This window comes from Leclercia sp. 29361, assembly GCF_011290365.1.
Classification (GTDB): domain Bacteria; phylum Pseudomonadota; class Gammaproteobacteria; order Enterobacterales; family Enterobacteriaceae; genus Enterobacter; species Enterobacter tamurae.
Genome location: NZ_CP049786.1, coordinates 3207114 through 3322456, shown reverse-complemented (window position 1 = coordinate 3322456; position 115343 = coordinate 3207114). Strand labels below are relative to the sequence as shown.

The 115343-nt window shown below is 57.2% G+C and carries 95 protein-coding genes, 1 tRNA gene and 1 pseudogene (2 of these 97 cut by a window edge); 56 read left to right on the top strand and 41 right to left on the bottom strand.

What is annotated here, in order from left to right:
* Positions 1-90, bottom strand: the start of a protein-coding gene (locus G7090_RS15860) for a catalase (protein ID WP_166183035.1). Its footprint begins 1359 nt before the window's first position; the window shows 90 of its 1449 coding nt (coding positions 1-90); its start codon is at positions 88-90; its stop codon lies off the left edge, out of view.
* Positions 91-360: 270 nt separating this feature from the next.
* On the opposite strand from G7090_RS15860, the gene G7090_RS15855 reads away from it, so the two are divergent.
* Positions 361-903 (top strand): YfaZ family outer membrane protein, encoded by a 543-nt coding sequence (locus G7090_RS15855; protein WP_106995409.1) that lies wholly within the window; start codon positions 361-363, stop codon positions 901-903.
* A 93-nt stretch (positions 904-996) separates the two neighbouring features.
* On the top strand, positions 997-2196 hold the full coding sequence (locus G7090_RS15850) for a nicotinamide mononucleotide deamidase-related protein YfaY (RefSeq protein ID WP_166183034.1): 1200 nt from the start codon (positions 997-999) through the stop codon (positions 2194-2196).
* Positions 2197-2227: 31 nt separating this feature from the next.
* Here the strand turns inward: G7090_RS15850 and glpC are convergent, their stop codons facing one another.
* From glpC to glpA, 3 genes are read right to left on the bottom strand one after another with little or no spacing between them, the layout of a single operon-like run.
* On the bottom strand, positions 2228-3418 hold the full coding sequence (gene glpC / locus G7090_RS15845; RefSeq protein ID WP_166183033.1) for an anaerobic glycerol-3-phosphate dehydrogenase subunit GlpC: 1191 nt from the start codon (positions 3416-3418) through the stop codon (positions 2228-2230).
* Positions 3415-4632: a glycerol-3-phosphate dehydrogenase subunit GlpB gene (glpB, locus tag G7090_RS15840; RefSeq protein WP_166183032.1), complete on the bottom strand. Its 1218-nt coding sequence runs from the start codon at positions 4630-4632 to the stop codon at positions 3415-3417. The genes glpC and glpB overlap by 4 nt, the downstream gene beginning before the upstream one ends.
* On the bottom strand, positions 4622-6250 hold the full coding sequence (gene glpA / locus G7090_RS15835; RefSeq protein ID WP_166183031.1) for an anaerobic glycerol-3-phosphate dehydrogenase subunit A: 1629 nt from the start codon (positions 6248-6250) through the stop codon (positions 4622-4624). Before glpA ends, glpB begins: the two co-directional genes overlap by 11 nt.
* A gap of 256 nt (positions 6251-6506) precedes the next feature.
* Between glpA and glpT the strand changes: the two genes are divergently transcribed.
* On the top strand, positions 6507-7859 hold the full coding sequence (gene glpT / locus G7090_RS15830) for a glycerol-3-phosphate transporter (protein ID WP_166183030.1): 1353 nt from the start codon (positions 6507-6509) through the stop codon (positions 7857-7859).
* 11 nt (positions 7860-7870) lie between these two features.
* The gene (gene glpQ / locus G7090_RS15825; protein ID WP_166183029.1) at positions 7871-8923 is read left to right on the top strand and encodes a glycerophosphodiester phosphodiesterase; all 1053 of its coding nucleotides are present in this window, start codon (positions 7871-7873) and stop codon (positions 8921-8923) included.
* A 24-nt stretch (positions 8924-8947) separates the two neighbouring features.
* Here glpQ and yfaE read toward each other — a convergent pair whose 3' ends face one another.
* From yfaE to ubiG, 4 genes are all read right to left on the bottom strand, one after another.
* Positions 8948-9202 (bottom strand): class I ribonucleotide reductase maintenance protein YfaE, encoded by a 255-nt coding sequence (yfaE, locus tag G7090_RS15820; RefSeq protein ID WP_106995402.1) that lies wholly within the window; start codon positions 9200-9202, stop codon positions 8948-8950.
* Complete coding sequence (nrdB, locus tag G7090_RS15815; RefSeq protein ID WP_106995401.1) at positions 9202-10332, bottom strand: class Ia ribonucleoside-diphosphate reductase subunit beta; 1131 nt, start codon at positions 10330-10332, stop codon at positions 9202-9204. Before nrdB ends, yfaE begins: the two co-directional genes overlap by 1 nt.
* A gap of 81 nt (positions 10333-10413) precedes the next feature.
* Positions 10414-12699, bottom strand: coding sequence for a class 1a ribonucleoside-diphosphate reductase subunit alpha (gene nrdA, locus G7090_RS15810; protein WP_106995400.1), 2286 nt, complete (start codon positions 12697-12699; stop codon positions 10414-10416).
* 334 nt (positions 12700-13033) lie between these two features.
* Positions 13034-13762: a bifunctional 2-polyprenyl-6-hydroxyphenol methylase/3-demethylubiquinol 3-O-methyltransferase UbiG gene (ubiG, locus tag G7090_RS15805; protein ID WP_106995399.1), complete on the bottom strand. Its 729-nt coding sequence runs from the start codon at positions 13760-13762 to the stop codon at positions 13034-13036.
* Between the two features lie 132 nt (positions 13763-13894).
* Between ubiG and gyrA the strand changes: the two genes are divergently transcribed.
* The gene (gene gyrA, locus G7090_RS15800) at positions 13895-16531 is read left to right on the top strand and encodes a DNA topoisomerase (ATP-hydrolyzing) subunit A (protein WP_166183028.1); all 2637 of its coding nucleotides are present in this window, start codon (positions 13895-13897) and stop codon (positions 16529-16531) included.
* 143 nt (positions 16532-16674) lie between these two features.
* Positions 16675-19518, top strand: coding sequence for a two-component system sensor histidine kinase RcsC (gene rcsC, locus G7090_RS15795; protein ID WP_166183027.1), 2844 nt, complete (start codon positions 16675-16677; stop codon positions 19516-19518).
* 115 nt (positions 19519-19633) lie between these two features.
* On the opposite strand, the gene rcsB is transcribed toward rcsC, so the two are convergent.
* Positions 19634-20284 carry a response regulator transcription factor RcsB gene (gene rcsB / locus G7090_RS15790; protein WP_106995396.1) on the bottom strand — a complete coding sequence of 217 codons (651 nt, stop codon included), beginning with the start codon at positions 20282-20284 and terminating at the stop codon, positions 19634-19636.
* A gap of 16 nt (positions 20285-20300) precedes the next feature.
* Positions 20301-22973 (bottom strand): phosphotransferase RcsD, encoded by a 2673-nt coding sequence (gene rcsD, locus G7090_RS15785; protein WP_106995395.1) that lies wholly within the window; start codon positions 22971-22973, stop codon positions 20301-20303.
* 738 nt (positions 22974-23711) lie between these two features.
* Here rcsD and G7090_RS15780 point away from each other — a divergent pair.
* The 6 genes from G7090_RS15780 to mgtE all read left to right on the top strand — a co-directional run bounded on the left by G7090_RS15780 (position 23712) and on the right by mgtE (position 31088).
* Positions 23712-24827 carry a porin OmpC gene (locus G7090_RS15780; RefSeq protein ID WP_166183026.1) on the top strand — a complete coding sequence of 372 codons (1116 nt, stop codon included), beginning with the start codon at positions 23712-23714 and terminating at the stop codon, positions 24825-24827.
* Between the two features lie 121 nt (positions 24828-24948).
* Entirely contained in the window at positions 24949-26004 is a 1056-nt protein-coding gene (apbE, locus tag G7090_RS15775; protein WP_166183025.1) for an FAD:protein FMN transferase ApbE, read from the top strand.
* A gap of 72 nt (positions 26005-26076) precedes the next feature.
* A complete protein-coding gene (ada, locus tag G7090_RS15770; protein ID WP_166183024.1) occupies positions 26077-27141 on the top strand; it encodes a bifunctional DNA-binding transcriptional regulator/O6-methylguanine-DNA methyltransferase Ada in 1065 nt (354 codons plus the stop codon).
* Positions 27141-27791 carry a DNA oxidative demethylase AlkB gene (gene alkB / locus G7090_RS15765; RefSeq protein WP_166183023.1) on the top strand — a complete coding sequence of 217 codons (651 nt, stop codon included), beginning with the start codon at positions 27141-27143 and terminating at the stop codon, positions 27789-27791. The genes ada and alkB overlap by 1 nt, the downstream gene beginning before the upstream one ends.
* A 76-nt stretch (positions 27792-27867) precedes the next feature.
* Positions 27868-29511: a multidrug ABC transporter permease/ATP-binding protein gene (locus G7090_RS15760; protein ID WP_166183022.1), complete on the top strand. Its 1644-nt coding sequence runs from the start codon at positions 27868-27870 to the stop codon at positions 29509-29511.
* Positions 29512-29651: 140 nt separating this feature from the next.
* The gene (mgtE, locus tag G7090_RS15755) at positions 29652-31088 is read left to right on the top strand and encodes a magnesium transporter (protein WP_166183021.1); all 1437 of its coding nucleotides are present in this window, start codon (positions 29652-29654) and stop codon (positions 31086-31088) included.
* On the opposite strand, the pseudogene G7090_RS15750 reads toward mgtE, so the two are convergent.
* Positions 31051-32341 (bottom strand): annotated as a pseudogene (locus G7090_RS15750) (SulP family inorganic anion transporter). The gene mgtE and the pseudogene G7090_RS15750 sit on opposite strands and share 38 nt — an antisense overlap.
* A gap of 188 nt (positions 32342-32529) precedes the next feature.
* Between G7090_RS15750 and mqo the strand changes: the two are divergent.
* A complete protein-coding gene (mqo, locus tag G7090_RS15745) occupies positions 32530-34185 on the top strand; it encodes a malate dehydrogenase (quinone) (RefSeq protein WP_166183019.1) in 1656 nt (551 codons plus the stop codon).
* A 36-nt stretch (positions 34186-34221) separates the two neighbouring features.
* Here the strand turns inward: mqo and eco are convergent, their stop codons facing one another.
* Positions 34222-34719: a serine protease inhibitor ecotin gene (eco, locus tag G7090_RS15740; protein WP_166183018.1), complete on the bottom strand. Its 498-nt coding sequence runs from the start codon at positions 34717-34719 to the stop codon at positions 34222-34224.
* Positions 34720-34911: 192 nt separating this feature from the next.
* Between eco and G7090_RS15735 the strand changes: the two genes are divergently transcribed.
* The 3 genes from G7090_RS15735 (at position 34912) to G7090_RS15725 (ending at position 37877) form a co-directional block, all read left to right on the top strand.
* Positions 34912-35172, top strand: coding sequence for a DUF2534 family protein (locus G7090_RS15735; protein ID WP_106995385.1), 261 nt, complete (start codon positions 34912-34914; stop codon positions 35170-35172).
* Positions 35173-35197: 25 nt separating this feature from the next.
* Positions 35198-36382 (top strand): MFS transporter, encoded by a 1185-nt coding sequence (locus tag G7090_RS15730; RefSeq protein WP_166183017.1) that lies wholly within the window; start codon positions 35198-35200, stop codon positions 36380-36382.
* Positions 36383-36473: 91 nt separating this feature from the next.
* On the top strand, positions 36474-37877 hold the full coding sequence (locus G7090_RS15725) for a DUF1996 domain-containing protein (protein ID WP_166183016.1): 1404 nt from the start codon (positions 36474-36476) through the stop codon (positions 37875-37877).
* Between the two features lie 50 nt (positions 37878-37927).
* Here the strand turns inward: G7090_RS15725 and G7090_RS15720 are convergent.
* The 3 genes from G7090_RS15720 to G7090_RS15710 all read right to left on the bottom strand — a co-directional run bounded on the left by G7090_RS15720 (position 37928) and on the right by G7090_RS15710 (position 40083).
* Positions 37928-38004: transfer RNA gene (locus tag G7090_RS15720), tRNA-Pro, on the bottom strand.
* Positions 38005-38075: 71 nt separating this feature from the next.
* Positions 38076-39836, bottom strand: a complete 1761-nt coding sequence (yejM, locus tag G7090_RS15715; protein ID WP_106995382.1) for an LPS biosynthesis-modulating metalloenzyme YejM — start codon at positions 39834-39836, stop codon at positions 38076-38078.
* 19 nt (positions 39837-39855) lie between these two features.
* Positions 39856-40083, bottom strand: a complete 228-nt coding sequence (locus tag G7090_RS15710) for a YejL family protein (protein WP_032612681.1) — start codon at positions 40081-40083, stop codon at positions 39856-39858.
* Positions 40084-40217: 134 nt separating this feature from the next.
* On the opposite strand from G7090_RS15710, the gene yejK reads away from it, so the two are divergent.
* Positions 40218-41225, top strand: a complete 1008-nt coding sequence (gene yejK / locus G7090_RS15705; protein WP_106995381.1) for a nucleoid-associated protein YejK — start codon at positions 40218-40220, stop codon at positions 41223-41225.
* Between the two features lie 51 nt (positions 41226-41276).
* On the opposite strand, the gene rplY is transcribed toward yejK, so the two are convergent.
* Both rplY and G7090_RS15695 read right to left on the bottom strand, forming a co-directional pair.
* Positions 41277-41561 (bottom strand): 50S ribosomal protein L25, encoded by a 285-nt coding sequence (rplY, locus tag G7090_RS15700; protein ID WP_106995380.1) that lies wholly within the window; start codon positions 41559-41561, stop codon positions 41277-41279.
* Positions 41562-41687: 126 nt separating this feature from the next.
* Positions 41688-43448 carry a DEAD/DEAH box helicase gene (locus G7090_RS15695; RefSeq protein ID WP_166183015.1) on the bottom strand — a complete coding sequence of 587 codons (1761 nt, stop codon included), beginning with the start codon at positions 43446-43448 and terminating at the stop codon, positions 41688-41690.
* Between the two features lie 151 nt (positions 43449-43599).
* On the opposite strand from G7090_RS15695, the gene rsuA reads away from it, so the two are divergent.
* The 3 genes from rsuA to G7090_RS15680 all read left to right on the top strand — a co-directional run bounded on the left by rsuA (position 43600) and on the right by G7090_RS15680 (position 46197).
* Positions 43600-44307, top strand: a complete 708-nt coding sequence (rsuA, locus tag G7090_RS15690; RefSeq protein ID WP_106995378.1) for a 16S rRNA pseudouridine(516) synthase RsuA — start codon at positions 43600-43602, stop codon at positions 44305-44307.
* Positions 44308-44322: 15 nt separating this feature from the next.
* Positions 44323-45519, top strand: coding sequence for a Bcr/CflA family multidrug efflux MFS transporter (locus tag G7090_RS15685; protein WP_166183014.1), 1197 nt, complete (start codon positions 44323-44325; stop codon positions 45517-45519).
* Positions 45520-45852: 333 nt separating this feature from the next.
* Positions 45853-46197, top strand: coding sequence for a YejG family protein (locus G7090_RS15680; protein WP_106995376.1), 345 nt, complete (start codon positions 45853-45855; stop codon positions 46195-46197).
* Between the two features lie 3 nt (positions 46198-46200).
* Here the strand turns inward: G7090_RS15680 and yejF are convergent, their stop codons facing one another.
* From yejF to G7090_RS15635, 9 genes are all read right to left on the bottom strand, one after another.
* On the bottom strand, positions 46201-47790 hold the full coding sequence (gene yejF / locus G7090_RS15675) for a microcin C ABC transporter ATP-binding protein YejF (RefSeq protein ID WP_166183013.1): 1590 nt from the start codon (positions 47788-47790) through the stop codon (positions 46201-46203).
* A gap of 1 nt (position 47791) precedes the next feature.
* Entirely contained in the window at positions 47792-48817 is a 1026-nt protein-coding gene (locus G7090_RS15670) for an ABC transporter permease (RefSeq protein WP_166183012.1), read from the bottom strand.
* Positions 48817-49911: a microcin C ABC transporter permease YejB gene (locus G7090_RS15665; RefSeq protein WP_166183011.1), complete on the bottom strand. Its 1095-nt coding sequence runs from the start codon at positions 49909-49911 to the stop codon at positions 48817-48819. The genes G7090_RS15670 and G7090_RS15665 overlap by 1 nt, the downstream gene beginning before the upstream one ends.
* Before the next feature lie 9 nt (positions 49912-49920).
* Positions 49921-51726, bottom strand: a complete 1806-nt coding sequence (locus G7090_RS15660) for an extracellular solute-binding protein (protein WP_166183010.1) — start codon at positions 51724-51726, stop codon at positions 49921-49923.
* 75 nt (positions 51727-51801) lie between these two features.
* The gene (locus G7090_RS15655) at positions 51802-53358 is read right to left on the bottom strand and encodes a cyclic di-GMP phosphodiesterase (protein WP_166183009.1); all 1557 of its coding nucleotides are present in this window, start codon (positions 53356-53358) and stop codon (positions 51802-51804) included.
* Positions 53359-53539: 181 nt separating this feature from the next.
* Complete coding sequence (gene mepS / locus G7090_RS15650) at positions 53540-54109, bottom strand: bifunctional murein DD-endopeptidase/murein LD-carboxypeptidase (protein WP_106995370.1); 570 nt, start codon at positions 54107-54109, stop codon at positions 53540-53542.
* 427 nt (positions 54110-54536) lie between these two features.
* A complete protein-coding gene (locus G7090_RS15645; protein WP_166183008.1) occupies positions 54537-55241 on the bottom strand; it encodes a phosphatase PAP2 family protein in 705 nt (234 codons plus the stop codon).
* A 32-nt stretch (positions 55242-55273) separates the two neighbouring features.
* Entirely contained in the window at positions 55274-56260 is a 987-nt protein-coding gene (locus G7090_RS15640) for a GTP-binding protein (protein WP_166183007.1), read from the bottom strand.
* A gap of 121 nt (positions 56261-56381) precedes the next feature.
* Positions 56382-57848, bottom strand: a complete 1467-nt coding sequence (locus tag G7090_RS15635; RefSeq protein ID WP_166183006.1) for a mannitol dehydrogenase family protein — start codon at positions 57846-57848, stop codon at positions 56382-56384.
* Between the two features lie 205 nt (positions 57849-58053).
* Here G7090_RS15635 and uxuA point away from each other — a divergent pair, with 205 nt between their 5' ends.
* Positions 58054-59244, top strand: a complete 1191-nt coding sequence (uxuA, locus tag G7090_RS15630) for a mannonate dehydratase (RefSeq protein WP_106995366.1) — start codon at positions 58054-58056, stop codon at positions 59242-59244.
* 122 nt (positions 59245-59366) lie between these two features.
* On the opposite strand, the gene yeiP is transcribed toward uxuA, so the two are convergent.
* The gene (yeiP, locus tag G7090_RS15625) at positions 59367-59939 is read right to left on the bottom strand and encodes an elongation factor P-like protein YeiP (protein WP_014884579.1); all 573 of its coding nucleotides are present in this window, start codon (positions 59937-59939) and stop codon (positions 59367-59369) included.
* A 163-nt stretch (positions 59940-60102) separates the two neighbouring features.
* On the opposite strand from yeiP, the gene G7090_RS15620 reads away from it, so the two are divergent.
* Positions 60103-60357 (top strand): YkgJ family cysteine cluster protein, encoded by a 255-nt coding sequence (locus tag G7090_RS15620; RefSeq protein WP_166183005.1) that lies wholly within the window; start codon positions 60103-60105, stop codon positions 60355-60357.
* Here the strand turns inward: G7090_RS15620 and setB are convergent.
* Positions 60354-61535, bottom strand: coding sequence for a sugar efflux transporter SetB (gene setB / locus G7090_RS15615; protein WP_166183004.1), 1182 nt, complete (start codon positions 61533-61535; stop codon positions 60354-60356). The genes G7090_RS15620 and setB overlap by 4 nt on opposite strands.
* Before the next feature lie 357 nt (positions 61536-61892).
* On the opposite strand from setB, the gene fruB reads away from it, so the two are divergent.
* From fruB to G7090_RS15585, 6 genes are all read left to right on the top strand, one after another.
* Positions 61893-63023, top strand: a complete 1131-nt coding sequence (gene fruB / locus G7090_RS15610) for a fused PTS fructose transporter subunit IIA/HPr protein (RefSeq protein WP_166183003.1) — start codon at positions 61893-61895, stop codon at positions 63021-63023.
* Positions 63023-63961, top strand: a complete 939-nt coding sequence (fruK, locus tag G7090_RS15605) for a 1-phosphofructokinase (protein ID WP_039031046.1) — start codon at positions 63023-63025, stop codon at positions 63959-63961. The genes fruB and fruK overlap by 1 nt, the downstream gene beginning before the upstream one ends.
* 16 nt (positions 63962-63977) lie before the next feature.
* A complete protein-coding gene (gene fruA / locus G7090_RS15600) occupies positions 63978-65675 on the top strand; it encodes a PTS fructose transporter subunit IIBC (RefSeq protein WP_166183002.1) in 1698 nt (565 codons plus the stop codon).
* Positions 65676-65952: 277 nt separating this feature from the next.
* Complete coding sequence (locus G7090_RS15595; protein ID WP_166183001.1) at positions 65953-66888, top strand: pseudouridine kinase; 936 nt, start codon at positions 65953-65955, stop codon at positions 66886-66888.
* Complete coding sequence (locus G7090_RS15590) at positions 66881-67816, top strand: pseudouridine-5'-phosphate glycosidase (protein ID WP_166183000.1); 936 nt, start codon at positions 66881-66883, stop codon at positions 67814-67816. The genes G7090_RS15595 and G7090_RS15590 overlap by 8 nt, the downstream gene beginning before the upstream one ends.
* Positions 67817-67906: 90 nt before the next feature.
* Complete coding sequence (locus G7090_RS15585; protein WP_166182999.1) at positions 67907-69163, top strand: NupC/NupG family nucleoside CNT transporter; 1257 nt, start codon at positions 67907-67909, stop codon at positions 69161-69163.
* Between the two features lie 34 nt (positions 69164-69197).
* On the opposite strand, the gene G7090_RS15580 is transcribed toward G7090_RS15585, so the two are convergent.
* From G7090_RS15580 to G7090_RS15570, 3 genes are all read right to left on the bottom strand, one after another.
* The gene (locus G7090_RS15580) at positions 69198-70274 is read right to left on the bottom strand and encodes a sugar kinase (protein WP_166185395.1); all 1077 of its coding nucleotides are present in this window, start codon (positions 70272-70274) and stop codon (positions 69198-69200) included.
* Between the two features lie 2 nt (positions 70275-70276).
* Positions 70277-71134, bottom strand: coding sequence for a deoxyribonuclease IV (nfo, locus tag G7090_RS15575; protein ID WP_166182998.1), 858 nt, complete (start codon positions 71132-71134; stop codon positions 70277-70279).
* A gap of 65 nt (positions 71135-71199) precedes the next feature.
* Positions 71200-72246 (bottom strand): YeiH family protein, encoded by a 1047-nt coding sequence (locus G7090_RS15570; protein ID WP_166182997.1) that lies wholly within the window; start codon positions 72244-72246, stop codon positions 71200-71202.
* Positions 72247-72369: 123 nt separating this feature from the next.
* Between G7090_RS15570 and yieE the strand changes: the two genes are divergently transcribed.
* The 3 genes from yieE to cirA all read left to right on the top strand — a co-directional run bounded on the left by yieE (position 72370) and on the right by cirA (position 77047).
* A complete protein-coding gene (gene yieE / locus G7090_RS15565; RefSeq protein ID WP_106995356.1) occupies positions 72370-73239 on the top strand; it encodes a DNA-binding transcriptional regulator YeiE in 870 nt (289 codons plus the stop codon).
* A gap of 178 nt (positions 73240-73417) precedes the next feature.
* Positions 73418-74887: an amino acid permease gene (locus G7090_RS15560; RefSeq protein ID WP_166182996.1), complete on the top strand. Its 1470-nt coding sequence runs from the start codon at positions 73418-73420 to the stop codon at positions 74885-74887.
* 189 nt (positions 74888-75076) lie between these two features.
* Positions 75077-77047: a catecholate siderophore receptor CirA gene (gene cirA / locus G7090_RS15555; protein ID WP_166182995.1), complete on the top strand. Its 1971-nt coding sequence runs from the start codon at positions 75077-75079 to the stop codon at positions 77045-77047.
* A 93-nt stretch (positions 77048-77140) separates the two neighbouring features.
* Here cirA and fghA read toward each other — a convergent pair whose 3' ends face one another.
* Positions 77141-77977, bottom strand: coding sequence for an S-formylglutathione hydrolase (gene fghA / locus G7090_RS15550; RefSeq protein WP_106995353.1), 837 nt, complete (start codon positions 77975-77977; stop codon positions 77141-77143).
* A 141-nt stretch (positions 77978-78118) separates the two neighbouring features.
* On the opposite strand from fghA, the gene G7090_RS15545 reads away from it, so the two are divergent.
* From G7090_RS15545 to mglC, 7 genes are all read left to right on the top strand, one after another.
* A complete protein-coding gene (locus tag G7090_RS15545) occupies positions 78119-79252 on the top strand; it encodes a YbfB/YjiJ family MFS transporter (RefSeq protein WP_106995352.1) in 1134 nt (377 codons plus the stop codon).
* A 117-nt stretch (positions 79253-79369) separates the two neighbouring features.
* Entirely contained in the window at positions 79370-80038 is a 669-nt protein-coding gene (gene folE / locus G7090_RS15540; protein ID WP_106995351.1) for a GTP cyclohydrolase I FolE, read from the top strand.
* Between the two features lie 17 nt (positions 80039-80055).
* Complete coding sequence (gene yeiB, locus G7090_RS15535) at positions 80056-81213, top strand: DUF418 domain-containing protein YeiB (protein WP_106995350.1); 1158 nt, start codon at positions 80056-80058, stop codon at positions 81211-81213.
* Positions 81214-81368: 155 nt separating this feature from the next.
* Positions 81369-82391 carry an HTH-type transcriptional regulator GalS gene (gene galS / locus G7090_RS15530; protein WP_166182994.1) on the top strand — a complete coding sequence of 341 codons (1023 nt, stop codon included), beginning with the start codon at positions 81369-81371 and terminating at the stop codon, positions 82389-82391.
* Positions 82392-82685: 294 nt separating this feature from the next.
* A complete protein-coding gene (gene mglB / locus G7090_RS15525; protein WP_166182993.1) occupies positions 82686-83684 on the top strand; it encodes a galactose/glucose ABC transporter substrate-binding protein MglB in 999 nt (332 codons plus the stop codon).
* 71 nt (positions 83685-83755) lie between these two features.
* Positions 83756-85276: a galactose/methyl galactoside ABC transporter ATP-binding protein MglA gene (mglA, locus tag G7090_RS15520; protein ID WP_106995347.1), complete on the top strand. Its 1521-nt coding sequence runs from the start codon at positions 83756-83758 to the stop codon at positions 85274-85276.
* 15 nt (positions 85277-85291) lie between these two features.
* Complete coding sequence (gene mglC, locus G7090_RS15515; RefSeq protein ID WP_106995346.1) at positions 85292-86302, top strand: galactose/methyl galactoside ABC transporter permease MglC; 1011 nt, start codon at positions 85292-85294, stop codon at positions 86300-86302.
* Positions 86303-86341: 39 nt separating this feature from the next.
* On the opposite strand, the gene G7090_RS15510 is transcribed toward mglC, so the two are convergent.
* The 6 genes from G7090_RS15510 to G7090_RS15485 form a co-directional block, all read right to left on the bottom strand.
* A complete protein-coding gene (locus G7090_RS15510) occupies positions 86342-86803 on the bottom strand; it encodes a helix-turn-helix domain-containing protein (protein ID WP_166182992.1) in 462 nt (153 codons plus the stop codon).
* Complete coding sequence (locus G7090_RS15505; RefSeq protein ID WP_166182991.1) at positions 86800-88149, bottom strand: type II toxin-antitoxin system HipA family toxin; 1350 nt, start codon at positions 88147-88149, stop codon at positions 86800-86802. The genes G7090_RS15510 and G7090_RS15505 overlap by 4 nt, the downstream gene beginning before the upstream one ends.
* 135 nt (positions 88150-88284) lie before the next feature.
* Positions 88285-88998 carry an outer membrane permeability protein SanA gene (sanA, locus tag G7090_RS15500; RefSeq protein ID WP_142486477.1) on the bottom strand — a complete coding sequence of 238 codons (714 nt, stop codon included), beginning with the start codon at positions 88996-88998 and terminating at the stop codon, positions 88285-88287.
* 128 nt (positions 88999-89126) lie between these two features.
* On the bottom strand, positions 89127-90011 hold the full coding sequence (cdd, locus tag G7090_RS15495; protein WP_166182990.1) for a cytidine deaminase: 885 nt from the start codon (positions 90009-90011) through the stop codon (positions 89127-89129).
* A 128-nt stretch (positions 90012-90139) separates the two neighbouring features.
* Entirely contained in the window at positions 90140-90835 is a 696-nt protein-coding gene (locus tag G7090_RS15490; RefSeq protein ID WP_142486475.1) for a CidB/LrgB family autolysis modulator, read from the bottom strand.
* Complete coding sequence (locus tag G7090_RS15485; RefSeq protein ID WP_106995340.1) at positions 90832-91230, bottom strand: CidA/LrgA family protein; 399 nt, start codon at positions 91228-91230, stop codon at positions 90832-90834. The genes G7090_RS15490 and G7090_RS15485 overlap by 4 nt, the downstream gene beginning before the upstream one ends.
* Before the next feature lie 215 nt (positions 91231-91445).
* Here G7090_RS15485 and map point away from each other — a divergent pair, with 215 nt between their 5' ends.
* From map to G7090_RS15450, 7 genes are all read left to right on the top strand, one after another.
* Entirely contained in the window at positions 91446-92225 is a 780-nt protein-coding gene (map, locus tag G7090_RS15480; RefSeq protein WP_166182989.1) for a type I methionyl aminopeptidase, read from the top strand.
* 89 nt (positions 92226-92314) lie between these two features.
* A complete protein-coding gene (gene dusC, locus G7090_RS15475; protein WP_166182988.1) occupies positions 92315-93247 on the top strand; it encodes a tRNA dihydrouridine(16) synthase DusC in 933 nt (310 codons plus the stop codon).
* A gap of 157 nt (positions 93248-93404) precedes the next feature.
* Entirely contained in the window at positions 93405-94238 is an 834-nt protein-coding gene (gene licT, locus G7090_RS15470) for a BglG family transcription antiterminator LicT (protein ID WP_207630076.1), read from the top strand.
* 134 nt (positions 94239-94372) lie between these two features.
* Positions 94373-96238, top strand: coding sequence for a PTS beta-glucoside transporter subunit IIABC (bglF, locus tag G7090_RS15465; RefSeq protein ID WP_166182986.1), 1866 nt, complete (start codon positions 94373-94375; stop codon positions 96236-96238).
* 12 nt (positions 96239-96250) lie between these two features.
* Positions 96251-97645 (top strand): glycoside hydrolase family 1 protein, encoded by a 1395-nt coding sequence (locus G7090_RS15460; protein WP_166182985.1) that lies wholly within the window; start codon positions 96251-96253, stop codon positions 97643-97645.
* Between the two features lie 142 nt (positions 97646-97787).
* A complete protein-coding gene (gene mdtQ, locus G7090_RS15455) occupies positions 97788-99206 on the top strand; it encodes a multidrug resistance outer membrane protein MdtQ (protein WP_166182984.1) in 1419 nt (472 codons plus the stop codon).
* Positions 99207-99257: 51 nt separating this feature from the next.
* Entirely contained in the window at positions 99258-100031 is a 774-nt protein-coding gene (locus G7090_RS15450; protein ID WP_106995333.1) for an SDR family oxidoreductase, read from the top strand.
* 1 nt (position 100032) lies between these two features.
* Here G7090_RS15450 and G7090_RS15445 read toward each other — a convergent pair whose 3' ends face one another.
* Complete coding sequence (locus tag G7090_RS15445) at positions 100033-100593, bottom strand: DedA family protein (RefSeq protein ID WP_106995332.1); 561 nt, start codon at positions 100591-100593, stop codon at positions 100033-100035.
* A 153-nt stretch (positions 100594-100746) separates the two neighbouring features.
* Here G7090_RS15445 and G7090_RS15440 point away from each other — a divergent pair, with 153 nt between their 5' ends.
* Entirely contained in the window at positions 100747-101334 is a 588-nt protein-coding gene (locus tag G7090_RS15440; protein ID WP_106995330.1) for a Yip1 family protein, read from the top strand.
* A gap of 167 nt (positions 101335-101501) precedes the next feature.
* Positions 101502-102422, top strand: a complete 921-nt coding sequence (pbpG, locus tag G7090_RS15435) for a D-alanyl-D-alanine endopeptidase (RefSeq protein ID WP_106995329.1) — start codon at positions 101502-101504, stop codon at positions 102420-102422.
* 101 nt (positions 102423-102523) lie between these two features.
* Here pbpG and G7090_RS15430 read toward each other — a convergent pair whose 3' ends face one another.
* On the bottom strand, positions 102524-103078 hold the full coding sequence (locus tag G7090_RS15430; RefSeq protein WP_166182983.1) for a GNAT family N-acetyltransferase: 555 nt from the start codon (positions 103076-103078) through the stop codon (positions 102524-102526).
* Positions 103079-103178: 100 nt separating this feature from the next.
* The gene (gene dld, locus G7090_RS15425; RefSeq protein WP_106995327.1) at positions 103179-104924 is read right to left on the bottom strand and encodes a D-lactate dehydrogenase; all 1746 of its coding nucleotides are present in this window, start codon (positions 104922-104924) and stop codon (positions 103179-103181) included.
* A gap of 188 nt (positions 104925-105112) precedes the next feature.
* On the opposite strand from dld, the gene bglX reads away from it, so the two are divergent.
* The 9 genes from bglX to G7090_RS15385 all read left to right on the top strand — a co-directional run.
* On the top strand, positions 105113-107410 hold the full coding sequence (gene bglX / locus G7090_RS15420) for a beta-glucosidase BglX (protein WP_166182982.1): 2298 nt from the start codon (positions 105113-105115) through the stop codon (positions 107408-107410).
* A gap of 432 nt (positions 107411-107842) precedes the next feature.
* Positions 107843-109195: a glycoside hydrolase family 28 protein gene (locus G7090_RS15415; protein ID WP_166182981.1), complete on the top strand. Its 1353-nt coding sequence runs from the start codon at positions 107843-107845 to the stop codon at positions 109193-109195.
* A complete protein-coding gene (locus G7090_RS15410) occupies positions 109192-110751 on the top strand; it encodes an MFS transporter (RefSeq protein WP_166182980.1) in 1560 nt (519 codons plus the stop codon). The genes G7090_RS15415 and G7090_RS15410 overlap by 4 nt, the downstream gene beginning before the upstream one ends.
* A gap of 48 nt (positions 110752-110799) precedes the next feature.
* Positions 110800-111534, top strand: a complete 735-nt coding sequence (locus tag G7090_RS23820; RefSeq protein ID WP_242685331.1) for an MFS transporter — start codon at positions 110800-110802, stop codon at positions 111532-111534.
* A gap of 12 nt (positions 111535-111546) precedes the next feature.
* On the top strand, positions 111547-112035 hold the full coding sequence (locus G7090_RS23815; RefSeq protein WP_242685330.1) for an MFS transporter: 489 nt from the start codon (positions 111547-111549) through the stop codon (positions 112033-112035).
* Positions 112036-112105: 70 nt separating this feature from the next.
* On the top strand, positions 112106-113023 hold the full coding sequence (locus G7090_RS15400) for an ABC transporter substrate-binding protein (RefSeq protein ID WP_166182979.1): 918 nt from the start codon (positions 112106-112108) through the stop codon (positions 113021-113023).
* 15 nt (positions 113024-113038) lie between these two features.
* Complete coding sequence (locus tag G7090_RS15395) at positions 113039-114196, top strand: ABC transporter permease (RefSeq protein ID WP_166182978.1); 1158 nt, start codon at positions 113039-113041, stop codon at positions 114194-114196.
* Positions 114189-115139: an ABC transporter ATP-binding protein gene (locus tag G7090_RS15390; protein WP_106995320.1), complete on the top strand. Its 951-nt coding sequence runs from the start codon at positions 114189-114191 to the stop codon at positions 115137-115139. Before G7090_RS15395 ends, G7090_RS15390 begins: the two co-directional genes overlap by 8 nt.
* Positions 115123-115343, top strand: the 5' portion of a protein-coding gene (locus tag G7090_RS15385; protein WP_166182977.1) for an ABC transporter permease. 517 nt of this gene lie beyond the right edge of the window; the window shows 221 of its 738 coding nt (coding positions 1-221); its start codon is at positions 115123-115125; its stop codon lies off the right edge, out of view. Before G7090_RS15390 ends, G7090_RS15385 begins: the two co-directional genes overlap by 17 nt.

Here is a 115343-nt window from a genome sequence, read left to right as displayed (position 1 = left end):
CAGCATCGGTCCACGTGGGCCCGCTGTAGCAACATTATTGTTATGAACCACGGGGCAGCCGGAGGCGGTGGTTAAACCTTTCTTGCTCATGTTTTCTCCCTGATGTGTGAGTATTGGTCTTTAAATTTCCGTTTTGAGCGAAAGATAATCTAAAGAAGTTAGTCAGGGCGGGTATTGATCGGACGCAACCAAAGCGGGCGTAAAGTGTTTCTCAGAATTTAACATTGTTAAAACCTGTAAGTATCAACTCGTTACAATCTAATTTTTTTATTACATCACCTCAGCGTTGATCCCGGGCCGACTCACGTTAAAATCACGCGTTTTTGGAATTTATCTCAATAATTGTGCGGGATCACGACAATGAAAAAAGTGGCATTACTGGGCCTTGGCGGCCTGATGTTCGTTTCTGCGGCAGCAAACGCAATTTCCATCAGCGGCCAGGCCGGTGAGGACTACACCAACGTTGGCGTCGGTTTTGGCACGGAAACGTCGGGCCTGTTTGCGACCGGCAACTGGACCAATAACGACGATGAGGGTGACGTGGCCAGCGTCGGACTGGGCCTGAACGTGCCTCTCGGTCCGTTCCTCGCCACCGTGGGCGGGAAAGGTATCTACACCCACCCGAAAGACAGCGATGAAGGCTATGCGGCAGCAGTAGGCGGCGGCCTGCAGTGGAAAATTGGCAACAGCTTTGGTCTGTTTGGCGAGTATTACTACTCCCCGGACTCCCTCTCGAGCGGTATCGATAGCTACGAAGAGGCCAATGCCGGTGCGCGCTGGACCATCATGCGCCCGATCACCATCGAGGCGGGCTACCGTTACCTGAACCTGGCGGGCAAAGACGGCAACCGTGACAATGCGATTGCCGATGGCCCGTACGTGGGCGTGAGCGCAGGCTTCTGATCCCCCCGGCGCGGCGTCTGCCGCGCCTGTTTCCCTCTTCCCCCCACAGCCGATTGCGTTATAGTGTTTTCACCACAAATGCGGGAGAACACAATGATAAACGTGGAGATGCTGTCCACTGGCGATGAAGTACTGCATGGACAAATCACTGATACCAATGCGGCCTGGCTGGCGGATATTTTCTTTGAGCAGGGATTACCGTTAACGCGGCGTAACACGGTGGGCGACTCGCTGGAGGCGCTGGTCAACGTTCTGCGTGAGCGAAGCGAACAGGCAGATGTGCTGATTGTGAACGGTGGCCTCGGCCCTACCAGCGACGATCTGAGCGCGCTGGCCGCCGCCACGGCGAAAGGCGAAGCGCTGGTGCTGCACACCGAGTGGCTCAGCCATATGGAGCGGTTCTTCAGCGATCGCGGCAAGGTGATGGCCCCCAGCAACCGCAAGCAGGCAGAAATTCCGGCCAGCGCGGAGTTGGTTGATAACCCGGTCGGCACCGCCTGCGGCTTTGCCGTTCAGCTTAATCGCTGCCTGATGTTCTTCACCCCCGGCGTCCCGTCTGAATTCAAGGTGATGGTGGAAAAAGAGATCCTGCCGCGTCTGCGTCAGCGTTTTACCTTTCCCGAACCGCCAATCTGTTTGCGTCTCACCACCTTTGGCCGCTCGGAGAGTGACCTGGCCCAGAGCCTCGATCACCTGACGTTGCCGCCAGGTGTGACCATGGGCTATCGCTCCTCGATGCCGATTATCGAACTGAAATTAACCGGTCCGGCAACCGAGAAGGCCGCAATGCTGGCCCTGTGGCCTGAGGTGCAGCGCGTGGCGGGTGAGAACCTGATCTTCGAAGGCACCGAAGGGCTCCCGGCGCAAATCGCCCGCGATCTGCAGGCCCGCCAACTGAGCCTGACCCTCAGCGAGCAATTTACCGGTGGCCTGCTGGCGTTACAACTCTCCCGGGTAAGCGCTCCATTGCTGGCCAGCGAGGTAGTACCTTCTCAGGAAGAGACCCTGGCGCAAACTGCCCACTGGGTGGCCGAGCGGCGTGTGAAACATTTTGCCGGTCTGGCACTGGCAGTGTCGGGTGCGGAAGAGGATCATCTCAACTTTGCCCTGGCTACCCCGGAAGGCACCCACGCCCTGCGGGTGAAAATGAGCACAACGCGCTACAGCCTGGCAGTCCGTCAGGAGGTCTGCGCCATGATGGCACTGAACATGCTGCGCCGCTGGCTGAACGATAAGCCGGTGGCCAGCGAGCATGGCTGGATCAACGTCGTCGAATCGCTGTTCGTTGAGTAAAACCTGTGCCGGGGCCTTTCCCCGGCGCTGTTCAGCCCAGCGCCTTCGCCAGCAGGGTAATCGGATGTTCACAGCGCTTGCTGGTGGACATCTCAATCTGCCACTTGCAGGTTTCGCAGTCGGTCACCACGATATCGGCGCCGCTCTCTTCAATCTGGCGGAACAGCGGGGCGCCAATCGCCTGTGACGTTTCGTAGTTTTCACGCTTAAAACCGTAGGTTCCCGCAATACCGCAGCAGCGTGAGTCCAGCACCGTTAGCTCCAGCCCCGGAATCAACCGCAGCAGTTCAAGCGTATAGAGCGACCAGCCCATTTTCTCCATATGACAGGGTGTGTGATACACCACTTTCAGGGGCAATTTCCCCAGCGGCAACGTCTGCCCGCTATCCAGTTTGCGCCACAGATAACGCGTCGCCAGCTCGATGTGTTCGCGCAGCCCGGTATTATCCACGTCCAGCAGATGCGGGTACTCATCGCGCAGGGTGAAGGTGCAGGTGGACGAGGTTGCCAGCACTGGAATACCTTTGTCGACAATAGCCACCCTCAGCGACGCGACGTTGCTTTTGGCCTGCCTGCGCGCTTTATCGGTAAACCCGTTGGCAATCAGCGGTACGCCACAGCACTTCTCTTTATTCAGTAACTGAACGCCTGTTCCCATGGCGTTAAGCACCTTCAGCAGATCTTTACCCAGCTGCGGGTGGTTGTAATTCACATAGCAGCCGTGGAAAAAGGCCACCTGGTCAGCATACTTCGCCTGCTCCGTCGCGACGGACTTGTACCAACGGCGGAAAGTGCCGTGAGAATATTTGGGCAGACTGCGGTGATGGTCTATCTTCAGCGTGGCATCCAGCAGCTGGCGCACCGGTTTGAGAGAGGTCGCAGCATTCACCAGCGGGGCAAACGGCGTCGACAGGCTCCCCATCAGGTCAGTGTGGCTCAGAATAGCGTCCCGCAAGGACGGTTTTTGCCTGCTATAGCGCGCCCGGGCGCGCTGGATGATATCGCCGATCTTGACATCGGACGGACAGGCCACCTCACAGCGTTTACAGTTAATGCAGTATTTCAGCGCCTCGTCGTACAGTTTGCCGTCCTTCAGGCGCAGACGCTCGCCGTCCGGTCCGGCCTGTTTCGGACCAGGATAGCGCGGATTTACGCCGCTGACCGGACAGACGGTGGTACACACCGTGCATTTGATGCAGCTTTCAAAACGGGTATCGTTCATCGTTCAGCCTCCGTGCGCTGGCTAATCTGCTCTGCGACATACAGTGCCGTCACGGCGCAGACGCCGCCACCGCATCCCTGGGCGACAGGATCGTATCCGCCCAGCAGCGAGCCGATGGCAAAGAGATTACTGACTGGCTTACCGGCAAGTTGCGGATGTAGCTGATTATCGGCAATCACGCCGAACTGTTGCCAGGGCTGCGGCGAGAAGAAATCACTCTGATACCAGTCCGCGCGGGAGGCGCTTTGCCGCACATCCAGCCCCATAATGGCTTCCCGGATGCCATCCCGGCTGCTCAGCAGTCCGTTACTGAAGAAACTGCCGCTTGCCAGCACCGTATAGCGGGCAAGAAGCGGAATATCATCGTGATTGCGCGTCCAGATTTCACTTATCGCGCCGTCCGTCAGCGTCATTTTCTTCACTTCATCCCCCGCCATCCAGACGCCACCCTGCGCAACAAATTTGCGCTGCAGCTGGGTATGCAGGCGAATGCCGGGTACGGAAGGGGGCAGCGTTGGCAGCAGACCGAGAGTGCAGGGCAGACGAGCCGAGAGCCAGCGCCAGAGGCGGTTGTCGCGTAAGCCAAAGCAGGCGGGCATCAACAGCGCGTCACAGCTTTCGCCGAGCGGCCTGAGCGCGTCATACAGCAGCGACCATTTATCTTCGTTATCAAGGAAGCGGGCGATATTCACCGCGCGAAACTCGCTCGGGTTGTCGCGCAGAACATCCAGCTCGGGCAGCTCTATCTCTGCCGTTTCGGCATTAACCCCCTGACGGCAAAGTGACGCCGCCGCAAGATGGGGCTGAAAATCCAGAAAACCGCTGATACCCACGACCCGCACGCGCCCGGCACTGAACGGGGCAACGGGCACCTCCTCCGGACTGAGCCAGGCAGAGCGCAGGGTGCCGAGCGGCGTGACGCGCTGATGATTTTGCCTGGCGCTCCCCTTAAGGTGTGCGCCGCAGTCCGCCAGTAGCGCTTCGGCTTCCAGCGCAAAGCGGTCAATATGCTGCGCGCCAGTCAGGTGATAGGGGTGCTCTGGCGGCAGTTGATCGCGGTACGCTTCGTCTATCAGATCCAGCGAGCCCGACGAGAAGTGCAGGGCGCTCTGGCCCCGGGTGATAATGGCGCAGCGCAGCCCCTGCTTTGTGAGTTTGATGCCACAGAGCAGGCCCGCCAGTCCGCCGCCGACAATCACGGTATCAAATTTCATCCTGTTGCTCCTTTTCAAGACCGCACAGCCCCTGGTAGACCCAGCGGGTAAACTCGCTTTCACGCAGGGCATCACCCCAGGCGACAGGCTGAATGCCCTTCCAGCGCTCGTTTAAAAATGCGCTAAGCTGATCGAGCGACTGGGTGGCGGTAGTGGTATGAAAACGTTGCAGCAGCCCGGCGGCACGACAGGCGCAGAGCTCGCCCTGGCAGGTCCCCATTCCGACGCGGGTGCGGCGGCGGAGGTCGAGCAGGCTATTGACCGTCAGGTTCTCCACCGCGTATTGCACTTCCCCGGCGGTAACGGCTTCACACTCGCATACCAGACTGCGGCTCAGCCGCCCTTCACCCAGCCAGACCGGCGTTCTGTCGCCATGGCGATAGATGGCCGACCCGCGCAGAGGGGCCGGCAGAGAGATAATTTTTTGTAGAGTCTTTTCGGTGGATTGCCGCGATCCGGGCAGAGGCTGTTCTGCCGTCACGCACGATTGGGTACTGCCCAGTTTGTGGCAGACGGCATCGGTTGCCCACTCGGCCATCAGACGGTAGGTCATCAGCTTGCCACCGGTGATAGTGATAAACCCGTCCAGACCGTCACGCGCGGCATGGTCGAGCAGCACAATGCCACGGCTGACGCTACGCCCGCTCGGGTCGTTGTCGCTGGCGACCAGCGGACGCACGCCCGCGTAGGCGCGCAGAATACGCGTCTGCGCCATCACCGGCGCCAGTTTTTCCCCTTCACGCAGCAGGATGTCGACCTCTTCGGCGGTCACGCGGTTGTAATCAATCTCGCTGTAGTCCACATGGGTTGAGGTTGTACCAATTAACGAAATAGTATCGCCCGGGACGAGGATATCGGCGTCAGAGGGTGTGCGGCAGCGGTTGATCACGTGGTTATTGATGCGGTGGTCGAGGATCAGCAGCGAGCCTTTCGCCGGGAACATGCGCACCGACAGGTCGGCGTATTCCGCAATGCGCTGCCCCCAGATCCCCGCCGCGTTGACCACGACGGCGGCATACAGCTCGCCGTGTTCATTGTATTGCGTGTTAAACACCCGCACGCCGCAGATGCGATTACCTTCCCGGATAAGCCCGGTCACGTCGTGCCCGGTGAGGATACGCGCGCCATGCTCGCGGGCGTCCAGCATATTGGCGGCGGTCAGGCGGAACGGATCGACGGTGCCGTCAGGGACTTTTACCGCGCCGATAAGCGCCGGGTTAACCGAAGGTTCCAGCCGCCGCGCCCGCGCCGGGTCCATGGCCTCAGCCTGAATGCCAGCTGCATGACAGGCGGTGATAAAGGTATCCTGAAAGGCGAGATCATCCTCGGGAAGGGTGATAAAAAGGCCGTCGGTCGGTTCAATGCAGTGGCGGGCTATACGCCTGAGGATCTGGTTTTCAGCAATACATTCGCGCGCGGATTCATCGTCGGTGACCGCATACCGCGCGCCGCTGTGCAGCAGGCCGTGGTTACGCCCGGTTGCGCCTGTCGCAATATCATGGCGCTCCAGAAGCGTGACGCTTAAGCCGCGAAGGGCGCAATCGCGTGCGATCCCGGCGCCGGTAGCGCCACCACCAATGATTATCACATCGCTGAACCGAGGATCGTGAATGGTCATTGTCATCCCTCTGTGTTCGTTTTTTTATCATTTAGCCACACTAAAACTGTGGTTTGTTTGATTTCGAGCACAAACGAGCGATATTCGAAAGTGAAACGTGATTTCATGAGCTTTTTTGCGCATTCTGTCATATTTCTGTAACAATCTGTGCGTTGATTCACAGTAACAATCACTGAGATTTCTTAACATCGCGGCCTCGCTGGAGTCGGGGGCAGTTAAGCCCCTGTAAATTCAATACCTGGCCACGGAGGCTGTTATGCTCAGTATCTTCAAACCTGCGCCACATCGGGCGCGTCTGCCAGAGGCAGAAATTGATCCGCTATACCGCCGTCTGCGTTGGCAAATCTTCCTGGGGATCTTCTTCGGGTACGCGGCGTATTACCTTGTGCGTAAAAACTTTGCGCTTGCCATGCCGTATCTGGTGGAGCAGGGCTTTTCCCGTGGCGATCTGGGGTTCGCGCTGTCAGGGATCTCTATCGCCTACGGTTTTTCCAAATTCATTATGGGTTCAGTGTCCGATCGCTCGAATCCGCGCGTCTTCCTGCCTGCCGGTCTGATCCTGGCGGCAGCGGTCATGCTGTTTATGGGCTTTGTGCCGTGGGCAACCTCCAGCATTGCCGTCATGTTCGTCCTGCTGTTCCTCTGCGGCTGGTTCCAGGGGATGGGATGGCCGCCATGCGGACGTACCATGGTGCACTGGTGGTCGCAGAAAGAGCGTGGCGGTATCGTGTCGGTGTGGAACTGCGCGCATAACGTAGGGGGCGGTCTTCCGCCTCTGCTGTTCCTGCTGGGGATGGCCTGGTTCAACGACTGGCACGCTGCCCTTTATATGCCAGCCTTTGGTGCCATTGTGGTGGCGATTATTGCCTTTGCCCTGATGCGCGACACGCCGCAATCCTGCGGCCTGCCGCCGATTGAAGAGTACAAAAATGACTATCCGGATGATTACAGTGAGAAGCACGAAGAAGAGCTGACGGCAAAACAGATCTTCATGAAGTACGTGCTGCCCAACAAACTGCTGTGGTACATCGCGGTGGCGAACGTGTTCGTTTATCTGCTGCGCTACGGCATTCTGGACTGGTCCCCGACTTACCTGAAAGAGGTGAAGCACTTCGCGCTGGATAAATCCTCCTGGGCCTACTTCCTGTATGAATACGCCGGGATCCCGGGCACGCTGATTTGCGGCTGGATGTCGGACAAGGTGTTCAAAGGTAACCGCGGTGCGACGGGCGTCTTCTTTATGACCCTGGTGACCATCGCCACCGTCGTGTACTGGCTCAACCCGCCGGGCAACCCGGGTGTGGATATGGCCTGCATGATCGTCATCGGCTTCCTGATTTATGGTCCGGTTATGCTGATCGGTCTGCATGCCCTGGAACTGGCACCGAAAAAAGCGGCAGGCACGGCGGCAGGCTTTACCGGTCTGTTCGGCTATCTGGGTGGGTCGGTCGCAGCGAGCGCCATCGTGGGCTATACCGTTGACTTCTTCGGCTGGGATGGCGGCTTTATGGTGATGATCGGCGGAAGCGTACTGGCGGTACTGCTGCTGATTGTCGTGATGATCGGTGAGAAACGTCATCACGCGGAAGTGCTGGCACGTCGTCAATAAGGAACCTTGCCATGAAATTATCTCACTTAACAACCGGATTGCTGCTGGCGGGCCTGATGACAGGGTCCGCGCTGGCGGCGGATAAAATCGTTATCGCTCATCGCGGTGCCAGCGGCTATCTGCCGGAGCATACGCTACCGGCGAAAGCGATGGCCTATGCACAGGGTGCGGATTATCTGGAGCAGGATCTGGTGATGACGAAGGACGACCAGCTGGTCGTCCTGCATGACCACTATCTTGATCGCGTGACGGACGTGGCGGAGCGTTTCCCGGACCGTGCGCGCCAGGATGGCCGGTTCTACGCCATTGATTTTACCCTGGCGGAGATCCGTTCCCTGAAGTTTACCGAAGGTTTCGAGATTGAAAATGGCAAGAAGGTGCAGGTTTATCCGGGACGTTTCCCGATGGGCAAATCTGACTTCCGCATCCATACCTTCCAGGAAGAGATTGAGTTTGTTCAGGGGCTGAACCACTCAACCGGTAAAAATATCGGTATCTATCCGGAAATCAAAGCGCCGTGGTTCCACCACCAGGAAGGGAAAGACATTGCCGCGAAAACGCTGGAGGTGCTGAAACACTATGGCTACACCAGCAAGAAGGACAAGGTGTATCTGCAGTGTTTTGACGCCGCTGAGCTGAAGCGCATCAAAACCGAGCTGGAGCCGAAGATGGGGATGGATCTCAATCTGGTGCAGCTGATTGCTTACACTAACTGGAATGAAACCCAGGAGAAGAAGCCGGACGGGACGTGGGTGAACTACAGCTATGACTGGATGTTTACACCGGGTGCGATGAAGCAGATTGCACAGTATGCCGACGGCATCGGGCCGGATTACCACATGCTGGTGGCAGAGGGTTCCACGCCGGGCCACGTGAAGTTGACGACGATGGTGAAAGAGGCGCATGCCAGCAAGATGCAGGTCCATCCTTATACGGTGCGCGCGGACCAGCTGCCGGAATATGCGACGGATGTGAATCAGCTTTATGAGGTGTTGTACAACCAGGCGGGCGTGGACGGATTGTTTACAGATTTCCCGGATAAAGCGGTGACGTTCTTAAAATAAAAAAAAGGGCCGGAAGGCCCTTTTTTACATCTCGATCTCAATATCGCCTTTTGCCCTACAGCAGCAGGGCAAAATTTCCCCTTCGTTGATGAAGGCCAGCGGTTCGGTGATCCAGTCAACCTGACCGGTCACCAGGCGGCAGCGGCAGGAGCCGCAGTAGCCTTCACGGCACTGGTATTCAACTGCAATCCGGTGGGATTCCAGCGCAATAAGCAGGGAAGGGTGTTCTTCCTGGCACAGGAGTTCTGTGCCAGTCAGACGAAGCGTCACGCGGCTCATCAGAGCTGGAAGTCGCTCAAATCATCGGTGTTGACTTCGGAGTCAATCTGACCGACCAGGTAGGAGCTCACTTCCACTTCCTGCGGCGCCACCTGGACGTTATCGGACACCAGCCAGGTGTTGATCCACGGGATTGGGTTGGAGCGGGTCTGGAACGGCAGGTCAAGACCCACCGCCTGCATGCGGATGTTGGTGATGTACTCGACGTACTGGCAGAGAATATCTTTGTTCAGGCCGATCATCGAGCCGCCCTGGAACAGGTATTCAGCCCACTCTTTCTCCTGCTGCGCCGCCTGAACAAACAGGTCATAGCTCTCCTGCTTGCACTCTTCTGCAATCTCAGCCATTTCCGGATCGTCCACGCCGCTGCGCAGCAGGTTCAGCATATGCTGGGTGCCGGTCAGGTGCAGGGCTTCATCCCGGGCGATCAGACGGATGATTTTGGCATTGCCTTCCATCAGCTCGCGTTCTGCGAAGGCGAAGGAGCAGGCGAAGCTGACGTAGAAACGAATCGCTTCGAGAGCGTTTACGCTCATCAGGCACAGGTAGAGTTTTTTCTTCAGCTCACGCAGGTTCACGGTGACGGTTTTGCCGTTCACGCTGTGGGTACCTTCACCCAGCAGATGCCAGTAGCTTGTCATCTCAATCAGGTCATCATAGAAGTGCGCAATGCCCTGCGCGCGCTTCAGGATTTGATCGTTGGTGACGATATCATCGAACACAATCGCCGGATCGTTGACGATGTTACGGATGATGTGGGTGTAGGAGCGAGAGTGGATCGTCTCGGAGAAGGCCCAGGTCTCAACCCAGGTTTCCAGCTCCGGGATGGAGATCAGCGGCAGCAGCGCCACGTTCGGGCTACGACCCTGGATGGAGTCCAGCAGCGTCTGATACTTCAGATTGCTGAGGAAGATGTGCTTTTCATGCTCCGGCAGCGCCTGGAAGTCGATGCGATCGCGGGAAACGTCAACTTCTTCCGGACGCCAGAAGAAGGAGAGTTGCTTTTCAATCAGCTTTTCGAAGATGTCATATTTTTGCTGATCGTAGCGTGCCACGTTGACCGGCTGGCCGAAGAACATCGGCTCTTTGAGCTGGTCGTTTTTCGTCTGTGAAAAGGTGGTGTATGCCATGAGTGTGTCCTGTGAGAGATTTTGTAGATCGGGCAAACAAAATCGTAGGCCGGGTAAGCGTAGCGCCACCCGGCATTTACATTAAATCTTACATGCGCCGCTTTCGCAGCCATCATCCTGAATGGACGGGGCCAGATCGTCCTGCGCATCTTCCGCACCGTCACGGGTGTTTTGATAGTACAGGGTCTTCACGCCAAATTTATAGGCGGTAAGCAGGTCTTTCAGCAGCTGCTGCATCGGCACTTTCCCGGACGGGAAGCGTGATGGATCGTAGTTGGTGTTGGCAGAGATCGACTGGTCGATAAACTTCTGCATGATGCCCACCAGCTGCAGGTAGCCGTCGTTATTTGGCATTTCCCACAGCAGCTCGTAGTTGTTTTTCAGCAGCTCGTAGTCCGGCACCACCTGGCGCAGGATCCCGTCTTTCGACGCTTTGATGCTGACGTGGCCGCGCGGCGGCTCGATGCCGTTGGTGGCGTTGGAGATCTGCGAGGAGGTCTCGGACGGCATCAGGGCAGAGAGCGTGGAGTTACGCAGGCCGTGAGTCTTAATGGATTCGCGCAGAGCTTCCCAGTCAAGATGCAGCGGCTCGTTGGCGATCGCGTCCAGGTCTTTCTTGTAGGTGTCGATCGGCAGAATGCCTTTGGCGTAGGTGGTTTCGTTGAACCACGGGCAGGCGCCTTGCTCGATGGCCAGATCGTTAGAGGCTTTCAGCAGGTAATACTGAATGGCTTCGAAGGTCTGGTGCGTCAGATTGTTGGCGCTGCCGTCGGAATAACGTTTACCGTTTTTCGCCAGCCAGTAGGCATAGTTGATCACACCGATGCCGAGGGTACGACGACCCATCGCACCACGTTTGGCCGCCGGGATTGGGTAATCCTGATAATCCAGCAGCGCATCCAGGGCACGTACAGCCAGCACCGCCAGCTCTTCCAGCTCGTCGAGGCTGTTAATCGCCCCCAGGTTGAACGCGGAGAGCGTACACAGGGCGATCTCGCCGTTTTCGTCGTTCACATCTTCCAGCGGTTTGGTCGGCAGGGCGATCTCCAGGCACAGGTTGGACTGGCGCACTGGGGCAACGACCGGATCGAACGGGCTATGGGTGTTGCAGTGGTCAACGTTCTGGATGTAAATACGGCCAGTCGAGGCGCGCTCCTGCATCATCAGGGAGAACAGTTCAACCGCCTTCACGCGCTGCTTACGAATACTGTCGTCCTGCTCGTACTGAACGTACAGGCGCTCGAACTCATCCTGATCGGCAAAGAAAGCGTCGTACAGGCCCGGGACGTCGGACGGGCTGAACAGAGTGATGTCGCCACCTTTCAGCAGACGGGTGTACATCAGCTTGTTGATCTGTACGCCGTAGTCCATGTGACGCACGCGGTTGCCTTCCACGCCACGGTTGTTTTTCAGGACCAGCAGGCTTTCAACTTCCAGATGCCACATCGGGTAGAACAGGGTCGCTGCACCACCGCGCACGCCGCCCTGAGAGCAGGATTTGACTGCGGTCTGGAAGTGTTTGTAGAACGGGATACAGCCGGTGTGGAACGCTTCACCGCCGCGGATCGGGCTACCCAGGGCACGAATGCGACCGGCGTTGATGCCGATACCGGCGCGCTGGGAAACGTATTTCACAATGGCGCTGGAGGTGGCGTTAATAGAGTCCAGGCTATCGCCGCACTCGATCAGCACGCAGGAGCTGAACTGGCGGGTTGGGGTGCGCACGCCGGACATGATCGGCGTCGGCAGAGAAATTTTGAACGTGGACACCGCATCGTAGAAACGCTTCACGTATTCCAGACGGGTATCACGCGGATAGCCAGAGAACAGGCAGGCGGCAACCAGAATGTAGAGGAACTGGGCGCTCTCGTAGATTTCGCCGGTCACACGGTTCTGGACCAGGTATTTACCTTCCAGCTGCTTCACCGCGGCGTAGGAGAAGTTCATATCACGCCAGTGATCGATAAACCCGTCCATCTGCTTGAACTCTTCTTCCGTGTAGTCTTCCAGCAGATGCGTGTCGTATTTGCCCAGCTCTACCATCTTCACCACATGATCGAACAACGCTGGCGGCTCAAACTGGCCGTAAGCTTTTTTACGCAGGTGGAAAATGGCCAGACGGGCAGCGAGGTACTGATAATCCGGTGCTTCGCGGGAGATCAGATCCGCCGCAGCTTTGATAATGGTTTCGTGGATATCAGACGTTTTGATGCCGTCATAGAACTGGATGTGAGATCGCAGTTCCACCTGAGAAATAGATACGTTGTTCAGTCCTTCTGCTGCCCAGTCGAGAACACGATGGATTTTGTCCAGATTGATACGCTCGGTAGCACCGTCGCGCTTTGTCACCAGCAGACTCTGATTCATGTGGGTTTTTACCTGTCCGTGAAAAATGAAAATATCCCCCGCTTATCCACAGACCTCTGTGGATAAATACTATATATAGGGGTTGTGCGTTAAGCATAACGCAAGATGGTGAGTATTCTAGTAAGGATTCTTTTCAGCACAAGAGTTGATTTTGAGGTTAAATTCAGGTTGTGAAAGGGTAAAAAAGCGTAAGTCCTCGTGCCGTAAGGCCTGGACGTGATGTCAATAATGTAGAAAAAAAAATGAAAATTTGATCGACTGCTGATTTCTTCAACGGGTGGTCAAAAATGCGCAACTGAGGGTTGCGCATTCATCAGAAAAAGAGTGGCTAACCTTACTCTTTTTTTGCAGTGGTATGGAGCATGTAGTTAACGTCCACGCCCGGTGCCAGTTTGAACTTGTCGGTCAGGGGATTGTAATGCAGCCCGGTGATGTGCTGCTCTTTCAGCCAGGTGCCATCGACCCAGCCCAGCAATTCAGCGGGTTTGATGAATTTTTTCACGTCGTGCGTGCCCTTTGGCACCATCCGCAGCACGTATTCCGCACCGACTACTGCCATCAGCCACGCCTTGCCGTTGCGGTTGATGGTGGAGAAGAACACCTGGCCGCCCGGTTTCACCAGTGCCGCACAGGCTTTTACCACCGATTGCGGGTCGGGAACGTGCTCCAGCATCTCCATGCAGGTGACGACGTCATACTGATGGGCATGTTTCGCCGCGTGCTCTTCGACGGTTTCCTGCACGTACTCCACCTGAACGCCGCTTTCCAGCGCATGCAGTCGCGCCACCTGTAGCGGCTCGAAGCCCATATCCAGGCCGGTCACGGTAGCGCCTTCGCGCGCCATGCTCTCTGCCAGGATGCCGCCGCCGCAACCTACATCGAGCACTTTTTTACCGAACAGGCCGCCGGAACGCTCGGCGATATAGCCCAGACGCAGGGGGTTAATGCGGTGCAGGGGTTTAAACTCACCTTCAAGATCCCACCAGCGCGAGGCGACGGCTTCGAATTTGGCGATCTCTTCCTGGTCAACGTTGGGAGCCACCGGGGATTTTTCCGCATTCATGGACGCTTTTACTCCGTAATTTAAAGACGAGGAAGTATATCAGGATAACAAAGCAAATTAGTTTAAACCTAAGCGTGTGTGTTATAATTTCCGACCTTTGAATCCGGGATACAGTAGAGGGATAGCGGTTAGATGAGCGACCTTGCGAGAGAAATTACACCGGTTAACATCGAGGAAGAGCTGAAGAGCTCCTATCTGGATTATGCGATGTCGGTCATTGTTGGCCGTGCGCTGCCGGATGTCCGCGATGGACTTAAGCCGGTACACCGTCGCGTACTATACGCCATGAACGTATTGGGCAATGACTGGAATAAAGCCTACAAAAAATCTGCCCGTGTCGTTGGTGACGTAATCGGTAAATATCACCCGCATGGTGATACAGCAGTTTATGACACCATCGTCCGTATGGCGCAGCCATTCTCATTGCGTTACATGCTGGTTGATGGTCAGGGTAACTTCGGTTCGGTTGACGGCGACTCCGCCGCGGCGATGCGTTATACGGAAATCCGTATGTCGAAAATCGCCCATGAACTGATGGCCGATCTGGAAAAAGAGACCGTTGACTTCGTTGATAACTACGACGGCACCGAGCGCATTCCGGATGTGATGCCAACCAAGATCCCTAACCTGCTGGTAAACGGTTCTTCCGGTATCGCCGTAGGTATGGCGACCAACATTCCACCGCACAACATCACGGAAGTGATCAACGGCTGCCTGGCCTATATCGACGATGAAGAGATCAGCGTTGAAGGGCTGATGGAACACATCCCGGGTCCGGACTTCCCGACTGCGGCCATCATTAATGGCCGTCGCGGCATTGAAGAAGCGTACCGTACCGGTCGCGGCAAGATCTATATTCGTGCCCGCGCCGAAGTGGAAGCCGATGCCAAAACCGGCCGTGAGACCATTATCGTCCACGAAATTCCGTATCAGGTGAACAAAGCGCGCCTGATCGAGAAGATTGCCGAGCTGGTTAAAGAGAAGCGTATTGAAGGGATCAGTGCGCTGCGTGATGAGTCTGATAAAGACGGCATGCGCGTCGTGATTGAGATCAAACGTGACGCGGTAGGGGAAGTGGTTCTTAACAACCTCTACTCCCTGACGCAGCTTCAGGTCTCCTTCGGCATCAACATGGTTGCGCTGCACCATGGTCAGCCGAAGATCATGAACCTGAAAGATATCCTGAGCGCGTTCGTCCGTCACCGTCGTGAAGTGGTGACCCGTCGTACCATTTTCGAACTGCGTAAAGCTCGCGATCGTGCACACATCCTTGAAGCTCTGGCGGTTGCGCTGGCGAACATCGATCCAATCATCGAGCTGATTCGTCGTGCCCCAACCCCTGCCGAAGCGAAAGCAGGCTTAGTGGCTCAGCCATGGGCGCTGGGGAATGTCTCTGCGATGCTGGAACGTGCGGGCGATGACGCTGCGCGTCCGGAGTGGCTGGAGCCAGAGTTTGGCGTACGTGATGGCCAGTATTACCTGACCGAACAGCAGGCTCAGGCCATCCTGGATCTGCGTCTGCAGAAACTGACCGGCCTTGAGCACGAAAAACTGCTCGACGAGTACAAAGAGCTGCTGGAACAGATTGCCGAGCTGCTGCATATCCTTGGCAGCGCCGATCGTCTGATGGAAGTGATCCGTGAAGAGCTGGAGCTGGCCCGCGATCAGTTTGGCGATGAGCGTCGCACTGAAATCACCGCCAACAGTTCTGATATCAACATTGAAGATCTGATCAACCGCGAAGACGTGGTGGTCACCCTGTCTCATCAGGGCTATGTGAAATATCAGCCGCTGACCGACTACGAAGCACAACGTCGTGGTGGTAAAGGCAAATCTGCAGCACGTATTAAAGAAGAAGACTTTATCGACCGCCTGCTGGTGGCCAACACCCATGACACCATCCTCTGCTTCTCCAGCCGGGGTCGTCTGTACTGGATGAAGGTTTATCAGCTGCCGGAAGCGAGCCGTGGCGCGCGTGGTCGTCCGATCGTTAACCTGCTGCCGCTGGAAGCGAACGAACGTATTACCGCAATCCTGCCGGTACGTGAGTACGAAGAGGGCGTGAACGTCTTTATGGCGACCGCCAGCGGTACGGTGAAGAAGACCGCTCTGACCGAGTTCAGCCGTCCACGTTCTGCCGGTATCATCGCCGTCAACCTGAACGAAGGCGACGAACTGATTGGTGTGGATCTGACCTCCGGTTCCGACGAAGTGATGCTGTTCTCTGCCGCCGGTAAAGTGGTGCGCTTTAAAGAGAGCGCCGTGCGCGCCATGGGTCGTACCGCGACCGGCGTTCGCGGCATCAAACTGGCGGGCGAAGACAGTGTGGTCTCCCTGATTGTTCCACGTGGCGAAGGTGCAATCCTGACCGTCACGCAGAACGGCTACGGCAAACGTACCGCCCAGGACGAGTATCCAACCAAGTCCCGCGGCACTCAGGGCGTTATCTCGATCAAAGTGACCGAGCGTAACGGCTCCGTTGTTGGCGCGGTCCAGGTTGATGATGCCGACCAGATCATGATGATCACCGATGCCGGTACGCTGGTGCGTACCCGTGTGTCTGAGATCAGCGTGGTGGGCCGTAACACCCAGGGCGTTATCCTCATCCGTACTGCGGAAGATGAAAACGTAGTGGGTCTGCAGCGCGTCGCTGAGCCGGTGGATGACGAAGAGCTCGACTCCATCGACGGCAGCGTCGCAGAAGGTGACGATGAGATCGCACCGGAAGCGGACACCGACGACGATGCAGCGGATGATGCTGAAGAGTAACGTCTCCTGACGATAAAGGGCCGGTTTCCGGCCCTTTTCTTTTGTAGCACACGCAATTGCAGACAACCGAACATTGCGACCGCGCGCGTTTACCGCTACCTTAAGCCCATTCCTTTTGACCCTGATGGCGGAGCCTCGCCCCCTTGAAATACCTCGTCTCCTTTCGAACCACGCTGAAAGTTTCTCGCTATCTGTTTCGGGCGCTGGCGCTCCTGATCTGGGTGTTGATCGCCCTGTTTTCGGTGTTTTACATCGTCAACGCGCTGCACCAGAAGGAGTCGGAGATCCGTCAGGAATTTAATCTCAGCTACGAACAGTCCCAGCGCTACATTCAGCGCACCGCAGACGTCATGAAGGAGCTCAAGTACATCGCCGAGAACCGTCTGACGGCGGAAAACGGCGTGCTGGCCACCCGTGGGCGCGACAGCAAAACCGAGGTGCCCAGCTTTGAGCCGCTGTTCCCCGATTCTGATTGCTCTGCGATGGGCCCGGCATGGCGCGGGTCACTGGAGTCGCTGGCCTGGTTTATGCGCTACTGGCGCGATAACTTCTCGGCAGCTTACGATCTTAACCGGGTCTTTTTGATTGGTAGCGAAAACCTCTGTATGGCCAACTTTGGCCTGCGTGACGTGCCGATGGATCGTGATAACGCCCTGAAAAGCCTGCACGAGCGGATCATGAAATACCGCAATGCGCCGCAGGATGAGCGCGGCAACAATCTGTTCTGGATAAGCCAGGGCCCGCGTCCAGGGGTAGGGTATTTTTACGCCATGACGCCGGTCTATCTGGCCAACCGCCTGCAGGCGATGCTCGGCACTGAACAGACTATCCGCATGGAGAACTTTTTCACCCCCGGCAACCTGCCGATGGGCGTGACTATTCTTGATGAAAATGGCCACTCCCTGATCTCGCTGGCGGGGCCGGAAACCCGGCTCAAGGTTGACCCTCGCTGGATGCAGGAGCGTTCGTGGTTTGGTTATACCTCCGGTTTCCGCGATCTGGTGCTGAAAAACAGCCTGCCGCCATCGTCCCTGAGCATCGTCTATTCCGTTCCGGTGGATCTGGTGCTGGAGCGTATCCGCATGCTGATCCTCAATTCGGTACTGCTGAACGTGCTGGTGGGGATTGCGCTGTTTACGCTGGCGCGGATGTACGAGCGCAAAATCTTTATTCCGGCGGAGATCGACGCCCAGCGCCTCGAAGAGCATGAGCAGTTCAACCGCAAGATTGTCGCCTCTGCGCCAGTGGGGATCTGTATTCTGCGTACCCTGGACGGTACCAACATCCTCAGTAACGAGCTGGCGCATAACTATCTGAATATGCTGACACACGAGGACCGGCAGCGGCTGACGCAGATCATTTGCGGGCAGCAGGTCAACTTCGTCGACGTGCTGACCAGCAACAACACCAACCTGCAGATCAGCTTTGTGCACTCGCGCTATCGCAATGAGAACGTCGCCATCTGCGTGCTGGTGGATGTCTCCGCGCGCGTCAAAATGGAAGAGTCGTTGCAGGATATGGCCCAGTCGGCTGAACAGGCCAGCCAGTCGAAATCGATGTTCCTCGCCACCGTCAGCCACGAGCTGCGCACCCCGCTGTACGGAATTATCGGTAACCTCGATCTGCTGCAGACTAAAGAGCTGCCCCGGGGCGTTGACCGTCTGGTGACGGCGATGAACAACTCCTCCAGCCTGCTGTTGAAAATTATCAGCGATATTCTCGACTTCTCCAAAATTGAGTCCGAACAGCTGAAAATTGAACCGCGCGAATTCTCGCCGCGCGAGGTGATGAACCATATCAGCGCCAACTATCTGCCGCTGGTGGTGCGGAAACAGCTGGGGCTGTACTGCTTTATTGAGCCGGACGTGCCGGTATCGCTGGAGGGCGATCCGATGCGCCTGCAGCAGGTGATCTCCAACCTGCTCAGCAACGCCATTAAGTTCACTGATATGGGCTGCATCGTGATGCATGTCTCGAGGGCAGGGGACTATCTGAGCATCCGCGTGCGCGACACCGGTGTGGGTATTCCGGCCAAAGAGGTGGTCAAACTCTTCGATCCGTTCTTCCAGGTGGGAACGGGGGTGCAGCGTAACTTCCAGGGTACCGGTCTGGGGCTGGCGATTTGTGAAAAACTGATCAGCATGATGGACGGCGATATCTCGGTGGATACCGAGCCGGGTATGGGGAGTCAGTTTACCATCCGCATTCCGCTCTATGCCGCGCAGTCCCCGAGCATCGTGGTGGATGGATTAAGTGATAAACGCTGCTGGCTGGCGGTCAATAATGCCTCGCTGTATGCCTATCTGGAGTCCCTGCTGACGCCGCACGGTATTCGTGTGGCGCGCTACACCGGGCAAACACCGGATGCGGAAGACATACTCCTCACCGACGATGAGCTGACGCAGCCGTGGCAGGGCAAAGCGGCGGTGATCTTCTGCCGTCGCCATATCGGTATTGCTCAGGAGCGTGCCCACGGCGAGTGGGTGAACAGCGTGGCCTCGCCACACGAGCTGATTGCGCTGCTGGCGCGCATCTATCGTATCGAGATGGACGCAGGCGATGGCTCGGCAGCGCTGCCGTCCCCGGAATCAGCGCAGTCGCTGAACGAGGACATGATGATCCTGGTGGTGGATGACCATCCGATTAACCGCCGTCTGCTGGCCGATCAGCTGGGCTCGCTGGGCTATCAGTGTAAAACCGCGAACGATGGCGTGGATGCGCTGAACGTGTTGAGCAAAAACCATATCGACATCGTCCTGAGTGACGTGAACATGCCGAACATGGACGGCTATCGCCTCACCCAGCGTATTCGCCAGCTGGGCCTGACGCTGCCGGTGGTAGGCGTCACCGCCAATGCGCTGGCAGAAGAGAAGCAGCGTTGTCTGGAGTCGGGGATGGATAGCTGTCTTTCCAAGCCGGTGACGCTGGACGTGTTGAAACAGACGCTGTCGGTGTACGCGGAGCGGGTGAGGAAAACGCGAGTATAGGAGTGCGGCCTGATGCCCTCACCCCAACCCTCTCCCACCGGGAGAGGGTGCAAACATAAAAAAAGGCAACTTACGTTGCCTTTTTACATTTACCATGCCGCCGGGCATGTAGTTATCAGTCTTTATCTGCCGGACTCAGGGTCACGGAAGAGAGATAGTTCAGCAGGGCGATATCGTTTTCCACACCCAGTTTCATCATCGCAGATTTCTTCTGGCTACTGATGGTCTTGATGCTGCGGTTCAGCTTCTTGGCAATTTCCGTTACCAGGAAACCTTCTGCAAACAGACGCAACACTTCGCTCTCTTTCGGTGACAGACGTTTGTCACCGTAACCGCCAGCGCTGATTTTTTCCAGCAGACGGGAGACGCTTTCCGGGGTAAATTTCTTCCCTTTCTGCAGCGCGGCCAGCGCTTTTGGCAGATCGGTTGGTGCGCCCTGTTTCAGGACAATCCCTTCGATATCGAGATCCAGAACGGCACTTAAAATGGCCGGGTTGTTGTTCATGGTCAGCACGATGATCGAAATACTCGGGAAATGACGCTTGATGTATTTGATCAGCGTGATCCCGTCACCGTATTTATCTCCAGGCATGGAAAGGTCGGTGATGAGCACGTGCGCATCAAGTTTTGGCAGGTTATTAATCAGTGCTGTGGAGTCTTCAAATTCGCCGACTACATTCACCCACTCGATCTGTTCAAGTGATTTGCGAATACCGAACAGTACAATCGGATGGTCATCGGCAATAATTACGTTCATATTGTTCATGTATAAGGCTACCTTGCTACAGCAAGCTTTTGACATAATCGTCAATGTCGCTGATGTATTTTTCTATGCTGGCGGCATCTTTCTCACGAATAAGATGTTCCAGCGTTTCACATAATTGCTTGCCTGGAACCAGATTAAGCATGGCAAACACCCCTTTGAGCCGGTGTGCTGTCTGAGCCAGCGCTGCGAAGTCGTTCGCGGCGGATTCAGTATACAACCTCTTAACATCATCTGGTACTGTGTCTACGAAGAGAGAATAATAGCCGCTGGCCTGCAGTTCGGCATTTTCATTGCCGCCCAGTGGGGATTCCGGGATCGTTTCCTGCGCCAGTTGCTCCTCTATTAGTTGTAGTACAGCTTCCTGCATCGCATTGCTCATATTAAAGTTGACGCGCACCTGGCCGGGGCCAATTTTTCGCACGCCTGGCTCATCATCGCTTAAAAGCAAGCCCGAGGCAGTAAGATTAGACGGATTATCCGTTAAAAAGAGATCATATTCTTGACTTGCCAGCCTTTCGTCCGGGGAGATACAGGTCGCACCCCAGTTTTCCAGCTGACGCACCACGATACTGCGGATCTCATTCGACGTCACATCCACCATGATCACCACGTCGTCCAGCAGACCCTCATCGTCCTCGGTTTCCTGCGGGGTGGCCGGCATTTTCACATGCAATGAATAACGGGTGCCCAGCGACTCACGGGCTTTGATATTCAGGTGACCGCCAAGCTTACGTGCCAGCTGATCGCACAGCCAGAAGGTAAGGGCGTTGGCTTTGCCGTAGTTGTCACCCTGGGTATCGTTCAGGAACGGGAAGTGCAGGTTGTCGATTTCACTGGCCGTGACCCCTTCGCCGGTATCGAGGATACGGAAGGTGAGACGGTCATCGGCCGACTCATCGCTGCTCACTTCAAGCGTGATTTTGCCAATCTGGGTGGTAGTCACCGCGTACTGGATCAGCATCAGCAGGATGCGACGCAGCGCATCACGGTCGCCGTGGCGCTCATCGTTGGCGCGCAGCGGGTTGTTAATCAGCAGCTGTAGCCCTTTACGCTTGATGACCGGCAGCACCTCCGGCACCACCTCATCGATCAGATCCTGAATCGAGAACAGCGTAGCGGTGCTCTTCCAGCTGTCATTTTCCAGCATATTGGCGAGCTGGATCTCATCCACCAGGCGCACCAGCGTATCGGCATGACTGGACAGCTGTAGGCTTTCCGGGCTGCTTAACTGCGCTGCTTCGCTGGCCAGCGCCTTCAACGGCAGTTTGAAGGCGTCGCCAATATTCTGCATAAAGGCCGCCCGGCCCTGCTGGTTCTTCTCGTACAGCCTTTGAGCCTGCTTGAGCTTTTTATTAACCAGCACCTCGCGATCCTGATCGCGAATGATAAAAATCTGTGTGCGCGACGCCACCTGGCTGCGGAACTGGCGGATCTCGTACAGCTCATTGTTGATGGTGGCCTGAATCACGCCCTGATGCTGATCTGCCATGCTGGTAATGTTCTGCAGATTCAGGTGCGGCAGCAGGTGATCGGCGATCTTATTGCTGATCACCGTGCGGTTGGCCTCCTGGTCGTGCACCAGCAGACCGAGCGGCAGCACCGAGACAATCTCTTCATTCAATGCGCGCAGGACGCGCAGCTCGTTGCTGGTGCCGCTGGCGACGGGAACATCGCTCTGGCGACCCGGCTGCGAGCGGAAGGTGCTGTAACCAAACAGCGCCAGCGCCAGCAAACCGATATTGAGCAGCAGCGGCAGCAGGATATTTTGCAGCGTATCCAGCAGCAGCGTACCAAAAGGCACCTGCCAGACCAGACGCATACCGGTGGTGTTCAGGGAGGAAGCAATCTCGATTTTCGATCCGTTAAAGGAGATCGAGACGCTATCGGGGCTCTCTTTGTCCGTCTGCGCGCGCTGGTTTTGCACCGAAGTGTCCTGCTCGAGGCGGAAGCTGTCGAGCGGCATATCCGGGGGGATCAGATCGTTGATCGGCAGATCGAAGGCCACCACCGTCGCCAGATGGCCTGGCTGGTTGAAGGTGGTGCGCAGGGTAAAGTAGTGGCCATTCTGCCAGGCCAGTCGGCGCAGGGAAGAGAAGCTTTCGCGCTCATCCAGGGCATTGGCCTGCTGCAGCATCTCCGCACGACGGGAATCGACAATCGAACCCACCGACGACTCTTTAAAACCGGAGGAGAGGTCTTTCAGCGGCAGGGTGGAGATCAGGATCATGCTGTTGTCCTGACCGTTGAGATAGTACATCGACCAGGGCACGGTCTCCGCGCCCCACAGCGTATCGAGATAGGTCGACATGCGCTGGGTCATCTCCAGCGTAGCGCTGTCGTGTGAGCCAAAAATCAGGGCTTCGGTTTTGCGCCGCGTTTTCTCCAGATAGTAGACGTCCTGCTTCAGGCGCGTCTCCTGCAATCCTTCAGCGGAGGAGGTCGTTGGGGTGGCCGCGATGTTGTCGTAAATCTGCCAGGTTGCGTAGCGCCAGGTGTCGATACGTTTATGCATGGCGTGGCTGATATCAACAATCTGATAGCTTCTGTCTTTTAACCAGGTGTTCACCGCGCTCTGTACCATTACGCCCATGGTCACTAACAGCACAACGATCAATAGAAGAAAGAAACGGGTAATACTGCCCGGAAGCAGAGAAAATTTGTTCGCGGCTGTGGTTTCTGACTGACTCATTGATGTGTTTAACCCGTTATGGCTGCGCTTCAGGCGAATAGGGCAGTATAAAGCGTAATAATCGAATTTCCAGCTTCACGCCACTTAGAGGCTGACTTTTTCGCTCCGTTGCATGAGGCAGAAGGGATGTCTTAAATCTGTACGGTCGAACTTTCATTGTACAAATAAGGGACAATATATGGAAAAAATAGCACGAATTAACAAGAAATTAAATTAGACATTCTATTTTTAAGCTTAAAAATAGCACGCTAAGATTTAATTAATAGTCGTTATAGTTTCAGGCGGGTAGCACAAATATGCGGGATTTGCGTAAAGAAAGGTAAAAAAAAACCGAACGCATTGCATTCGGTTCAATTCTGGATAAACAGACATTCAAATATGAATGACGGTAATAAATAAAGTTAATGATGATAGCGAGAGATATTTTAGTAGCCGGATGAATTTTTGTTTTGGCAATCAGTGCTATAATGAATTTTTCTCTAACCTATTGAATTTAATGATTAATTTTAAAATTTTGTTTTTTAGTGCTTTATTTTTTAACTTTGCGTGCGGCAAAAAAGTTCCCTCATTTTTACAAATTGAAACATCTATGCGGCAATATGAAACATCTTAAAAGTTTTCGTATCATATTCTTATTGGATTATTCTGTATTTTTGAGGAGAATGAACTTGCCGACTGGTTAAGAGGGTTGATCAGTAAGCAGTGGTAATAAAAGACATATAACAGAGGGTTAAAATAATGAAAGTTAAAGTACTGTCCCTCCTGGTACCAGCACTGCTGGTAGCAGGCGCAGCAAATGCGGCTGAAATTTACAACAAAGACGGCAACAAATTAGATCTCTACGGCAAAGTAGACGGTCTGCACTATTTCTCTGATGACGAAGGCGCTGATGGCGATCAGACCTACATGCGTATCGGCTTCAAAGGCGAAACTCAGGTTAACGATCAGATCACTGGCTACGGTCAGTGGGAATACAACGTTCAGGCTAATGACACTGAAAGCAGCAGCAATCAGTCCTGGACGCGTGTGGCCTTCGCCGGTCTGAAATTCGCTGAAGCAGGTTCTTTCGACTATGGTCGTAACTACGGCGTGATCTACGACGTAACCTCATGGACCGACGTTCTGCCAGAATTCGGCGGCGACACCTACGGTTCTGACAACTTCCTGCAATCCCGTGGTAACGGCGTTGCGACCTACCGTAACCAGGACTTCTTCGGTCTGGTTGAAGGCCTGAACTTTGCTCTGCAGTACCAGGGTAAAAACGGCAGCGTCAGCGGTGAAAACGACACCGGTCGTAGCCTGCTGAAACAGAATGGTGACGGCTTCGGCGGCTCCCTGACCTATGACCTGGGCGAAGGCTTCAGCGTGGGTGCAGCAGCAGCCTCTTCCAAACGTACCGCAGACCAGAACGGCCCAGGCGTTTATGGCCGTGGCGACCACGCTGAAGTGTATAGCGGTGGCCTGAAATACGACGCGAATAACATCTATCTGGCAGCGCAGTACTCCCAGACTTACAACGCGACCCGTTTTGGTGACTCTCAGAGCGACGCCGACAACGCTGTTTACGGCTTTGCGAACAAAGCACAGAACTTCGAAGTGGTTGCACAGTACCAGTTCGACTTCGGCCTGCGTCCATCCGTGGCTTACCTGCAGTCTAAAGGTAAGGACATCGAAGGTAACGGCGACCAGGATCTGCTGAAATATGTTGATGTTGGCGCGACTTACTACTTCAACAAAAACATGTCCACCTATGTTGATTACAAAATCAACCTGCTGGATGCAAATGCCTTCACCGACCGTGCCGGCATCAGCACTGATGACATCGTAGCCCTGGGCCTGGTTTACCAGTTCTAAGTCTTACGCAGTAGTGCAAAAAGGGGCCAACTGGCCCCTTTTTTTGGCCTTACTATCAGCCCCTTACAAAGCCTGCTTTTTAGTGTACTCTTGCCGGTCTCAGGCTTGAGGATAATAACCAATGGAAATTACTTTTCTGCGCGTCGGTTTTCTGGCGACACTTTTTATGCTGTCTGCGTGCGATGCACCCACCCCTCCGGTCAAGAGCGAAACCGCTGCCGCGACGGTGCTGGAAGGCAAAACCATGGGCACCTTCTGGCGCGTTAGCGTGATTGATCTCCCGGCGGCCCGGGCGGAAGAGCTGCGTGGGAAGATCCAGTCCCAGCTGGACGGCGATGACCAGTTGATGTCTACCTATAAAAATGACTCCGCCCTGATGCGCTTTAATCACTCCCAGAGCACCTCCCCCTGGCCGGTGAGTGAGGCGATGGCCGATATCGTCACCGAGTCACTGCGGGTGGGTTATAAAACCAACGGCGCGATGGATATCACCGTCGGTCCGCTGGTTAACCTCTGGGGCTTTGGCCCGAACAAACAGCCGGTGAAAACTCCCGATCAGGCACAGATTGACGATGCCCGGGCGCAGACGGGCCTGCAGCATCTGACGGTCATCAATCAGTCCGGCAAGCAATACCTCGAAAAAGATATCCCCGATCTGTTCGTTGATCTATCGACGGTCGGAGAGGGCTATGCCGCCGATCACCTGGCACAACTGATGGCCGAAGAGGGGATCCCGCGCTACCTGGTGTCGGTGGGCGGGGCGCTGGTCAGCCGCGGCATGAATGCCAGCGATAAGCCCTGGCGCGTGGCGATCCAGAAACCCACCGATCGGCAAAATGCCGTGCAGGCCATTGTGGATATTAACGGCCACGGCATCAGCACCTCCGGCAGTTACCGTAACTATTATGAGCTGGACGGAAAACGCATCTCCCATGTGATCGATCCCCAGACCGGCCGCCCGATTACGCACAATCTGGTGTCGGTGACGGTGATCGCCCCGACAGCGCTGGAGGCCGATGCCTGGGATACCGGCCTGATGGTGCTGGGTACAGAGAAAGCCAAAGAGATCGTGCGCGAGCAGGGTCTGGCGGTCTATATGATCGTCCGCGAAGGGGAGGGCTTCAAAACCTGGATGTCCCCGCAGTTCGCCAGCTTCCTCGTCAACGGGGCGAATTAAAAAGCAAGGTTGCAGGTTTTTGTCGGGTGGCGTTCAGGCAGGCTAGGCGTATGCTTATATAAGGAGCCGATCATGAAAAAGCCGAACCTGATAAATGATGATCAACGCTGGCTGGCGGTGCTGGCCCGCGATGAGAGTGCCGACGGTCAGTTTGTGTTTGCCGTACAGACCACCGGCATCTTCTGCCGTCCCTCCTGCCGGGCGCGCCACGCTCTGCGCGAAAACGTTCGCTTTTACGCCGATGCCCGTCAGGCTGAGCTGGCGGGTTTTCGTCCCTGCAAGCGCTGCCGCCCGGATCAACAGGATCCCCAGGCGCAGCGGATCGCCACCATCGAAAAAGCCTGTCGCTTACTGGAGCAGGAGCAACCGCTGACGCTGGACATGCTGGCGCAAGCGGTGGCGGTGAGCCCGTATCACCTGCATCGTCTGTTCAAATCCTTCACCGGCATGACGCCGAAAGCCTGGCAGCAGGCGGCCCGGGCGAAACGACTCCGCGACGCCCTGGCCCAGGGCGAGAAGATCACCGATTCGGTGCTGGCGGCGGGTTTTCCCGACAGCAGCAGTTACTATCGCAAGGCTGACGCCACGCTGGGTATGACGGCGAAGCAGTACCGCAACGGCGGGGAGGAAACCACCGTGCGCTATGCCCTGAGCAACTGCACGCTGGGGCGCTGCCTGGTGGCGGAGAGCGCACGCGGTGTCTGCGCCATTTTACCCGGGGATGAGGACCGCGCCCTGATTGCCGAGCTGGAGACACTCTTTCCCCACGCCCAACGAGAACAGGCCGATGCCGCCTTCGCCGCGCGCGTCGCCCAGGTGATCGCCAGCGTGGATAATCACGCCGTGGCACTGGCCCTGCCACTGGATATTCGCGGTACCGCCTTTCAGCGTCAGGTCTGGCAGGCTCTGTGTGCCATTCCGGGCGGGGAGACCGCGAGCTATCAGCAGGTGGCCAACGCCATAGGTCATCCCGGTGCGGTGCGGGCGGTGGCCCGGGCCTGTGCCGCCAACAGGCTGGCGATTATTATCCCCTGCCACCGGGTGGTGCGTAGCGACGGCGGGCTCTCGGGCTACCGCTGGGGCACGGCCCGTAAAGCGGCGTTGCTGCGCCGTGAAGCCAATAAAGAGGAGGTATAATGCTGGATCTTTTTGCGGATGCTGAACCCTGGCAGGAGCCGCTGGCGCCCGGAGCGGTGATCCTGCGCCGCTTTGCGCGGGCAGGGGCCCCGGAGTTAATGCAGGGGATCGAACAGGTCGCCAGCGCCTCGCCGTTTCGCCAGATGGTCACCCCGGGGGGATACACCATGTCGGTGGCGATGACCAACTGCGGCGGACTGGGCTGGACTACCAATCAATGCGGCTACCTCTATTCTCCGGACGATCCCCTGACTGATACCCGCTGGCCGCCAATGCCGGACGCTTTTGCCGCCCTGTGCCATGATGCGGCCTGCGCGGCTGGTTATCCCGACTTTAAGCCGGACGCTTGTCTGATCAACCGCTACGCCATCGGGGCTAAACTCTCCCTGCATCAGGATAAGGACGAAGCCGACCTGCGGGCACCGATTGTCTCGGTCTCACTCGGCCTGCCCGCTGTCTTCCAGTTCGGCGGATTACGCCGTAACGATCCGCTGCAACGCCTGCTGCTGGAGCATGGTGACGTGGTGGTGTGGGGCGGGCCATCCCGCCTGTTTTATCACGGTATCCAGCCCCTTAAGCCGGGAGAACACCCTGTCACAGGGGAGTATCGCTACAACCTGACCTTCCGTCAGGCGGCGAATAACGAATAAAAATAAGAATTATTCTTGATGTAAGTGGCGAGCAGTTTACACTGCTGGCTGTTTTTTCTTGTCTGGATTGCTCTGCATGGAACTCCTGTTACTGGTCTGGCGTCAATACCGCTGGCCGTTTATTGCGGTGATGGCCTTAAGCCTGCTCAGTGCCGCCCTGGGCATTGGGCTGATCGCCTTTATTAACCTGCGTTTAATTGAAACGGTGGACACCACCCTGATGGTGTTGCCGGAATTTCTCGGCCTGCTGGTGCTGCTGATGGCGGTCACCCTGGGTTCGCAGCTGGCGCTTACCACCCTCGGTCACCACTTCGTTTTCCGCCTGCGCAGCGAGTTTATCAAGCGTATTCTGGATACCCAGGTTGAACGCGTCGAGCAGCTGGGCAGCGCCTCTCTGCTGGCCGGTTTAACCAGCGATGTGCGCTCAATCACCATCGCCTTTGTGCGTCTGCCGGAGCTGGTGCAGGGGATTATCCTGACCTTCGGGTCAGCCGCTTATCTGGCCTGGCTCTCCACCAAAATGCTGGCGATCACCGCCCTGTGGATTGTGATCACCATCTGGGGCGGTTACATGCTGGTGTCGCGCGTCTATAAACACATGGCGGTGCTGCGTGAAACCGAAGATAAGCTCTATAACGACTATCAGACGGTGCTGGAAGGGCGCAAAGAGCTGACCCTGAACCGCGAGCGCGCCGAGCACATCTTCAATAACCTCTATATCCCGGATGCCCGCGAATATCGCCACCACATTGTGCGGGCCGATACCTTCCACCTGAGCGCGGTCAACTGGTCAAATATCATGATGCTGGGGGCGATTGGCCTGGTCTTCTGGATGGCGAACAGCCTCGGCTGGGCGGATACCAACGTCGCCGCTACCTACTCGCTGACCCTGCTGTTCCTGCGTACGCCGCTGCTCTCCGCCGTCGGTGCGCTGCCGACCCTGCTCAGCGCCCAGGTGGCCTTTAACAAGCTGCGCAAGTTTTCGCTGGCCCCTTACAAAGCGGAATTCCCGCGCCCGCAGGCCTTCCCGGACTGGCAGACGCTGGAGCTGCGCAACGTCACCTTTACCTATCAGGACAACGACTTCTCTGTCGGACCGGTGAACTTAACCCTTAACCGCGGCGAGCTGCTGTTCCTGATTGGCGGTAACGGCAGCGGAAAATCGACGCTGGCGATGCTCCTCACCGGCCTGTATCAGCCCCAGTCGGGGGAGATCCTGCTGGACGGTAAACCGCTGAGCGCCGAAAAACCGGAAGATTACCGCAAGCTGTTCTCTGCGGTGTTCACCGACGTGTGGCTGTTCGATCAGCTGCTGGGCCCGGAAGGCAAGCAGGCCGATCCGGCGCTGGTGGAGAAGTGGCTGGCGCATCTGCAAATGTCGCACAAGCTGGAGCTGCAGAATGGCAAGATCCTCAACCTGAAGCTGTCGAAAGGGCAGAAGAAGCGCGTGGCGCTGCTGCTGGCGCTGGCGGAAGAGCGCGACATCATTCTGCTGGATGAGTGGGCAGCCGATCAGGACCCGCATTTCCGCCGCGAGTTCTACCAGGTACTGCTGCCGCTGATGCAGCAGATGGGTAAAACCATCTTCGCCATCAGCCATGACGATCACTACTTTATTCATGCCGACCGCCTGCTGGAGATGCGCAGCGGTCAGCTGAGTGAGTTGACCGGCGCTGAACGTGATGCCGCGTCGCGTGATGCGGTAGCCCGTACCGCCTGAGTATCAAATATGCCGGGGGCGGTTTCGCCGTCCCCGGTCTGTAACTGCCGCTTTTTTGTTCTTCCCGCCGATTCGTTTATTAAAATTTACACAACCCCACGCTATGCTTAATGCCAACTCATTTAATGGATTTATGAATTATGTCTGTATTGAATAAGAACAGCGCACGGCTGCGCGATGAAGAGCGTGCGCGCCTGATCTGGTTGATGACCACCGACAAAGCGCTTACCTCTACCCTGCTGGGTAAACTCACCCTGGCTGAGCAATATGACGTCGGCACCTTAGCCGACGATATTGCTGAGGTAGGGGCGCTGGTAGCCCATTTACCGCCGCCGGATCTTGCCGACACCCTCGAAGCCTTACCTTCGGAAGAGCGCCATGCCCTGTGGCGGCTGGTGCAGGATCACGAGCGTGGTCAGGTGCTGGTGGAGGCGTCCGAGAACGTCTGGGAAGATCTAATCGATGAGATGAGCGACGACGCGATCCTCGATGCGCTGCGTACCCTGGATATCGACGATCAGATCTATCTCGTTCAGCACCTGCCGCGCAACCTGACCGGACGCCTGCTGGCGTCGCTGCCGCCTCAGGAACGCGCCCGCGTCCACCAGGTCATGCACTATGAGCAAGACCGCGTCGGGGCGATCATGGAGTTCAGCGTGATCACCGTGCGCCCGGACGTCACCCTGGGCACGGTCCAGCGTTACCTGCGCCGGCTCGGTAAAATGCCGCAAAACACCGATAAGCTGTTTGTGACTTCCCGGGATAAAACCCTGCTCGGCGAGCTGGAGCTGCAGACCATTCTGCTCAACAGCGCCCAGAGCAAGGTCAGCGAGGTGATGGACCCCCAGCCGATGCTCTTCTCCCCGGAAGATGATGCTGAAAAAGCCGCCCGTACCTTTGAGCGTGACAACCTGCTCAGCGCCGCGGTAGTGGACGCCGTGGGCAAGCTGTTAGGGCGACTGACCATCGATGAGATTGTTGATGTGGTCTATAAAGAGACCGACAACGATATGCGCGCCCTCGGGGGCCTCAGTGCGGAAGAGGATGTTTATGCCCCGGTGAGCAAGGCGGTGAAAACCCGCTGGGCGTGGCTGGCGATCAACCTTTGTACCGCTTTTATTGCCTCCCGTGTCATCGATGGATTTGAACACACCATCTCCCAGCTGGTGGCCCTGGCCTCGCTGATGCCTATCGTGGCAGGCATTGGCGGCAATACCGGTAACCAGACCATCACCATGATTGTGCGCGCCCTGGCGTTGCAGCACATTCAGCCGGGCAACTTTACCTTCCTGATTTTGCGTGAGCTGGGCGTGGCGTTGATCAACGGCCTGGTGTGGGGCGGAATTATGGGTGGTATCACCTGGTGGCTATACGACGATATGGCCCTGGGCGGGGTGATGACCCTGGCGATGGTGCTGAACCTGCTGGTGGCGGCGATGATGGGGGTGATCATTCCGTTAACCATGACCCGCCTCGGGCGCGACCCCGCAGTGGGGTCGAGCGTGATGATCACCGCTATCACCGATACCGGCGGGTTCTTTATTTTTCTTGGTCTGGCGACGCTGTTTCTGCTGTAGCGGCGTTATGGCGTCGCAGGCGGGCAGGGAGGATCGCCATCAGGATAATCCCGCCCAGCACGCCAATTGCCAGATTGCCGGTTGAGACGGTGGCCGCGACGGTCACCAGCATCACCAGCGTTTCAGCCACAGGGGCCTCTTTGACGGTGCCCGGCTGAATACTGTGCCAGTTGAAGGTTTTCACCGCGACAATCGCCATGATCCCCGCCAGCACCGCCATCGGGATTTTGGCCATCACGTCGCTCAGGGCAGTGACCAGCAACAGCAGCACCAGCCCGGCGGCCAGGGTGGAGACGCGGCTGCGGCCTTTACCCATTTCGACGTTAACGATGGTCTGACCGATCATCGCGCACCCGGCGATCCCGCCAAAAAAGCCCGCCATGATATTGGCTACGCCCAGCCCCATGCTCTCGCGGCGCTTGCTGGACGGCGTGGCCGTCAGCTCATCCACCAGTTTCGCCGTCAGCAGCGACTCCATCAGGCCAACAAAGGCAATGCTCAGTGCGCAGGGCCAGATAATGCTCAGGGTATGCAGGTTAAGCGGCACCAGCATCTGGGTGATCCCCGGCAGACCGCCGCCGATCGAGCCTTCGTCGCCGACGGTCGGCAGCAGCTGGCCGCTGGTAACGGTAAACAGGGTCAGGACTACAATCGCAATCAGCGGAGAAGGAATACTTTTAATGTAGCGGGGCGCCCAGAGCACAATCAGCAGAGTCAGAACAAACAGGCCGACAATCAGCGGGCTTTTGCTCCAGAAATGCGGCACCTGGGCAAAGAAAATTAAAATCCCCAGCGCGTTCACAAACCCGGTCATCACTGACTGGGGAATAAAGCGCATCAGGCGCGCCATCCCCAGCGCACCAAACAGGATCTGGATCAGGCCCGCCAGCAGCACCGCCGGCAGAATATACTGCGCGCCATGCTGATGAACCATCGGCCCAATCACCAGCGCCACGGAACCCGCAGCGGCGGTCACCATCGCCGGGCGTCCGCCCATTACCGACAGCGCCAGGCACAGCACCACCGAGGCGAACAGGCTCACTTTCGGATCGACACCCGCCACAACCGAGAAGGAGATGACCTCCGGAATGAGCGCCAGGGCGGTGATGACACCGGCCAGGGTTTCACGCATCAACAGCGACGGAGAACGCAGAACCGATAAGGTCCGGGGAGAGGTATGGGTTTGAGACATAGTTTTTCGCAGGTTAGTGGCGCTGGGCAGGATCTGTGCGGCCGATCACAAAGGGCAGCATAGTAGCGGGAAAACGCCCAGGTTGCCAGCCCGGCAGCGTCATGCCCCTACAAACATCGCGACATTAATTATCATAATTACAATAATTATTTAACCTTTAAACAATATTTAATTATTGCTACCGTGGCGCCGCAATCGACTTCATCTGCATACATAGCGAACAAAACGCTTATTACGAAGGCACTAATTATGAAAAAAATGACTGCCCTGTTGCTGGCTGCGGCGGCAAGCTTTAGCGTTGCCCCGATGGCGGCGAAGGCTCAGGCATCGCAGGATCAGGAAACGGACGTTCTGTTAATTGGCGGCGGGATCATGAGCGCCACGCTGGGAACCTATCTGCACGAACTTGAGCCGAACTGGTCCATGACCATGGTTGAACGCCTGGACGGCGTGGCGCAGGAGAGCTCCAACGGCTGGAATAACGCCGGTACCGGCCACTCGGCCTTAATGGAGCTGAACTACACTCCGCAGAAGAAAGACGGCTCTATCAGCATTGAGAAAGCCGTGGAGATCAACGAAGCATTCCAGATCTCCCGTCAGTTCTGGTCTCACCAGGTGAACAGCGGCGTGTTGCACGATCCGCACAGCTTCATTAACACCGTCCCGCACATGAGCTTTGTCTGGGGCGACGACAACGTTAACTTCCTGCGCGGTCGTTATGCTGCCCTGCAGCAAAGCTCGCTGTTCCGCGGGATGAAGTACTCCGAAGATCACGCTCAGATCAAAGCGTGGGCGCCGCTGGTCATGGAAGGGCGAGACCCGAACCAGAAAGTGGCCGCCACCCGGACCGAAATTGGTACCGACGTGAACTACGGCGAAATTACCCGTCAGCTGGTGGGCTCTCTGCAGAAAAAAGAGAACTTCAACCTGTCGCTGAACAGCGAAGTGCGCGGCTTTAAGCGTAACGCGGACAACACCTGGAGCGTGACCGTTGCCGATCTCAAGCACAATGAAGAAGAGCACGTCATCAAGGCGAAGTTCGTCTTTATCGGTGCGGGCGGCGCGGCGCTGAAGCTGCTGCAGGAAACCGGTATTCCGGAAGCGGAAAACTATGCGGGCTTCCCGGTTGGCGGCCAGTTCCTGGTGTCGGAAAACCCGGAAGTGGTGAACCGTCATCTGGCGAAGGTGTATGGTCAGGCGTCCGTGGGCGCACCACCGATGTCGGTGCCGCACATCGACACCCGTATTCTTGACGGCAAGCGCGTGGTGCTGTTCGGGCCGTTCGCGACCTTCTCAACCAAGTTCCTGAAGAACGGTTCGCTGTGGGATCTGCTTAGCTCTACCACCACCTCGAACGTGGGACCCATGGTCGATGTCGGTCTGGATAACTTCGATCTGGTGAAATACCTGATTAGCCAGGTCATGCTCTCCGATGACGATCGCTTTGAGGCGCTGAAAGAGTACTACCCGGACGCGAAGCAGGCAGACTGGCGTCTGTGGCAGGCGGGTCAGCGCGTGCAGATCATCAAACGTGACGAAGAGAAAGGCGGCGTGCTGCGTCTGGGCACTGAAGTGGTCAGCGATAAAGAGGGCACCGTGGCCGCGCTGCTGGGGGCATCCCCGGGGGCATCCACTGCTGCACCGATCATGCTGCATCTGATGGAAAAAGTGTTCAAAGACAAAGTTGCCAGCCCGGAATGGCAGGCGAAGCTGAAGACCATTATTCCGTCTTACGGTACGGCGCTGAACGGCAACGTTGACGCTACCGAGCAGGAGCTGGAGTACACCAGCCGCGTACTGCAGCTGAAGTATGAAAAGCCGCAGGCACCGGATGCGGCGCCTCAGGCTGAGCCGCAGGCGACTTCCCAGCCGGAAAACAAACCGGTCGCGGATATCGCGCTCTGATACAAAAAAGCCGGGTTATCTGACCCGGCTTTTTTATTAACGCGCGACGGCGTTCCCGACCTTCTCGTCGGCCTGCCAGATGCGGTATTTCACCTCAATGTTTTCCGGCGTATAAACCACAATCGGCAGCTTGCTGTTGTAGCGCAGCAGACTGTGCTCACCCAGGTTAGCGGTCACAAATTTGGCGGTCTTTTTCCCTTCCGGACAGGCCATCATGGTAGAGACCGGCGAGGTGACCTTATCAAAGACGTAATAGTCATAGCCCCAGCCTTCCAGCGTCTTGCTGGTTAACTGCCCGCCGAGGCGGTGCACATTGCAGTCCACTTCCAGCGTCTGGCCGATCAACAGCTCAACTTTATAATTTGCTTCATCTTTCTGCGCGGGCAGGTCGATAACCTGGCGCTTCATCCCGTGCTCCGCCTGCGGATACGGGGCCGTTTTCTCAAGCGGTTGAGCGGCAGGGGCGGCATATGCGCTGGCACAGGCCAGGGCCAGCAGGGCGACGACGCTTTTAGGTGCGTTTTTCACAGTCATTCCTTTTTATGTCAAACGATTCACGCCTACACTATCATAAGTGGTGTTTATTGCCTTTATTTTATTTATATCTGGTTTATATCACTGGTTATTTGCCTTTATTGTGGTTTTAAATACTGGATTGGTGCCGGGGCGACGTTCGTGGTAGGGTGAGCGGCAATCATTGTTATTCATCTGTGAAGGAATAAATGCATGGTACGCCAAAAACTTAACACGCCGGCCGGGAAAAAATTTCTGCTGGCACTGCTGACGGTGTTTATGATCGCGGTGATTGGAGTGGGCCGTGTGACGATCGTCGGTGTGATTGAGCAGTACAACATCCCGCTGACGTCGTGGACCACCAGCATGTACGTTCTGCAATCGGCGATGGTGCTGGTCTACAGCACGGTCTTTACCGTTCTGCTGGCCATTCCGCTGGGGATTTTTTTCCTCGGGGACAGCGATAAGCACTGAGTTTTCCCGCTAGCAGGAGTGGCGCATGGTCTCCCGGTTTTCCACGCTGAGCCGGATCCCCAAAGGGGTCTGGGTGGTTGGCGGCGTCAGCATGTTGATGGATATCTCTTCGGAGATCATTCATAGCCTGTTACCGCTGTTTATGGTGACTACGCTGGGTGCCAGCGTCATCTTTATTGGCCTTATCGAAGGACTGGCGGAAGCCACGGCGCTGATCGTCAAGGTCTTCTCCGGCGCCATCAGCGACTATCTGGGGAAACGCAAAGGGCTGGCGCTGCTGGGCTACGGGCTGGGTGCAGCCAGCAAGCCACTGTTTGCGCTCGCCTCCTCGTCGGGGATGATCCTCGGGGCACGCTTAATTGACCGGGTAGGGAAGGGGATCCGCGGCGCGCCCCGTGACGCGCTGGTGGCCGACGTGACGCCGCCGGAACTGCGCGGGGCGGCATACGGGCTGCGTCAGTCGATGGACACCATCGGCGCGTTTCTTGGTCCGTTGCTGGCGGTCGGCATGATGCTGCTGTGGAACGACGATTTCCGCACCATCTTCTGGATCGCCGTTATCCCCGGCGTGCTTGCCGTCGCGCTGCTCTTTTTTGGCCTGCATGAACCCGCATCTCCCGTCACCCATAAACGCACCAATCCGATCAAAAAAGAGAATCTGAAACGCCTCGGGGCGAGCTGCTGGTGGGTGATTGGTCTCGGCGCGGTCTTTACCCTGGCCCGCTTCAGTGAGGCCTTTCTGGTGTTGCGAGCCCAGCAGGCGGATATTCCGCTGGCGCTGATCCCGCTGGTGATGGTCGCCATGAACCTGCTTTATGCCTTTTCTGCTTATCCGTTCGGCAAACTCTCTGACGTCATGAGCCACACCCGCCTGCTGCAGTGGGGGCTGGTAGTGTTGATCGCGGCGGATATCGTGCTGGCGCTCACCACCCACTGGGCGGGGATTATCCTCGGCGTGGCGCTGTGGGGCATCCATATGGGGATGACACAGGGACTGCTCACCGCGATGATCGCGAAAACGGCACCCGCCGATCTGCGCGGTACCGCCTTTGGTCTGTTCAGCATGGTGAGCGGCGTGGCGCTGCTGATTGCCAGCCTGGGCGCGGGGATCATCTGGGAAGTGTGGGGGGCGGAATATACCTTCTACGCCGGAGCGGCGATCTGCCTCGTGACCCTGGCTTATCTCCTCAGGCGACCGGCAGCGTTGTAAAGTGCGCAACTGCGGAAAATTATTCCGTTAAAAATTCGGAGAGTTAGCGCCGTTTTGTTACCAATGTGGTCCTTTCTATCAGGAGATTTTTATGAAAAGGACCACACTGTATTCCGCGCTGGCATCAGCTCTGCTGCTGCCGTCACTTTACGCTCATGCCGGCCCGCAGGCGCACGTTGTCTGCGCTTACAACCACACTCTGGGGGATGACGCCGTAATGATGTTCGGCAAAGTCAATCAGGCGATGTGGCACGACTTTTTTGGCAACACCCGCACCGATGCGTTCTCATCCTATGCCTCGCTGCGCAAGCAGTCAGAAACCACCTGCGATAACAAAGCCGACAGCTCGGCCTACTGGGTACCCTCCCTGCGTCTCCCGGACGGCACGGTGGTCAAGCCTGCTTACCAGAAAACTTACTACCAGGCGAACAACGTCGATCAATATCCCCTCAGCCCGTTCCCTGCCGGGCTGGCGATGGTGGCGGGGGATCATCACGGCACCAGGCCTAACTCGCGGATCACCTTTTTATGTGCCAACGGCAAAGGTTACAGCAATAAAATTGGGGAGGTGTGCGGCCTGAGAAAAGCCAAAGATGCGGTGCAGTTTAACATCGGCATCCAGTTCCCCAACTGCTGGGATGGCATCAACCTGAAGCCGCACCACGGGATGGCTAACGCGGCCTATGATGTGAAAGGGCAGTGTCCTTCCGGTTTCCCGGTGAAGATCCCGACAGTGAACATGAACGTGGCTTACGTGCTGCACGGTATCACCTCCCTGGATACCGCTAAAGCGCAGCTGTCCCTCGATCCCACCATGAACGGCGACGCGCGCGAGGAGCTCTGGGGCAGTCTGTACACCGCCCATGCCGACTTTATGAACGGCTGGACCGAAGAGGGGGCGCGCTTTATGACCGAGATGTGCATGAACCAGGGCATGGATTGCGGCACCAACGTTCCGTATGGCTATTCGAAAGCGAAGGCCAACGTCTGGGTGAGCAGCGAGGCGCCAACCACGCCGGTTCCGACGGCACAGACCCTGTTAATCCAGGATAACTGGAAAAACGGCGGTCGTACCCGTAACGTCGAGACCATGAGCCTGGTGAAATTTAAGATCCCTGCGCTGCCGACCGGCCAGGATCCGTCCCTGTTTAAGTACAAATTGCGTATCTTCGGTGGGAAAGTCGAAGCTAACGGCGCGGATCAGATCTTCTTCTATCCCGCCAGCAACGACTGGGATCCGGCCACCGTTACCTGGAAAAAACGGCCTTCCTGTAATTACAGTTCGGATGCGATCCTGTATCTCAACAACAAGCGTGAGTATCGGATGGTGGATGTCGACAAGGCGGTGCGTAAAGCGCTGGCCGCAGGGAAAACCGAGATCTCCTGGTACATCGGTGGCGACCGTCAGGGCAACCACTACCAGTTCAGCCCGGCGGATTCCAGAGAGAGCCTGATGCTGATGCTGACCGGGTACAAACATACTCCGGAAATCTGACAGGCATAAAAAAACCAACCGCAAGCGGTTGGTTTTTTTTGAGGAATTTTTGGTCGGCACGGAGAGATTTGAACTCTCGACCCTCGCCACCCCATGACGATGCGCTACCAGGCTGCGCTACGTGCCGACACGAAAATTTATACTACCTATTTCCGCGTTTAATGCAAGGTCAGTTCAGGTTAACTGATTAATTTTGAATCAGTTAGCGATGAACCGTTTTTCATCCGTCAACACCTGTAACAGCAGGCTGAGCTGCGGCGTCTGGTCGTTGAGTTTTTCACCCTGCAGGTTATAGGTTTTGTAATTCCCGTTGCTGCTCAGGACCAGCGTCAGGGCTGGCGTCGTGACGGCCAGCGTATTGTTGCTGGCGGCGGTCACCCAGTTGTGGCGACGGGTGGCGCTGAACAGATCCTGCCCCTGGGAATACTCATTGGCTGGCGTGCTGACGTGGAGCAGACGCTGCATCAGAGTGGTCATCACATCTTTATGATCGGTCAGCATGTTAATGCGCTGCGATGGCGTGCCAGGCCAGTGGATCACCAGCGGAACATGCAGGCGAGGGCGGGACCAGTCGACATCGTTGCGCTCGTTGCCCAGCGGCACGCCGTGACCCGCGGTGATCACCACCACCGTATTCTCCAGCTTGCCGGATTCACGCAGGGCGTTCAGCACCCGGGCAATCTGGGCATCCACATCGCCGGCAGCCTGAGCGTAGCGGCGGGCAAAGGTTTTCTGGTTACTGTCATCCAGGGTGGTGCCGTTGAAGGCAACCCAGGAGAACCAGCGGTTATCGTCCTGGGCATAGCGGTTCAGCCAGCTGATCCACTGTCCGGCGGTCTGAGCGTCGGACTGGCTGCGGGTGGCCGGCAGAGAGAAGTCGGACAGTAGCGCCTGACGGAAGAGCGGGCTGCTGAAGCCATCAGACGAGAACAGCCCCAGCTGGTAACCCTGCTGATTCAGGCCGGTGATCAGCGCCGCAGGAATACGCGACGACAGCACGCCGTCCATATAGCCCGGCGAAATGCCGTAGAACAGGCCGAAGATCCCGGTATCGGTGGCGTTACCGGAACTCATATGCTGGGTAAAGTTGATGTTCTTATCGGCAAACTCCGCCAGCGTCGGCATCTGCTTCTCAAAGCGCGAGTAGTTCAGGCCGTCAACGGTGATCAGCAGGACGTTCTGGCCCTGGCCCATATCACGGTAGCGCAGATCGCTGAGCGGATACTGCACCGATACCGCTTCGGGATCGCCTTGCTCAATCAGGCGGCGCTGATACTCCTGCGCATCCAGCAGGCCGTGTTTCTCGAGGAAGCGGCGGGCGGTCATCGGATAGGAGAGCGGCAGGTTTGCGCGCTGCATGGTGATCGGCCGATAGAAGTTGGCATCCGCCCAGATATACATGAAGTGCGAGCCGATAAAGGCCACGAAGAACAGAGCGGCAACCGGTTTGGCGTAGCGACGACGACGCGTCAGGCTGCGCAGCTTTTGCCAGCTCCAGGTGGCAAACAGCATCTCAATCAGCAGGATAATGGGCACGCTGATAAACATCAGCTGCCAGTCACGCGCGGTTTCGTTCTGGTCGGGGTTAATCACCAGTTCCCAGACGACAGGATTTAGATGCAGGTGGAAACGGGTAAAGACTTCGCTGTCGATAAGCAGCAGCGTCATGCCCACAGTGGCCAGGATCGCGGAGACAAACCGCATCAGCCGCTGCGACATGACGACAAAGGTCAGCGGGAAGAGGATCAGTAAATAGGTGGCGAAGACCAGAAAGCTGAAATGGCCTATGACGCTCATCCACGAATAGACGCGTCCGGCCAGTGTTGTCGGCCAGTCGGCGACAAACAGATAACGACTGCCCAGCACCATCGCCAGCAGAATGTTAAACAGGGCAAACCAGTGCCCCCAGCTAACCATCTGGGAGACTTTTTCACGGTAGCGCTGACGATTCGTCACCATAAACTGTCGTTCGTTTCCCTTAGTGCGCCTGGTCGTCGTTAACCGAGGACTGTAAGGCCTGAGCGAAAGATTTCGCGATCGCCTGGCGCTGGGCCGGCGCAACGCTGGTATTGATAAGGTTAGTCACCATATTGCCCAGAACCATCAGGGAAAGGTCGGTTGGCGCCTTATGTTTTTCCAGTACGTTGAGCAGCTCACTGAGCATTTGTTCAACGTGTTCATCACTGTAGCGGGAGAGTTGTGGCATAAATCGAAATCTGTTTGTAGAGGAAAGGGCAACATATTACCGTAGCAACAGCTTTTTTTCCCCTTTTTTATCTTCGGTTGCATACATGTCTGGCGGGTGGTTGAATACGGCCCGGTCTAAAAGGAGAGTTTATCATGAGTCTGGATATCAACCAGATTGCCCTGCACCAGCTTATCAAGCGTGATGAGCAAACCCTTGAGCTGGTGCTGCGCGATTCGTTACTGGAACCTACCCCTACCGCGGTTGACATGATCGCGGAGCTGCACCGGGTGTACAGTGCCAAAAACAAAGCCTATGGCCTGTTCAGCGAAGAGAGTGAACTGGCGCAGACCCTGCGCCTGCAGCGTCAGGGCGAAGAGGATTTCCTCGCCTTCAGCCGGGCCGCTACCGGCCGTCTGCGCGATGAACTGGCAAAGTACCCGTTTGCCGACGGTGGGATCGTCCTGTTCTGCCACTATCGTTACCTGGCGGTGGAGTACCTGCTGGTAGCGGTGCTGAACAACTTAAGCAGCATGCGCGTCAATGAGCAGCTGGATATCAGCTCTACCCACTATCTGGATATCAACCACGCGGATATCGTGGCGCGTATCGATTTGACCGAATGGGAAACCAATCCGGAATCGACCCGCTATCTGACCTTCCTGAAAGGGCGGGTAGGGCGCAAGGTGGCCGACTTCTTTATGGATTTCCTCGGTGCCAGCGAAGGCCTGAACGCCAAAGCACAGAACAAAGGCCTGCTGCAGGCGGTGGATGACTTCACCGCGGAGGCCGAGCTGGACAAATCCGAGCGCCAGAACGTGCGTCAGCAGGTATACGCCTACTGCAACGAGCAGCTGCAGGCGGGAGAGGAGATCGAGCTGGAATCCCTCTCTAAAGAGCTGGCCGGCGTCAGCGAAGTGAGTTTCCAGGACTTTACGGCAGAGAAAGGCTATGAGCTGGAAGAGAGCTTCCCGGCGGATCGCAGCACCCTGCGTCAGCTCACCAAATTTGCCGGTAGCGGCGGTGGGTTAACCATTAACTTCGATGCCATGCTGCTGGGCGAGCGCATTTTCTGGGATCCGGCGACCGACACGCTGACCATTAAAGGCACCCCGCCAAACCTGCGCGATCAGCTGCAGCGTCGCACTTCCGGCGGTAAATAACAGCCATAAAAAAACCCCGCAATGCGGGGTTTTTTCTCGATACGTTAGCGATTACGCGCGAACGAAGTCGATGTGAGACAGTTTTGGCTTGAACGGGTGACGCTGAACAGCCTGAACCTTCACTTTTTCTTCTTTACCGTCAACAACCAGGGTCAGAACTTCGCCGTAAAAACCAGGCTTGTCCTGCAGGTTCCACACTTTGTCGTGGTCCAGTTCGATTGCGATCGGAGCAGCTTCGCCGCCATAGATGATGGCAGGGAATTTGTTTGCTACGCGCAGGCGGCGGCTCGCACCCTTGCCCTGCTCTTTACGTGCTTCTACATTGATAGTTAACATTGATTTCTCTCTGTACATATTATTCCTGCTACAGGCGACCCAGCAGCAGGTAAGTGTTCAGCCTCACGGATGTGAAGCGGGCGGCATTTTATACTCAAATGACCCGCACATCAATGAAAAGTCCCTTTATCCCCGTAATTCATTGGCCCGGCGGTAGCGACCTTCATAATCAAAAACCTTTTCACGCACCTGCCAGAACTGCCCTTTTTTCCGCGCCACCACGAAGTCAGGGTGGCGCAGCAGCGGCTGTTGATGGACGATGTCCGCCGCGGTTATCCAGCGCAGCGGCACACCCGGCGTGCGGGTATGCGGGCGGATAAACAGCTGCTCAAAGGCGGTACGCTGGGCGGGCGTCTGCAGACGGAAGCGCTCACTCACATCAGCGCCATCCTCATCGTAATAGGTAATTTTCAGCCATTCGCCTTTCTCATCCGCGCCGTGGGCCAGCACCATCCCGCTGCAGCGCAGCACCAGCGCGTCCTTCAGCTTCAGGGCCGCTTTCAGCATATCGTCGGGATCGACCAGCACCGTATCGCAGGCGCGACAGCGGCGGGCGGCAATGTCGTTTTCGGCATTGCACTGCGGACAGTTTTTAAAGCGGAAGCGGTAGTCGCACTGCTCGCGATGGCCCTCGTCATCTTCAAACCAGCCCTGACAGCGGCGGCCAAAGTGTTCAATCAGGGTGCCATCGGCGGTGGTTTTGCCCCAGAAGGTGTTGGCAAACCCGCAGTCGGGACAAAATACCTGCACGGGGACGTTGTCACTTTTCCCCTTTGGCGCACCCACTTCCGGGGCGTACAGGTCGTGTGGGTTCCCGGCGTAATCCAGAATCAGGCAGTCGGTTTTGCCGGGGGCTAAACGCAGGCCGCGGCCGACAATCTGCTGATAGAGGCTGACCGATTCAGTCGGACGCAGAATGGCGATCAGATCCACGTGCGGGGCGTCAAAGCCGGTAGTGAGCACTGACACATTGACCAGGTAGCGGAACTGCTGCGCTTTAAAATCGTCAATCAGTCGATCGCGCTCGTTGCCCGGCGTTTCGCCGGTGATAAGCCGCGCTTCGCTGGGGGGCAGCAGGCCGGTGATTTCCCGGGCGTGCTCCACGGTGGCGGCAAAAATCATCACCCCTTTGCGTTCGGCGGCAAACTCCATTATCTGGCTGATGATGTGCGGGGTAATACGATCCTGCTTTTTCAGCTCGTGGTTGAGATCCGCCTCGCTGAACAGGCCGTTGCTCTGCACCTGCAGCCGGCTGAAATCATACTGCACTACCGGCATGTCCAGCCGCTCCGGCGGCGTCAGGTAGCCATGTTTAATCATGTAGCGCAGGGGCAGCTCGTAAATGCAGTCGCGGAACAGCGCCTTTTCATTGCCGCGCACCATGCCGTGATAATGAAAGCGGTAGATCCAGCCTTTACCGAGGCGGAACGGGGTGGCGGTAAGCCCCAGCAGACGGATGTGAGGGTTCACGCTCTTCAGGTGGGCCAGGATCTGCTGATACTGGCTGTCGTCGTCATCGCTGATGCGATGGCACTCATCCACGATCAGCAGCGAGAACTCGCTCTGAAACTTGTCCAGATTGCGCGCCACCGACTGCACGCTGCCAAATACCACTTTGCCGTGGCTCTCTTTGCGCTGTAACCCGGCGGCAAAAATATCGGCCTCGAGGCCCAGCGCCAGATACTTGGCATGGTTCTGCGCCACCAGCTCTTTGACGTGCGCCAGCACCAGCACGCGCCCGCGTGCCAGGCGCGCCAGCTCGGCGATCACCAGGCTTTTGCCCGCCCCGGTGGGCAGGACGATGGCGGCCGGTTCTTTATGCTGACGAAAGTGGGCGAGGGTGGCGTCCACGGCTTCCTGTTGATAGGGGCGAAGTGTAAAGGTCATGGTTACTCAGCTTTGTTATCCCGCATATAGTATGCCACGAAACTTTTTCCCTTGAGTGGCGAACAGAGCCCGTTATACTGAGCTGTTGTTAACTGCTTCTTTTCCGGGCGCCTCGTCCGGCTCCTGGCACCTTTAAGGCTAAAATTATTTCATGCGACTTGATAAGTTTATCGCTCAGCAACTCGGCGTAAGCCGCGCTATTGCTGCGCGTCTGATTCGCGGCAGCCACGTTACTGTGGATGACGATATTGTGCGAGACAGCGCGTTCAAACTCCAGCCTGAGCATCAGGTGGAATATGAAGGCAATTCGCTGACCCAGCAGAACGGCCCGCGTTACTTCATGCTCAATAAGCCGCAAGGCTATGTCTGCTCGACTGACGATCCCGATCATCCGACCGTGCTCTACTTCCTGGATGAGCCTGTGGCACACAAGCTGCACGCCGCCGGACGTCTGGATATCGACACCACCGGCCTGGTGCTGATGACCGATGATGGTCAATGGTCGCACCGTATTACCTCGCCGCGCCACCAGTGCGAGAAGACCTATCTGGTGAACCTCGAATCGCCGGTGAGCGACAGCACGGCAGAACAATTCGCCCATGGCGTCCAACTGCATAATGAAAAAGATCTGACTAAGCCCGCGGTGCTGGAAGTGATCACCCCTACCGAAGTGCGTCTGACCATCAGCGAAGGGCGCTACCATCAGGTAAAACGCATGTTTGCTGCCGTGGGTAACCACGTTGTCGGTCTGCATCGCGAACGGATCGGCGAGATCGCTCTCGACCCGGACCTTGCGCCAGGCGAATACCGCCCGTTGACGGAAGAAGAAATTGCCAGCGTTGGCCTCTCTTCCCGCTAATTTCAGGAGTTAACTGTGACCACCAGGCCACAATCGTCGTTCAGCATTGTCTTTATCCTTGGCCTGCTGGCCATGCTGATGCCGCTGTCCATCGACATGTATCTGCCCGCGCTGCCGGTGATCGCTGAGCAATTTGGCGTCCCGGCGGGTAGCGCACAAATGACCCTCAGCACCTATATCCTCGGCTTTGCCCTCGGCCAGCTGCTGTACGGGCCGATGGCCGACAGCCTGGGCCGCAAACCGGTGGTGCTGGGCGGGACGCTGGTGTTTGCCGCTGCCGCAGCGGCCTGTGCGATGGCGCAGTCCATCGATCACCTGATTGTGATGCGTTTCTTCCACGGCCTGGCAGCCGCGGCGGCCAGCGTGGTGATCAACGCCCTGATGCGTGATATCTACCCGAAAGAAGAGTTCTCCCGCATGATGTCATTCGTCATGCTGGTCACCACCGTTGCGCCGCTGGTAGCCCCGATGGTCGGGGGCGCGGTGCTGGTGTGGTTCAGCTGGCACGCGATTTTCTGGATCCTGGCGCTGGCGGCCCTGCTGGCCTCGGCGATGATCTTCTTCTTTATTAAGGAAACCCTGCCCGCTGAGCATCGGCAGAAGTTTCATATCCGCACCACTCTCGGTAACTTTGCCTCACTGTTTCGCCATAAGCGCGTTCTGAGCTATATGCTGGCCAGCGGCTTCAGCTTTGCCGGGATGTTCTCCTTCCTCAGCGCCGGGCCGTTTGTCTACATCGAGCTTAACCACGTCTCCCCGCAGCATTTTGGCTACTACTTTGCGCTGAACGTGGTGTTCATCTTTGTGCTGACCATGATTAACAGCCGCTTCGTCCGCAAGGTGGGGGCGCTGAACATGTTCCGCATCGGACTGTGGATCCAGTTCGTGATGGCGGTGTGGATGGTGGTGACTGCCTTCTTCGACGTCGGCTTCTGGACGCTGGTGGTGGGGATCGCGGCGTTTGTCGGCTGTATCTCGATGGTGTCGTCTAACGCGATGGCGGTGATCCTCGACGAGTTCCCGCATATGGCCGGGACCGCCTCCTCCCTGGCGGGCACTTTCCGCTTCGGCATTGGCGCCATTGTTGGGGCGCTGCTGTCGCTCGCGACCTTTACCAGCGCCTGGCCGATGCTCTGGTCAATTGCGTTGTGCGCCACCGGCTCAATTCTGTTTTGCCTCTACGCCAGTCGGCCCCGAAAAGCGGTGAAATAACGCACAAGAAAGGGTCCCGATGGGGCCCTTTTTTGATTCGGGTCAATCAAAACCGGTTTCTCTGAGGCCATGTTTGTTTCTTTTATGTAAAATATATTTGTGTAAATAGTCACAGCTTTGTACCTAAAAAGGTTGTGTTAGATCACAGAAACGGGTACATATAGCGCCGCTATCGATCTGAAACACTGACTAAAAGCCCTGATAAATAAGACGCCAGAGCCCGCAGGAACTGGGTGTAAGCGTTTTCTTACTCAAAACAGAGCAAGTGTTTAATGATGTGTTACTATAAATGTAAATAGATTGTGAAGTATATTGTGCTTCCGGGGAACAGACGTGAATACATTACAGCTCTCCATTATTCATCGCTTGCCGCAAAGCTATCGCTGGTCGGCGGGTTTTGCAGGCTCGAAGGTTGAACCGATTCCGCAAAATGCCGCGAACGGTGACAACTGTCTGGTGGCGCTCAAGCTGCTGGGCCCGGAAGAGGGCAACGCATGGCCGGTGATGGAAAAACTGAGTCAGGCCCTGACCGATATTGAGCTTTACAGCTCGGTCCTGGAGTGCGAAGGCGAGCCGTGCCTGTTCGTGAAAAGCCAGGATGAGTTCGCGGCGACCTGCCGCCTGAAAAACTTCGGGGTGGCGATCGCCGAATCCGTAGCAGGTCAGGCTCCTGTCTGAGCGTCAGCGTAACGCTAACAGCTGACGCGTATACTCCTGCGTCGGCGCGGCAAACACGCGCTGACACTCCCCTTGCTCGACCACCTCTCCCTGCCGTAACACAATCACCTGATGACACAGCGCGCGTACCACCTGGAGATCGTGGCTGATAAAGATATAGGCCAGCCGGTGCTTCTCCTGCAGATTTTTCAGCAAGGCCAGGATTTGCGCCTGCACGGTTTTATCCAGCGATGAGGTCGGTTCATCCAGAATAATCAGCTCCGGGCGCAGGATCAGCGCGCGGGCAATGGCGATGCGCTGGCGCTGGCCGCCGGAAAAGGCTGCCGGATAACGATGCCGGGTCTGCGGATCCAGCCCCACTTCGCTCATCACCCGAATGACCTCCTCTTCACGCGCCTGCGCGCTGAGGTCAGGCTGATGCACCCGTAGCCCCTCCTCAATAATTTGCTGTACGTTGAGACGCGGATTCAGGGAGGAGTTCGGATCCTGAAACACCACCTGTATCCGGTGGCGGACGGGCAACATCTGTCGGCGATCCCAGCGGTGCAGCGGCTGGCCGTCAAACATAATTTCCCCTTTTGAGGCGATCAGGCGCAGCAGCGCCAGCCCGGTCGTACTCTTCCCGGAGCCGGACTCGCCCACCAGCCCCAGGGTTTCTCCGGGGCGCAGCGTGAAGCTGACGTTGTTCAGCACCTGCTTATTATCCACCACCCGGCGCAGAAGGCCTTTGCGCACCGGAAACGCCACGGAGAGATCTTTTACGCTCAGCAGCGGTTGTGCCGTATCCGGCAGCGGAACGGGATCCCCGTCAGGTTCGCTGTTGAGCAGCCGCTGGGTGTAGGAATGCTGCGGGGCAGCTAACAGCGTCGCGGCCCGGTTCTGCTCCACGCAGCGGCCGCTCTGCATCACCGCCACCCGGTCGGCCAGCTTTTTCACGATGCTGAGGTTGTGGGTGATAAACAGCAGGCTCATGTTCAGCTCGTCGCGCAGCTCGCGTAACAGCTGGAGGATCTGCGCCTGCACCGTAACATCCAGGGCGGTGGTGGGTTCATCGGCGATCAACAATTCCGGGCGGGTCAGCAGCGCCATGGCAATCATTACCCGCTGGCGTTCACCCCCCGAGAGCTGATGCGGAAAATCCGCCAGCCGTTTGGCGGCGTTGCGGATCCCGGTGCGCTCGAGGCAGTCGAGCATCTCTCCGCGGGCCGCCTCCTTACGCATCCCACGATGCAGGGAGAGCACCTCGTAGAGCTGTTTTTCGAGGGTATGCAGCGGGTTCAGCGACACCATCGGCTCCTGGAAAATCATGGCGATCTTGTTGCCCCGCACCCCGCGCAGGGTGCGCTCGTCAGCATGCAGCAGTGACTGACCGTGAAACAGGATATCGCTCTGCGGATAGACCACCGGCGGGGCGGGGAGCAGGCGCAGCACGGAGAGGGCGGTGACGCTCTTCCCGGAACCCGATTCCCCCACCAGCGCCAGCGTCTCCCCGGCATCGATTTGCAGGGAAATATCATTCACCACGGTGCGCAGCTCACCCTGCTGGCGAAAGGCAATGGAGAGGGCGTCAATGTGAAGCAGAGGCTGGGTCATCTTACACCGCCTTATTCGGATCAAAGGCATCGCGGACCGCTTCGCCAATAAAAATCAGCAATGAGAGCAGCACGGCGACGGAGAGAAAACCGGCAATCCCGAGCCACGGCGCCTGCAGGTTGTTTTTGCCCTGTAACAGCAGCTCGCCCAGCGACGGCGACCCCAGCGGCAGGCCAAAGCCGAGGAAATCGAGCGAGGTGAGGGTGGTGATGGAGCTGCACAGAATAAACGGCAGGAAGGTCAGGGTGGCCACCATGGCGTTCGGCAGCATGTGGCGGAAAATGATCCCGCGATCGCTTACCCCCAATGCCTGGGCGGCGCGGATGTAGTCGAAGTTACGGGTGCGCAGGAACTCGGCCCGCACCACGCCCACCAGCGCCATCCAGCCAAAGAGTACCGTGATCGCCAGCAGCCACCAGAAGTTGGGCTGCACCACGCTGGAGAGCAGAATGATCAGGAACAGCGTCGGCATGCCGGACCAGACTTCGATAAATCGCTGCCCCCAGAGGTCAATTTTGCCGCCGTAATAGCCCTGAATCGCCCCGGCCAGCACCCCCATCACGCTGGAAAACAGGGTCAGCAGCAGGCCAAACAGAATCGAGATCCGCGTCCCGTAGAGAATGCGCGCCAGCACGTCCCCGCCGTTGGCATCGGTACCCAGCCAGTTTTGCGCCGAAGGCGGAGACGGGAACGGGGTGGTGGTGGCAAAGTTAATGCTGGTGGCACCAAAGCGGACCGGTGTCCAGAGCACCCAGCCGTGGTCGTTGAGCTGCGTCTGTAACCACGGGTCCTGATAATCCGCCGCGGTGGCGAAGGGGCCACCGAAGTCGCTTTCGCTGTACGTTTTCACCACCGGGACGTACCAGCGATCGTTAAAGTGCACCAGCAACGGCTTGTCGTTGGCAATCAGCTCTGAGCACAGGCTGAGGACGAAAAACAGGGCGAAAATCCACAGTGACCAGTAGCCGCGGCGATTGGCCCGAAAGCGAGCCCAGCGGGCCTGGTTGATGGGGCTTAAGCGCGGCATCAGCGACCCTCAAAATCAATGCGTGGATCGACCAGCGTATAGCAGATATCGCTGAGGATATTCAGCAGCAGGCCAATCAGGGTGAAAATATAGAGCGTGCCAAACATCACCGGATAATCCCGCGAGACGGTGGCCTCGTAGCCGAGCAGCCCCAGACCGTTGAGGGAGAACATCACCTCAATGAGCAGGGAGCCGGTAAAGAACATGCTGATAAAGGTGGCCGGGAAGCCGGCGATCACCAGCAGCATGGCGTTACGAAAAATATGTTTCCACAGGATGCCTCGCTCGCTCACCCCTTTGGCGCGGGCGGTGACCACGTACTGCTTGCGGATCTCGTCGAGGAAGGCGTTTTTGGTCAACATGGTCAGGGCCGCAAAGCCGCCGATCACCGTCGCCAGCACCGGCAGGGTGATGTGCCACAGATAGTCGGTGATCTTCTTGTACCACGGCAGAGTGCTAAAATCGGTCGACACCAGCCCGCGCAGCGGGAAGAGGTCGAAATAACTCCCCCCGGCAAAAAAGACGATCAGCAGCACGGCAAAGAGGAACGCCGGGATCGCATAGCCAATAATAATGAAGGTGCTGCTCCAGATATCGAACCGACTGCCGTTATACATCGCTTTGCGGATGCCGAGCGGGATCGAGACCAGGTAGATAATCAGGGTCCCCCACAGCCCCAGGGTGATGGACACCGGCAGGCTCTCTTTGATCAGATGCAGCACCGAGGCGCTACGGAACAGGCTGTCGCCAAAATCAAAGCGCAGATAGTCCCCCAGCATTTTGAAGTAGCGTTCGTGGATCGGTTTATCAAAGCCGTAGCGCTGGGTGATCTCGGCGATTACCTCCGGATCGAGGCCGCGCCCGCCGCGATAGTGGCTCTCATTGATATTGCCCACCCCGGTGCGGGGGTGGCTGGCGCGCATCCCTTCATCGCCCCCGCCGGGCATCGACCCGCTGTTGCCGAACTCGATGGCGGCAATCGCCTGATCCACCGGGCCGCCCGGGGCGATCTGCACGATAAAAAAGTTGATGGTGATAATCGCCCACAGGGTGGGGATTATCAGCAGTAAACGACGAAGTAAATAAGCGCCCATTGCGTATCCTTAACGCCGCTCGGCGGGTAATTTCGCCGCTTTGTTAACGTCATACCACCAGTTTTCAAACCCGAGCGCATAGACCGGGCGCTGGGCCGGCAGGGCGAATTTATCCCAGCGGGCTACCCGGTCCTGGGCCATAAACCACATTGGCAGCATGTAATAGTTCCAGGTCAGGACCCGATCCAGCGCCCGCCCGAGGGGCAGCAGCTTCTCTTTATCGCCCTGTGCGGCAACGATTTGCGCAATCAGGGCGTCGATGGCCGGGTTTTTCACCCCCGGCGCATTATAGGTTGAATCAATGTATTCCGAGGACCAGGAGATCTGCAGGTCAGTCCCGGGCCAGGGCATCGCCCGCCACAGGCGCGGCATCATATCGTAATCACGGTTGCGCATGCGGTTGGTGGCTTGCGAATTATCCACCTGGCGGATGTTCATGGTAATACCCAGCCGTTCAAGGTTGTGCTGGAACGGTAGCACCCACTGGTTATTACCGCCCGAGGGCAGCAGCAGCTCAAAGCTCAGCGGTTTGCCGGTTTGCTTGTTGACCCGCCGCTTATTTTTGATCTCCCAGCCAGCCTCGTCCAGCAGCTGACTGGCTTTCAGCAGGTTATTACGATCGTAGCCATCGCCCTTTGAGACCGGCGGCTGGAAGATGGTGGTAAACACCTCGGCGGGGATCGCGCTTTTCAGCGGGGCGAGAAGAGTCAGTTCCGCGGCATCCGGGTAGTCCTTTGCCGCGTACTCTGTATTCTGGAAATAGCTGTTAACCCGGCTGTAGGCGCCATAAAACAGCGCCTTGTTCATCCACTCAAAATCAAAGGCGAGGGTAATGGCCTGGCGAACACGGCGATCGCTGAATACCGGGCGCTGAATATTAAACGCCAGCCAGCGCGTATCCTGAGCGGAGTCGTTTTTCAGCGCCTCTTTCACGATAAAGCCACGCTCAAAGTTTTTCCCGATGTAGCGCGTGGCCCAGTTTTTGGCGCTGCTCTCTACCCGCATATCAAAGGCACCCGCTTTAAAGGCTTCGAAGGCCACGTTATCGTCCAGATAGTAGTCGTAGCGCAGAGTGTCAAAATTCCAGCGGCCCCGGTTCACCGGCAGGTTGGCCGCCCAGTAATCCTTCACCCTGGAGTAGATCAGATACTGGCCCATCCGCCAGCGGGTGATGCGGTACGGCCCGCCAGCCAGCGGTGGGGTGGCGAGCGGATCGCTGAGCTTGTGATCTTTCCAGAATTTTTCAGGCATCACCGGCAAGGTCAGCAGGCTCAGCATGTCCTCTTTATTGGGTTTGGTCAGCGTAATGCGCACCGTCAGCGGGGCGATGGCCGTCACCGTGGCCCCTTTATAGACCAGCCGGAACTGCGGTACCCCTTCGGTCATAAATTTATGGAAGGTAAAGGCCACGTCGCTGGCTCTCACCGGCGTGCCGTCATGAAAGCGCGCCAGCGGATTGATGGTCAGCTCCATCCACGAAAAATCATCGGCGTAGCGTGCCTGCTCTGCCACCAGCGGATAGTAGCTGCCGGGCTCATCGTCAGAGGTGGTGAAGAGGGTATCGTAGAGGGCGTCGGTGCGCTCGGCCGCCACGCCGCGCAGGGCGTAGCGGTTGAAGTTGTCGAAGGTACCAATGGCCGCCAGGGTGACGCTGCCCCCTTTCGGCGCAGCGGGGTTGACGTAATCGTAATGATCGAAGTTGATGGCATATTTCGGCTCGCCAATCACCGCGAACGCGTAGCTCTCTTTGATGGTTTGCGCCTGGCTGAGCCCACTCATCATCGCCATCAGCAGCACTATTATGCGCACAATCATTCCGCTACGTTTTCCTCTTACACTCTGGCCGGGCCGGATACCTGAATAATAAGTGACGTAGCGGTGGTTGGGAAATTATTCGCTGTCGGGATCTACATCCGGTTTCCAGGTCATAAGCTGCTCCAGGCGCATCGGGCGGCTGATCCAGTAGCCCTGTAGCAGATTGACGCCGTGATCGCGCAGCCATTTCGCCTGCTCGGGGGTCTCGACACCTTCGGCGATGGTCACCATATTCAGCCGCCGGGCGAGGGTCAGCACCGTGTCCAGCACCGGGGAGGTGACGGTCTCCATGCCGATGGCGTTGACGAAGCCCCGGTCGATTTTGAGATAGTCCATGGTGAAACGCTCAAGGTAGATCAGGGCGCTGTGCCCGGTCCCAAAGTCATCTACCGCGATTTCAAACCCTTCCAGATGCAGCCACTCAAACAGCTTCGTCGCTTCCCGCTGATTCAGCATATCGCGCTCGGTAATTTCGAGAACAATCTGGAAATGATCCGGTGGCAGCGAGGCGGCGAATTTGCGCATATCGTCCTTGAAGCTGTCGGCATGCAGATGGCCCGGCGAGATATTAATCCCCAGCTTGGAACCCGGCGGGAGGCATTTTTTCAGCGCCGGGGCGTCGCGCAGGATCAGGTCAAAGAGATGCAGCGTCAGCGGCACAATTAATTTCTGCGCTTCCGCAAAGCTAATAAAGGCATCAGGCGGGATCTCCCCGGCGCCGGGATGGTGCCAGCGCATCAGCACCTCCACGCCGCCCGGCTGCAGAGTAGCCGCATCCACGACCGGCTGATAGACCACGTGAAACTGGTTCTGTTTAATGGCGGTGAGGATCTCTTTCCGCGGATTGGCGCGGTTCATCAGCCCGTAGAAACAGAGCACCCCAATGCTGGAGCCGCACATCAGCCCAAACAGCAGCGCAAATTGCAGATCGGCCAGCGTCCAGGTTTCGGCGTACAGATGAATGGTGAGCGGCAGCCCCTCAATCTGGCTGGCGCGCGCAGGGTATTCCTTCAGGTCCGAAACAGGGATTAACTGGTTTGAATAGGTCGAAAAAGCGGTCTTGCCGATAATAAGGGCAATACCGGCAAATTCATCCTGGCGGGCGGTATATAACAGATAGGGGGTCAGGTTGAGATTAATAGAGGTAAATACCCCGCCTTTATCCAGCAGCGGATTTCGGTGCCATAACACAATGGCCGGTTTTTTCGGCATCATTGGCGTACCGGGCAGCAGGACCATATCGACCTCTTTATTGATGTCGATATCCGGCACCAGCTCGCTGAGGGGCACATGCAATGGCCCGGTTGCTGACGAGCAGAAGGCGATTTTATCTTTTACCAGCAGGAAGGCCCGGACGTTAAGGCTGAATGCGGCGCGGGAGGTTAGTTCGGCGCTGACTTCGTGACACTGGCTTAAGGTCAGCGGCTGCAATTCATCAACTGAGATGCGCAGCTCTTTAAAATAATCGGCCATGTAGTCATGGAGGTCGGTAATCAGATTATCGTATTTCACTTCCCGTTTGTGATAACTGAAAAAAAACTGCATACCGCCGCAGAGCAGGGCGACAATAAGACCGACAAGCACGCTGAGCATCAGCACTCTTCGACGGGTTGATAAATGGCGGGTAAACATAAATGTTATCGGATCCTGATGTGCCGCCCGCGTTATCATGACGGCTAAACTCACGCAACTATCAGACTATAGCCTGGAACGGCCAGACCTGATTTCCATGTTGAGGTACAAAAAAAAAGCACTGCATAAGCAGTGCTTTTTTACCATGCTGTCAGTCAAGGGAAACGGACAGCACAGGCGGTTAACTGCGAGTCAGTACACGGCGCGCTTCATTGTAGCGCTTTTTCCAGTACGGTTCGTTCATACTGGAGATCGTCACACCACTGCTGGTGGACGCGTGGACAAACTGGTCGTTACCAATATAGATGCCGACATGACGGCCGGTAGAACCCGCACGGAACAGCACTAAATCGCCGGTGCGTAAGCTGCTACGCGAGATCGATTTGCCCATTTCCTGTTGTTGATAGGTCGAACGCGGAAGTTCTAAACCAAACTGCTCGCGGAAAGTACGTTGTACGAAACCGGAACAATCAATCCCTTTACGTGTATCGCCGCCCAGGCGATAGCGCACGCCCTTCCAGCTAGCATACTGGTCCATTAATCGGGATTTAATATCCAGATTGCTGACCATTTTTTCAAATTCATCCTGAGAAGCTTGCAGTGAAGAGGCGTCTTCCGACCCCACAACACGCGTCTCAGGATGCATATTCTTTGCGGTATTCGATGCGCTACAAGCTGAAAGCAGAACCGCTACTGCAATCGCCGGGATCACCCGTGAGAAGTATCTCAAGATCGGTTGAGATTTGACCATGTTGTTTATTATCCCTTGAAGTCCTTAACGACAAATATCGTTATAAAAAAATGCCAAGCGAGACGAGACTAAATACCTGCGCACTATCAGACAATTCTTTATGGTCAAATCTGTGGCGAATCGCACAAATTTATTTACAACGATAATAATTGCAGCGCTGAGGTAAAACGAGTCTGAGAGTACCCGATCGGGACGGTCATTGCGAGAAAAAATATCCTTTTTTTTATAAGAAAATGTGATACCGAAAGTGAGCAACCGGCAAAGCAACAGGGTGACTTAATTTAGGTTAAGTATTGAACAACGCATTAATTTCTAACGTTATTACTATTACAGGAAGATGACAGCGGGGAAGGATGGAGGAAGATAATCAATCAGGGATCGGTGATAATCCCTGACTGAAACTATTAATTTTGGTTAGAAATTTGTTTTAAGATTGTTGAATTACCCGGGGCAGATAGCGATCAAATAAGCCTATTAAGCGATCGCTTAAGGGGGTCATCAGACACCATGGAAGCCCAATCAACGCCACTGAAAGGGATCCGACGGCAATATCGCTGAACCAGTGCGCGCCAATCATTACCCGCGGGAAAGAGAAAACCATAAAAATAATCAGGGCTAATGCGAAAGTCTTATGACCAAAATAGCGCCACATAAAGGCGGTGAAAATAAGCAGCATCATGCCATGATCGCCCGGGAAACTGTCCTTCGAGGCGTCTTTTGTCGAAATATGCAGCAATTCACTGACGCGGTAGATATCCGGGAAAAATAGCGTCGGACTCGAGCGTTTCACCGGAATAAGAGCCTGCGCCAGCTGGTTCAGGACCACTGCCGTCAGCAGCATCACCAGGCCGATCATCAGAATACGCCGCCGCCCGGCAGCACTCTCGTTGCGCCAGAAGGTCAGCATCAGGTAGCCCATCGCCAGCAGGGAGCAGGCGTCAAAGGCCCGGTTATTGGTGATCGCCACCAGCCACAGGAAGGCGCGACTCTCTGCCAGTTTCTGGTTAAAGAAGTGAAATATCCCGCTGTCCAGCGGGAACCAGAAACCGTGGTTGACCGGCAGATACCAGGATAAAAAGAGCGCCAGGCCAGCGAGGTTGAGCAATAAAATGGGAAGTAGTCGGGTTTTCATCATCATGCCCTGAGCTGTCAAAACAGGCAACGTTAGTCGCCCGAACCTAAACGAAGCTTCAACAAGCTCGACTGTAGGGCGTTCCAGTCGGTGTTAACCGCACTAATTAACTCTATTCGGCTATCCGGCGGCGTGACACCCTGGGTTTCGATGTGAAAATCGGCCCCCTGGCGATTGACCTGTAACAGCCCCTCGGGAATACGCATCACCCCCTTCACGCGGTCGACCGGTGCCAGCCGGACCCACTCCAGCAAACCGATGGTGTCGAAGCAGGTGTCGGCATCGAACACCCAGCCGCAGGCCTGATGCCCCTGGCCGCTGTTCAGGCTGCGACGCCAGCGCTGGTGAGCAGGCAGGCTCAACGCGGCCAGACCCTGTTTTTCGCCGTGGCTGTGGGCATGGGCAGCGCTGGCAGGCAAAGCCTGCAGATTACGCCGCGGCAGATCAAGCAGGGCATTATCGATATTCCCCTGGGTGGTGTGCGAGAGCTGACGTTCACCGCCGAAGTGCTGCCACCAGATATCCAGCGCGGCACGGCTTTCCGCGGTAGCGCGATCCTCTTTATTGGCAATGATGATGTCGGCGGCGGCAAGCTGATCGCGGAAATTCTCGTTCTGGACATATTTTTCGTCCAGCAGCTGACGCGGGTCGAGCAGGCACAGGGTGGCGCGCAAATCGATCCACGGCTCATAGACCGGGGCGGTCAGCAGGTCGAGGATCTGCTTCGGATGGCCCAGCCCGGTGGGTTCAATCAGCAGCCGGTCGGGCTTGCCCTGACGCAGCAGGGTGTTCAGCCCCACCTGCATCGGCAGGCCGTTCACGCAGCACATACATCCCCCCGGGATCTCCTTCACCAGCGCCCCGTTATCGGCCAGCAGGGCGCCATCAATGCCGATCTCGCCAAATTCATTGACCAGCACGGCCCATTTTTCACCGGGATCTTTATTCGCCAGCAGGTGCAGTATCGACGTGGTTTTCCCGCTGCCGAGAAAGCCAGTAATGAGATTGGTTTTAGTCACAGGTGCTCCAGGGATGATAAATGTAATGCTATAACAATTATCAGTAATCCTGCCGCAAAAGAACAGATCTGGAAAGGGGGAGGGCGAACGGGAGGCTTCCCGCTCGCCTGAAACGCACCGGTTAACCCTGGAGCGTATCGATAATGGCCTGGCGCGCGCCCGACTGGCGGATGCGCTGGTAAGCTGCGCTCACGGCCTCCACAAACTGCGGATCCTGCGGCAGGTCGGTGCCAAAGATTTCACTCAGCGCCAGCAGGGCGGTGACGCGCTCCTCTTCGCTGCTGGTCTCAACAATGGCGCGAATTTTATCGCTCAGCGGATCGCGGACATCAATGGCATTACCCGCATCATCCACGCCACTGACGTAACGCATCCAGCCCGCAACCCCGAGGGCCAGCAGCGGCCAGGCGGTATCGCGCTGGCGGTGGAGGCGAATACTCTCCAGCATCCGCTGCGGCAGCTTCTGGCTACCGTCCATCGCAATCTGCCAGGTGCGGTGCTGCAGCGCCGGGTTGGCGAAGCGGTCAATCAGGCTGTCGGCGTAGGCGGTCAAATCCACCCCGGTAATGCGCAGCGTCGGAGCCTGTTCTTCAAGCATCAGGCGACGGGCGGCGTCACGCAGGGCGCTGTCCGCCATGCAGTCGTTGATATGGGCGAAACCGGCCAGATAGCCGAGATAAGCCAGGAACGAATGGCTGCCGTTGAGCATGCGCAGCTTCATCTGCTCCCACGGCAGGACGTCCTGCACCATCTGCACGCCAGCCACTTCCCACTCCGGACGACCGGCGACGAAATTGTCCTCGATCACCCACTGGATAAAGGGCTCACAGCTGATAGCGCACGGATCTTCAACCCCCACTTCACGGGCGATTTCGGCCAGCGAGTCGTCGGTGGCGGCGGGTACGATCCTGTCCACCATGGTGCCGGGGAAGCTGACGTTGGCGGCGATCCACTCTGCCAGTTCCGGGGAACGCTTATGGGCCATCCCCAGCACCGCGTTTTTCACCACGTGGCCGTTATCGGGGATGTTATCGCAGGAGAGCACGCTGAACGGGGTCAGACCGCGCTCGCGACGGCGATGGAGGGCTTCGACGAGGATCCCCGGCGCGGAGTGCGGCGCATCGGGATGGTCAAGATCGTGAATAATTCGTTCATTGCGGGTATCGAGCTTGCCGGTGGCCGGATCTATGCAGTAACCCTTTTCGGTGATAGTCAGCGAGACAATCGCCACCTGCGGCTCGCAAAATTTCTCGATAATGGCCGCCAGCGAATCAAGCTTAGCGTTCAGGCATTCATGGACCGCCCCGACGATAATCGGCTGATTACCCTCAGCGCCTTTTTCCAGCACCGTAAACAGGTGATCCTGCGCGCGCAGCTGGCTCATCAGCGTATCGCCGCTAAACAGGCTAATCTCACATATCCCCCAGTCGCCGCCGTTGGCGTTGAGCACCCGATCGGTCAGGAGCGCCTGATGCGCGCGATGAAAGGCACCAAAGCCGAAATGGACGATACGGGAGCGTAATGCCTGGCGATCGTACTGCGGCTGTAACACGTGAGCGGGTAGCGCGGTGGAGGCAATTGTCTTCATGAAATAAACACCTGATTAACCATTAATTAACAATGCCAGTGTAAAGTTATATGACAGCAAATTGAATTGGTGAGCCGTAATTATCCGGGAACTGTGAGATGGATCAATCAATATAGCGAGACGCATTGACCTGTCTGGTCAGGCATGTATGGTAGTCGTCATCTCGGTAGATAATATTGGTATAACAACTTTAGAGGGTGAATCAATGGAACAAACCTGGCGTTGGTACGGGCCGAAAGACCCGGTTTCTCTTGATGATGTGCGTCAGGCTGGCGCAACGGGCGTCGTCACCGCACTGCACCATATTCCCAACGGTCAGGTATGGCCGGTGGAGGAGATCAAAGCGCGTCAGGCGCTGCTGGCAGAGAAAGGACTGACCTGGTCGGTGGTGGAAAGTATCCCGGTTCATGAAGAGATCAAAACCCACTCCGGCGACTACCAGACCTGGATTGCCAACTACCAGCAGAGCATCCGCAACCTGGCGGCCTGCGGGATTGATACCGTGTGCTACAACTTTATGCCAATCCTCGACTGGACGCGTACCGACCTGGAATATGAACTGCCGGACGGCTCAAAAGCGCTGCGTTTTGACCAGATCGCCTTTGCCGCCTTCGAGCTGCACATCCTGAAGCGCGACGGCGCGGCGGCAGATTACACCGCCGAAGAGCAGCAGCAGGCTCAGGTGTGGTTCGACAATGCCAGCGATGCCGATATTGAAAAACTGACCCGTAACATTATCGCCGGCCTGCCGGGTGCGGAAGAGGGCTACACCCTCGACCAGTTCCGCGCGCGTCTGGCGGAGTATGGCAACATCGACAAAGCCCAGCTGCGGGAAAACATGGCCGTCTTCCTGCGCGCTATCGTGCCGGTAGCGGAAGAGGCGGGCGTACGTCTGGCGATCCACCCGGACGATCCTCCGCGTCCGATCCTCGGCCTGCCGCGTATTGTCTCCACTATTGAGGACATGCAGTGGCTGAAAGAGACGGTGGACAGCATCAACAACGGCTTCACCATGTGTACCGGCTCCTACGGCGTGCGTGCCGATAATGACCTGGTGCAGATGATTGAAACCTTTGGCGACCGGATCCACTTCACCCACCTGCGGGCCACCTGCCGGGAAGATAACCCGAAAACCTTCCACGAAGCGGCGCACCTTGGCGGCGACGTGAACATGGTGGCGGTAGTCGATGCGATTCTGCGTGAGGAGCAGCGCCGTAAGCAGGCAGGCGATCTGCGTCCTATTCCATTCCGTCCGGATCACGGGCATCAGATGCTGGACGATCTGCGTAAGAAAACCAACCCGGGTTACTCGGCGATTGGGCGTCTGAAGGGGATGGCCGAGGTGCGCGGCGTGGAGCTGGCGCTGAAGATGACGAAGTATCCAGAACTTCTGTAGGTTCAGTTGCCGGGTGGCGGCTTTGCCTTACCCGGCCTACAACAGCACGAATAAAAAAACCGGCTCAATGGCCGGTTTTTTTGTAGGCCCGGTAAGCGCAGCGCCACCGGGCAATGACCACATTAGTCAGCACGACCCATATAGCGTTTTTCTTCGATATGGATGCGGATCTTCTCGCCTGCGGAGAGGTATTCCGGCACCTGCACCACCAGACCGGTGGTCAGGGTTGCTGGTTTGTTACGTGCGGAAGCGGAGGCACCTTTGATGCCTGGTGCGGTTTCCACGATCTCCAGATCGACGGTCTGCGGCAGTTCCAGTGCCAGCAGCACGCCATCCCAGGTCAGAACCTGCATATCCGGCATTCCGCCTTCCGGGATAAACAGCAGCTCTTCTTCAATCTGATCTTTGGTGAAGATGTACGGGGTGTAATCTTCTTTATCCATAAATACGTATTCGTTGCCGTCAACGTAGGAGAAATCGACATAGCGACGGGTCAGAGTAACGGTATCCACGATATCGTCGCCTTTGAAACGCTCTTCAACTTTCAGACCGGTACGCACATCAGCAAAACGCATTTTGTACAGCGTTGCTGCGCCACGGGCGCTTGGTGCCTGAATATCGATGTCTTTCACAATCAGCAGCTTGCCGTTGTAATTCAGCACCATACCTTTCTTAATTTCGTTCGCTCTTGGCATTGCAGTAATCCTGTTCACGGGAAGGTCAAAAATATCGCGTCAAAGTACTCGCGCGCGGCATTTCAGGCAAGTGGATTTCGTGGCTTTTGCTATCAATACGCAAAAGGTGTTACTGTGCGCGTCACGCCCGCGGGAGCGGCTTTCTTTCAGGTAAAGTACGTTTATGGATTGCCGTCCGGACTGCGGAGCATGTTGCACCGCCCCCTCCATCTCAAGTCCTATTCCCGGGATGCCCAACGGCAAGCCTGCTAACACCCCCTGCGTCCAGCTGGACGCGCAGCAGCGCTGCAAAATCTTCGGCTCGAGCTTGCGGCCGAAAGTCTGTGCCGGGCTCCAGCCGTCGCCTGAGATGTGCAGCACCTCGCGCGGGCAGGCCATGACCTGGCTGCTCGAACTCGAGGCGCTCACCGCGCCTTAAATATCCTTGATGCGCGTCAGGCAGAGCGTGGTGAGGATGCACATTCCCAGCGCAATCCAGAACACCGCATGATAGCTCCAGATCTCGGCCACTACCCCGGCCACCGAGCCTGCGATAATCCAGCCCACGCGGGTGGTATTGGTGTAGAGCGTCGTGGCGGCACCCGCCTGGCCCGGCATCAGATCCTGGAAGTAGAGCATGCCGATCCCGGCGAGAATGCCAATATAGATGGCGTTCAGCAGCTGTAATCCCAGCAGCACCACCGGTGAGTGAGCGCTCAGCATCCCGACGTAAAACAGCAGACCCGCAACGGCGGCAACGCGCATCAGGAAGCGCTTACCGAAGCGTTTAGCATAGTAGCCTGCAATCAACATCGTCGGGATCTCCAGTCCGGCGGCCGTGCCCATCATCACCCCGGCCAGCTTCTCGGACAGATGCAGCTCATTAATAATAAACAGCGGCATATTGATGATGTACAGGCTGTTGGTGCCCCACATTAAAGTGCAAACCGTAAACAGCAGCAGGGCGTCGCGCCGGTTACGGCGGGGGGATTCCAGCACCCCGGTGGCCAGCTTCGGCTCTTTGCGCATCGTCGGCAGGAAAAACCACACCATCGCCCCACAGACCACAAACGCCACCGCGGCGCTGAGATACATCGCCGTGAAACCAAACCCCATCGCCAGGGCGTAAGCCAGCGGCGGCCCGACCACCCATGCCAGTGATACCTGGGCACGCAGGATCGAGCTGAACATCACCGCCTCGCGGCCGGTATGGTCGGCATGCTCCCGGGCTAAGGCGAACAGCTGCGGATTAGCGGTAGAGCCAAAGCTGCTGAGAAAGACGCCGACAAACAGCAGCACGAAATAGTTACGGTTCCAGGCAAACAGCAGGCAGGCGAAAACGCCCATCAGGCAGCAAAAGACGATCAGCGATTTGCGGTCGCCTTTCTTGTCCGAACGTCCGGCCAGAAACTGGCTGACCAGGATGCCGATGATGGCACTCCCGGTAAAGAAGAAGCCGACCATGGCCGGACGGACATGCACCTCGTTGGTGAGGAACAGGCTCAGGGTCGGGGTTTGTAACGCCCCGGCAATCCCGGTGAGAAAGGCAACAATGAGAAATGCCGATGAGGTCAAATCAAATGACTTCGGAGAGGCAGCGGCGGGGGTCGTGTGCATGTTTCTGTATCAGTGATATGAAGAGAGGCGGAGTGTACGCCGCTTGTCAGAAAATAGACAGATATCCACACCCCTTACCCCACAAAAAATCAAAAAGGTATTTCATCCTGTCGCTGCGCTTGCTGAAGTTGCTGAAACCGAGCGGTGACTCGGTGTCGGAAGCGTGAATCTGAAGCAAAAATGTGCTGTAACTCTAAATTTTGCATGCTGAAATCAGCCATTACTTGCAAGGTAACGCGTAAAGCGCAAGACTTCTTGAAACGTTTCAGCGCTAATTGGTTTACCTAACCTAAACGGATTGGCGCCTTTTTTCACATTTAAGCTGAAACGATTCAATTTCAGCAGGAGTGGAGAACCATGTTCCAGTTATCCGTACAGGACATTCATCCCGGCGAACAGGCCGGTACTAAAGAAGAGGCTATCCGGCAGATCGCCGCCGCGCTGGTGCAGGCGGGCAACGTCGCCAATGGCTACGTTGACGGCATGCTCGCTCGCGAACAACAGACCTCAACCTTCCTTGGCAATGGCATCGCCATTCCACACGGCACCACCGATACCCGCGATCAGGTGCTGAAAACCGGCGTTCAGGTTTATCAGTTCCCGCAGGGCGTGCTCTGGGGCGAAGGCCAGGTGGCGTATGTCGCCATCGGGATTGCCGCCAGCAGTGATGAACACCTCGGCCTGCTGCGTCAGCTGACGCACGTCCTGAGCGATGACTCGGTGGCTGAACAGCTGAAATCCGCCACTACCGCTGAAGAGCTGCGCGCCTTGCTGATGGGTGAAAAACAGAGCGAAGCCCTGAAGCTGGATAACGACATGCTGACCCTCGACGTAGTGGCATCCGATCTGGTGACCCTGCAGGCGCTCAACGCCGGTCGCCTGAAAGAGGCCGGTGCCGTGGATACCGCCTTTGTGGCTCACGCTATTAACGATAAGCCGCTGAACCTCGGTCAGGGCGTCTGGCTGAATGACTGTGCTGAAGGCAACCTGCGCAGCGCTATCGCCGTCAGCCGTGCGGCCACGCCGTTCGATACTGCCGGTGAAAGTGCCGCTATGCTGGTTACCGTGGCGATGGCTGATGACCAGCCGGTTGAGGTGCTGAAGCGCCTGAGCGACCTGCTGCTGAACAAAAAAGCTGAACAACTGCTGAAAGCCGATGCCGCAACCCTGCTGGCGCTGCTGACCAGCGACGATGTGAATACCGATGAACTGCTGAGCGCCGAGTTTGTAGTGCGTAACGAACATGGTCTGCACGCGCGTCCGGGCACCATGCTGGTCAATACCATTAAGCAGTTCAACAGCGACGTTACCGTTACCAACCTCGACGGCAGCGGGAAACCGGCCAACGGTCGCAGCCTGATGAAGGTTGTCGCACTGGGCGTGAAGAAAGGCCATCGCCTGCGTTTCACCGCGCAGGGTGCGGATGCTGAACAGGCGCTGAAAGCGATTGGCGAGGCCATCGCGGCCGGTCTGGGGGAGGGCGCATAATGAGCAGACGTGTTGCCACCATTACGCTGAACCCGGCTTACGACCTCGTGGGCTTTTGCCCGGAAATTGAACGCGGCGAAGTGAACCTCGTGCGTACCACTGGCCTGCATGCGGCAGGTAAAGGGATTAACGTTGCGAAAGTGCTGAAGGATCTCGGGATCGACGTCACCGTCGGCGGCTTCCTTGGCAAAGATAACCAGGATGGTTTCCAGCAGCTGTTCAGCGAGCTGGGGATCGCCAACCGTTTTCAGGTGGTGCAGGGCCGTACCCGCATCAACGTGAAAATGACCGAGAAAGATGGCGAAGTAACCGACCTGAACTTCTCCGGTTTCGAAGTCACCCAGGCCGACTGGGAGCGTTTCGTCAATGACTCTCTCACCTGGCTGGGCCAGTTCGACATGGTCTGCGTCAGCGGCAGCCTGCCGTCCGGCGTCAGCCCGGAAGCGTTCACTGACTGGATGACGCGCCTGCGCAGCCAGTGTCCGTGCATCATCTTTGACAGCAGCCGCGATGCGCTGGTAGCCGGTCTGAAAGCCGCGCCGTGGCTGGTGAAACCGAATCGTCGCGAACTTGAGATCTGGGCCGGCCGTAAGCTGCCAGAATTAAAAGACGTGATTGAAGCCGCCCATGCCTTACGTGAGCAGGGTATCGCTCATGTGGTGATCTCCCTGGGTGCCGAGGGCGCGCTGTGGGTTAACGCGTCCGGCGAGTGGATCGCCAAACCGCCGTCGATGGAAGTGGTCAGCACCGTGGGTGCCGGCGATTCGATGGTGGGCGGGTTGATTTACGGCCTGTTGATGCGTGAATCCAGTGAACACACGTTACGTCTTGCCACCGCCGTTGCTGCTTTGGCAGTCAGCCAGAGCAATGTCGGGATCACCGATCGTACCCAGTTAGCCGCGATGATGGCGCGCGTTGACTTGAAACCTTTTAACTGACAGCAGGAGAGGCATAATGAAAACGCTGCTGATTATTGACTCTGCACTCGGACAGGCGCGCGCCTATATGGCGAAAACCTTGCTGGGTTCGGCGGGACATAAAGCACACCTTGATTTCATCGACAACCCGGGCGATGCCGAACTGGTCATCGTCCTGGGCGACAAGATCCCGGCCGACAGCTCGCTGAACGGCAAAAAAGTGTGGCTGGGCGATATCAATCGCGCCGTCGCCCACCCGGAACTGTTCCTGAGCGAAGCGAAAGGCCATGCGGCGCTGTATACCGCCCCTGTAGCTGAGGAAACGGCAACGGCTGTTTCCAGCGGTCCGAAACGCGTAGTAGCGGTTACCGCCTGCCCGACCGGCGTCGCGCACACCTTTATGGCCGCAGAAGCCATTGAAACCGAAGCCAAAAAACGCGGCTGGTGGGTAAAGGTTGAAACCCGTGGTTCAGTGGGCGCAGGCAATGCCATCACTCCGGAAGAGGTGGCGGCAGCGGACCTGGTGATCGTGGCCGCGGATATCGAAGTGGATCTGGCGAAGTTTGCCGGTAAGCCGATGTACCGCACCTCCACCGGTCTGGCGCTGAAGAAAACGGCTCAGGAGCTGGATAAAGCGCAGGCGGAAGCCAAACTGTTCCAGCCTTCAGGCAACACCGCCTCTTCGGCCTCTGAAGGCAAGAAAGAGTCCGCCGGGGCCTATCGTCACCTGCTGACGGGCGTCTCCTACATGCTGCCGATGGTGGTAGCGGGTGGTCTCTGTATCGCGCTCTCCTTCGCCTTTGGTATCGAAGCCTTCAAAGAGCCAGGTACCCTGGCGGCGGCGCTGATGCAGATTGGTGGCGGCTCGGCGTTCGCGCTGATGGTGCCGGTGCTGGCAGGTTACATTGCGTTCTCCATTGCTGACCGTCCGGGTCTGACCCCGGGTCTGATCGGCGGTATGCTGGCCGTGAGCACTGGCTCTGGCTTTATCGGCGGGATCATCGCGGGCTTCCTCGCAGGTTACGTGGCGAAGCTGATCAGCTCGAAGCTGAAACTGCCGCAGAGCATGGAAGCGCTGAAACCGATTCTGATCATTCCGTTGTTCTCCAGCCTGGTTGTTGGTCTGGCGATGATCTACCTGATCGGCAAGCCGGTCGCGGGTATCCTTGAAGGCCTGACCCACTGGCTGCAGACCATGGGCACCGCCAATGCGGTCCTGCTGGGTGCGATCCTCGGCGCCATGATGTGTACCGATATGGGTGGTCCGGTGAACAAAGCAGCATACGCGTTCGGCGTTGGCCTGCTGAGTACCCAGACGTATGCTCCGATGGCGGCGATTATGGCTGCAGGTATGGTGCCACCGCTGGCGCTGGGCCTGGCGACTATCATTGCCCGTCGTAAGTTCGACAAGGCGCAGCAGGAAGGCGGTAAAGCAGCGCTGGTTCTGGGCCTGTGCTTTATCACCGAAGGGGCTATCCCGTTTGCTGCCCGTGACCCGATGCGCGTTCTGCCGTGCTGTATCGTCGGCGGTGCCGTGACCGGTGCCATCTCCATGGCGGTTGGCGCAAAACTGATGGCGCCGCATGGCGGTCTGTTTGTTCTGCTGATCCCGGGTGCGATTACTCCGGTGCTGGGTTACCTGTTCGCGATTATCGCCGGTACGCTGGTGGCAGGTCTCTCTTACGCGGTGTTGAAACGCCCGGAAGCTGAAGTGGTTGCCGCGAAAGCAGCATAATTACGCAGAAAGATAAAAGGCAGAGGAAACTCTGCCTTTTTTTATTGCCTTTAAACGTGCAACGGGTCGCATTCTTTTGTAGAGCTGAATACTGTCTCTACAAATAATTGTGATTCTGTTCATGATCGTTTAACGATCCTTATTTCATTCCCTTTACTTCCCTCTCCTTACGCATAATATGAACATGTGTTTGCATGTAAACATATGCTCTAATAACTTTTAATGTTACCAAATCGCTTAATTGTCATTGCGATGGCCACGCGCCAGAGGATGTTCTATGCGTGAAAAGGATTATATTGTTGTTATTGGTTCTGCAAATATGGACGTGGCAGGATATTCACATGCTTCGCTCAATTACGCCGACTCTAATCCAGGGAAAATAAAATTCACCCCCGGGGGCGTAGGCCGCAATATTGCGCAAAATCTGGCGCTACTGGGTAAAAATGTCTGGCTCCTTTCCGCGGTAGGCGACGATTTTTACGGTCAGTCGCTGCTGTCACAAACCCAGGCCGCCGGGGTGCAGATCGATAAGTGCCAGGTTATTCCCGGAGAAGGCACCTCCAGCTATTTATCGTTACTCGACAATACCGGGGAGATGCTGGTTGCCATCAACGATATGGCGATTTCTGACCACATCAATCCGCACTATCTGGCCAATCATCTGGCGTTTATCCGTGCCGCAAAAGCGGTAGTGGTGGACTGCAATCTCAGCGAGTCAGCGCTCGGCTGGATCTTTGAGAACGCATGCCAGACGCCGGTTTTCGTCGATCCGGTCTCAGCCTGGAAATGCAGCAAGATTTGCGACTGGCTGGGGCATATCCACACCCTGAAACCCAACCGGCTGGAGGCGGAAACCCTGAGCGGCATCCCGCTCTCCTGCGCGGCGGACGCGCCGAAAGTGGCGGCCTGGTTTCATCAGCATGGCCTGTTCCGGCTGGTGCTGAGTATGGGCGGTGACGGCGTTTATTACAGTGAGAACGCGGGTGAAAGCGGCTGGTCAGCGCCGTTTAAAACTCAGGTAGTCAACGTCACCGGCGCGGGGGATGCAATGATGGCCGGGCTCGCTTTTTGCTGGCTGGCAGGTGTCACATTTAAAGATTCCGTTCGTTTTGCCCAGGGCTGCTCTTCGCTGGCGCTGGCTTCCGTATATACCAATAACCCTGATTTATCGTCTGAAAACGTTAACGCATTAATGGAGAGAGAACATGTCTGAATTAAAACTGCCTGCTGAGTTCCTGCAAATTTCTCCTGAGGTTCAGGACGCTTTAAATAATAACAAACCGATTGTGGCGCTTGAGTCCACCATTATTTCTCACGGCATGCCTTTCCCGCAAAATGCCCAGACGGCGCTGGAAGTTGAAGATGCGATCCGCCAGCAGGGGGTTATTCCGGCCACCATTGCGATTATTCGTGGCGTAATGAAAGTTGGGCTGAGTAAAGAGGAGATTGAATTATTAGGCCGCGAAGGCCATGCGGTGACCAAAGTCAGCCGCCGGGATCTTCCTTTTGTGGTGGCTGCAGGCATCAACGGCGCCACCACGGTGGCCTCTACCATGATCATTGCCGCGATGGCCGGGATTAAGCTCTTTGCCACCGGCGGGATCGGCGGCGTTCACCGTGGCGCAGAACACACCTTTGATATTTCCGCTGATTTACAGGAGCTGGCGAAAACCAACGTTGCCGTAGTTTGCGCCGGGGCGAAATCGATTCTCGATCTCGGCTTAACCACCGAATATTTAGAGACCAACGGCGTGCCGCTGATTGGCTATCAGACCCAGTCCCTGCCGGCCTTTTTCTGCCGCTCCAGCCCGTTTGAGGTCAGCATCCGTCTCGACAGCGCCGAGGCCATCGCCCGGGCGATGGCGGTGAAATGGCAGACCGGCCTCAACGGCGGCCTGGTGATTGCCAATCCCATTCCCGAGCAGTTTGCGATGGCGGAAGAGACTATCAATGCGGCTATCGACCAGGCGGTAAGGGAAGCGGAAGAGCAGGGCGTGACCGGCAAAGCCAGCACCCCGTTCCTGCTGGCCCGCGTGGCGGAACTGACCGGCGGCGACAGCCTGAAATCAAATATCCAACTGGTCTTTAACAATGCCCGCCTGGCCTGCGATATCGCGAAGGCTTATCAGCGTATGGCGTAACCCTCTCACAGGCAGTTTGCCGTCGCCTGTCTTCGCAGTGGAATCACGGATACCCGGCCTGTCGCCGGGTTTTCAGGTAAGGAAATCATTATGGACGTAATGAGAAGTCTGCTGGGTATGGCGGTACTGTTGGCGATAGCCTTCCTCCTGTCGGTCAATAAACGCCGTATCAGCCTGCGCACCGTCGGCGCCGCATTCGTATTGCAGGTGGCGATCGGCGGCATCATGCTCTATTTCCCACCCGGCAAATGGCTGGTCGAACAAGCTGCTATCGGGGTGAGTAAGGTCATGTCCTACAGCGATGCCGGCAGCGCCTTTATCTTTGGGGCGCTGGTCGGGCCAAAGATGGACACTCTCTTTGACGGGGCCGGGTTCGTGTTTGCCTTCCGGGTGCTGCCCGCCATTATCTTTGTCACCGCGCTGATCAGCCTGCTGTACTACATCGGGGTGATGGGGCTGCTGATCCGCGTGCTGGGCGGTATTTTCCAGAAAGTGCTGCGCATCAGCAAAATTGAATCCTTTGTCGCGGTGACTACCATCTTCCTCGGGCAGAACGAGATCCCGGCGATCGTCAAACCCTTTGTCGATAAGCTGAACCGCAACGAGCTGTTTACCGCCATTTGTAGCGGGATGGCGTCGATTGCCGGGTCGATGCTGATTGGCTACGCGGGGATGGGGGTGCCGATTGACTATCTGCTGGCCGCCTCGCTGATGGCGATCCCCGGCGGGATCCTGTTTGCCCGCCTGCTCAGTCCGGCCACCGAGGAGTCGCAGGTCACCTTTGAGAATCTTTCCTTCAGCGAGACGCCGCCAAAAAGCATTATCGAAGCCGCAGCCACCGGGGCGATGACCGGGCTGAAAATCGCTGCCGGGGTCGCGACGGTGGTAATGGCGTTTGTGGCCATCATTGCCCTGCTGAACGGTATGCTGGGCGGCATCGGCGGTTGGTTTGGCATCGAAAGTCTGAGCCTGGAAGGACTGTTTGGCTACGCCCTCGCGCCGCTGGCGTGGATCATGGGCGTCGAATGGCAGGATGCGACCCTGGCGGGCAGTCTGATTGGCCAGAAGCTGGCGATTAACGAGTTCGTCGCCTACCTCAACTTCTCGCCGTATCTGCAAACTGTCGGTCAACTGGACGTGAAAACCATCGCCATTATCTCGTTCGCGTTGTGCGGTTTCGCGAACTTCGGCTCGATTGGGGTAGTGGTAGGGGCCTTTTCTGCAGTATCGCCCCAGCGCGCCCCTGAGATTGCCCAGCTTGGCGTGCGGGCGCTGGTGGCGGCAACGCTCTCTAACTTGATGAGCGCCACCATCGCCGGGTTCTTTATCGGTTTAGCGGGCTCGTGACATTCAGGCCGGGTAGCGACACTACCCGGCTTTTTTACTGCGGATTGTTCAGCAGGGACCAGGCGTTATCCACTGACAGGGTCGGATTGTTAATGCTTTCACTGGCGCGGGAAAGCGCCGCGCAGGCGAGGGCAAACCGCGCCGCATCAGCAAAATCGCTCCCGTCGAGGAAGCCGTAGACCAGGCCCGCCATAAAGGCATCGTCGGCACCAAAACGGTCCACCACAGGGTGCTCAGGAGGGTTCAGCAGGAACGGCTCCGCGCCTTGCTCACTGCATAGCACCGAATCATCTTCCAGACACACCACAATCCGCTGCACCCCTTTCTCATGCAGGGCGGTCAGCGCGGCCTGACGATCGTCGCACTCCGCCAGAATCTGCAGCTCTTTCAGCGTCGGCTTGAGGGTATGGATGCGCGACAGCCAGGGCTTGATTCTGTCGGCTTTAAATTCTGAAACCGTGTCGACAAACACCGGAACATCTCCGGCGAGGGTAAAGACCCACTCCAGAGATTCTGCCGTGAGATTACAGTCGGCCAGCACCACCCCGGCATGGGCCAGCAGCTCGCGCGACTGGTTCAGCAACTGCGGCGTCAGCTCCTGCAGGATGTGCGTGTCGTTGATGGCCAGCACGGTGTCGTCCTGCGGATTAGCAATCGACAGGTAGGTCGCCGTGCTTTGCCCGTGCAGACGGATCGTGCTCTGAACGTTTACGCCCGCCAGCCGGGTTTGCTCCAGCAGGGTTTCGCCATAAAAATCACTGCCGACCGCGGATATCAGGTGTACCTCGCGGCCCAGCAGCGCCAGGTTATGGGCAATATTTCGCGCCACGCCACCTGCCGCGCACTGAATCGCCCCCGGATGGGAGGAGGGTTCAGGGAAGCGAATGTCGGCCACGCCGCGAATATCCATATTGATCGCGCCAAGCGCCACGCAATAATCCTGTTCGGTGAGGATATAGCCCTTGCCCTTGATTGCTCCTTTGCGCATCAAATCCATAATGTGCGCGGCCACGCGCGAGCGGCTGATATCCAGAATCTGGGCGATTTCATGCTGCTGAATAAGAGGGTTGCGCCGCAGGATCTTCAGGATCTGCTTTTCCCTTTCGTTCATCATTATGCGGTGGCCTCAGCGTGCTGCTGTGCTTTCAGCCAGGCGATCTCTTCCGCCCAGATATCCGGGTTAATGGTTTCCAGCACCAGCGGAATACCGTCGAAACGCGGGTCCTGCATGATAAAGCGGAACGCGTCGTGGCCGATATTGCCTTCACCGAGGCTATGGTGGCGGTCAACGCGGCTGCCAAAGGTGCTTTTCGCATCGTTGAGGTGCATGCCGCGCAGGTATTTAAAGCCCACAATGCGTTCAAATTCCGCGAAGGTTTTTGCGCACTCTTCACTGCTGCGCAGGTCGTAACCGGCGGCAAAGGCGTGGCAGGTATCAATGCAGACGCCGACGCGGGTTTTATCCTCCACGCCGTCGATGATGGCCGCCAGATGCTCAAAGCGGAACCCGAGGTTGCTGCCCTGTCCGGCGGTATTTTCAATTACTGCCGTCACCCCTTGAGTCTGTTCCAGCGCGATATTGATCGACTCGGCGATTCGCGCCAGACAGGCATCTTCGTCGATCTGCGACAGATGGCTGCCCGGGTGGAAGTTCAGCAGCGTCAGGCCAAGCTGCTCGCAGCGCTGTACCTCATCGAGGAAAGCCGCGCGGGATTTATCCAGCGCCTCCTGTTCCGGATGACCGAGGTTAATCAGGAAGCTGTCGTGGGGCAGGATCTGACCGGAGGTGAAATGGTATTTTTCGCAGGCCGCTTTGAACTCATCAATTACCTGAGTGGTTAACGGCGCGGCGCGCCACTGGCGCTGATTTTTGGTGAACAGGGCGAAAGCGGTCGCCTCAATTTCGGCGGCACGAATGGCGGCATTTGCCAGACCGCCAGCAGCACTGACGTGCGCTCCAACATATTTCATACAGGGACTCCTGTTAACCCGCAAACGCTTATGATAGCGGGTTAACAGGAGAAGGATGAAGTGGTTTATGCCAGCAGGCTGTGTACCGCCAGGTTAATGGCACCCCCGCCGACAATCAGCCAGACGAAGAGCACCAGCGCCATCAGCAGCGGTTTGGCTCCGGCCTTTTTCAGGGCGCTGACGTGAGTGGTCAAACCCAGCGCTGCCATCGCCATCGCCAGCAGTACCGTATCAAGGGTCACCAGCATATCCACTACCGCTTTGGGCAGCAGATGGAACGAGTTAAACACCGCCACCACAATAAACAGGATCGCAAACCACGGAATGGTGATTTTGCTCTTCTCGCCGTTGCCCGCCGGAGCAAGCTGTTTCACCCGCGCGGCCAGAATCAGCAGGAAGGGAGCCAGCATCATCACCCGCAGCATTTTGGCGATCACCGCCGCATTCTCTGCTTCCGGGCTGATGGCGTGACCCGCTGCCACCACCTGTGCTACCTCATGCATCGTCGAGCCGATATAAATCCCGTAGGTTTCCGGGCTAAACCAGTGCGCCACCAGCGGATACATCGCCGGATAGAGGAAGATCGCCAGGGTACCGAAGATCACCACTGTCGCCACGGCAACCGTCACCTTGCTGGCCTCGGCCTTCACCACCGGCTCGGTCGCCAGCACCGCCGCGGCGCCACAAATGCTGCTCCCGGCGCCAATCAACCAGCTGGTCTGTTTGTCGAGCCCGAACACCTTCTGGCCGATAAAGCAGGCCAGCAGGAAGGTACTGGTCAGGGTTAACACGTCGATGGCGATCCCGCTGACGCCCACGTCAGCAATCTGCGCGAAGGTCAGGCGAAAACCGTACAGGATGATCCCGAGGCGCAGCAGGTGCTGTTTGGCGAAGATCACGCCGCTATCACAGGGTTTGTAGATGTGCGGATAGACCGTATTCCCGACGACCATACCCAGCAGGATGGCCAGCGTCAGGGCACTAAATCCCGCCCCGGCCACCGCCGGAATACTGCCGCCCCATAAGGCCACACCGGTGACCAGCGCGCTCAGCGCCAGGCCAGGAATGTAGCGCCTGACTGAATGATGATGCTCCAGGGTGAGTGTTGTCATAGCCTTCTCCTTTTCTCTGGCTAAAAGGTTACGGCGCTCTGGCTTAAAAATAAAATTGATTATATATTTATAATTAATCTCTATAAGTGGTAAGCGGGGTGCTTACCGTTCCGGATGGTGACTATGCACATTACGTTACGCCAGCTTGAGGTCTTTGCCGAAGTGCTGAAAAGCGGGTCGACTACCCAGGCTTCTCAGATGCTGGCCCTGTCCCAGTCTGCGGTTAGCGCCGCACTGACCGATCTGGAAGGTCAGTTGGGCGTTCAGCTCTTTGACAGGGTAGGAAAGCGACTGGTGGTGAACGAGCACGGGCGACTGCTCTATCCCCGCGCGCTGGCATTGCTGGAGCAGACCGTCGAGATCGAACAACTGTTTCGTGAAGACAACGGCGCCATTCGCGTCTATGCCAGCAGCACCATCGGCAACTACATCCTGCCGGAGGTGATTGCCCGCTACCGCCGCGATTTCCCGGGTTTGCCGCTGGAAATGAGCGTTGGTAACAGCCAGGACGTGATCAACGCGGTGATCGATTTTCGGGTGGATATCGGCCTTATCGAAGGGCCGTGCCACAACGCCGATATCATTGCGGATCCCTGGCTGGAGGATGAGCTGGTGGTCTTCGCCTCGCCGGCTTCTTCTTTATTACAGCAGGAGGTAACCCTGGAGCGGCTGGCGCAGGCACCGTGGATTTTGCGCGAGCAGGGGTCAGGCACGCGGGAGATCGTCGATTATCTGCTGCTGTCGCACCTGCCACAGTTCCATATGGGCATGGAGCTGGGCAATTCGGAAGCCATCAAACATGCGGTACGCCACGGTCTCGGCATCAGTTGCCTGTCGCGCCGGGTGATTGCCGAACAGCTGGAGAGCGGCACGCTGGTGGAGATCCCCGTTCCGCTGCCGAACAAGCTGGTGCGCACCCTGTGGCGCATCCATCATCGCCAGAAGCACCTCTCTAACTCCCTGCAGCGTTTTCTGCGTTACTGCGAAATGTAATCCCGCCCGGCGGCGTTTTGTCCGCCGGGATCTATTCCGCACACCAATACCATTCTCTGCTTTACTTATAATCCTGGTCCGGTCATGAAGCTCTCTTATAACAGGGCATTTGTGCCGGAAGAGCTGGCGATCGTCTGCTACAATCGCGCCTCATTTTTTGAATGGACAGCATTTTCATATGGTTTCCGAAACTAAAACCACAGAAGCGCCCGCGCTACGTCGCGAACTCAAGGCGCGTCACCTGACGATGATTGCCATTGGCGGTTCTATTGGTACAGGTCTTTTTGTCGCCTCTGGTGCGACCATTTCTGCAGCGGGCCCGGGCGGCGCGCTCTTTTCCTATATCCTGATCGGTTTGATGGTCTACTTCCTGATGACCAGCCTGGGTGAACTGGCGGCGTACATGCCGGTATCCGGTTCATTTTCTACCTACGGTCAGAAATACGTGGAAGAAGGCTTCGGCTTCGCGCTGGGCTGGAACTACTGGTACAACTGGGCGGTCACCATCGCCGTGGATCTGGTGGCATCGCAACTGGTGATGACATGGTGGTTCCCGGATACGCCGGGCTGGATCTGGAGTGCGCTCTTCCTCGGGGTGATCTTCCTGCTGAACTACATCTCCGTGCGCGGTTTTGGCGAAGCGGAATACTGGTTCTCGCTGATCAAAGTCGCCACGGTAATCATCTTTATCATCGTAGGCGTGGCGATGATTGTTGGCATCTTCAAAGGCACCGAACCGGCGGGCTGGAGCAACTGGGCGATTGGCGATGCGCCGTTTGCCGGGGGCTTCTCGGCGATGATTGGCGTGGCGATGATCGTCGGCTTCTCCTTCCAGGGCACGGAACTTATCGGTATTGCCGCTGGTGAATCCGAAAACCCGGAGAAGAACATTCCGCGCGCGGTGCGCCAGGTCTTCTGGCGTATCCTGCTGTTCTATGTGTTCGCCATCCTGATTATCAGCCTGATCATTCCGTATACCGATCCGAGCCTGCTGCGTAACGATGTAAAAGACATCAGCGTCAGCCCGTTCACCCTGGTGTTCCAGCATGCCGGTCTGCTCTCAGCGGCGGCGGTGATGAATGCGGTGATCCTGACGGCGGTACTGTCGGCGGGTAACTCCGGGATGTACGCCTCTACCCGTATGCTCTACTCCCTGGCCTGCGACGGCAAAGCGCCGCGTATTTTCGCGAAGCTGTCCCGGGGCGGCGTGCCGCGTAACGCGCTGTATGCCACCACCGTGATTGCCTGCCTGTGCTTCCTGACCTCGATGTTCGGCAACCAGACTGTCTACCTGTGGCTGCTGAACACCTCCGGGATGACGGGCTTTATCGCCTGGCTGGGTATCGCCATCAGCCACTACCGTTTCCGTCGCGGCTACGTGAAGCAGGGTTATGACATTAATAATCTGCCGTACCGTTCCGGGTTCTTCCCGCTGGGTCCGATCTTCGCCTTTGTGCTCTGTCTGATCATTACCCTCGGTCAGAATTATGAAGCCTTCCTGGCTGACACCATCGACTGGGGCGGCGTGGCAGCGACCTATATTGGTATCCCGCTGTTCCTGATCATCTGGTTTGGCTACAAGCTGACGAAGGGATCGAAGTTTGTCAGCTATAGCGAAATGGAATTCCCGAATAGCTTCAAAAAATAAGCGCACTTCCTCTCTTTAACCCGCTCATCCGAGCGGGTTTTTTTATCTCCACAGTATGCCATCTTGACATAACTTTTAACAATTGAATTGATAATAGTTATCGTTTGCCTTATCATTATCGAATTAATAAAAAGCAGTTGTGAGCAGTACATATTTGATTTTGCTGTGTTTACCTCATGGAGATAGTAAATGTTTAGGTTGAATCCCTTCGTTCGGGGAGGGCTGTGTGCGTCTGCTCTGTCCCTGACCCTGCCGGTTGTTGCGGCGGAATCTGGCGACACTATGGTGGTGACCGCTTCGGCCAACGAGCAAAACCTGAAGGATGCCCCGGCCAGTATCAGCGTCATTACCCAGCAGGATCTGCAGCGTAAGCCAGTGCAGAACCTGAAAGATGTGTTACGGGACGTTCCGGGCGTGCAATTAACTGACGAAGGGGACAACCGTAAGGGGGTCAGTATTCGCGGTCTGGACAGCAGCTATACGCTGATCCTGGTTGACGGGAAACGCGTCAACTCCCGCAACGCCGTTTTCCGCCATAACGACTTCGACCTTAACTGGGTTCCGGTTGATGCTATCGAGCGTATCGAAGTGGTGCGCGGGCCGATGTCCTCCCTCTATGGCTCCGATGCCCTGGGCGGTGTGGTCAACATCATCACCAAAAAGATCGGCCAGAAATGGACCGGCACCCTCACCGCCGACACCACCATTCAGGAGCACCGCGATCGCGGTGACACCTACGGTGGCCAGTTCTATACCAGCGGCCCGCTGGTGGATGGCGTCCTCGGGCTGAAAGCCTTTGGTAGCCTGTCAAAACGCGATAAAGACGATCCTCAGGATTCAACAACCAGCGCCACCGGCGAAACCCCGCGTATCGAGGGCTTCACCAGCCGCGATGCCAACGTGGAATTTGCCTGGACCCCGAACGAGAACCACGATTTCACCGCCGGCTACGGCTTTGACCGTCAGGACCGCGATTCCGACTCGCTGGATCAGAACCGCCTTGAGCGCCAGAACTACTCCCTGAGCCACAACGGCCGCTGGGGCCTGGGCAACAGCGAGCTGAAATTCTACGGCGAGAAGGTGGATAACAAGAACCCGAGCAACAGCAACCCAATCACTTCCGAAAGCAACTCAATTGACGGCAAATACGTTCTGCCGCTGGGAGAGATTAACCAGCTCCTGACCTTTGGTGGGGAATGGCGTCATGACAAGCTGAAAGATCCGGTTAACATCACCGGCGGTAGCAGCAGTAACACCTCTGCCAGCCAGTATGCGCTGTTCCTGGAAGATGAATGGCGGATCTTCGAGCCGCTGGCGCTGACCACCGGCGTGCGTATGGACGATCACGAAACCTACGGCGACCACTGGAGCCCGCGTGCATATCTGGTCTACAACGCCACCGACACCCTGACGGTAAAAGGTGGCTGGGCAACGGCATTCAAAGCGCCATCCCTGCTGCAACTGAGCCCGGACTGGACCACCGGCTCCTGCCGCGGTGCCTGTGAAATTGTCGGTAGCCCGGATCTGAAGCCGGAAACCAGCGAAAGCATCGAGTTGGGTCTCTACTACAGCGGGGAAGAGGGCTGGTTAGAGGGCGTGCAGGGTAGCATTACCGCTTTCCAGAACGACGTAGATGATCGCATCAGCATTCTGCGTACCGCGAACGTTAATCAGGCGCAGGGCTACCCGAACTACGTCGGCCTGAACGCCGACGGCGAACCGGTGTTCCGTTACTACAACGTCAATAAGGCGCGTATCCGCGGCCTGGAGACGGAGGTGAAATTCCCGATTGCCGAAGACTGGCGCATGACGCTGAATTACACCTACAACGACGGGCGTGATATCAGCAACGGCGACAACAAGCCGCTCTCCGACATGCCTTTCCATACTGCGAACGGCACGCTTGACTGGCAGGCAACCCAGGCGTGGTCCTTCTACGTGCAGGGCAATTACACGGGTGAGAAACGCACCGTTACCGATGGGGATGCAACGCCGGGTGGCTACGTGGTGTGGAATACCGGTGGCGCATGGCAGGCAACCAAAAACGTCAAGCTGCGTGCGGGTGTCATGAACCTGCTGGATAAAGATCTCAGCCGCGACGACTACAGCTACACCGAAGAAGGACGCCGTTACTTTATGGCGGTGGATTACCAGTTCTGATGGTGGGATCGCCGGGCGGCGCTGCGCTTGCCCGGCCTACATAGGGCACTTGTAGGCCCGGTAAGCGAAGCGCCACCGGGCATCAGGCCGCACTTACTTCAACAACTGCTGCGCATGGAAGCGCAGATGATCTTCAATAAACGACGCAATAAAGTAGTAGCTGTGATCGTAGCCGGTCTGGATGCGTAACGTCAGCGGCCAGGCCTTCTGGCGCGCGGCTTCCGCCAACACCGCCGGTTGTAACTGGCTCGCCAGGAACTGATCGGCATCACCCTGATCGATAAGCGTCGGGATCGCCTGTTCCGGCTGGCTGGCCAGCATCAGCGCGCAGCTGTCCCATTCCTGCCAGGTCGCGGCGTCCTCACCCAGATAATGGCTGAACGCTTTTTGCCCCCACGGCACCTGAGCCGGATTCACGATCGGCGCAAAGGCCGAGACGCTGACATATTTACCCGGGTTTTTCAGCGCCATCACCAGCGCACCGTGGCCGCCCATTGAGTGGCCGCTGATGGCACAGCGATCGGAAACCGCAAACTCCGCCTGGATCAGTGCCGGCAGCTCATCGCGCAGGTAATCGTACATCCGGTAATGATTTGCCCAGGGTGCCTGAGTGGCGTTGAGGTAGAACCCGGCACCTTTGCCAAGGTCGTAACCGGCATCGTCTGCCACGTCGTCACCGCGCGGGCTGGTATCCGGCATCACCAGAGCGATCCCCAGTTCCGCCGCCACGCGCTGGGCGCCCGCTTTGGTAGTGAAGTTCTCATCGTTGCAGGTCAGGCCGGAGAGCCAGTACAGCACCGGCGGTTTTGCGGCACCGTTAGTTGGTGGCAGAAAAATGCTGAACGTCATGGCGCAGTTCAGCACCGCCGAGTCATGACGCCAGCGCTGCTGTCGACCTTCAAAACAGTGGTGCTCTTCGAGCAGTTCCATGCAGGGCTCCTTCAGGAAGGTTGTATAAAGAGATGAAGGTCATAATACAGATAATTCAATAACGAGTGAGTAACTTTCACTTCCGCATTAACGACATATCCTGCATCATGAATTTACGAAACTTTAACATCTGGAGTGGTCATGGCGCTGCGTATCGCGCTCAGCGGTTTTGTGGTTCTGGTGGTGGCGATGGGAATAGGGCGTTTCGCCTTTACACCCCAGGTGCCGCTGATGATTGCGGCAGGGCAACTGACCCTGACCAGCGCCGGGCTGGTGGCGGCCATGAACTACCTCGGCTATCTGGTGGGGGCATGGGATGCCATGCGCGCGCACCGGTTTGTCGAAGGCCGTCTGTGGCTGGGGATTGTTGGCGCGGTGGCGCTGACCCTGCTCTCGGCCGTCGCCGATAACGCTGTGGTCCACGGGCTGCTGCGGTTTGTCATTGGCTGCATGAGTGGCTGGTCGATGGTGCTGATCGCCGCCTGGACCAACGATCGGCTGGCCCATTTCGGTAAACCAGGCCTCAGTGCTGCGGTCTTCGCCGGGCCGGGGGCAGGCATTACGATAAGCGGTCTGCTGGCGGTTTGGATCCAGGCCCAGGGGTTGTCGGCCAGCGCGGCATGGCAAATCTACGGTGTGCTGGCGCTGGTGCTGATCGCCGTGGTGGCTCGCTATCTGCCGCGTGCCGGGCAGCTGCACCGCCCGGGTACCACGCCGGAGCCGCTGGCGCTGACCCGGGATCTGCGTCGTCTGGTCTGGAGCTACAGTCTGGCCGGGTTTGGCTATATTCTCCCGGCGACCTTTCTGTCGCAGATGGCGGCGCTGCGCTTTCCTGGCAGCGCGTTTGCCCAGTTTGTCTGGCCGGTTTTCGGCGTGGCTTCGGTGCTGGGCATTGCCCTGAGTATCGCTCTGCGCCATCTCTCCACCACGAATCGCAGACTGGCGCTGGTGCTCTGGCTGCAGGCGGTGGGGGTGATTGCTGCCTGGCTGTTGCCGGGGATGGCCGGTCTGGTGACCGGTGCATTGCTGGTGGGCGGCGGATTTTTATGTGCGGTACAGCTCTCGCTGCTTTACGGGCGTGAACTGGCACCGAATCATACGCGTTACATGGCCGGATTACTCACCACCGGCTATGCCATCGGGCAGCTAATTGGCCCGATGACCTCGGCGCTGTCGAGCTGGCTCACCCACCAGCTGGAGCCCGCTCTGGGCCTTGCGGGTATCGCCCTTTTCGTGGCGGGCGGGCTGGTCTGGCAGCGTCAGGTTGAAAGGTAACGGCAATTGCAATAATTATCGCGGTGAATACTGGATTATGCTCGCCGCCTCGCGCACAATGACTGCACATTTTGCCCCATGTAGGGCAGAAGCGCGCCACACCTGCAGGAGAAAAGAATGTCATCAATGAGTAAAGAAGCAGCTCTCGTCCACGAAGCGCTGGTTGCGCACGGCCTTGAAACCCCGTTGCGTCCACCGGTTCAGGATCTGGACAACGAAACACGTAAACGTCTTATTTCAGGCCATATGACCGAAATCATGCAGCTGCTGAATCTCGATTTGAGCGATGACAGTCTGATGGAGACCCCACGTCGCATCGCCAAAATGTATGTCGATGAGATTTTCTCCGGCCTGGATTACGCAAATTTCCCGAAAATCACCGTCATTGAAAACAAAATGAAGGTCGATGAGATGGTAACGGTGCGTGATATCACCCTGACCAGCACCTGTGAACACCACTTTGTGACCATCGACGGCAAAGCGACCGTGGCCTATATTCCGAAAGATGCAGTCATTGGTCTGTCGAAAATTAACCGCATCGTGCAGTTCTTTGCCCAGCGTCCGCAGGTGCAGGAGCGTTTAACCCAGCAGATCCTGATCGCGCTGCAGACGCTGCTTGGCACTAACAACGTGGCGGTTTCCATTGACGCGGTGCATTACTGCGTGAAAGCGCGTGGTATTCGCGATGCGACCAGCGCCACCACGACCACCTCGCTGGGCGGCCTGTTTAAATCAAGCCAGAACACCCGTCAGGAGTTCCTGCGCGCCGTGCGTCACCACGACTGATCATCAGGGCAGAATAGATGGAAAGAAATGTCACGCTGGATTTCGTTCGTGGCGTCGCTATTTTGGGTATTCTGCTGCTCAATATCAGCGGCTTCGGTCTGCCGAAAGCCGCTTATCTCAATCCCGCCTGGTATGGCGATATTACCCTCAGCGACGCCTGGACATGGGCGGTGCTGGATCTCTTCGCCCAGGTCAAATTCCTCACTCTGTTTGCCTTGCTGTTCGGGGCCGGCCTTCAGCTGCTGCTGAAGCGCGGTAAACGCTGGATCCAGGCCCGGCTTTCGCTGCTGGTACTGCTCGGATTTATTCATGGCCTGCTGTTCTGGGACGGCGACATTCTGCTGGCCTACGGGCTGGTGGGGCTGATCTGCTGGCGCATCATCCGCGATGCGCACGATATCAAAAATCTCTTCAATACCGGCGTGGTGCTGTTCCTTATCGGCGTGGCTATCCTGCTGCTGCTGGGGGTGATCTCTGGCGGCTCCACCAACCGTTCCTGGGTGCCGGATGCGGCCAACCTGCAGTACGAGCAGTACTGGAAGCTGGGCGGCGGAATGGAGGCCATCAGCAACCGGGCCGATATGATTGGCAACAGCCTGCTGGCGCTCGGGGCGCAGTACGGCTGGCAGCTGGCAGGGATGATGCTGATTGGCGCCGCGCTGATGCGTACCGGCTGGCTGAAAGGCGAGTTTAGCTTGCGTCACTACCGGCGAACCGGGATCTGGCTGGTGCTGGCCGGGCTGGCGATTAATCTTCCGGCGGTGATCGCCCAGTGGTATCTGCACTGGGATTACCGCTGGTGTGCATTTTTATTACAGGCACCGCGTGAACTGAGCGCGCCGTTGCAGACGATAGGCTATGCCGCACTCATCTATGGCTTCTGGCCGCAGCTCTGCCGTTACCGTCTGGTGATCGCGGTGGCCTGCGTCGGACGCATGGCGCTCAGCAACTACCTTTTACAGACGCTGATCTGCACCACCTTGTTCTATCGTCTCGGCCTGTTTATGCAGTTTGATCGCCTGCAGCTAATGGGTTTCGTCCTGCCAATATGGCTGGTAAATATCCTTTTCTCTGTTTTCTGGCTGCGTTATTTCCGTCAGGGGCCGCTGGAATGGCTATGGCGGCAATTAACCGCACGTGCTGCAGGGGTTTCGTTAAGTAATACATCCGGATAACGATCTGGATCACAATCATTAACAAAACGGATGTAACCGTTTTCATCCTTGTGAGCTTCTTCACGTAGTCCTCCCTTTCTCGCTGCCAGAATAGTCACCTTGCTAAACACAGGGGGTGTCTGTGAGTTGCTGCAATCTAAATAAGGGTGGTGAATATGATCACCATTCGTGACGTCGCGCGTCAGGCGGGCGTTTCTGTCGCCACCGTTTCCCGGGTTCTTAATAACAGCGCGCTGGTCAGTCCGGAGACGCGTGAGTGCGTAATGAAAGCCGTCACGGCGCTGGGCTACCGGCCTAATGCGAATGCTCAGGCACTGGCAACCCAGGTCAGTGACACTATCGGCGTGGTGGTGATGGATGTGTCCGACGCCTTCTTTGGTGCCCTGGTGAAAGCCGTAGACATGGTTGCTCAGGAGCACCAGAAAAATGTGCTGATCGGCAACAGCTACCACGAGGCGGAAAAAGAGCGTAACGCCATTGAGGTATTGATTCGTCAGCGCTGTAACGCCCTGATCGTCCACTCAAAAGCCTTAAGTGATGAAGAACTGTCTGCCCTGATGGAGCAGATCCCCGGCATGGTGCTGGTCAACCGCATCGTGCCTGGCTATGCCCACCGCTGCGTCTGCCTTGATAACGTCAGCGGGGCGATGATGGCGACGCGGATGCTGGTGAATAATGGCCATCAGCGCATCGGTTATCTTGCGTCAAATCACCGCATTGAAGATGACGAAATGCGTCGTGAAGGCTGGCAGAAAGCGTTGATGGAGCAGGGTATTACCGCCCCGGACAGCTGGATCGGCACCGGCTCGCCGGACATGCAGGGCGGGGAGGCAGCCATGGTGGAGCTGCTCGGGCGCAATCTGCAGTTGACCGCAGTCTTTGCCTACAATGACAGCATGGCCGCAGGGGCGCTAACCGCGCTGAAAGATAACGGCATTGCGGTGCCACAGCATTTGTCACTGATTGGTTTCGATGATATCCCCATTGCCCGTTACACGGACCCGCAGTTGACAACGGTGCGCTACCCCATCGCCTCTATGGCGCGGCTGGCCACGGAGCTGGCGTTACAGGGGGCCGCAGGCAAGCTCGATATCAACGCAACCCACTGTTTCATGCCGACTTTAGTGCGTCGCCATTCGGTTGCCATTCGGCAAATTGTGGTGCCGATCACTAACTAATAATTCGTCGTGATGTAACCGTTTTCAATTTGTGAGTAAATTCACAGTAAGTTAACAATGCGCTGTCTATGATGTCAGCGTTTTAGTGACTGAAACGCTATGTAACGGTGAGTAATCGTTTTTACTATAGCCACGGCACGTTAAACATCCAAAAAAACGCATTCTGGAGCGTTACCGACCAAGGAAGATAGAAATTTTATAAGTGGACTTCGGCGGGCAGTAACGTTTCTTTAACATGCCGCCGCCGATCGTTATTCACACGAACTACCCTGCATAAAAAAAACCGGAGATATCATGAATAAGAAGGTGTTGACTCTGTCTGCTGTTATGGCAAGCATGCTTTTTGGTGCGACCGCGCACGCTGCAGATAGCCGTATTGGTGTGACTATCTATAAATACGACGACAACTTTATGTCTGTTGTGCGTAAAGCCATCGAGAAAGAGGGCAAAGGGGCGCCAGACGTTCAGCTGCTGATGAATGACTCTCAGAATGACCAGTCCAAACAGAACGACCAGATTGACGTCCTGCTGGCTAAAGGCGTGAAAGCCCTGGCAATCAACCTGGTTGACCCGGCTGCTGCGGGCACCGTTATTGAGAAAGCACGTGGCCAGAATGTGCCAATTGTGTTCTTCAACAAAGAACCTTCCCGTAAAGCGCTGGATAGCTACGACAAAGCCTTCTACGTGGGCACTGACTCCAAAGAATCCGGCATCATTCAGGGCGACCTGATTGCTAAACACTGGGCTGCTAACCCGAACTGGGATCTGAACAAAGACGGTCAGGTTCAGTTCGTTCTGCTGAAAGGCGAGCCGGGCCACCCGGATGCTGAAGCACGTACCACTTACGTTATCAAAGAGCTGAACGACAAGGGTCTGAAAACCCAGCAGCTGGCGTTAGATACCGCCATGTGGGATACCGCGATGGCGAAAGACAAGATGGACGCCTGGCTGTCCGGCCCGAACGCTGACAAAATCGAAGTGGTTATCGCCAACAACGATGCGATGGCAATGGGTGCTGTAGAAGCGCTGAAAGCTCACAACAAATCTTCTGTGCCGGTATTTGGCGTGGATGCCCTGCCTGAAGCAATGGCGCTGGTTAAATCTGGCGCAATGGCCGGTACCGTGCTGAACGATGCTAACAACCAGGCGAAAGCTACCTTCGATCTGGCGAAAAACCTGGCAGACGGCAAAGGCGCTGCTGACGGTACCAACTGGAAAATCGAAAACAAAGTTGTTCGCGTACCGTACGTTGGCGTAGATAAAGAAAACCTGGCGCAGTTCACCAGTAAATAAGTTTTAGTATTTCACTGGGCGCAGTTTCTGCGCCCTTTTATCACGCGACGCGAGGCCGAGAAGGTATAATTATGGTCAGCACAACGACTCAGTCGTCCGGTGAATTCTTGTTGGAAATGAGCAATATCAACAAGTCTTTTCCCGGGGTTAAAGCACTGGATAATGTTAATTTAAAAGTACGGCCTCACTCCATTCACGCTTTAATGGGTGAAAACGGTGCGGGTAAATCAACATTATTGAAATGCTTATTTGGGATCTATCAAAAAGATTCTGGCAGCATTGTTTTTCAGGGGAAAGAGATCGATTTCCATTCTGCCAAAGAGGCGCTGGAAAACGGTATTTCGATGGTTCACCAGGAACTTAACCTGGTACTTCAGCGTTCTGTTATGGACAATATGTGGTTGGGTCGTTATCCGACCAAAGGCGTATTTGTCGATCAGGACAAAATGTATCGCGATACGAAAGCCATTTTTGATGAACTGGATATTGATATCGATCCGCGCGCGCGCGTGGGGACGTTATCGGTGTCACAGATGCAGATGATCGAAATCGCCAAGGCGTTCTCCTATAACGCCAAAATCGTGATTATGGATGAGCCGACCTCTTCATTAACGGAGAAAGAGGTGAACCACCTGTTCACCATTATCCGTAAGCTGAAGGATCGCGGCTGCGGCATCGTTTATATCTCGCACAAAATGGAAGAGATCTTCCAGCTATGTGATGAGATCACGGTGCTGCGCGACGGTCAGTGGATTGCCACTCAGCCGCTGGAAGGGCTGGATATGGACAAGATCATCGCCATGATGGTGGGTCGCTCCCTGAACCAGCGTTTCCCGACGAAAGAGAACAAGCCGGGTGAAGTGATTCTGGAAGTACGCAACCTCACGTCGCTGCGTCAGCCTTCCATTCGCGATATCTCCTTCGACCTGCATAAAGGGGAGATCCTCGGGATTGCTGGTCTGGTGGGGGCTAAGCGTACCGATATCGTGGAGACCCTGTTCGGTATTCGCGAGAAATCCGGCGGGACCATCACCCTGCACGGGAAAAAGATCAATAATCATAACGCCAACGAAGCCATTAACCACGGTTTTGCGCTGGTGACGGAAGAGCGCCGCTCAACCGGTATTTACGCCTATCTGGATATTAACTTTAACTCGTTGATTTCTAATATTCAGAATTACAAAAATAAAATCGGTCTGTTGGATAATTCCCGCATGAAGAGCGATACCCAATGGGTAATTGACTCAATGCGCGTGAAAACCCCAGGTCACCGCACGCAAATTGGCTCGCTCTCCGGTGGAAATCAGCAGAAAGTAATTATCGGACGCTGGTTATTAACCCAGCCTGAAATTCTGATGCTGGATGAACCCACCCGTGGTATCGACGTGGGTGCAAAGTTTGAAATTTATCAGCTGATTGCTGAATTAGCCAAGAAAGATAAAGGGATCATTATTATTTCGTCCGAAATGCCGGAATTGTTAGGGATCACAGATCGTATTCTGGTCATGAGCAATGGTCTCGTTGCCGGAATTGTTGAAACCAAAACGACAACGCAAAACGAAATTTTGCGTCTTGCGTCTTTGCACCTTTAAGATTAGGGGCTCCTCATGAGTGCGTTAAATAAGAAAAGTTTTCTTACTTATCTGAAAGAAGGCGGTATTTACGTTGTTCTTTTAGTCTTGCTGGCCATTATTATTTTCCAGGATCCGACATTCTTAAGTCTCCTGAACTTAAGTAACATTCTGACCCAGTCTTCGGTGCGTATTATTATCGCCCTGGGCGTAGCGGGTCTGATCGTCACCCAGGGTACTGACCTGTCAGCCGGTCGTCAGGTTGGTCTGGCGGCGGTTGTCGCGGCAACGCTTCTGCAGTCGATGGAAAACGCCAACAAGGTGTTCCCGGAGATGGCGACCATGCCGATTATCGTGGTAGTCCTGATTGTCTGCGCTATCGGTGCGATCATCGGTCTGATTAACGGCATCATTATCGCTTACCTGAACGTAACGCCGTTCATCACCACCCTGGGTACGATGATCATCGTTTACGGTATCAACTCCCTGTACTACGACTTCGTGGGTGCCTCACCGATTTCCGGTTTCGACAGCGGCTTCTCTACCTTTGCGCAGGGCTTTATCGCGCTGGGCAGCTTCCGCCTCTCTTACATCACCTTCTACGCCCTGATTGCGGTGGCCTTTGTCTGGGTGCTGTGGAACAAAACCCGCTTCGGTAAAAACATCTTTGCTATCGGCGGCAACCCGGAAGCGGCGAAAGTCTCCGGTGTTAACGTGGCGCTGAACCTGCTGGTTATCTATGCCCTCTCCGGCGTGTTCTACGCGTTCGGTGGTTTGCTGGAAGCGGGCCGTATCGGCTCTGCCACAAACAACCTCGGCTTTATGTATGAGCTGGATGCGATTGCGGCCTGCGTGGTGGGCGGCGTCTCCTTCAGCGGCGGTGTGGGTACTGTGCTGGGCGTGGTAACCGGTGTGATCATCTTCACTGTTATCAACTACGGCCTGACCTATATCGGCGTGAACCCGTACTGGCAGTACATTATCAAAGGCGCGATCATTATCTTCGCCGTTGCGCTGGACTCCCTGAAGTACGCGCGTAAGAAGTAAGATTGGTGATAATAAAAAACCCGCGTAATGCGGGTTTTTTTATGGTTGCTGGGGTTCATTTGCTAACAGCGACACGATAAGTGATTTTGAGGTGGGGACCAGTCCGGTTTCCAGCCCGAACGGTTTAAAGACTTTATTAATCATCTCCGCAGAAAAATTGCCTTTATCATTTTCCACTTCTGATAACGTCTTACGTGCCACCTTCACCAGACGAGCATAATCATCCTGACGCAGCCCTAAAACCTCGATCCTGAGTCGCTTCAATGCCTGGCCTTGCGTGATATTCCCCAGTAACAGGTCCCGGATAATGGCATGCATCACCGGTTTACGGTCCAGCGTATTGACTCTGGGTTTATTGGGTGAGAATCGCTGACGGCCTGATCCTGTAATGAGCGCTTCGTCCGCTATGGGGAGCGGAGAGGAGGGGAGACGCTGATTACGGCTGCGTAGATTTGCCAGCGTGGCACTCAGGTCTGACTGTTTCTTATCAGAAGATTTCATAACAATTTCCAGCGCGTCAGTTTATCGGCAATAAAGTTGAAACCAGTAGCGGGCATCTCAAGAATCTGCCCGGGCACACCACGGTCTTGTAAGCGTGCTTTAAGCCCAGCAAGCTGCGCTGATGTTTCCCGTAATGCAGCTAACAGTTGGGGAGCGGGAACTAAATCAGACAGCGCCTGAGCGATACCGTTGAAATCGTACTCACCGCCTGATTCATAGGGTGATGACCACTTTGTTGAGCGTGGTATCCCTTCCGGATCTGCTTTCATCGGGGCAAAATCGTATATGGGGGCCAGATAAATTTTATTTTCTGTTCTGATAAAAGCGGTATTACGACCGTGATTGTCACTGTTGCCAAACAAAATATTCAACAGGTCTCGGCGAACCCATTCGACAACAAAGTCAGGAATATTGAAATTATATCCCTGCTCGCAACACATATTACTGCGTGTGATTTTGTCGATTAATGTGCGAAGCGTTGTTTCATGATCGAGAGTAACCCCCGGGCCCTTTTGTAACAGGGAATAGACAGATTCCATCCCTAACTTGATTAACTCCCCTTGCGCATTTCTTGCGATATCAAAACGGGGCAGCCATAAGGAAGGGTAGCTACGACCTTCCAGTAGCCTCATCCCTTCGGTGGGGATAGTGCTGAACCCCATGGCTGTTAGCTCATGATAATAATGAAATTCAGCTCTCAATATATTGCAGTCGATTTCGTTTCGCGCACCCCGAGGGTACTTAACCAGATAATAACTGTCCTGGTTGTCAGGGTTATTTTGCCAGGTATCGATCCAGATCTTTTGTTCCTTGCTGCAACGCAACAATAATTTTGGCGCCTCCCCGCCGGCACCTGTTGCCCCACCGGCTGCAGCGCCTCTCTCCTGAGCATAATCGAGAAAATCGGCGGCGCGGTTAATAACATCTTCTACCGTAAAATAGTGCGCTTCCGCGCGCGGATGATAATCGGGAACGGATTCTTTAATACGTAGGTTACCAACAGGAGACATCGTGCCATATTTCAGCAGGATAAAATTTTGCTGGCCGATGGGTAGATCGTTAATGTCGAGATAGTTTATCCAGTAACGACGACTTGCGCCGCTTGGAATGATGTCATCCAGGAATCTCAGCCAGCCTGGTTTACCCCGATCATCAAAGTAGAGGGAGACAGGATAATTCAGTGAGACGGCACGATGATCGTCGTAGTCAAGAAAATCGATAGCATAATCAGAGAGATAATTGACTTCCGTGGTTCGCCAGTCGTCATTATCGCTATAAGGGAAAGTGACGATCGCAATGTCTTGCCATTCGCTGTACAACCACGCCTGTATTGTTAATGACTCCATTATCGTCTCCTCCTTGCCACATGAGTAAAATATTACGCATTAACCAGCAATTTGCCAGTTAATGTAACTTATATTACTCAGGGATGGGCATGGAAGGTTTTAATGTGTGCTACAGGACGCATTAAACTCAGGGGGTTACTTCTTCTTCTGCATCTCCAGCAGCTGCTCTGGCGTGACCGCCGGATAACCCTGGGCATCTTCCGGCACTTCGAGCATCGCCGGGATTGGCACCAGCGGGCCTAAGAAGCGCGGCTCACGTTTGAAGACATAGAGATCGGCCAGTGCCCCGAGGCGAGCACCAAATTCGCGCACCCGCACGGTGAGCATGTCTTTCGGTGACGGGACGGCATAACACTGCGCCTGAATGCCCATATGCAGGGCGATAAATAGCGCACGCTCGCAGTGGAAGCGCTGAGTGATGATGATGAAATCGTTGGTATCAAACACCTTGCGGGTGCGCACAATCGAATCGAGGGTTCTGAAACCCGCGTAGTCGAGCACGATATCCGCCGGGTCAACGCCTGCGGCAATCAGATCCTTACGCATGGTGACCGGCTCATTGTAGCTCTGCAGCGCGTTATCGCCGCTCAGCAACAGGTAGTTGACCTTCCCGCTGTTGTAGGCGTTGAGCGCTCCCTGAATGCGGTAACGGTAATACTGATTGATCACCCCGGTGCGGTAATACTTGGCGGTGCCGAGCACTACGCCAACCTGACGGTAGGGCAAGTCCTGAAGGTCATCAAAGATATAGGGAGCCGTTTTCCAGCTCATCCAACGGTCGAGGCCCAGCGCAGTCAGCAGCACAATGGCGATCAGGGCAACCAGGCTGTAAAACACGCGCTTTAACATACAGATGACTCTTACCAAAGGTGAAATTTCACTCAGGCTACTTTACCCGTCTGGTAAGCGCAAGAAACGGCGGTTTAATTGGAGGGATTTTCATCAATTGTGCGGGCATTGCTGCCCGCATCAAGGACTTACGCCAGCAGAACGCGGTCGATGCTGGTGCAACCCAGGGCGCGCAGCGTGGCCGCAGTGGCATCCCACTGGATCAGCGGAGCATCGGCTTTTTCCGCCAGAATGGCGCGCTGGATGTCCGGGTAGTCGTAACCGTTGAGGCTGAGCAGGTTCAGGGCGCCCTGCAGCGGGGGCAGCGTCGGGTTAAAGGCGGCGTTTTCGGCATAGCTGCCGGTGAAGAGTCGGCCATCGCGACACTCCAGCGCCACGCCGCTCGGGGAGTTACTGTACGGTGCGTGTGACTTGTTGGCGGCGAGAATAGCCGCCTTGGCCAGCGCGTCACCGCTGACGGCATAGCCATGATCCTGCTCATCCATCAGCAGGGATTTAATCTCCAGATCCTTCGGTCCGAAGGCGTCCGGCAGATAATCTTCCAGCGTATGAGGGGCGCGGCCCGGGAGGTTGATGCGCAGCTGCAAACCGCTGTTGAGCTCATTCATAAATTGACGACAGTGGCCGCACGGCGTGTAGTTCACGGTAATGGCCTGCAGGGAGTGTTCTCCGCGCAGCCAGGCGTGGCTTATGGCGCTCTGTTCTGCATGCACGGTCTGCTGCATGGTGGCCCCGATAAACTCCATATTGCCGCCGAAGTACCAGGTGCCGCTTACGCCGCGCGCAATGGCGCCGACGTTGAAATGAGAGAGGTCAGCACGGGCGCAGGCCGCCGCCAGCGGCAGAAGTGCAAAGGCCAGCGCGTCATCATCCAGATCGGTAGCACCTTTCAGGGCGGTGACCTGTTCAGCCGTCAGCAGGGCGGGGAAGTGTGCATCCGCCAGAACCGGGGCCAGGGCTGACTGCAAATTCTCTGCAAGCTGAGCGAAAGCTGATTGAAAACGTGGATGCATGGCGTTGCCTCTTAAAGGTTAATGGATCGGTAGTGTACGGAGCCGATGCGGCTTTATATGTGACTCAGATCTCATTATTTGTGCAACTTATGAAACTCAAATGAAAAATGCGCGACGCGTCGCAAATTTTAGCCCATGACCGCCAGAATAATCGGGAACAGGAACGGCGCGATCAGGGAGGTCATGATCCCGCAGATCACCAGCGCCAGGGAGCTGAATGCCCCTTCCTGATAATCCAGCTCCGCACAGCGGGCGGTGCCGAGGGCGTGCGAGGCGGTGCCCATCGCCAGACCACGGGCTGACTTAGTGCGAATGCGCATCGCATTCAGCAGCGTATGCCCTAATACCGCCCCGAGAATACCGACATAAATAACGCACACGGCGCTGATCGCCGGGATACCGCCGAGACTGCCACCCACTGCCATTGCGATCGGCGTGGTCACGGATTTAGGTAAAATAGAGGCCGCGATTTCCGGCGTCGCCCCCATCAGCAATGCCACCGAGGTACCGGTGATCATCGCCACCACGCTGCCCACCAGGCAGATGGTAATGATCGACTTCCAGCGGGCGCGGATCTGGTGCAGCTGTTCATACAGCGGAAACGCCAGCGCCACCACCGCAGGCTGGAGCAGATCGTTGAGGACCTTGCTGCCCTGGAAATATTTCGCGTAAGGGATGCCGGTCAGCAGCAGGAACGGAATAATCACCACCATCGCCACCAGCAGGGGGTTAAGCAGGGGGAACTTCAGGCGCACCGCCAGCTTGCGGGCGGCGAAGAATACCGCCACGGTAAGCGGCAGCGACCACCAGATATTGGCCATCATTTGTTCTGTCCTTTCTGTCCAACCACGTTACGTTCCCCATGCACCAGATGCGTGCTCCAGCTCACCACTAAAAATGCCACCAGCGTACTGATGGTGCAGGAGACAAATATCGGGCCAAACTGCGCACTCAGCAGGTCGTAATACTGCATCACCCCCACGCCAATCGGCACGAACAGCAGCGCCATATAGCGGATTAATACCGAGCAGCCGGGCTTGACCCATTTTGCCGGGAGGATTTGCAGCGCGAGCAGCACAAAGAGGATCAGCATGCCAATAATGCTGCCGGGAATGGTAATGGGCAGCAGGGAGGCGAGAAAGATACCCGCATAGAGGCAGGCATAAATCAGGATGAAGGCGCGCAGGTATTGCCAGACAACTATCAATGATTTCTTCATGGTGAAAGTCCTTAATGGAACGCATTCATCATACAATTAAAACCGGAAACGTGCTACGGATCACATCATGACTTTTGAGCATACCAGACATTACTTTCTGGAACGTTGGGCATTTCCCCAAACCGCAGGAGACAACGCGGCGCTGACAAGATACGATCAACAGATAAAGATAATGATGCTCAAATCCGGCCCTTACCCTTTACTGGAGGTAAACAATGCCATCAATTCTCATTAAAACCGCCGACGAGCTGGCTCGCCAGCGCCACGCGGGTGAACTGCTGGCCTCAGTGTTCACCATGCTGGACGACTTTATTAAGCCTGGCGTATCCACTATGGAGATCAACAATCGCGCCGAGGCCTTTATTGTCGATCAGCTTAAGTCCCGTCCGGCCAGCAAAGGGCAATATGATTACCCCTACGTGCTGAACACCTCGGTCAACGACGTGGTCTGCCACGGGATCCCTAAAGAGTCGGAACACCTTAAATCCGGGGCTATCGTCAACGTCGACATCACCCTCGAAAACGCGGGCATGATCGCCGACTCCAGTAAAATGTATCTCATTGGTGACGTTTCGCCCCTGGCCCGCCGGCTGGTGAAAGCGACCTACGAAGGGATGTGGAAGGGGATCAAGGCCGTCAAACCGGGTGCCACGCTGGGTGACATCGGCCACGCCATTCAGTCATACGTTGAAAGCCAGGGCTACAGCGTGGTGCGGGAATATTGCGGCCACGGCATTGGCAAGGAGATGCATGAAGAGCCGCAGATCCTGCACTACGGCAAACCTGGCGAAGGCCCTGTATTACAGGAGGGGATGGTCTTTACCATCGAACCGATGATCAACCAGGGCGGCAGCCGGATCAAAACGAAGAAAGATGGCTGGACGGTGGTGACCCGTGACAAAAAGCTCTCTGCCCAGTGGGAACATACCATCGCTGTGACCGCAGACGGGTTTGAGGTGCTGACCCTGCGTCCCGAAGAGTCCATTCCTGGTTAAAGCCGCAACCCACACGCATCTCTGTCCTGACGCTTCCCACCTTTCGCGGGAGCGGCTACTATAGCGCCTCTTTTTTGACGGGTACTGATATGCGTGTATTACTGGCACCGATGGAAGGCGTGCTCGATTCGCTGGTGCGTGAGCTGCTGACCGACGTTAACGATTATGATCATTGCATCACCGAGTTCCTGCGGGTGGTGGATATGTTGTTGCCGGTAAAATCGTTTTACAGACTCTGCCCGGAACTGCATCACCAGAGCCGCACCCCTTCCGGTACCCTGGTGCGGATACAGCTGCTGGGGCAATATCCCGAGTGGCTGGCGGAAAACGCCGCCCGCGCCGTTAAGCTGGGCTCCTGGGGCGTGGATCTGAACTGCGGCTGTCCATCGAAAATGGTCAACGGCAGCGGCGGCGGGGCCACGCTGCTTAAAGATCCCGAGCTAATCTACCGCGGCGCGAAAGCGATGCGCGAGGCGGTGCCCTCCCATCTGCCGGTCACGGTGAAGGTCCGTCTGGGCTGGGACAGCGGCGACAGGCAGTTTGAAATTGCCGATGCGGTGCAGCAGGCGGGTGCCAGCGAGCTGGTGGTTCACGGCCGCACCAAAGAGGATGGCTACAAAGCCGAACGCATTAACTGGCAGGCCATCGGCGAGATCCGCAGGCGTCTGACCATCCCGGTGGTGGCCAACGGCGAAATCTGGGATCGCGAAAGCGCCCTGGCCTGTATGGCAGAAACCGGCTGCGATTCAGTGATGATCGGGCGCGGGGCGCTCAACGTGCCTAACCTCAGCCGGGTAATCAAATACAACGAGCCGCGGATGCCGTGGCCGGAGGTGGTGACCCTGCTGAAGAAGTACACCCGCCTCGAAAAGCAGGGCGACACTGGCCTGTACCACGTGGCGCGCATCAAGCAGTGGCTGAGCTATCTGCGTAAAGAGTACGACGACGCGCTGGACCTGTTTCAGGAGATCCGCGCCCTGCAATCTTCGGCAGAGATCGCCCGGGTGATTCAGTCAAAATAAGCCAGGTTCGATCTGCGTCACGTTTTTCAGCGAGGCGCATTGTGGCATCGAATGAAACTGGTAAAGTGCGTTAACTGGATTGTTACTGCTGCGGCAGGCAAAACCTGATTTTCTGGCATCTGCCGGAGGTCAGGTTTTTTTGTTTCTGGGGCATGGAATGAAAATCGCCAAAATACTGAATAACAATGTGGTGGTTGTTCTGGATGAGCAGGGGCGCGAACAGGTGGTGATGGGCCGTGGGCTGGCCTTTCAAAAGCACCCTGGCGACGCGGTCCCGAAAGAGAGCATCGAGAAAGTGTTTGCCCTGCAAAGCGACGAGCTGGTGCAGCGGCTGGGGGAGTTACTCAGCCAGATCCCGCTGGAAGTGATGACCACCTGCGACCGCATTATCGGGCTGGCGGCGCAGCGGCTGGGCAAGCTGCAGGAGAGTTTGTACATCACCTTAACCGACCACTGCTACTTTGCGATTGAGCGGCAGAAGAAGGGGCTGGCGATCAAAAATGTGCTGCTGTGGGACATCAAGCGGCTCTATCCGCGCGAGTTTGAGCTGGGCCAGCAGGCCCGGGCCATCATCGCGAAACGGCTGGGTGTGGAGTTGGGTGAAGATGAAGCCGGGTTTATCGCCCTGCATCTGGTCACCGCCCAGCTCCACAGCGAGATGCCGGAGGTGATGCACGTCACCCGGGTGATGCAGGAGATCCTGCAGCTGGTGAAATACAGCTTACAGCTGGAGTATGACGAGGAGTCGCTAAGCTATCAGCGCTTCGTCACCCATCTGAAGTTTTTCGCCCAGCGGATGCTGACCCGCACCGTGGTCGCGGATGACGATGCCTCGCTGCACTCGGCGGTAAAAGATAACTACGCCAAAGCGTGGGTGTGCGCCGAGAAGATCGCCCGGCATCTGCAAAAGAGTTATCAGCGCGAGCTGACCACCGAAGAAATTATGTTTCTCACCATTCATATTGAGCGCGTGAGAAAAGAGGGGCGCTAAGTCCCCAATCTGGATTGTTACTGCACTACGCAGGCAAAACCTGAGCGCGGCTCCCGAAAGGGCGTCGTTCTCGGGTTTTTTTGTTTTTAGACTCAGTCAAACCCTGCCTGCGGGCAGTGAAGAAGGAAACAGAGATGGAATATCAAGCACTGGCGAAGGATATTCTCGGCCACATTGGCGGCAAAGAGAACATCGTCAGCCTGGTTCATTGCGCGACCCGGCTGCGTTTCAAACTGAAAGACAAACACAAAGCGGATGGTGAAGGGCTCAAGAAACATCCTGGCGTGATCATGGTGGTCGAAAGCGGCGGCCAGTTTCAGGTGGTGATTGGCAACCACGTTCACGACGTCTGGCAGGCGGTATGCCAGGAGGCGGGGCTTTCTGACGACGCGGCACCTGTCACCGAGGAAAAGGGCGAAAAAACCAGCCTTGGCGGCCAGCTTATCGATATTGTCTCCGGCATTTTTACCCCTTTTATCGGCGTCCTTGCCGCCTCGGGGATCCTGAAGGGGTTACTGGCGCTGGCGGTGGTGTGCGGCTGGCTGACTACCGACAGCGGTACCTACAAAATCTGGTTTGCCACCAGTGACGCGCTGTTCTTCTTTTTCCCGCTGGTGCTCGGCTATACCGCCGGGAAAAAGTTTGGCGGCAGCCCGTTTATCACCATGGTGATTGGCGGGGCGCTGGTGCACCCGACCATGATTCAGGCCTTCGAGGCCAGCCAGCAGGCGGGCGCGGCGGCCAATGCATTCCTCGGCATTCCGGTGATCTGGTTTAACTACAGCACCTCAGTCATTCCGATCATCCTTGCCGCCTGGGTCAGCTGCTGGCTGGAGAAGCAGGGCAATAAACGCCTGCCATCGGCGATGAAAAATTTCTTCACCCCGCTGATCTGCCTCGGCGTTACGGTACCGCTGACCTTTCTGGTGATTGGCCCGGTGGCCACCTGGCTCAGCCAGATGCTGGCCAACAGCTATCAGTGGATCTACGTGCTTGCCCCGTGGCTGGCGGGTGCCGCGATGGGCGCGGTGTGGCAGGTGTGCGTCATCTTCGGCCTGCACTGGGGGCTGGTACCGCTGATGATCAATAACCTCGCCGTGCTGGGCCATGACTCGATGCTGCCGATGCTGTTACCGGCGGTGATGGGCCAGGTGGGGGCCGCGCTCGGCGTGTTCCTGCGTACCCGGGATACCAGGCTGAAAATGCTGGCGGGCTCCTCGGTCACGGCCGGGATTTTCGGTATCACTGAACCGGCGGTGTATGGCGTGAATCTGCCTCTGCGTCGTCCCTTTATCTTCGGCTGCGTGGCCGGAGCGGTGGGCGGCGCGATTGTCGGTTTCTTCGATACTCACGTTTACTCCTTTGGCTTCGGCAACATCTTCACCATCGCGCAGATGATCCCCCCAACGGGGGTGGACGCCACGCTGTGGGGCGGGATTGCGGGAATGGTGGTGGCGCTGGTGCTGAGCTGTGTCCTGACCCTGATCGCCGGCATGCCTGCCTGCCCGTCTCCGGTCTCTTCCCCGGCGGTGGTTAACGCCGGTGAAGACATGGTCCTCTCCCCGATGTGCGGCACGGTGCTGGCGCTGGACCAGGTGCCGGACGCCACCTTTGCCAGCGGCCTGCTGGGGCAGGGGGCGGCGATTATTCCTGTCGATAACAAAGTGATTGCCCCCTTTGCCGGGGAGGTGGCCTCAATATTTGCCACTAAACATGCCATCGGCCTGCTAAGCGACAGCGGCATCGAAGTGCTGATCCATGTCGGGATCGACACCGTGAAGCTCGACGGCAAGCCGTTCACCACCCACGTCAAGGTGGGTGACAAAGTACAGCCGGGCGATCTGCTGCTGGAGTTCGACCGTCAGGCCATTCTCGATGCCGGATACGATCTGGCGACCCCGATTATTATCAGCAATAGTGACGACTACCGTGATGTCGCGACCGTGGCGGCAACCGCCGTTCAGGCCGGCGCACCGTTGCTTTGCGTCAGCCATCAATAACAGGAGAACGTAATGAAAACTTTCCCGGATGATTTCTTGTGGGGCGGCGCGGTTGCCGCGAATCAGGTAGAAGGCGCTTACCTGGACGATGGCAAAGGATTGTCCACCTCTGACGTCCAGCCGCAGGGGGTGTTTGGCCCGGTGGTGGAGCGGGTGGCGGGCGACAGCGGCATCAAGGACGTGGCGATCGATTTCTATCATCGCTACCCGGAGGATATCAAACTGTTCGCCGAGATGGGTTTCAGCTGCCTGCGTGTCTCCATAGCCTGGACGCGGATCTTCCCGAACGGCGATGAGCAGCAGCCGAACGAGGCCGGGCTGGCCTTCTATGACAGGCTGTTTGACGAGCTGGCGGCGCATAACATTACGCCGCTGGTGACCCTCTCGCACTACGAGATGCCGTGGGGCCTGGTGAAACAGTACGGCGGCTGGGGCAGTCGTCGGGTGATCGGTTTTTTCGAGCGCTACGCCCGCACCGTCTTCACCCGCTACCAGCACAAGGTCAAGCTGTGGCTCACCTTTAACGAGATCAACATGTCCCTGCACGCGCCAATGACCGGCGTCGGCCTGCCGGAAACCAGCAGCAAGGCGGAGGTCTATCAGGCGATCCACCATCAGCTGGTGGCCAGCGCACTGGCGGTGAAAGCCTGCCACGAGATCATCCCGGATGCGAAAATCGGCAACATGCTGCTGGGCGGCCTGGTCTACCCCCTGACCTGCAAGCCGGACGATGTGCTGGAAGCCCTGCAGGAGAACCGCGCCTGGCAGTTCTTCGGCGATGTGCAGTGCCGCGGGGCCTACCCGGGCTACATGCTGCGCTACTTCCGTGATAACGGCATTCAGCTGGATATCACCGAGGCGGATCGCGAGGCGCTGAAATCGACCATCGACTTCATCTCCTTCAGTTACTACATGACCGGCTGCGTCACTACCGACGAAGAGCTGAACCAGCAGGCGCGGGCCAACATCCTGAATATGGTGCCGAACCCGCATCTGGCCAGTTCAGAGTGGGGCTGGCAGATCGACCCGGTTGGCCTGCGCACCCTCCTGAACGTGCTCTGGGATCGCTATCAGAAGCCGCTGTTTATCGTCGAGAACGGTCTGGGGGCGAAGGACAAGCCGGACGCCGACGGCGTGGTGCAGGATGATTACCGCATCAGCTACCTCAACGACCATCTGGTGCAGGTGCGCGAGGCGATTGACGACGGCGTGGAGGTGATGGGCTACACCAGCTGGGGGCCAATCGATCTGGTGAGCGCCTCCAAAGCGGAACTCTCCAAACGCTACGGTTTTATCTACGTCGATCGCGACGACAGCGGGGCAGGTACCCTGGCGCGCAGCCGTAAGAAGAGTTTTTACTGGTATCAGGAGGTGATTGCCACCAAAGGCGCGTCGCTGAAAGACTGATGCCGCAAGGGCGCCCGGGCACACGACGGGCGCCTTTTCTATCTGTGTAAAGGTATGACAAAGTGTGGATTGCCACCGATTCCTAAAAAAATGAAGCGCAGCGGGCGTATTTTGCAGCCTTCTTTTTTATGTGAATAACCTGATGAAACCTTCACGTTTTTACTGTTTCTGCCTGCCTCTCTCCCTTTTCCTGGTTGCCTGTGCCCCTCACCATGATACGGCGGCCTCGCTTCATCAACAGATCCCCGCCATGAAAATAGAGACCGGGCTGGCGGCCGGGCAATGGCCCAAAAATGCGTGGTGGGAGGATTTCCACGATCCGCAGCTGACGGCCCTGATCGTAAAAGCCCAGGCCGACGCGCCGGATATGCAAATTGCCCGTCAGCGCATTGCCCTTGCCGAAGCGCAGGCCAAAATGGCGATGGCTGCTGAAGGCCCGGAGGTGGATTTCTCTGCCGATGCCGAACGGCAAAAAATGTCCGCCGAAGGGCTGATGGGGCCCTTTGCGATCACCGATCCGGCGGCCGGCACCACCGGCCCGTGGTACACCAACGGCACCTTTGGCGTTACCGCTGGGTGGGATCTGGATTTGTGGGGCAAAGACCGGGCCCAGGTGGAGGCCCGCATCGGGAAAGTTAACGCCCAACAGGCGGAGCTGGAACAGACCCGGCAGCTGCTTGCCAGCAGCGTGGCGCGCCTCTACTGGGAGTGGCAGACCCAGATTGCGATCGGGCATGTCTTAACCGCCATCAGGCAGGAGCAGGGGAATATTATCAGTACCGACCGGGAGCTGTATCAGCAGGGCATCACCTCGTCCGTGGAAGGGGTTGAAACCGACATCAATGCCGGTAAAACCGATGAGCGGCTGGCTGAGGTGAACGGCAACCTGAAAGCCATCGAGGCACGCCTTGAAGGCCTGACCAATACCCCGTCGGTAACCCTCGCCCCGCACGCCTTACCCACCGTTGCGACCACGCTGCCGGTCTCGCTGGGCTACCAGCTGCTGGCCCGCCGCCCCGATCTGCAGGAAGCCCACTGGTATATCGAAGCCTCCCTGCATGAGGTGGATGCCGCGAAAGCCGCATTTTATCCCGATGTGAACCTGATGGCGTTTCTGCAGCAGGATGCGCTGCACTTAAGCGACCTGTTCCGCTCCTCGGCGCAGCAGATGGGCGTCACCGCCGGCCTGACCCTGCCGATTTTTGACAGCGGACGCCTGAATGCCAACCTCGATATCGCCCAGGCCCAAAGCAATCTGTCGGTCGCCAACTACAACAAAGCGGTGGTGGAGGCGGTGAATCAGGTGACCCGTACCGCCAGCGAGGTCGAAACGTTAATGGAAAAAAATCAGCACCAGCAGCGCGTTGAGGCGGATGCCGCGCGGGTGGTGGCCCAGGCACAAGCGCGTTATAAGGCGGGAATTATCGCCGGAACGCGCGTCAGCGAAGCGCGAATACCGGCCCTGCAGGAACACCTGGCCGCGCTCACGCTGCAGGGGCAGTACATCGATGCCACCCTGCAGCTCACCTCCGCGCTGGGCGGCGGCTATCAGCACGGGTAGAAAATGAGAAGTAACTATACTTATCTCTTTGTCTTCTTTTTGGAGGTGAGTATGGGTTCAAACAATCGTGTGGCTATTGTGACGGCATCGGATTCAGGGATCGGTAAAACCACGGCGCTGATGCTGGCGGAGCGTGGGTTTGATATTGGCGTCACCTGGCACTCGGATGAAGAGGGGGCGATGAAAACCTGTCGTGAGATCGAGGCGCGCGGACAGCGGGCCGAGGCGATTCATCTGGATCTCAGCCAGCTACCGGACGGGGCGAAGGCGATCGAGACCCTGATTGAGCGCTTCGGACGTATCGACGTGCTGGTCAACAACGCCGGGGCGATGGTCAAAGCGTCGTTTCTGGAGATGGAGTATGAGCAGTGGCGATCCATTTTTAGCGTCGATGTCGATGGGGCGTTTCTCTGCTCGCAGATCGCCGCCCGGCAGATGGTGAAGCAGGGTGAGGGCGGGCGGATCGTCAATATCACCTCGGTGCATGAACATACCCCGCTGCCGGATGCCAGCGCCTACACCTCGGCAAAACATGCCCTCGGCGGCCTGACCAAGTCGATGGCGATGGAGCTGGTGCATCACAATATTCTGGTTAACGCCGTCGCGCCGGGGGCTATCGCCACGCCGATGAACGACATGGACGACAGTGAAGTGGAGCCGGGCTCGATGCCGAACATTCCGCTCGCAAGACCGGGGCATACCAAAGAGATCGCCAGCCTGGTGGCCTGGCTGTGTGACACCGACGCCAGCTACGCCACCGGACAATCCTTTATCGTCGATGGCGGCTTTATGCTGGGCAATCCGCAGTTTAAACCGGCGGAGTAAATCAGTGGCGATCCCGGCGTTTTAGCCACCAGCGTACCGCGAGAACCAGCACCACCACCAGGATCAGCCAGATCCAGTGGCGCAGGTGCTGGTTTAGCGAGTGCAGCCATGGCTCCAGTACTTCACCCCCGACGTACCCTAGGGTAGTGAAGATCAGCGCCCAGATGATGGCCCCGACAATGTTGAGCGGCAGGAAAATTTTTGGCGGCAGACGGCTGGCGCCGATCAGCAGCGGGCCGATGATGCGAAAGCCGTACATAAAGCGGGTACCGATGACGAACAGGTAGGGGTGACGCTGGATCAGTTGTTGGGCGCGGTCGATTTTCTTCTGATGGCGGGAAAAACGTCGCAGGATTGCCGGACCAAACCGCACCCCAACCAGGTAGAGCAACTGATCGCCGATCATCCCGCCGAGCGCCACGGCGGCCACCACCAGGGGGAAACGTAGCAGTCCCTGATGCGCCGCCACACCCCCCAGCAGGGTGATGGTTTCGCCTTCCGCTATGCTGCCAACAACCAACGCGGCATAGCCATACTGTGCAATGAGAGTATTGATATCCATGGGGTAAGCGTAGCCTTCCTGAGAAAGTCTGCATAATCATACACTCCGACATTCAATGAACCGACAACCGCCATTTCTTATGTTGCTCAAAAAATAATCGCAGGCTGCATTATACTTGAGGTATCGCTAGCGGGCCGACAACAAGGGGGCGTTATGAACCATGTCTGGGGACTCTTTTCCCATCCCGATCGTGAAATGCACGTGATCAGAGGCGAAAACGAAACGGTCAGCCATCACTATACCCACCATGTGTTGCTGATGGCCGCCGTGCCGGTGATATGCGCATTTATTGGTACCACGCAAATAGGCTGGGATTTTGATGACGGCAATATCGTCAAACTGTCGTGGACGACCGGCCTGGCACTGGCCGTGGTGTTTTATGCGCTGATGCTGGCCGGGGTGGCGGCGATGGGGCGGGTGATTTACTGGATGGCGCGCAAATATCCGCAGCGGCCTTCGCTGACGCACTGCATGGTGTTTGCCGGGTATGTGGCAACACCGCTGTTTCTGAGCGGGATTGTGGCGCTCTATCCGATCGTCTGGCTATGCGCGCTGGTAGGAACCCTGGCGCTGTTTTATACCGGTTATCTGCTCTATATCGGCATTCCTACCTTCCTGAAGATCAACAAAGAAGAGGGCCGAAGCTTTTCCGGCTCTACTCTCGCCATCGGCGTGCTGTTACTTGAGGTGCTGCTGGCGCTGACGGTTATTCTTTGGGGTTATGGATATCGTCTCTTCTGAGGTCACTGCATTGCTGGCGTAATTGCCAGCAATGCAGCATCTGTTCACGATTAACTACTGGCAGCAAGGCATCCGGACGGCTATGATGCCTTAGCCAGCCCGCGTTCGCGCCATCACCCGGGCGGTGTACGTTATTACGTGCATGAATAATTATCAGAAATCTCACCATGCTGAAATTCCGCGTTTCTTTACTGAGTCTTGCACTGTTGCTGGCTGTGCCAGTGGCGACCCCGGCGATCGCTAAACCTGCCGCTGTGGCTACTGCGGCCCAGCCGGAGATTGCCTCCGGTAGCGCCATGATCGTCGATCTGAATACCAACAAAGTGATCTACTCCAGCCACCCGAATCTGGTGCGCCCGATCGCCTCGATTACCAAATTAATGACCGCGATGGTGGTGCTCGATGCCCGACTGCCGCTGGATGAAAAACTGCGGGTCGATATCAGCCAGACGCCGGAGATGAAAGGGATCTACTCCCGGGTGCGCCTGAAGAGTGAAATCAGCCGCAAAAACATGCTGCTGCTGGCGCTGATGTCCTCGGAAAACCGCGCTGCGGCAAGCCTGGCGCATCACTATCCGGGCGGCTATAACGCCTTTATCCGCGCGATGAACGCGAAAGCGAAGGCATTGGGGATGGTTCAGACGCGCTTTGTGGAGCCAACCGGCCTGTCGATTCATAACGTCTCGACGGCGCAGGATCTGACGAGATTGCTGATTGCCACTAAGCAGTATCCGCTGCTCGGCCAGCTCAGCACCACCCGTGAAGAGATGGCGACCTTCTCGAATCCGGCCTATACCCTGCCGTTTCGTAACACCAACCATCTGGTTTACCGCGATAACTGGAATATTCAGCTGACCAAAACCGGCTTTACCAACGCCGCGGGCCACTGTCTGGTGATGCGTACGGTCTTTAATGGCAAGCCGGTGGCGCTGGTGGTGATGGATGCCTTCGGCAAATATACCCACTTTGCTGATGCCAGCCGTCTGCGGACCTGGATTGAAACCGGGAAGGTGCAGCCGGTACCGGCTGCGGCGCTGAGCTATAAAAAGCAAAAAGCCGCCCAGATGGCGACAGCGCAAAACGATTGAGTTGTTTGTAAATGCCCGGCGGCGCTGCGCTTGCACGGGCCTACGGGGTGTGTAGGCCGGGTAAGCGCAGCGCCACCCGGCAATACCGGGCACAATGCCTCTTACTCCGGCAGCGTCCAGTCACCGTCATTGAGGGGGCGCTGCATAATCAGCGTATCGCGCCAGTCCCCTTTCTTGTAGCCCACGCTTCTGAGCTGTCCCGCCACTTCGAATCCATGTTTTTTATGCAGGCGTAACGAACCGGCATTGTTTGGCCCATCCCCGACGATGGCGATCATCTGCCGCCACGGCCCCTCTTCGCTACGGGCAATCAGGGCGCTCAGCAGTGCGCTGCCAAAGCCGCGTCCGGGCGTGCTGGCCTCGACGTAAACCGAATCTTCAATGGTGTAACGGTACCCGGGGCGCGGGCGATAGAGGGTGGCGTAACTAAAGCCCACCACAATCCCCCGATAGAGCGCCACCAGCCACGGCAAACCCTGACTGGTCACCGCGCTAATACGCTGGCGCATCTCGTCTACGTCAGGGGGAACCTCTTCAAAGGAGGCGCGCCCGTTAAGGACGTGCCAGGCGTAAATGGCGGCAATGGCATGCGCGTCCTCCGCCTCTGCATCGCGAATCTGAACGTCAGTTTCGGAAAAAGTTTCAATAGCCGACATAGGTGTCCGCTCCTCGCAAAAAAGCCAGAGAAACGTTTCCCTGGCGACCCGTGGCTACTCTAGTACGATTTGTATGGGCTTAATAGCGGGCCCACCCTGGCTAACTGGTTTGATCAGTGGCTTGCGCACCATGCCCCGCTGTTTCAGGCTGCTCTTTCCAGTTTTTATGCTTGGTGGTTTTACCAATGCCCGGGTTCATGCTGTTTGTCGGGTCATTTTCGCGATAAAACTGCTTTAATGCGGCCGGGGCTTCGTAAATGTGACCCACATTGTGTTCCGCCGGGTACTGCGCGCCGCGCGCCTTCAACAACGCCAGCATCTGCGCCTTCAGGGCGTGGGCATCCACCCCTTTTTTGACGATGTAATCCTGATGGAAGACATAACACATAAAGTGGCCGTAATAGAGCTTATGTACCAGCTGGCTATCGATCTCCGGCGGCAGCTGCTCGAACCACTCGGTATCGTTGCGGCGCAGGGCGATATCCAGCGCCAGAATGTCTTCCACCTCGTCGGCGTGTACCGCCTGATAGCGGATCGCGGCCCCGGCGGCGGCAAAGCGGTGTAAAAAGGCCTTGCTGCCCTCTTCAGGGGTGCAGGCGAAGAAGTCGCCCTCGGCGCTTTTAAAGAATTCCGCCAGCCAGGTCTGCGCTTCGGCAATGCCGTCGCCCGACATTTTCAGCAGCAGGTGATGCTCGTACTTATCCCGCCAGCTTTTCATCCGCGGCGGCAGGTGCGCCGGGAAGGCATTGCCCAGCTTTTGCATAAAGCGGTCGGTAAAGTGCGGCTTAAACAGCGATACCTTCTCCAGCATCGCATCGGTGCGCCCCTTCATGGTGAAGAAGAAGGGCATCTTGTCGGTGCCGAGCTTGTCGATCATCAGGAAGGTATCTTTGCCGTAGCGTTCGGCAATGTCGTAGATATCCCGGTGCATATACTCACCGGCCACCGGCAGGTGGGTGAACTCCCCGAGGATGTGGCGACGAATGGTGGTCAGCACCTCAGGCTGGTTGGTGCCGATGTAAAACACCTGCTGCCGTTTCTCGGCCGGGAAGGTGTCGAGGCGCACGGCAAAGACGGCCAGCTTGCCGGCACAGCCGGAAGATTCAAACAGACGATCCGGGTCGGCGTTATAGCGCGCCGGGGTGTCGGCGTCGATCTCGCGTACCCGGGAGATGTAGTCATGATCGTGAGCATGGCGGCCGTCGTGCAGCACATCGCTGTCCTTGACGCGATCGTCATCCAGCTTGCTGAGGATCTGCTCCGGCGTGACGCCCAGATCGATACCCAGGTGGTTCACCAGGGTCAGTTTGCCCTGTTCATCAATACGCGCAAACAGGGACATTTCGGTATAAGCCGGGCCGCGCTGCACCAGCGAGCCACCGGAGTTGTTGCAGATCCCGCCGATCACCGAGGCGCCGATACAGGACGAGCCGATCACCGAGTGCGGCTCGCGGCCCAGTGGTTTCAGCGCCTTCTCCAGGGAGTAGAGCGTGGTGCCCGGATAGGCCAGCACCTGCTCGCCCTTGTCCAGCAGATGCAGCTTGTCGAGGCGCAGGGTGCTGATAATTACAATGTCGCGGTCGTAATCGTTGCCGTTCGGCGTGGAGCCTTCGGTCAGGCCAGTATTGGCCGCCTGCATCAGAATGATTTTGTCTGCCGCCACGCAGGCGCTGAGCACACGCCACAGCTCCAGCAGGGTGCCAGGGAAGACCACCGCCAGCGCGTCGCCTTGTCCGGAGCGAAAGCCCTTGCGGTAGCGGGCCGTTTTCGCGGCATCGGTCAGCAGGTGCGCCTGGCCTACCAGACGTGACAGTTCGTTAATGAAGCTGGTGTTATCAGAAGACATCGTCCACCCCTTGTGGTTATTCAAATGCGTGTCCAAAATCATAGCGCGATTAATGTTTAAGCGAACCAGTATTCACCAGAAAAATCAGAGAATAAACCCTGCAAGGTTCACAGGGTTTATGGCACACTGCGCTTTTCGTACGGTCTGGCCGCGACTATCCGGCGGTTATTGATGAGAGAGTAAACGAGATGAAATGGCTTTGTTCTGTAGGGGTAGCTGTGAGTCTGGCGCTGCAACCCGCGCTGGCTGATGACCTGTTTGGCAATCATCCGCTGACGCCGGAAGCCCGCGACGCTTTTGTCACCGATCTGCTCACAAAGATGTCGGTCGATGAGAAAATCGGCCAGCTGCGTCTGATTAGCGTCGGCCCGGATAACCCGAAAGAAGCCATCCGCGAGATGATTAAAAACGGGCAGGTGGGGGCAATTTTCAACACCGTCACCCGTCAGGATATCCGCAAAATGCAGGATCAGGTGATGGAGCTCAGCCACCTGAAAATCCCATTATTTTTCGCCTATGACGTGGTTCACGGCCAGCGTACCGTCTTCCCGATCAGCCTCGGCCTGGCCTCCTCCTTTAACCTCGAGGCGGTGAAAACCGTCGGCCGCGTGTCGGCTTACGAAGCGGCGGATGATGGCCTCAACATGACCTGGGCGCCGATGGTCGACGTCTCCCGCGATCCGCGCTGGGGCCGTGGCTCAGAAGGCTTCGGGGAAGATACCTATTTAACCGCAACGATGGGCAAAACCATGGTTGAAGCGATGCAGGGCAAAAGCCCGGCCGATCGCTACTCGGTGATGACCAGCGTTAAGCACTTCGCCGCCTATGGCGCAGTGGAGGGCGGGAAGGAGTACAACACCGTCGACATGAGCCCGCAGCGCCTGTTTAACGACTATATGCCGCCGTACAAAGCCGGTCTCGATGCCGGGAGCGGCGCGGTGATGGTGGCCCTGAACTCGCTGAACGGCACCCCTGCGACCTCCGATGCCTGGCTACTGAAAGATGTGCTGCGCGACCAGTGGGGCTTTAAGGGCATCACCGTCTCCGACCACGGGGCGATCAAAGAGCTGATCAAGCATGGCACGGCCTCTGACCCGGAAGACGCGGTGCGGGTGGCGCTGAAGTCCGGCATCAATATGAGCATGAGCGACGAGTACTACAGCAAGTATCTGCCGGGTCTGGTGAAGAGCGGTAAAGTCACCATGGCGGAGCTGGACGATGCCACGCGCCACGTCCTGAACGTGAAGTATGACATGGGGCTGTTTAACGATCCCTACAGCCATCTGGGGCCGAAAGAGTCCGATCCGACGGACACCAATGCCGAGAGCCGTTTACATCGCAAAGAAGCCCGCGACGTGGCGCGCGAAAGCCTGGTGCTGCTGAAAAACCGTCTGGAAACGCTGCCGCTGGCCAAATCCGGCACCGTGGCAGTTGTTGGCCCGCTGGCGGACAGCAAGCGTGACGTGATGGGCAGCTGGTCTGCGGCAGGCGTGGCCGATCAGTCGGTGACCGTGCTGACCGGCATCAAAGACGCGCTGGGCGACAAGGGCAAGGTGATTTACGCCAAAGGCGCCAACGTCACCAGCGACAACGACATCGTCACCTTCCTTAACCAGTATGAAGAGGCGGTGAAGGTCGATCCGCGTTCCGCGCAGGAGATGATCGACGAGGCGGTTAACGCCGCGAAGCAGTCCGACGTGGTGGTTGCCGTAGTGGGTGAAGCGCAGGGCATGGCCCATGAAGCGTCGAGCCGTACCGATATCACTCTGCCACAGAGCCAGAAGGCGCTGATTGCCGCGCTGAAAGCCACCGGTAAACCGCTGGTGCTGGTGCTGATGAACGGCCGTCCGCTGGCGCTGGTCGACGAGAACCAGCAGGCGGATGCGATTCTGGAAACCTGGTTCGCCGGCACCGAGGGCGGGAACGCTATCGCCGACGTGCTGTTTGGCGATTACAATCCGTCGGGCAAACTGCCAATGTCCTTCCCGCGCTCCGTCGGGCAGATCCCGGTGTACTACAGCCACCTGAATACCGGTCGTCCGTACAACGCGGATAAACCGAACAAGTACACCTCGCGCTATTTCGACGAAGCCAATGGCCCTCTGTATCCGTTTGGCTATGGCCTGAGCTACACCACCTTCACCGTTTCCGACGTGAAAATGTCGGCGCCAACGATGAAAGCGGATGGCACGGTAACGGCCAGCGTCGAGGTGACCAACAGCGGCAAACGTGAAGGGGATACGGTGATCCAGATGTACGTCCAGGATGTGACCGCCTCCATGAGCCGTCCGGTGAAACAGCTGCGTGGCTTCGAGAAGGTGCACCTGAAACCAGGCGAAACCAAAACTGTCAGCTTCCCGATTGACGTGGATGCGCTTAAGTTCTGGAACCAGCAGATGAAATACGCTGCCGAGCCGGGCAAGTTCAACGTCTTTATCGGTGTCGATTCTGCCCGTGTGAATAAGGGCGAGTTCGAGCTGCTGTAACAGCTGCCGGGTGGTAAGGTAAAAGCAAAACGGTAACCTTCGGGTTACCGTTTTTTGTGTTTGCGCCCTCTCCCCGTGGGAGAGGGTTGGGGTGAGGGCACCAGGCCGCACCAAGGCGTAGCGCCACCCGGCAATACCCAAACGGGGCCGCGTCACTGAATACGTGACCGGCCCCGCACTTTTTCTTTCCTTTGTCCTGAAACGCGTTTAACCCTCGCTTTTATTCCCCTTTCCAGACAATGAATTGTGATGATTTCCACATTTCATTTTTGCCTCCTGCGCCAAAACGTGACCCCCATCAAAAGCGCTTTATACCAGCGCATTCAGGCGTGATGACCTTCACTCTTCGCTCAAAATCCGCAGAAACGGCCCGCGAGCCGGGGGATAAAACCGCGTGTAATGCCTGTCACTTAACAGCTGACAGGTACCAACATGAAGCTCTCGTTAGAACAACTCGACCTCGACCGCAGCGGTCTGACTTCCGTTACCACTGCGCTGCAGAGCCTGATCGATACCATCGACCAGGCCGGGGGTGGCACGCTGGTGGTGACGCCGGGGATCTGGCTGACGGGCACGCTGGTGTTACCGTCCAACTTCACCCTGCATCTGGAGGCGGGCGCGCATCTGCTGGCCAGCCCCCACGAAGCCGACTATCTGGCCGCCGAAACCCAAAGCATGGCCGAGCAATCAAGGATGGCGCTGCTCTACGCCCGGGACGCGCATCACCTGACCCTGAGCGGCGCAGGCTGCATCGACGGCAATGCCAGCGCCTGGTTTGCCCCGCATCCGGACGCCCAGGGCTACCGCCAGCCGAAAACCCGTCGTCCGCGGATGCTGGTGCTGGAAGGGTGCCAGCAGGTGCGGATCCGCGATATCACCTTGTGTGACGCGCCGATGTGGACCGCGCACCTGGTCAGCTGCAACCATGTGTTCATCAACAACATCACCATCGATAACGATCTCACCCTCTCCAATACCGATGCCCTGGATATCGACAGCTGCCAGCACGTCCACCTCAGCGACAGCTATTTCAGCGCCGCCGATGACGGTATCTGCCTGAAAACCACCGCCAAAGCCGCGGAACTACAGCAGCCGATCGAGAACGTGACGGTCAACAACTGCATCATCCGCTCGAAGAGCTGCGCCATCAAAGTCGGGACCGAGACCTTCGCTGATATCCGTAACCTGGTGGTCAGCAACTGCATCATCTTCGAATCCAACCGCGCTATCGGCCTGGTCTCCCGGGATGGCGGCCAGTTCAGCCAGATGCTGTTCAGCAACATCATTTTCGACTGCCAGCACGGGGACCCCTGCCACTGGGGCAAAGCCGATCCGGTCTTTATCTCCGTCCGCCATCGCGCCCCGGATATTCAGCCGGGGGCGATAAGCCAGATCACCTTCTCGAATCTCAGCGGCAGCGGGGAAGGGGCCATCAACCTGCACAGTGATATCCCCGGCGCTCTCCACGACATCACCTTTAACGGCCTGAACTTCGCCCAGCGCCTGAGCGCCAGCGACGAGCAGGGCTGCTATGACCTGCGCCCGCCCTGCAACCCGCAACGTCCGACCGGGATGGGGCGGGATAACGCATATCTCGTCAACCCACACACCGGCCGCGCCCACGGGGTGGAGCCTTATCCGCACGGCCTGCCCGGGCTGTATGCCGCAGGGATTGAGGGATTACAGCTGCACGCTATCCAGATCACCCGTCCGCAGCCGTTACCCGCGGTCTGGGATGAAGAGAGCATCCGTATCGACCCGGCAAATTCAGGGGAACAAAAATGATAAAAAAAGTGCGAGAAATAAAACTGCGTAACTATGTCTGTTACGGACTGGCGGACGTGATTGGCTCCGGTGCCTTTACGCTGGTCAGCGCCTGGCTGCTGTTTTTCTTAACCACCTTCTGCGGGCTAACGCCGATTCAGGCCGGCTCGCTGTTTGCGGTGGCGCGTATTGTCGATGTGATCATGTGTCCGGTCATCGGTTACATTTCCGATAACTTCCATAAGACCGCGCTCGGCCGTCGTTTTGGCCGCCGCCGCTTCTTCCTGCTGGCCAGCATCCCGCTGGTGTCGGTCTACAGCCTGCTGTGGGTGGAGGGCTTCAGCTACTGGATGTACCTGCTGTTCTACATCCTGTTTGAGATCGTCTACACCATGATCATCATCCCTTACGACACCCTGTCGGCAGAGATGACCTCCGACTTTAAAAAGCGTTCTAAGCTGACCAGCGCCCGTATGTACATTGCCCAGTTGGCCGGTTTTGCCGCCGCCTTCCTGCCGGGCCGCCTGGTAGCCTACTTCGGTCCCGAATCCTCAGACTCGTTCTTCTACACCGGGGCTATCTTTACCGTCTCGTTCATGATCGTGCTCTTCTTTGTCTACTTCGGCACCTGGGAGCGCTCGCTGGAGGAGATCCAGCAGAGCGAAGTCCATGACGCAGAGGAGGCGAAAGAGCCCCTGGCGACCCGGGTGTACCACATCTACTACGACTTCGTCTCGACCCTGAAAATCAAAACCTTCCGCTCACACCTTGGGATGTACCTCGGCGGCTCGGTGGCGCAGGATATTTTCAACTCGGTCTTTACCTATTTCGTGGTCTTTGCCCTGATGACCTCCTCGGTGATGGCCTCTAATCTGCTCGGCGTCATCAACGCATTGCAGTTCTTTGGCGTCGGGATCGCCACCTGGCTGACCCTGCGTTATTCCCCGTCCCGCGCCTTTGCCACCCAGGCGTCGATGGCGCTGGTGGCTTTCGCGTTGCTGGTGTCGGCGTACTTCCACCAGACCGGCGGGATGGTGCTGCTGTATGTCGGGGCGGCGATTGCCGGTCTGGCGCGCGGCGGGATCTACGCCATTCCGTGGAACAACTACACCTTCGTGGCGGACGTGGACGAGATCCTCACCTGCCAGCGTCGGGAGGGGATCTTCGCCGGGTTTATGAGCCTGCTGCGTAAAGCCTCGCAGGCGTTGTCGATTTTCCTCGTCGGTGTGGCCTTGCAGATGTCGGGTTTTGTCTCCGGGCAGGCCGCCCAGCCGCAGTCGGCCATCAACATGATCATGGTGATCATGATTGTGCTCCCGGTGATCCTTACTATCTGGGGGATCTGGTCTGCCTTCCAGTTCCGCGTCAACAGCCGGACCCACGCCATTCTTAACGAAGAGGTGGCGCGCCTGAAGCAGGGCGGCAGCAAAGCCAGCGTCAGCGCCGAAAACCGTCAGGTCATCGAGAGTCTGACCGGCATGCCGTACGAGCACTGCTGGGGCGAGAACAGCGTCGGCTACCTCAACCGTAAACGGATGCTGGCGCGTCACGCCTCCCCGCAATTGAAAAATGCATAATCCTCAACCAGCACCGGGCCTCGTGCCCGGTCCGTTAAGACCACACAGATGACAGAACACAGCGTATTCATACAGCAAGGGATCTGGGCCCGGCTGGGGCTGCCCCGGGAGTTGAGCTGGGGCTTTATCGGCATTTTCCTGTTTATTACCGGCGCCACTATTGAGCAAAGCTGGCTGGCCTCGATGCTGCAAAACCGCGGCTATGACGCCTTCCACATTAGTCTGCTTTCGTCGGTGTTTGGCCTGGGTGTGGCGGCCGTCTCCTGGTTCTCGGGAATTGGTGCCGGAGTATTGGGCCTGCGTCGCCTGATGTGGGCCGCGACGGCGGTCTACTTTCTCGGCTCGATTCCATTTATCGGCTATGCCCTGCCGCAGGGCAACTACCCGCTGATGGTGGCCAGTTACGCCCTGCGCGGCGTGGCTTACCCGCTGTTTGCCTACTCCTTCCTGGTGTGGATCAACCAGCGCTGCGAGCCGCGGATCCTCGGCCGGGCAGTCTCCTGGTTCTGGATCGCCTTTGGCGTGGGGATGACCATCGTCGGGCCCTGGTACTCCAGCCTGATGCTGCCTGAAGTCGGCGAAACTGCCACCCTGCTGAGCGGCTTTGTCTTTGTGGTGCTCGGGGCTTTTTGCGCCCTGGTGCTCAATCGCGATCGCCCGCAGGCGGAGCAGGGGGGCAGCATTGGGGCGGCGCTGGCTGAAGGCATCATGGTGATGATTCGTGAACCGAAAATGCGTCTGGGGGTGATCGTCAAAACCATCAACGACATCGGCAAGTTCTAGCTGGTGATCCTGATGCCGGTCTACCTTCCGCGCTTTGGCTTCAGCATTGCACAGTGGCTTACCGTCTGGGGGCTGGTGAACCTGGTTAACATCTTCGCCAGCTACTTCTTTGGCTGGCTGGGGGACACCATCGGCTGGCGCAACACCGTGGTCTGGTTCTCCGGCACCCTGTGCGGGCTGGCGATGCTGGCGGTGTGTTACGCCCCGGTACTGTTTGGCGACAGCGAAACGGCGCTGTTCTGCGCGCTGGCGCTTTATGCCATCGGGCTGGGGGCGTTCGGACCGCTCAGCGCCCTGATCCCATCGTTATTACCGGATAACAAAGGCGCGGCCATCTCCTGCCTTAATCTGGGCTCCGGCCTGAGCAACTTTGTCGGCCCGCTGATTGTCACCCTGGGCGTGGCCCCGCTCGGCGTGGAAGGGACGCTGTGGGTGATTGCCATTCTGTACTTTGCCGCCAGCGTACTTACCCTTCCGTTAAAACTGCCGGACCAGGGCTAAAACCTCGCTTTTCGACTACGCTTTTCTCTCAAGCCTCTGAAAAAGGCGGCAAAATCATGAGGAAAGTGGAATGACTATCTTAAAGGGGATTGTTGGCTCAACGGCGCTGCTGGCGGCGTTGAGCCTGCCTTTGCAGGCCGCAGAGCCGGTAAAGGTCGGGTCAAAAATTGATACGGAAGGCGCGCTGCTCGGCAATATCATTTTGCAGGTGCTGGAGAGTCACGGCGTAAAAACCGTCAATAAAGTGCAGCTCGGCACCACCCCGGTGGTACGCGGAGCTATCACCTCCGGCGAGCTGGATATTTACCCGGAATATACCGGCAACGGGGCCTTCTTCTTCAAAGATGAAAACGACCCGGCATGGAAAAATGCCAGCGCCGGGTATGAGAAAGTCAAAAAGCTCGATGCTGAACAGAACAAGCTGATATGGCTCACACCGGCACCGGCCAACAACACCTGGACCATCGCGGTGCGTAAGGACGTGGCGGAGAAAGGCAAGCTCACCTCCCTCGACGATCTCAGCCGCTATCTGAAAGAGAAGGGCGATTTCAAACTTGCCGCCTCGGCGGAATTTATCGAGCGCCCGGACGCCCTGCCAGCCTTTGAAAAAGCCTACGACTTCAAGCTGGACCAAAGCCAGCTCCTCTCCCTGGCGGGCGGTGATACGGCGGTGACCATCAAAGCGGCGGCCCAGCAAACCTCGGGCGTGAATGCGGCGATGGCCTACGGTACCGACGGTCCGGTTGCGGCGCTGGGTCTGCAAACCCTGACCGATCCGAAGGGTGTTCAGCCGATCTATGCTCCGACGCCAGTGGTGCGCGAAGCGGTGCTGAAGGCCTACCCGGAGCTGGATGCCTGGCTGAAGCCAGTATTTGAAACCCTGGATGAGAAAACCCTGCAACAGCTGAATGCCAGCATTGCAGTGGAAGGGCTGGATGCCAAAAAAGTGGCGGCAGATTACCTGAAGCAGAAAGGGCTGGTGAAGTAGCCCCAGGACAGTTCAGTGCCGATAAGATGTCATAACCGCGTCCTGCTGCTGCTGGCTGTCATAGCCCTGGCCGCAGGCGCGTTACCTTTCGTTAATTTCGCCCCTAACCGGCTGGTGTCCGGAGAGGGGCGTGCCCTCTGGCAGGTGTGGTCGTTTTCCCCTGCGCTGCTGCTGTTACCGCTGGGCCTGCTGCTGGGGTTAACCCTGGCCCGCGGGCGATGGGCGTTAGTGGCGACGCTGGTGGTGTGCGAACTGCTGTTCGCCGGGCTGGTCTGGAGTGCCGGGCTGGCGGCGTCGCATCTCGCCACCGCGGAGAGCCCGCTGGCGCGTACCGCGGTGGGCAGCGGCCTGTGGCTATGGCTGGCGCTCTGCCTGCTGGCCTGCAGCGATGCCATTCGCCGGCTCAGCCCGCAGCCGATCTGGCGCTGGCTGCTGCAGGTGCAAATCTGGATCCTGCCGCTGGGGCTGTTATTCAGCGGCGAACTCCATTCTCTCTCCCTGCTGAAAGAGTATGCCAACCGCGAGGATATTTTTAACGCTGCCCTCGCCCAGCATCTGACCCTGCTGGCAGGAACCCTGGTGCCGGCGCTGCTGGTCGGGGTGCCGCTGGGGATGCTCTGTTATCGTCGTCCGACGACGCAGGGGCCGGTGTTTGCGGTGCTGAACGTGATTCAGACCGTGCCGTCCGTGGCGCTGTTCGGCCTGCTGATTGCCCCTCTGGCCGGGCTGACCCGCGCCTGGCCGTGGCTGTCGTCGCTAGGGATTGCCGGGACCGGCATGACCCCGGCGCTGATCGCGTTAGTGCTCTATGCCCTGCTGCCGCTGGCACGCGGGGTGCTGGCGGGGCTCAGCCAGGTGCCAGCCGAGGTGCTGGAGAGCGCCGACGCGATGGGGATGAACACCCGTCAGCGTTTCTGGCAGATACAGCTTCCGCTGGCGCTGCCGGTGCTGCTGCGTGGCCTGCGGGTGGTGGCAGTACAGACGGTGGGGATGGCGGTGATTGCGGCATTAATCGGCGCGGGAGGATTCGGGGCGCTGGTGTTCCAGGGCCTGCTGAGCAGCGCGCTGGATCTGGTCCTGCTGGGGGTGATCCCGACTATCGTCCTGGCGGTGGTGGTGGATGCGTTGTTTGCCCTGTGGATCGCCCTGTTGGGAAGGAAGACCAATGATTGAATTTCATGATGTAAATAAAACCTTTGCCGGGGAGCCGGCGGTCAGCGATCTGAACCTGACCTTTGCCGAAGGGGCTTTTTCGGTGCTGATTGGCACCTCGGGGTCGGGCAAATCGACCACCCTGAAGATGATCAACCGGCTGGTGGAGCACGACAGCGGCCTGATCCGCTTTGCCGGAGAGGAGATCCGCAGCCTGCCGGTACTGGAGCTGCGTCGCCGGATGGGCTACGCCATTCAGTCCATCGGGCTGTTTCCGCACTGGACGGTGGCGCGCAACATCGCCACCGTGCCGCAGCTGCAAAAATGGTCCCGGCAAAAAATCGACGATCGGGTGGATGAGCTGATGGCCCTGCTGGGGCTGGATCCGGTGCTGCGCGAGCGGTTCCCGCATCAGCTCTCCGGTGGTCAGCAGCAGCGGGTAGGGGTGGCGCGTGCGCTGGCCGCTAACCCGGAGGTGCTGCTGATGGATGAACCCTTTGGCGCCCTCGATCCGGTGACCCGCAGCGCCCTGCAGCTGGAGATGACCCGCATCCACCGCATCCTGGGCCGCACCATTATTCTGGTCACCCACGATATCGACGAAGCCCTGCGGCTGGCGGACCATCTGGTTTTGATGGATAACGGCAGAGTGGTGCAGCAGGGGACGCCGTTGAGGCTGCTGACCCAGCCCGCGAATAGTTTCGTGCGCGAGTTTTTTGGCCGCAGCGAGCTGGGCGTGCGCCTGCTGTCGCTGCGCACGGTGGGCGAGTCGATGCGGCGGGAGATCGCCGTCAGTCAGGTCAGTCCACTGCGGGCCTCCATGAGCCTGCGCGATGCGCTCTCGGCTTTTGTCAGCAGCGGCAGCGAAAGCCTGCCGGTGGTGGACGACGAGGATCGCCCGTGCGGCACCCTCTGGTTCCGCGATCTGCTCAATCAGGAGGCGGCGCATGACGTGGTTACGTGATCCGCTCCCGTGGCTGGTGGCCCTGTTCGTGGCGCTCCTCTTGTGGATGCCCCACAGCGGGCCGCTATTCAGCGCCCTGTTCCCGGAGCTGCCGCGCCCGGTCTATCAGCAGGAGAGCTTCGTTAGCCTGACGCTGTCCCACTTCTGGTTGGTGGGTGCCTCAAGCCTGATCGCGATTGTGCTGGGAGCCGGAGCCGGGATCGC

Excerpts from the sequence above, each read along its gene's own strand:
- eco (WP_166183018.1), bottom strand. The coding sequence starts at position 34,719 with ATGACTGTGAAAAACGCACCTAAAAGCGTCGTCGCCCTGCTGGCCCTG.
- G7090_RS15710 (WP_032612681.1), bottom strand. The coding sequence starts at position 40,083 with ATGCCACAACTCTCCCGCTACAGTGATGAACACGTTGAACAAATGCTC.
- G7090_RS15665 (WP_166183011.1), bottom strand. The coding sequence starts at position 49,911 with ATGGGCGCTTATTTACTTCGTCGTTTACTGCTGATAATCCCCACCCTG.
- G7090_RS15400 (WP_166182979.1), top strand. The coding sequence starts at position 112,106 with ATGACTATCTTAAAGGGGATTGTTGGCTCAACGGCGCTGCTGGCGGCG.
- fghA (WP_106995353.1), bottom strand. The coding sequence starts at position 77,977 with ATGGAACTGCTCGAAGAGCACCACTGTTTTGAAGGTCGACAGCAGCGC.
- G7090_RS23815 (WP_242685330.1), top strand. The coding sequence starts at position 111,547 with ATGCCGGTCTACCTTCCGCGCTTTGGCTTCAGCATTGCACAGTGGCTT.
- G7090_RS15545 (WP_106995352.1), top strand. The coding sequence starts at position 78,119 with ATGGCGCTGCGTATCGCGCTCAGCGGTTTTGTGGTTCTGGTGGTGGCG.
- G7090_RS15660 (WP_166183010.1), bottom strand. The coding sequence starts at position 51,726 with ATGATTGTGCGCATAATAGTGCTGCTGATGGCGATGATGAGTGGGCTC.
- apbE (WP_166183025.1), top strand. The coding sequence starts at position 24,949 with ATGGAAATTACTTTTCTGCGCGTCGGTTTTCTGGCGACACTTTTTATG.
- uxuA (WP_106995366.1), top strand. The coding sequence starts at position 58,054 with ATGGAACAAACCTGGCGTTGGTACGGGCCGAAAGACCCGGTTTCTCTT.
- gyrA (WP_166183028.1), top strand. The coding sequence starts at position 13,895 with ATGAGCGACCTTGCGAGAGAAATTACACCGGTTAACATCGAGGAAGAG.
- sanA (WP_142486477.1), bottom strand. The coding sequence starts at position 88,998 with ATGTTAAAGCGCGTGTTTTACAGCCTGGTTGCCCTGATCGCCATTGTG.
- G7090_RS15620 (WP_166183005.1), top strand. The coding sequence starts at position 60,103 with ATGGATTGCCGTCCGGACTGCGGAGCATGTTGCACCGCCCCCTCCATC.
- map (WP_166182989.1), top strand. The coding sequence starts at position 91,446 with ATGCCATCAATTCTCATTAAAACCGCCGACGAGCTGGCTCGCCAGCGC.
- yfaE (WP_106995402.1), bottom strand. The coding sequence starts at position 9,202 with ATGAGCCGCGTGACGCTTCGTCTGACTGGCACAGAACTCCTGTGCCAG.
- rsuA (WP_106995378.1), top strand. The coding sequence starts at position 43,600 with ATGCGACTTGATAAGTTTATCGCTCAGCAACTCGGCGTAAGCCGCGCT.
- mdtQ (WP_166182984.1), top strand. The coding sequence starts at position 97,788 with ATGAAACCTTCACGTTTTTACTGTTTCTGCCTGCCTCTCTCCCTTTTC.
- rcsB (WP_106995396.1), bottom strand. The coding sequence starts at position 20,284 with ATGAACAATATGAACGTAATTATTGCCGATGACCATCCGATTGTACTG.
- G7090_RS15645 (WP_166183008.1), bottom strand. The coding sequence starts at position 55,241 with ATGAAAACCCGACTACTTCCCATTTTATTGCTCAACCTCGCTGGCCTG.
- cdd (WP_166182990.1), bottom strand. The coding sequence starts at position 90,011 with ATGCATCCACGTTTTCAATCAGCTTTCGCTCAGCTTGCAGAGAATTTG.
- G7090_RS15560 (WP_166182996.1), top strand. The coding sequence starts at position 73,418 with ATGGTTTCCGAAACTAAAACCACAGAAGCGCCCGCGCTACGTCGCGAA.
- pbpG (WP_106995329.1), top strand. The coding sequence starts at position 101,502 with ATGCTGAAATTCCGCGTTTCTTTACTGAGTCTTGCACTGTTGCTGGCT.
- fruA (WP_166183002.1), top strand. The coding sequence starts at position 63,978 with ATGAAAACGCTGCTGATTATTGACTCTGCACTCGGACAGGCGCGCGCC.
- G7090_RS15510 (WP_166182992.1), bottom strand. The coding sequence starts at position 86,803 with ATGAAATCTTCTGATAAGAAACAGTCAGACCTGAGTGCCACGCTGGCA.
- glpB (WP_166183032.1), bottom strand. The coding sequence starts at position 4,632 with ATGAAATTTGATACCGTGATTGTCGGCGGCGGACTGGCGGGCCTGCTC.
- G7090_RS15445 (WP_106995332.1), bottom strand. The coding sequence starts at position 100,593 with ATGGATATCAATACTCTCATTGCACAGTATGGCTATGCCGCGTTGGTT.
- G7090_RS15485 (WP_106995340.1), bottom strand. The coding sequence starts at position 91,230 with ATGAAGAAATCATTGATAGTTGTCTGGCAATACCTGCGCGCCTTCATC.
- G7090_RS15460 (WP_166182985.1), top strand. The coding sequence starts at position 96,251 with ATGAAAACTTTCCCGGATGATTTCTTGTGGGGCGGCGCGGTTGCCGCG.
- yejK (WP_106995381.1), top strand. The coding sequence starts at position 40,218 with ATGAGTCTGGATATCAACCAGATTGCCCTGCACCAGCTTATCAAGCGT.
- rplY (WP_106995380.1), bottom strand. The coding sequence starts at position 41,561 with ATGTTAACTATCAATGTAGAAGCACGTAAAGAGCAGGGCAAGGGTGCG.
- G7090_RS15735 (WP_106995385.1), top strand. The coding sequence starts at position 34,912 with ATGGTACGCCAAAAACTTAACACGCCGGCCGGGAAAAAATTTCTGCTG.
- nrdA (WP_106995400.1), bottom strand. The coding sequence starts at position 12,699 with ATGAATCAGAGTCTGCTGGTGACAAAGCGCGACGGTGCTACCGAGCGT.
- nfo (WP_166182998.1), bottom strand. The coding sequence starts at position 71,134 with ATGAAATATGTTGGAGCGCACGTCAGTGCTGCTGGCGGTCTGGCAAAT.
- G7090_RS15430 (WP_166182983.1), bottom strand. The coding sequence starts at position 103,078 with ATGTCGGCTATTGAAACTTTTTCCGAAACTGACGTTCAGATTCGCGAT.
- G7090_RS15570 (WP_166182997.1), bottom strand. The coding sequence starts at position 72,246 with ATGACAACACTCACCCTGGAGCATCATCATTCAGTCAGGCGCTACATT.
- G7090_RS15595 (WP_166183001.1), top strand. The coding sequence starts at position 65,953 with ATGCGTGAAAAGGATTATATTGTTGTTATTGGTTCTGCAAATATGGAC.
- G7090_RS15760 (WP_166183022.1), top strand. The coding sequence starts at position 27,868 with ATGGAACTCCTGTTACTGGTCTGGCGTCAATACCGCTGGCCGTTTATT.
- G7090_RS15415 (WP_166182981.1), top strand. The coding sequence starts at position 107,843 with ATGAAGCTCTCGTTAGAACAACTCGACCTCGACCGCAGCGGTCTGACT.
- G7090_RS15780 (WP_166183026.1), top strand. The coding sequence starts at position 23,712 with ATGAAAGTTAAAGTACTGTCCCTCCTGGTACCAGCACTGCTGGTAGCA.
- mepS (WP_106995370.1), bottom strand. The coding sequence starts at position 54,109 with ATGGTCAAATCTCAACCGATCTTGAGATACTTCTCACGGGTGATCCCG.
- yeiP (WP_014884579.1), bottom strand. The coding sequence starts at position 59,939 with ATGCCAAGAGCGAACGAAATTAAGAAAGGTATGGTGCTGAATTACAAC.
- G7090_RS15505 (WP_166182991.1), bottom strand. The coding sequence starts at position 88,149 with ATGGAGTCATTAACAATACAGGCGTGGTTGTACAGCGAATGGCAAGAC.
- yieE (WP_106995356.1), top strand. The coding sequence starts at position 72,370 with ATGCACATTACGTTACGCCAGCTTGAGGTCTTTGCCGAAGTGCTGAAA.
- folE (WP_106995351.1), top strand. The coding sequence starts at position 79,370 with ATGTCATCAATGAGTAAAGAAGCAGCTCTCGTCCACGAAGCGCTGGTT.
- G7090_RS15590 (WP_166183000.1), top strand. The coding sequence starts at position 66,881 with ATGTCTGAATTAAAACTGCCTGCTGAGTTCCTGCAAATTTCTCCTGAG.
- glpT (WP_166183030.1), top strand. The coding sequence starts at position 6,507 with ATGCTCAGTATCTTCAAACCTGCGCCACATCGGGCGCGTCTGCCAGAG.
- fruK (WP_039031046.1), top strand. The coding sequence starts at position 63,023 with ATGAGCAGACGTGTTGCCACCATTACGCTGAACCCGGCTTACGACCTC.
- dusC (WP_166182988.1), top strand. The coding sequence starts at position 92,315 with ATGCGTGTATTACTGGCACCGATGGAAGGCGTGCTCGATTCGCTGGTG.
- licT (WP_207630076.1), top strand. The coding sequence starts at position 93,405 with ATGAAAATCGCCAAAATACTGAATAACAATGTGGTGGTTGTTCTGGAT.
- ubiG (WP_106995399.1), bottom strand. The coding sequence starts at position 13,762 with ATGAATGCGGAAAAATCCCCGGTGGCTCCCAACGTTGACCAGGAAGAG.
- G7090_RS15585 (WP_166182999.1), top strand. The coding sequence starts at position 67,907 with ATGGACGTAATGAGAAGTCTGCTGGGTATGGCGGTACTGTTGGCGATA.
- G7090_RS15655 (WP_166183009.1), bottom strand. The coding sequence starts at position 53,358 with ATGTTTACCCGCCATTTATCAACCCGTCGAAGAGTGCTGATGCTCAGC.
- dld (WP_106995327.1), bottom strand. The coding sequence starts at position 104,924 with ATGTCTTCTGATAACACCAGCTTCATTAACGAACTGTCACGTCTGGTA.
- G7090_RS15450 (WP_106995333.1), top strand. The coding sequence starts at position 99,258 with ATGGGTTCAAACAATCGTGTGGCTATTGTGACGGCATCGGATTCAGGG.
- ada (WP_166183024.1), top strand. The coding sequence starts at position 26,077 with ATGAAAAAGCCGAACCTGATAAATGATGATCAACGCTGGCTGGCGGTG.
- bglF (WP_166182986.1), top strand. The coding sequence starts at position 94,373 with ATGGAATATCAAGCACTGGCGAAGGATATTCTCGGCCACATTGGCGGC.
- G7090_RS15725 (WP_166183016.1), top strand. The coding sequence starts at position 36,474 with ATGAAAAGGACCACACTGTATTCCGCGCTGGCATCAGCTCTGCTGCTG.
- yejM (WP_106995382.1), bottom strand. The coding sequence starts at position 39,836 with ATGGTGACGAATCGTCAGCGCTACCGTGAAAAAGTCTCCCAGATGGTT.
- G7090_RS15695 (WP_166183015.1), bottom strand. The coding sequence starts at position 43,448 with ATGACCTTTACACTTCGCCCCTATCAACAGGAAGCCGTGGACGCCACC.
- mglA (WP_106995347.1), top strand. The coding sequence starts at position 83,756 with ATGGTCAGCACAACGACTCAGTCGTCCGGTGAATTCTTGTTGGAAATG.
- setB (WP_166183004.1), bottom strand. The coding sequence starts at position 61,535 with ATGCACACGACCCCCGCCGCTGCCTCTCCGAAGTCATTTGATTTGACC.
- yejF (WP_166183013.1), bottom strand. The coding sequence starts at position 47,790 with ATGACCCAGCCTCTGCTTCACATTGACGCCCTCTCCATTGCCTTTCGC.
- mgtE (WP_166183021.1), top strand. The coding sequence starts at position 29,652 with ATGTCTGTATTGAATAAGAACAGCGCACGGCTGCGCGATGAAGAGCGT.
- mqo (WP_166183019.1), top strand. The coding sequence starts at position 32,530 with ATGAAAAAAATGACTGCCCTGTTGCTGGCTGCGGCGGCAAGCTTTAGC.
- G7090_RS15670 (WP_166183012.1), bottom strand. The coding sequence starts at position 48,817 with ATGCCGCGCTTAAGCCCCATCAACCAGGCCCGCTGGGCTCGCTTTCGG.
- glpA (WP_166183031.1), bottom strand. The coding sequence starts at position 6,250 with ATGACCATTCACGATCCTCGGTTCAGCGATGTGATAATCATTGGTGGT.
- mglC (WP_106995346.1), top strand. The coding sequence starts at position 85,292 with ATGAGTGCGTTAAATAAGAAAAGTTTTCTTACTTATCTGAAAGAAGGC.
- nrdB (WP_106995401.1), bottom strand. The coding sequence starts at position 10,332 with ATGGCATACACCACCTTTTCACAGACGAAAAACGACCAGCTCAAAGAG.
- G7090_RS15390 (WP_106995320.1), top strand. The coding sequence starts at position 114,189 with ATGATTGAATTTCATGATGTAAATAAAACCTTTGCCGGGGAGCCGGCG.
- G7090_RS15410 (WP_166182980.1), top strand. The coding sequence starts at position 109,192 with ATGATAAAAAAAGTGCGAGAAATAAAACTGCGTAACTATGTCTGTTAC.
- G7090_RS15490 (WP_142486475.1), bottom strand. The coding sequence starts at position 90,835 with ATGATGGCCAATATCTGGTGGTCGCTGCCGCTTACCGTGGCGGTATTC.
- G7090_RS15635 (WP_166183006.1), bottom strand. The coding sequence starts at position 57,848 with ATGAAGACAATTGCCTCCACCGCGCTACCCGCTCACGTGTTACAGCCG.
- mglB (WP_166182993.1), top strand. The coding sequence starts at position 82,686 with ATGAATAAGAAGGTGTTGACTCTGTCTGCTGTTATGGCAAGCATGCTT.
- G7090_RS15580 (WP_166185395.1), bottom strand. The coding sequence starts at position 70,274 with ATGAACGAAAGGGAAAAGCAGATCCTGAAGATCCTGCGGCGCAACCCT.
- alkB (WP_166183023.1), top strand. The coding sequence starts at position 27,141 with ATGCTGGATCTTTTTGCGGATGCTGAACCCTGGCAGGAGCCGCTGGCG.
- G7090_RS15440 (WP_106995330.1), top strand. The coding sequence starts at position 100,747 with ATGAACCATGTCTGGGGACTCTTTTCCCATCCCGATCGTGAAATGCAC.
- G7090_RS15855 (WP_106995409.1), top strand. The coding sequence starts at position 361 with ATGAAAAAAGTGGCATTACTGGGCCTTGGCGGCCTGATGTTCGTTTCT.
- yeiB (WP_106995350.1), top strand. The coding sequence starts at position 80,056 with ATGGAAAGAAATGTCACGCTGGATTTCGTTCGTGGCGTCGCTATTTTG.
- glpC (WP_166183033.1), bottom strand. The coding sequence starts at position 3,418 with ATGAACGATACCCGTTTTGAAAGCTGCATCAAATGCACGGTGTGTACC.
- G7090_RS15850 (WP_166183034.1), top strand. The coding sequence starts at position 997 with ATGATAAACGTGGAGATGCTGTCCACTGGCGATGAAGTACTGCATGGA.
- rcsD (WP_106995395.1), bottom strand. The coding sequence starts at position 22,973 with ATGAGTCAGTCAGAAACCACAGCCGCGAACAAATTTTCTCTGCTTCCG.
- glpQ (WP_166183029.1), top strand. The coding sequence starts at position 7,871 with ATGAAATTATCTCACTTAACAACCGGATTGCTGCTGGCGGGCCTGATG.
- G7090_RS15730 (WP_166183017.1), top strand. The coding sequence starts at position 35,198 with ATGGTCTCCCGGTTTTCCACGCTGAGCCGGATCCCCAAAGGGGTCTGG.
- cirA (WP_166182995.1), top strand. The coding sequence starts at position 75,077 with ATGTTTAGGTTGAATCCCTTCGTTCGGGGAGGGCTGTGTGCGTCTGCT.
- fruB (WP_166183003.1), top strand. The coding sequence starts at position 61,893 with ATGTTCCAGTTATCCGTACAGGACATTCATCCCGGCGAACAGGCCGGT.
- bglX (WP_166182982.1), top strand. The coding sequence starts at position 105,113 with ATGAAATGGCTTTGTTCTGTAGGGGTAGCTGTGAGTCTGGCGCTGCAA.
- G7090_RS23820 (WP_242685331.1), top strand. The coding sequence starts at position 110,800 with ATGACAGAACACAGCGTATTCATACAGCAAGGGATCTGGGCCCGGCTG.
- galS (WP_166182994.1), top strand. The coding sequence starts at position 81,369 with ATGATCACCATTCGTGACGTCGCGCGTCAGGCGGGCGTTTCTGTCGCC.